This window comes from Candidimonas sp. SYP-B2681, from assembly GCF_003971065.1.
Classification (GTDB): Bacteria; Pseudomonadota; Gammaproteobacteria; order Burkholderiales; family Burkholderiaceae_B; genus Pollutimonas.
In genome coordinates this window covers 114,731-230,073 of record NZ_RYDV01000007.1, presented here as the reverse complement: position 1 = coordinate 230,073, position 115,343 = coordinate 114,731, and the positions used below count along the sequence as shown (strand labels likewise).

Below are 115,343 nucleotides of genomic sequence, written 5' to 3'. Positions count from 1 at the left end.
CATCCAGCGTAGTGGGCAGTGCCTGCCCAGCGGATAAGCCACCATTTTGCTGCGCGAGTGCCAGCCGTGAGAAATGAGGCGCGAGGCTGGCAGCGTCGGTCCATGGCAAACTTCTGCGAGCCAAGGTGTACCGAATGAAGTTGCGCAAGTCGTCGCATTCTTGGGGCGACCCCATGTCGACCAGCAGCGCACAGGCTCTTTGCTGTAGCGCCGTTTGTGAAGCGTTGGGGCCGCGCAAGAGCACGGCAGCTAAAGCCGACTCGCGCGCGTTCAAGCCGCTCGGATGTTTCTGGAACAACACATGCGACAGAGCACCGATACCAATTAGTTCGCCTCGGAATGGAACAAGGTTCAGGTAGGCTTCCAGTACCTGGGATTTGCTCCAGCGCTCCTCCAATGCCAGCGCTTGGCGAGCTTGATCGAACTTCTGGGCCAGGCTACGGCCAGACCGGCCACGTCGTAGTTCTTTCGTGAACAGCCCCACCAATTGCATGCTTAATGTGGACGCGCCACGATGCTGCCCGTGAATGACATTACCCCATCCGGCGGCAATAATTGCCTTCCAGTCCACCCCTGCATGCCGGTAAAAGCGTTGATCTTCGGAATATATAACGGCCCTTTGCAAGGAAACGGATACATCGCCAAGTTCTACCCAATCGCCACGCCGTGCCTGAAAATCGCTGCGAATACGGTCCAGCACTTGCCCGTTTCGATCCAGCACCCGAATATCCGAGGCACGATACTGCTCTTTGACCTGTTCAGCAGAAGGCTGCGCAGCAGCGCCGCTGGCCCAGCACGCCAGCAGTATCGCCAGACGGCAAGTCCAGTTCGGGAAAACCATTCTGGCTTCAATGACGAGAGGCATGGTCAGTCGACTTTTTCGAGTTCGACAGTGAAACGCCCAGCATGAGGCAATTCCCCATAAACATCGGGCTGGTACATCGCTTCCATGCGGGTTGGCGGTAATTGAAACTGGCCCGCAGTGTTTAGTCTTACCGTATATTCAATTGTGGATGACCCTGCTGGCAGATACTCGTAATAAGCCCGATAGCCTTCGAAGCTGCGCTCGACAAAGCTCGGTGCGTACCAACCCTTTACAGCTTCAGTCTGTGTCGCAATGCTCGAATCGCGCCCCAGGCCGCTGCCAAGAATCGTTGCGCCGGCCGGAATGGCGTCAGTCAGCACTGCCCACGTCGTGGCGGTTTTGGCAGCAATATCAAGCTTCACACGATAAACATCGCCCCGCGACCACACGCCAGGTAGCGCTTGCGAGATCGGGTGCATGCTACGGGAAATGCTGTAGCCTGCCATCACTGGTTTGACGACAGGCACTGCCGCCAGCGAGCTCACCATGGCCCACACCGTTCCCTGCCCCTGCTGTTGCAGCGTAAGCGTGCTGGAAGACTCCTGCGGCCACGCCTGAATAACGTCGTGCTCGGATGCCAAAGCGTTCGGCGCAGGCCTAGGCCAGTCGAATATGTGCGGAGATCCACCGGCAAGGCTACCGACCTGCACACGACCCGACACACGTGTGCCCTCGAAAGACTGCGCAAATTTTTCGATAGCCAAAGTGCCGAGCAAATTGGCCGTCGTAGTGTGCCAGGCTCCCTTGCTTTGAAGGCTTAATAAACCTTGTGCCAGGCGCGGCAAATCTTCCTGCCATCGCGGTTGCCCCACCGTCGTCATTATCAGTTTGGCAAGGTTAGTTTCCGGGCTGATCATGAGCCACCACCAGTTGTTTTGCGCTGAGTCTCCAAACGTTGCCGTTGTACCGCGGACCAGCAATCGGGCCCGAAGAATCTGCTCCGCCTGGTGTAATTGCAGTTTCTGGTTGGGAATGGCCGGCATGCGCTGGAGTATCGCCATCCAATCAATAACCGCCGAGGTAGGCCAAGCGTCAGGATCGATCGCAATGCTATCGACCATGCGCGGTTGAACCAGACGGTATCGCGACAATGCCTCAAGCACTATCAGTTTGCGGGCATCCAGGTCTCTTTCTGGCGACCAGCGAGGTCTTGTTATGTTGCCCTCAACAAAGGCAAGCAGTCCCCGCGTCATCGACAGCCGAATTGCCTCTGGAATAACAAAATCGAGCCCCAGGGCTTGAGCCTCATGGCTGGCGGTCAATAAATAGGCGGTCAATACTTCGTTTCCCCGCAGAGAGCCGGGGAAATAACTAACCAGGCCATCAGCATCCAGATAATCAGGCAGCTTATGCATGATGCCTTGCCACTGCGTGACATCGCGCAAACCTATTGCGATGGAGCTTGATTGCTCCAGACAGGTGTATGGGTAAGACTTGAACCATTCCTGTACACCGGTTAGCCCGCCGGCCAGGCTCGACTGGACATGGACCCGAAGGCCGCCGCGAGGCTTTCCACTGGCGTCCACGGCCGCATTCGTCGGAACGGAAACCGGTAAGCTGACAACAGGCGCGTCGGACTCCAGGGGCAAAAGCGTCGCCTGGCGCGCGGTAACCGGAACGGCCGCGATAAGCGTCTGATTAAATAGCAGCTTGTCAGATGCGGCATTCGCGCTGCTGTCGTCCTGCTCTTGCACCTGGAAGGTCCATGTCAATGTGGAGCTTTTTTCCCACCCCGTACTTTCAGGCGCCTGAACCTTCCAACTGACGGTGTGGGCAGCACCGGACGCAAGGTGGATTTTTTGCGCGGCAAGTTGGTGATCGGGCACGCCACTGCCCACGTAGGACGCTGTCACTTCCAGTTGCATGTCCCGTTCTGTAGAGTTGCGCACGCTCGCCATCGCCAGATAATGGTCGCCCTCGCGAATCACAGTCGGCAGGCCGGAAATGATTTGAAGATCTTGCGTGCTGGCAATACTCTGGCTGCCGGTACCAAAGCGCGCCGAACCAAAATCAGCGACTGCCACCAGCTTGAAACGGGTAATAGAGTCATTTAGCGGTAAAGAAAGCTGCGCTTTGCCTTCCGCATCCAGTTGGATGTCCGGTTTCCATAACAACAGCGTATCGAGTAATTCGCGGGTGGGGCTCATGCCTCCGCCCCCGCCGGCAGGCTGAGCTTTCCGCCCGTAGTGCCGGCGCCCGACTATCTCCATTTGCGCCGTTGCTGTATCTACGCCGTAGCTACGAAACTGACGCATCGCAGAGAGTACATCCCAGCTTTCATTCGGGGCAAGCTCCAGCAAGGCCTGATCTACGGCTGCAAAGGCGACGGTGCCATAGGCTGCCGGTTTCCCGTCAGGCGTCGTCACATGCAAAGTGACTACCGCTTTCTCTCGCAGTCGGTAATTTTGCTTATTCGTGCTTATCTTGACGTGCAATTGATCGCTCTCATCGGACACCCGTATTTCAGTCAGTCCGAAACGGAAGCTGGGTTTAGCCAGGTCGATGAGAGCGGTGGGAGGTGCAAGATTTTTTGACGCTTCGACAAAAGCGCTATACCAGGACTGCGGTTCCTGCCAGCCCTCAGTAAAAAATGAATACCATGGAACCTTGTGCAAACGCCCACGCAAGGCGAGCACCGAAACATAAACATTGGGCCCCCAGTCGGCCTCAATGGGCAGGCTGATGATTGGGTCTTTACCCAGCAGCCGGACGACCCTGGTTTGCAAAACTCCCTCGCGTTCAACAGCGACTAGCGCTGTCGCGTGCCGAAAAGGCATACGAACCTGAAATTGAGCCACTTCCCCTGATTTCCAGGTTTTTTTTACCGGTATGACATCGATGCGATCATCGTTTCCACCGCCGAACCACAAGTCGTCTTCCCCCATGACCCATACCGTCGACTCAGCCCGAGACTCGCGCCCCTGTGCATCTTTAGCCCTTGCAACCAATTGAACAGCACCCGATGCATCCAGTTCGATTGTGCAGTCCAGCTCGCCCTTCATATTGGTTTTGCCTTCGCAAACCGTGCCTAGCTCGCGGATTTCCGTATGGTTATCGTAACTGTAGAAACCGCCCACCATCCGTTTACGGGTGGAATACGTTGTGCGGGCCACCGCCGTAACGGCCATCGCAATATCGGCCTGCGGAACACCTTGAGGCGACAGCGCAAGAGCGCTGACATGAGCGGGCTTGGCGGCCTGCACCGAGCTATCTGCGCGTACACCCGCCTGAATGGCCGCCGGCCACACGGGTAATGATTGAGCCAACGTCTGTATTTCGCCATTCGGGTCTGAAAAACTTGTCTCGAACACCATGGTCTGCGGTCGGGTAATGGCTGGTAAAGACGTAATGGCGATACGCCCCCCGCCCTGTCGATCCAAGACCAGCGCCTGTTTATCAAGGAAAAGTGATTGCTTAATGGTTTGGTCAGATCCCGATACCGAATCGGTATCGGGCTGATCCGACGTTCCCTCTCGCTCGTCAGGCGGGCTAAACGAATAATCCTCATACTCAGGAAAACTCAACCACCGCTCGCGCAAGACTGCCGATAGCTGAACCGGCAACTGCGCTGCCGCCCCGCCGGAAACATACGAGACCTGGATATCAGCATTCAACTTCTGTGGTGCAACCAACACTCCAGAGCCGGCGCTATCACTTATCTTGAGCTGACCCGTTAACAACGGAAGCTTGAATTCTTCGACCCTGAATTGAGCTGACCCGTACCAGTTATCAGCCGAATCCGTCATACGGACCGAATACATGCCTAGCTTCGCGGTTTTCGGAACGACAAAGCTAGTAGTGGCAGACACGCCGCCGGACTGCGTGTTAGTCCAGTTAAGAGGGATCTGGTATTGCTGACCCATCTCTTGATGTTCAATGATCAGCTTGGTGGGATAGTTATCTGCAGCAGGCAATGCCAGGCCGTTGCGGGTCTGAACACGCACAAAGTGCTTCATGGACACGGTGTCGCCCGCCCGCAACAGAGTCCTATCGAACAGAGTGTGTGCGGCGACGGTAGGTTTAGCGCTGGTATTAGTTGGAACATTGAAGCGCCAAGATTCAATACCCCGATTCCAGTCTGAAAACGCAAAGGAAAAATCCGCTTTACCGCGGGCCATGGGGTGAGCAGCCTCGATTCGGGCTGATACATAGGTACCAGTCAAACCGGTGTCCTCGCAATAATTTGGCACGTTCAATCGATGCCGATGGTGCCAGATTCCATTCTCGTCTGTCGTACCCTTGGCAACAATTTCGCCGGAACAGCTCAAGACCACAATCGCGGCATTCGGCACCACCAGGCCATTGTCCAACGTCGTGACCCAAGCCAATATATCGTCGCGACCGGTCTTGATATGCACCCCCAGGTTGGTTACCAGGGCGGTGGTTCGCACATACATCGGCCCGCCACCTGATAGCAATGAACCCCCAAGCCGCGTAGACTCTACCTCGAGCACATGAAATCCCGGCTCATCGATCGGTACCCCGATGACTTCAAACGGCCTAACCGCATCGGTACTGATGCCCGGCAAGACCAGCTCGCGCGTATTGGCAAACGCTTTCAGGGCGGAGAACGCGCGGGCATCGATGGCAGGTTCGTCCTCCGAACGTGGCTGCCTGTCAGCCATAATGTCGTTAAGTTGATTTGCCGTCCAGCGACTTTCGTTCAGACGGCGCACCCGCGCATACCAGCGCAATACCTCCGCATCGCCCTGTGCTGCGTAGTCGCTCATTCTGCCGGCGGAAAGCGCGATCTCTTCCGTACTCAGGGCGGATTCCACATTGCGCAGCGTTAAAGGTAAGGTTGCAGGCGTTTGAGCGCCCTTGCCCCGTGCGGACGAATCCGCGTAACGTTCAACCACACCAAAAGGCGCGGCCGCAAACTTGACCAACGGCGGGAACTCTGCCGTTTGAATTTTCAACGGGAATTGGTCCGCATTGACCAGCGCTCGACCCGCGTCGTCAGTCAAGTTCTCAGGCAACATCAGCACAAGACTGGAAAGCTCGGGGAAAGGCCCCTTAAACTGAATGCGCGACAAATCGCCCCGGTCAGTATCATTGCGGCCCATCCATGGAGCAAGCTCCGACGATGGTGTCTTCAAACGTATTCTTTCTGCCTGATCTCGCGAAATCGGTGCTGAGAATTCAAGGCTGAAAGAAGAAACCGGCGTGCAAGGCTTGCTGGAATTCTCACGCTGGCAGCTGAACGTCGCCTTGAACCCCGGCCGCACCGTGTAATCAAGCACTTTCGCCTTCGTGCTTGCTACAGCAGGACGATTTTCCGAACGGGTCGCGATACCAGGCCCTAAGACCAGCTGGACACGAGCTTCTGCAGGCAAGCGTCGCTGGCATTGCAGCATCTGTGTTGCTGCGGTGTCCATCGCTTGCGCCCTGGAATAGTAGGACGTATTCAAGATAGCTGTACGCGCCTCGCCAGTAATGAGACGCACCGGCACCGCTTCGCCCAAACCTTCGACCCGGCAACGTGCATGAGCCAGCAACGTATCAACGTCCACTTGACCGTTAAAGCGCAGCAAGAACACCTGGTCTTCGTCTATGGTCGAGCCATAAGGCCGCGAATCCACCACTACCGGACCGCCGGTCTGAAACGCAAAACTGGTCTTGCCGCCTAGCACTTCATTTGCCAGCGTACGGAACGCCGACCTGACCCGCGCTGTGCAGCTAACGCCCGCCGCCAGCGGGGACTGGAACACGTAAGACCAGCGGCGGGTGTCGAGCCAACGCCCGTCGCCTTTTACATCAGGATCGTTGCAATCCACATCGACCGGGGCGGCGGCCTGATCATCGCCGAATGCAACGACATCCGTATCGAAAGTCAGCGTGGCGCTTTCCACCACCGACACCGTACCTTGCGGCGAAAATTTGACGATCTGCGCCCCCCAGGCCGGAGACAGAGATAAGGCCCACGCCAGAACCGCCGCTTTGATCCGATACACTCGTCTTCTCCGACCCGATTTCGCGCAACGATACCACCGTTAAGAAGGCAAGTCAGCCTATGAAATAAAATAGCGGAGCACGTCATCATGAGCTCAGGCAAGCATTTGCCGTTTATGTAATAATTGCGGGCTGATCGATTGAGTAAAAACCTGGTGCAAAACCAAAACGAAATCATCAAGCCCCTCTAGCTCATGCCTGGTTAGAGCAGCGGACTCATAATCCGTTGGTGCGCAGTTCGACTCTGCGGGGGGGCACCAGTATTCATGCGGGTTTCCGGTAAAACGGGAGCCCGTTTTGTTTTTGTGGCGGGGGAAACCTTGCCATAATTGAAGTAGTTTTAATTCAGCCCGCCTGACCGGTGGGCTTTTTTGTGTTCTAGACTTATGGTACAACTACTGTGTATCAATACAGTGCTCGAGCCATGGAGCACTCTACATCAATCGCGCTCTATGAATACCTACCCTATCCCTGAATCATTGGCTGGCTCCTACCGTGGCGACGGCTGGGCGCTTGCCGCTACGCTGAATGGCCAGGTCGTGGCAATTCGCTATATCAGCGAAATTGCACCCGGCATTGCCGAGCAACTGGAAGGCCCGCATGCATCGCTTTTCGTTAAGCAATGGCTGGGGACCCTCGAGGCAATGTCGGTTGTGCGCGAGCTGCAAGCACTGGGCAAAGTCTCGCTGGGCATGTGTAGGAACTGGGAGTTTTTAGAGCAATGACCGCCCTGCCGACTTTTTCGGCAGACTATTACAGCGGTGTTATTACCGAACAACTGGTAATGGCCAGCCGCTACCAAGCCGGCAATGGCCTTAGGTTTAGCGAGGACCAGGTAGTGGTGGAAAGGCCTAGAGCGGCGCCCATGCGTCGTTACAAAGCGTTGATGCGAGCCTATACCCATTAGGTTCACTAAGCACAATGGTAGATGTGAAGAGCGGCACCTTGATGGCTCTGGCCCGAACGTCGGATGGCCGTACGGCACGGTAAGGGGTACCGTTGAGCGATGGAACTCTCATCTTCTGTATCACTGTGTCTAACGTGCAAGGTGTTTCAGGCGGCTGCGCTGCCCAAAAAGCCACATGCTTTCATGGGCCTGACCGACGCGCTTGCACCAACAAGCTACACGGGGCTTCTAGAGAGACACTATAGCTGCTGTTTTTGCAAGACCATCTGGCGCCGGCGAACACGTAAGGACGGTGTCGACACGGAGTTCGATCCTCTGAAACCAGCGCCTTAACCGGACCGATCCGGCCCCTGCGGCGGCGCGCTAATCTTGTCACCTTACAGTTACGTCTCGCCGACAAGGTTGGGTAAGGGCACGACTTCTTGTGGTACGCCGAAGGTAAGTTTCTTGGAATGCAGGCTGCCCCAGGTCGACCAAACGCTGGATCCCTCAAAAAAATAGCCCGCCTAGAGCTTTTGGGGTGCCGCAGCGAACGGTCTATGAATTAGCTGCCCCTCGGGCCCCACGCCCTGCCACCGGATCGGCACTCGCATACTATTCACCAAAGCAGATATAACGGCGTACCGGCAATCGTGCCGATGTACCGAGACAAAGCCCGCGAACGAATCATCAAAAGCATTGCGGTCAGGTGATTAGAGGGGGCGATTATGTGCGGACGAATACGGCAGTTCAATACCAGTGTCAACCGTCCGATTTGTCTGCGGTATGCAGCCCAGTTGTACCCTTCGCAGACCTTCTTTATAGTTTCCCCATACTCGGTTAGCTCAGTTGGTAGAGTAACGCCTTAATAAGGCGGCGGTCGCGGGTTCGATTCCGGCACCGAGTACCGATTTTATCGGGGGCAGCGGGCTGCGTTCTTCTTCTGTAAAGAAGAAGTCCAGTAGAGTTCAACTCTCTACGCCTCCATCAGATACCTTTCAGTAGCGCAGGAGTTCGCCCCCCCTTTGCTGCTCCGCAGGTGACGCCGGCTATGGGGAGCAGTCGGTATCAGTTGGCCGATGCTAGCGATCCCATAAACCTCTTTTCAGGCTCGTAATCAGAAAGCTGCCTATGGCAATATGTGTTTATACACAATGAAGCCCTCATAATCGGCGACCTGATCGTAAAGAGCTCGCGCATTTACATTTGAATGATTGGTATGCCAATAAACGCGAGCCGCCCCCTCTTTAAGTGCCCTTGCATAAACAGCCGCTATCAGCGCTTTTCCTATGCCTTGGCCTCGCAGGTTCCCGATCGTAAATAAGTCATTTAGGTAGCAAGATTTTTTTATGCTCGTCGTCGAGTAATGGTAAATGCAATGGGCGATACCGCAGATTTGGCCGTCGACCTCCGCAATTAAGCAAAAGAGGTCACTCCCTTCAAAGAACCTGCTCCAAGTCGTATTGGACACCTCCACAGGAAGCGCTGTTTCCTTCGCCCTACCGTAGAATTCGTTATATTGGCTCCATAATATCAACCATTGTTCGTAGTCTGTTTCGCGAGCAGAGCGAATCGAAAGCGTATTCAACACAGCAGGCCCCTAACTTGATTGATGAGACGTGATGCATAATATCCATCGATACTTGTTTAAGCCAGGTTATCAAGCTCTAAAGTTCAGTGGCGATGCAGGGGCTCGCAACTGTTCCTGTCACGCTATCCCGTTAGTGGAATATTCGTACGGTCGCCCGCTGTAGACGGAGAGGAGATAACCAAGAAAACAACTTCAGAGTCCGACGGATTGACGAAACGGTGGTGTACCGCAGGTGGAACATGCAAACCCTGGCCGGCATTCAACGACACGTTCCTGCCGTCGAATTCCAACATTGCCGAACCGGAAAGGATATAGAAGAACTGATGGGCAAGCGAGTGATAGTGCCTGATCTCGCTGCCCCGAGGTGGGACACGCTCTTGGATAACGCTAAGTGCGGGATGCTGCAGCAGATGCCAGCCATCGCAGACTCCGCCCCAAACGTAATGTTCGGCACAGCCTAAATCAATGGCAGTGATGGTATCAGGTGCGGTTTTTATCATGCGGCCTGGCTGAGTGGCGACTTCGACATTATCTGCATGCGCCACATCGGGCTCCTTTAGCGTTAATCATGTTCGGAGTTTACCGCCACCATACGCAAGACAACCGCTAAATTTATTTGACGGGTTTCTGTAGCCACTTGTTATCAGAGCCGCGTAAACCAGTCCACCACATCCATCACAACGGAGTGGCCGCCCAAGTAAGCGCTGGCGACTTCGCACGCCGCAACATGAGATTAGACGTGGAGCGCAATTACCGACGAGAGCTACGGCGAAACCTTTCCAATGCGGCCTGATTTAGGCGTTTGGCTTCCTGTTCAGCGTAGTCACGTTCCATTGGCTCATACGCGCCTTCATATATGCAGCTGCTACGATTCCGGCTGCACTCGTCGCCACGACCTGAAGCTTCAATGTGGGTGTCCGAGGCCTTGGTGCCGATACCCGGAGCTTCTAGGCCGGTGAAAGTGCACCCGGAGACAAGCGCCACAAGAAACAGCGCTACGCCGCATCGACTAAACGATTGTATGGGCATTTTGACTAGACCTATAGAGATCTTATAGCCATTCTTATAACAGATTCTTGTAAGACCTTTCGAGTGGCAGTATGGCCCCATCCGAAGTTATTAAACCACTCCGCCGTCTCCATAACGATGCTATAGCGCGAAAGCTAACGGCAGGGGTATTGCCGCTCTTAGTAACCTCTTGTTTCAAGGTTCAAATTTTTCTGATACAAATCAGACATCGATTTATGGAGAACACATGCCGTCTTGCATGACGGGGCTATTTCGTGAAGGCTGCCTAAGTAAAAACGCGGGATGACGAGCACCGACAATATGATCGACGGCACGAAGTTGAAGCCTTAATTATCAAAGCTGCTGTGCGGGAACGGGCGACAGCGGCTTCCCTCAGACATATGCCTCGATGGTGCGCTTACATACACTATCGGGCAACAGGCTCGCCGCGGCCTCGTCGACAATAATTTTCACATTTGGATGCCGTTTCAACACCGTAAAGGGAATGGCCTCGGTGATGTCGTTTTGATAGTACTCGGCGAGGATTGGCGCTTTGCTCTCTCCGGTTGCGATGAGCAGAATCTCTCGGGCGTCCATGATGTCTTGCAATCCCATCGTGATGGCAGAAGCAGGGACAATGGCGTTTTTAGCAAAAAATCGGCTGTTGTCTATACGGGTGCGTTCGGAGAGCTGAACAACATGACAGCGGCTGTCGAAAGCCGTACCTGGCTCGTTAAAACCAATATGTCCGTTGCTCCCTACTCCCAATAATTGCAGATCTATTCCGCCATGTTGTTGCACTTTGGCGGAGTACTCCACACAGTGTTCTTCCAAATTCTTCGCCTGGCCGTCGGGCAGATGGTGCCGAGATTCATTAAACCCCAGATAGTTGAACAGGTGCTCGCGCATATAAGCCGCATAGCTTTTCGGATGATCAGCGCCCAACCCTACGTATTCGTCCAGGTTGAAGGAAATCAGCTGGGAAAGATCCAATCGCTCTTGATGCGCCTGCTGCACAAAGCGCGCATAAATCGGCTCCATGGTCCCGCCCGTCGCGGCGCCCAAAACGACACCGGGCTTGCTTTTGATCTTGTCAATCAGCGCGGCGCTGACGTATTCGGCAATGGAAGAAGTGTCAGGGAATATATGAAACATGGGCTATGGCCTCGCTTTTGCGCAACAATTGCATTAAGTTTTAGACCGCTATGGGGGGAAATGCGTCGGATCGTAGCACGGCCCTATCGTCGATACTGGCCCGTTTATTACCAGAAGCAAACTCTTGTAAGGCAAAGAAAATTCTACTTAAACTCTTTCGATAATGTTTAGCAAATTATCAGCAGAGGGTGCAGATTCGGCCAGGGTTCCGTTCGCGAACCAGCGATGCCATTCTTGAACCGCGTTCTTACCCTTCTCAAGCTTGGTGATGTAGCCGGAAAAAACGACCCTCCCTGTAATCAGCTCCGAAGTCTCAATAAAAGCGAGCTGTCCACCACGAGTGGCGTAAATGCCTTTGCCGTCGACAATGGGTTGCGGCCTCACACGAACAATATTGGACGGAATTTCTTGCGGGGACATAGCGGCACCTATTCGGGAAGTTTATTAGCCAACTTTCAAAGCGACCGTGCAGTTCTGGTCGGCGTTTACTATTTCATTCGAGCTCCGAGCGGGTAAGCCCTTTTTTAACGAGTGCCAGAAATAAACGATTCGTGTCCGCGGTACTAAGGGACCCTGCATAGAATAGGTGGACTTGGTTCGGGGTTGTATTAGCCATTTGTGGACTCACTGATCTGCTCAGGTTTACGGCGAAACGGCACGATATCGAAGTTTTTCGATTTTACCGGCGTCACAACGGTGTCGTCATTCTTGACGAACTAAGGCAAACCCTCGGCTACGCGATTGGGATTTATCGTGATTTTCGTAGCAAGGTCTTATCCGTCAATCAGGTCTTTCAAAGACTGTGGCAAGTGCTTCTCACAAACTGTAAGGCTTACCATCTTTCTTCGTCGTTCAGCCAGGTCTTTGACGGTAAGCAGATCCGTCACTAACTCGTCCGCTTAAACGATGGCTTTTTGCGTTGTAGGCACACAGAAAAAAAATATAACGGCACGGTACTTGCACCGCTTTAGTGGACCAAAAACTCCTTCAACTGAGCGTAACTCAGCCATCCCCATTAAGCAGGAGCTGCGGTATGAACGAAAGCGACAATTCGGGACCTCGAAATGACGGACTGCCCAACCCATTGCAAGAACCGGTAAGCATTGCAGCGACGCAGGAGGACGTCTTCATCGGGGTCGAGAAACAGGAAACTGGCGCAGTGCGCGTCCATAAGGTGGTGCACGACGAGTTCGTGGATGTTCCGGTGACCCTACGTTCAGAACACGTTCATACGCGCAGAGTATCCATCAATCGTCCCGTCGAAAGCGAATACGGACCACATCAAGAAGGAGACACGCTTGTCATTCCCGTCTTTGAATATGTGCCAGTGATCGAGATGCACCTCATGTTGAAAGAGGAGCTACACGTCACCAAGCATACGACGGAGCAGGACTCCGTCCAAAGCGTTTCGGTCAAAAAAGAGGAAGTGGTCGTTGAGAAACGCGATGGTGAACAAGGTGGCTGGAAAAAGCAGGAATAGGCACACGATTTGCTGTACTGCACTGCGCAGTTTCTCCGGTGCATCATAGGTTAATCCGTCAGTGCACATCACCCCCAAAATTTTACAAGGCTGTTCTTATGACTCAGACCATTATCGGTGTCTTTGACACCTACCAAGAGGCAAATGCGGCGGTAGACGCGCTTACTGCAGAAGGCATCTCACGTTCTAACGTGGAAATCCACTCGAGACAATCGGATATAGGGGAATCCACATCAATCAGCGGATCCGACCGGATAATCGACCGTGAAGACGAGGGAATATTCGACAAGATCCAGCGATTCTTTTCGAATTTGGTCGGCGATGACGACCGTCCCCCAGAGTACGGCCAATACCAGGAGGCGGTACGCCGTGGCGGCGCGCTTGTGAGCGTGGACGTCATGGGAGACGCTGAACTGGACCGTGTCCGCAATATTTTCGAATCTGCAGGGGCGGTTGATATTGACGAGCGCTACGCTCAGTGGCAGAGCGCGGGCGACGCAAGCTACACCGCTTCCACTGAAAGAGCCGGCTCCACCACCTACGTCGCACCTGGCACTGGAGCTGCTGCCGTGACATCCGGCTTCACGTCCGACGAACAATCCACGCCTTTGACTCAACCGGAAGGTGAGGACAAGGCTTTTCCGGTTGTCCAAGAAGAGCTGGAGGTCGGCAAAAGGCGTGTTCAAACGGGAGCCTACCGCGTCTACTCCCGCCCAACCGAGACGCCTGTCAGCGAATCGGTAAATTTGCGTGAAGAGCGCGCGTCGGTTGAAAGGCGGCCCGTCGACCGGCCTGCGACGGAGGCGGATTTGAAAGAGGGCTTTGTAGAGGTACGCGAGACGCAAGAAACGCCGGTAGTGCAAAAGACGGCGCGCGTTGTGGAAGAAGTCGTCGTTGGCAAGCAAACATCGGAGCGCACCGAAACAGTAAGCGATACGGTTCGGGGAACGCAGGTGGACGTCGAGCGTATCGATGGCGATGACGTACGCTCAACAGGCAGCCGCAGGACCGAAGCCGATGACTTATCGTCTCCAGACGAGCCGTTGAAGCCTCGCAACGGCAAAATCTAGCCACGCCCTGACTGAAGATCTCGTGCACGCCCATCAAGCAGGCGTCTGGAGGATCCATCGCTATGATTGTGTAGGTAGCCTGTTGCGAAGTAGTGCGGCGCGGTCGAAATACGCCATAAGGCGAATGAGACCCGCCGCGAACTCAATGTTAAACAGGTCGTGCGCTTCCATAGCTAATAAGGCGCTATGACGCACACCATGCCACAACGACACTGGAACAAAGCCTACCCCGGCCACGAGCCGGGTTTTTTTATGGATAGAACAAACCAATCGCGGCCAATTATCGGCACGGTCAGCTGCCACGGCGCAGCCTTTCAGATTGGGCCCGATTCAAGCGCTTTGCTTCCTCTTCAGCATAGTCCCGCTCCCCTGGCTCGTATGCTCCCTCGTAGATGCAGCTGCTGCGGTTCCACTTGCACTCATCGCTTCGGGCCGAGGCCCCAAGCCCTGTTGAAGAACACCCCGAAACGAGTGCGACGAAAAAAAGTGCTACGCCGTATCGGCTAACCATTTGGATTACCATTTTGCTTAGCCTTGAAGAAGTGTTATAGCCATTCTTAAAGCAGATTCCTTCAAGCTTCTTTCGATGGCAGCGCGCAGTAGAGATGGTCGACCCCTAGTCCCATTAGCTCTTTCTCTCAACGCCACTAGGGGCCGACTGATTGACGTCAATCGCTGGGATTGGTATCCATTCCCCGGCAACGCTTCCATCGTCATTTTGTACGGCTCGCCAGGCGGTACCGTCATCACACACGGCAAATAAATAGACGCCAGCGTAATCGTGAATTTTTAACGGGGTCAGTTGAACTATCTTTCGAGGCATGTTGTGCTCCTACCGGTGGGAAGAGTCCAGTATGCCTTACCCGAGCCCGCCCAACCACCCCACTGGCGTATAGTCCACTAGTATCGCTCAACGATATATACACATCGCCAAGACAACGATTGGTTTGGAATCGAAGAAATTCATAAAGGTATCACGTATGGGTATGAGGCTTGACGGCGTACGGCCGGCTTCGGAGTCAAGTATCGAAATCGAATTTCTATACCAAGGTACCCTCTGGCGCGAAAGGCTCAGACTAAAGCCCAGCGCCGCAAATTTAAAGCGTGCTTCAGATTTAAGGGCTGGAATACTGGACGCTATAGAAAAAGGCGAATTCAACTACGCTGTAACGTTTCCAAAAAGCAAGAACGCTTTGCAGCTCAACAAGAAGCCGGGAATGTAAGAATGAAAGGCGTACGAAGCTCTTCCACTCTTTCGGACGATTTCCAATTAGCTCTGACTAGCACGCTTAATACAAGGTTTTTCGAACCCGTTCCGGCAACTCAGAGTCGTACTTCGCGCCGTCGATTTCCGCATTGCTGAGTGCTTCCAGTATTGCGCCCACACTGGGCAATGAGCCACGATCCACATGAAGATCTGACTCCCAGAGCCGCGACCTGAGAATGGCCCGGGAACATTGGAAAAACACCTTCTTTACTTTGACAATAAGCACGGACGAAGGAAGCTTGCCAGCCAATGAAAACTGCTCCAACAGTTCCGGATCGGTCGTAATGCTGGCTTCGCCGTTTATTCGCAAGGTTTCGCTTACACCAGGGATCAAAAAGATCAGGGCGACTCGAGGATCATGGATAATATTTCGAAGGCTGTCTAGTCTATTGTTGCCCCGGCGGTCAGGTAGCAGCAGTGTTTTCTCGTCATGAACGCGGACGAAGCCGGCTGGGTCACCCCGAGGAGAAGCATCAAGGCCTTCAGGCCCACAGGTGGCCAAGACAACAAAGGGTGCAGCCTCTACCAGCTTTCGATAATGCGGATGAATATAGTTCACTTCTTTCTTGATGGAAGCTATGGCCGCAGAACCATAAATCGCGCCAAGCGCTTCCAGACTAGTGACTTGATGAGTCGTATTTATTTCGCTCAAGGCTGCAATCCATAGTTAGACGTCTCGGTTTTTTTGACGCCACGGTCGCCTTCCGCCTCTCCATTATGCCATGCACAATCATAGCCGCACACTAATAAGCCCACAACCAAATGGCCCCAAAGCACGGTGTTCGATTGTCATGATGCCGGTAATCCTACGGCTCTACCGGCACGCCCTACGGCGGGCTCTTTCGCCCTTGCACGCGGGCACATCGATTGCTTTTGTCCTCTCCAGGTGCAGCACCATTGCGCCTGTATTCTTAAAGGAAGCACCATGGACAAAGATAAAGCGAAGGGTCCAGGCCATGAAGTCAAAAGCGACATCAGAGAAAAGGCTGGTATAGCGACCGACAAGAAAGCCACGAGGCATGAAGGTAAAGCGGAGAAGAGTTTTGGAACCGCGCAGCATAAGGAGAAAGACATTGACGATGACATGCTTGATATGCCAAAAGAGTAGCCGTTCCTACTGTTTTAAGTTCGCCCTCTCCGGAGGGCTTTTTTTTCGCCAAATGATAACGTAGCGTTCGGCTATCGGGACTGGCTGAATCCTTACGTGTCAGCACTATGGCAATAACACCAACCCAGTGCGCCGAACAAACTCGTTGTAGCTGATTGGCGGTCCGGCTTTCGTGTTTGCACTGTTCGCCTGCCAATGCACCCATGATTTTCCCGTCGTTGCGTCATAGACCACTTTGAAAATATGACGCGGTACCGTGACATGCCCTTCGCCAACCGTTTCGGCCCGGGAATCATAGACGGGGCCAGTAAATACATAGACATCACCGGCGGCGCGCATTACATACTTGCGCGTGTCTTGCTCGATACGACTCCAAGCACCAGCATTGTGGGTCTGATTCTGCGGAACCATGTTAGCGAGAGAGAAACTCTGCGCCATCGCCTCGGTGTCGTGCATGTCACCTGCCGGCGCCATGTGCCCGCGCGAATAACCCGAGCCTCGGTAATCGTCCAGCACCGCGCGTTCAGCGCGCGGCAGGCGGGCTTCTGCATAGAACCTATCGGTCCTCTGCATTGCCCGGGCCTGGACCAGCATCTGACGGTTCAGCCGCTGAGCGACAAAGACAGGTGTCTTAGTTTGGCCGCTGTGCAAGATGGCGAACGACGAGAAGCAAAGCTCTCGAAGCGCCTCGCCCGCTGGAACGGACGGCGGCCGAGCAGTGGGAAAGAATTGTGGACACTGCGCGAAGTGCGTCTGAGCCTGCGCGCCAGAGACAGTGACCTGCGGAGCGATCTGCTGGTTCGCAAGCCCAAACTGCGACAGGATTGGTTCAAGCGCAAACTGTTCATGCCACTGCGGATTGAGTACGTAACTCGCTACGCTGAACGACGTAATCGCAGCGACGCTACATGCCCTCAGGAAGCGTTTGATGCGGCCAGCGGGTGCCTTACTTGATTTGGAACGGGTGGTGTAACGGCTTCTACGTGAAACTTGCTTCTTCTTCGTCGTCATTCTGCTGCAATTGGATACTACGGGCCGTTGCTCGAACGGGACACCGTCCAATTGTAGGCGACGCGCCGGCTCGTCGGTTTTGCACCCTAGCTTGGCTTGTTCAAATAGCTGTCAGCCGCTCGAGGCGCATATGTCGTTTATGGACCCATGGAATTTCGCATCGTAGTCGGCCACCGCGATACACATCGCGTTAAATCGACAGCTTTCAAATCGGGAATGCAAAATGTGACATAGAATATCGATGTCTATCACTTCTAATTTATTACATGCCAAAAACAATCGCATCATTGCTGTGTGAACCCTGTCTCAATGTCGGTAGCGACCCTCACGAAAACATGAGGCATCAAGGCACCAGACCCACAGCGCTCAATGATGGGGCAACAGAGCGCCAATATCGCTGCATTACATGCGATACCGTTTGGATCTCCCGGATGGACAAATGGGGGGTTAACTACGGGTTCAAGCTGATTCCGAATACCAAGTAGCGATGCTTATAGAATAGACGGAAATCTTTTCACCTATGGCTAGCAAGAGCCATAGGTGAAACGTTATCGGAAGAAAGCCAACCCGCTGCGCTTTTTCAGGCAGCACAGACTCGCGGCCTTGCCTAGCCGCCGTTATCGCTTAAGTCGACCCCATAGGTAGGCGATCGCGGCTACGGTCGCAACAGCCATCACAGGGTTGGCGCGAACCATATCCTTCGCACATATCAAAGCGCCTTCAAGGGTATCTCTACCGCTATCGACGGCCTCTTTAGCCGCCTGCTTTGCCCGCCGCGTTGCCTCGGCTGCCCTATCAGCGGCCTCTATTATTCCCGTGCTCGCCGCATCAGCCCCTTCGTCGATAGCGTCTTTGACTTGGTCAGTTGTTGTTGCCATATGACGTCTCCTGAACATTAGCACTAAGTGCCGGCCATTCAGTATCAGCCATCGCCCATAAAAATGCTGCTTCGATTGAAACCGCCCGTGTCAGATTGTCAAATGATGGCAGTATGGTGCGAAACTGACGTGGAATGATGGCTACAGAAAGTTTGGCGCAAAAACCAACTACCACTCAATGTATTGATTGGCCGGAGAAAATAAGTCCAAATGAAAACTAAGCATTAATGTGCAACGGTATTTCGGCCGATTAACACAGCATGCTAAAGTTATTGACGCTTTTGCGACTACAGGGAAACCCATCTTGTGACACCGTTACGGCAACAGTCTGTTCAGCCAAGGCTTATATCGACAGCGTTTGACGCGCGAAAATCATGTGCATTTTCTGCCAGGATAATTATTCTTTCTTGCCTGCTCTGGCAGCCTCTGGCGTCCGCCACCGTATCGAATCAGGCCGGCCCTGTCGTCTCACCTTACGCCGCCCTATTCACTACGCTCCGCCCACTTTCAGAATTCTACGTGAAGGTCGAGGATTTCCAGGTTGATGTAGTCGCGCCAACTGAAATAATGGCCTCGTCTGACCTTGAAGACGAGCACGGCGTGCGAAAGGAGGCCATTACAAGCTATCTGGCGGCCAAATTCAATAAAGATGAAGAGACCGTCCGCGAGTATGTAGACTTGGCCTGGGGTGAGGCAGAAAAGCACGAAGGCGTAAGTCCCGAGCTGATTCTTGCTGTGGTCCAGAAGGAAAGCGGTCTTCGGGCTGGTATCAAGAACAAGTACGGCGCTCAAGGGCTTATGCAGGTTGTGGCCAGATGGCATCCAGACAAATTGCATCGGCGTGAGTCATTGTTCGACCCCAGTGTGAATATTCGTGTCGGGGCGGAAATCCTTCAGGAATACTTGACCAAGGCAAAAAACGGGCTTCCTGGCGCATTGAAAAAATACTCGGGCAACTCTCGGGGATACGTGGAGTCGATCATTCGAGAGACCAAACGACTCGCCACCATCGGAAACAAAGCCCAAGACGACCAAGATGAAGGTTGATACCTCAGCAGCATGACGTCAATGAGGATTACGCAAGTGTGACGATAAGCCTGCCCGCCTACCTATTAACACGGAGCTGTCGTAAGTAGTCCACTACGGTGCGATGTCCCCCGGCGAAGACGATGCGCTGCGACTCAAGCTTACGTTGATAAACATACATGGGGTCGTAGTATCCAGTTAGCAGGCCTTCGATCCACTCGAGGTGAGATTCCACGGCACCGCTGCGTCCCTGCTCGGCCAGGGCCGAGTTCATCTTTATCGCCAAGTTTTGATGCCGTGCGCCGCCCAAACGCTTGGTGATATTGTCCAGACTTTGGCGTAGACGTATCGCGAACCGTTCAAAGCCCAGTTCCTCACCATGCAAGGCCACGAACTCGGCGTGCAGGCCAATTACATAGTCGCGCAGTATGCGTTGCACACGGTTTTCCAAGCTGTCTTCTAACCAGACGATGGGATAAGTCTGCATGCTTCGATATAGGTCCAACGGCAGACTGCAATGGCCGATGCTGCGGCTCTCGTCCTCTAGCACGAAAAGCTCATGCCCCGCGGCGCGCTTTTTTAGAATGTCTATCGATAGCCGATTCTCGAAGTCGATTTGTGCCGGTTGGCCAACCGCATGCTTGCCGAAGCTCGAGCCACGGTGATGGGCATGGCCCTCCAGATCAAGGCCGTTGTCAAGCTGTAACAGGACATCAGTTTTCCCCGTGCCGGTCATACCGCCCAGCACCACGAAACGGCACTCGGCGACTGCCTGCCCGGTAGTTTCCAGCAAGAAGCCGCGCATGGCCTTGTAACCGCCGATCACGCGCGGGTACTCGATGCCAGCCTCGTCCATTAGCCATTCCTGGGTAATCTGCGAGCGCAAGCCTCCACGAAAGCAATACAAATAGCCATTGGGGTTGGCGCGGGCGAAGGCTGCCCACGCAGCGATGCGCTCCTTCTTCGTTTGGCCAGTAACCAACCGGCGACCCAAGGCGATGGCGGCATCCTGACCGTGCTGCTTATAGCAGAGGCCGACTTTCTGCCGCTCGATATCACTCATCAGCGGCAGATTTATGGCTCCAGGAAAAGCACCCTTGTTAAACTCACCGGGCGCGCGAGTATCCAACATCGGTACGTCGTCAAGAAAAAGCGCACTGTAGTCGCTGGTGTTCTCGCGCATCACAACACTTCTATCGCGTGACGTTGTCGCTCAATCAATTCGCCGATCGGGGCCAGATGAAGTCCGAATTCTGCCGCCGCGGCGAGGAACTCAGCTTCACCTTCAGGAGTCACCGCTACCAATAGGCCTCCGCTGGTTTGCGGATCGCATAGCAGGTTCAGTTGATCCTGACTGATAGGACCGATGCGTTCCCCATAACTGTCGAAGTTGCGGGCGGTTCCGCCTGGCACGCAACCCTCGCCCAAGTAGTAGTCGACGCCTGGCAGACACGGCACCTTGGCGTAGTCGATTCGAGCGCTTACACCGCTGCCATCAGCCATTTCAGCCAAGTGTCCTAACAACCCGAAGCCGGTAACGTCGGTCATGGCCGTGACGCAGCCCAGCTTGCCGAATCGGCTGCCCGCCTTATTCAAGGTACACATCCAGTCCCGGGCCAAGCCGATGTCTTCCATGCGTAGCTTCGACATCTTTTCTGCGGTAGTCAGAATGCCGATGCCCAGTGGTTTGGTCAAGAAAAGTTTACAGCCGACCGTGGCGGTGTCATTACGCTTCAGGCGGGCCTTGTCCACCACACCAGTGACGGCCAGACCAAAAATTGGCTCAGGGGCGTCGATAGAGTGCCCACCGGCCAGCGGAATGCCCGCTTCGTCACAGACCGAGCGTCCCCCGCGAATGACTTCGCGTGCAATCTCCGGCGGCAGCAGCTTGACCGGCCAGCCGAGAATGGCGATGGCCAGGAGCGGACTCCCACCCATGGCATAGATGTCGCTAATGGCGTTTGTCGCGGCGATACGGCCGAAATCAAAAGGGTCATCGACGATGGGCATGAAAAAATCAGTGGTCGACACCACACCGCGTTCGTCGTCTAAGGCATAAACCGCCGCGTCGTCACGCGAGGCATTGCCAACCCATAGTCTGGGGTCAAGGTCCTGCGCACCGCTACCTTGCAAGATGACCTCTAACACCTTGGGTGAGATCTTACATCCGCAGCCGGCTCCGTGACTATACTGGGTGAGGCGAATGGAATCTTTCATCGATACTCCGGAATACTTCAATGAAGGCAATTCTAATTCAGCAGACCGAGAAGCAATGAAAATTCCTCGGCCAATTATTGTCATATAGGCCATGCCATAATTCACACCCATTGCCGAACGGATTTGAACCCTTGGAACTTCTTCGTCTTACTGTCCTTTTTGCCGTAACGGCGGTAGCCGAAATTATCGGCTGCTATCTGCCATGGCTTGTGCTAAAGCAAGGCAAGAGTCTTATTTTGCTATTGCCTGCCGCCATCTCACTTGGATTATTTGCCTGGTTGCTAACCCTTCATCCAACCGCAGCGGGTCGAACCTATGCAGCCTATGGCGGAATGTACATTGCTGTTGCACTGGCATGGCTGCGAATTGTGGATGGCGTGCCCCTGACCAGATGGGACATCGCGGGCGCGGCCATCGCGCTTACGGGTATGGCGGTGATTGCCCTGCAGCCCTCGGCGACATAATTGGCAGTCTGTGCCTGCAACCGGCATCCAGTGGTAAGCTTTTTAGTCATTCTATCTTCGGGCCTCTACTTTGCCATGACCGACTCTGCCGACCATCATCTGACAGAAACGTTGCTCGAGAGCCAAACCTTGTTCGAAGGCGACTTCTTGAAAGCTCGACGCGACACAGTACGCTTGCCCGACGGCGGCAGCTCGACGCGAGAGTATATTGTGCATCCTGGAGCGGTCGTAATCATCCCGTTACTGGATAACGAACGCGTGCTGTTAGAACGCCAGTTTCGCTATCCCGTAAATCGTGTGATGACAGAGTTTCCCGCCGGTAAGCTGGACCAGGGTGAAGATCCGCTAACTTGTGCGAAACGTGAATTGCTTGAGGAGACCGGCTTTACTGCAGGCCGATGGGCATATGCCGGCGCCATGCACCTGGCCATTTCATACTCCACCGAGATCATTCATATATTCTTCGCGAGTCATCTCACGCCCGGCGCCCAACAACTGGATCACGATGAATTCCTTGAGTTGCGCACCATGGGCGTCAAAGACCTGGTCGATGCCTGCCGTAGCGGCGATATCACTGATGCCAAGACCCTGACGTGTACCTTATGGCTGCAGAACGTGCTTGCAGACACATGGACGCTGGACTGGAAACCAGCCGACAATTAATCGACCTCCATACGTAAAAGTCCAATGCGTAGAGTTAGCTTTTTGCTGCGGTGAACACTTAAGTAGCATCAGCAATGCAGTCCACTAGCCACGCATGGACACAAAAGGTGGGAACGCTAACTGAGTTTGAGGAACCGCCTGAACCGGTCCCTCAGCAAGGCTGCCTACCCTCTTAGCTCTTCAGGGACTTTGCCACCGCTTTGAGCAAATCTGCGCATGACTTCCTTGTGAAGCCATATATTCATTGTGGCAGAATCATCAGTGCTACCGGTGTAGTTGAGTTCTTTGGCAAGCTGCTTTCGGGCCGTCAAGCTGCTGTCAAGACCTAACAGCTTAAGAAGGTCGACGATAGACGTCTGCCAGTTCAGCTTCTCAGAGTTCTTCGATTGCATTTCCCGCAATATTGCCTCGACGTCGACAGGCTGTGCAGTCGACGCCTGAGATGTCGCATTCGTCGCGGTCGGGGCCGCCATTGACGACGTTACCCCGGGTGTACCGGTCGCCGTTTCAGGCGACCTGGGTGTGGTGCTGGTTGGAGCCGTTGCTCCAGACGACGTGCCGGCTGCCGGCGGAGTTGCTGAGCCAGCGTTTGCTTGTGGTGTTGCTTGGTTAGCAGGATGCTCGGACGGAAAAATCTTGGCGAGGATGCTCTTGAAAATCGACATAAGCTGACTCCTTTCTGGGTTATAACAAAACAGGGTTGCCACCAGGGTCTTATCAGCACGTAGTATGCCGTTAGCACAGGGCGTACTGAATCCAACGCCAGAGGGAGCCGTCAGATTTCCTTCTCTTTTTCTTGATCCGCTTCGGCGCGAGCCAGCACATTCTGATGCAAATCGAGCTCGTCGAGCCTTGCATTTAACCGTATGGCTAATGAATAAAACTCTGACCGCAAGGTTGCGCTCTTCTGCCTTGCTACGGCATCTCTAGCGAGGCGCAATGCCGATTTTGCGGCCCGCTTTTTGGATTTCAGCGTGTCGGCATGTGTGGCAATTACCCCCCGGTGCGCTTTCTGTTCGTCCTTGCTTAGTAGCACGCTCCTTCCGCGCTAGCGAATAAGCAGGTCGGACCCGCAAGACCAACCCTGTGGGCCAAAAGCGGCATGCCCAATACTTCCATCCTTGAGCTTGACCTCATAAGTTCCCGCATAGAAGGGCAGTATCGAGGAATCGAGCCATTTCGTTTTCTTCACCATACGCCCCTTATTTTTTCATCAACTCGTAGTCTATTCGATTTGCATGACACGAGATGAATTCTTTGCAGAGTTGGGGTGCAATGGCTAGCTCAAACTGAGGAGCCGATGGCACGCCGCTTGCTAAATGAGTCTGACGGCGCACATGCCGTTTCGAATCGCTAACAGCCTGCATTTACAAGACGACTAACGATCGTACTCCTCAAAGGTGAAAACATGAAGTTACTTCAAACGACCCTTCTGATCTCGGCCATGGTGGCAATCCCTTTTGCGACCGCTCAGGCACAGAAAACCAGCAGTGGCAGCAGCGCCCAGGGCGAAGCGCTTGAAAGCCCAATACCTCCAACAAACCCTCCGCCACCAAAATCACCATCTACCAGTATGCCCGCTCCGTCAGAAACGGCTACGGGGGAAGCGCCAGAAAGTAGCGTGCCTGGCACAGACAAGCCAGCGTCAACCACTAAGCCCAACCCTAAACTGCATCAATCGGACATGCCGGCGTCCACCGGAACACCCTCAACAGGAAAGCCGCATCAAACCGCACCATCGTCGGAAAGCCCTCCGTCTGGCGCGCCCATGCGCACAGGCCCAGATACCAGCAATAAAGGCGCTGCCGCAACCGTAGGCAGTGAAAAGCCGCAGTAGTGCCATAGCAACCTTAACGCTCATGGTCGCAGTGCGGTGAGCCACGGCGTTTGGCCAAATGCCGTTCAAACGGTCAAACGCCAGCGTTCGGCACGAACTGTTCAAATTTGGGGATTCGAATAAGCAACACAGCGGCGAACCACATCAAACGACTTTTTCTTGAGTAAGCTATGGGCATCTTCCGATAAACCGCATTCAACGTGACGAATAGCAAAAAATCGCCGCTTTTGTCATTATGTATAGCTTATAAGTGCCAGGCATGCCCTCAATAAAGGTCACGGATATACCGCAACAGTCCAGCAGCGCATGGCAAGTGTTTCTTGTCTTCCTACGTCTCGGACTTACATCGTTTGGAGGTCCCGTCGCTCATATTGGCTACTTCCGCGAGGAATTCGTAGTAAGGCGCGGCTGGCTGGGCGAGCGCAGCTACACCGACCTGGTTGCTCTGTGTCAGTTTCTGCCGGGCCCCGCAAGCAGCCAGGTAGGTTTAGCGTTAGGACTGGCGCGGGCGGGGTATAGCGGTGCGCTTGCTGCATGGCTGGGCTTCACCCTACCTTCGGCAATTGCGATGATGCTCTTGGCGCTGGGAATTTCCAGCTGGGGCGAGGAAATTCCGACGGGTCTCCTGCAGGGATTGAAAGTGGCCGCGGTCGCTGTCGTGGCTCACGCGGTGTGGGGGATGGCACGTAGCCTGTGCACCGATACATTGCGCATTTCAATCATGACGGCTGTAGCCTGTATGGTGCTCATGTGGCCCGGAACACTCAGTCAATTGGGTGCGATCATCGTAGCCGGCATCGCTGGCTGGTGGTTGATCAAGCCAACACAAGAAATCGCGCATGAAGCCTTATCTATCCGGGTAAGCCGGCGCACCGGCGCCATTTTATTGGCTATTTTCTTTACATTGCTTGTCAGCCTTCCACTGCTCGCGCAAGCTTCGCACAACCCAGGTATGTCGATGCTCGATGTCTTTTATCGGGTCGGAGCACTGGTTTTCGGCGGTGGCCATGTCATTTTGCCCTTGCTTCAAGCCGAAGTCGTACCTAACGGTTGGGTTAGCAACGAGATTTTCCTCGCCGGTTACGGGGCAGCTCAGGCGATGCCCGGTCCTTTATTTACCTTTGCTGCGTTTCTGGGCGCCTCAATGAGCACACCGCCAACTGGGTTCATCGGTGGGACACTGTGCCTTGTCGCTATTTTCGTCCCGTCGTTTCTCATTGTCGTTGGGGCATTACCGTTCTGGGAACAGCTAAGAACCAGCCTTCGCATGCGTGCCGCTCTGGCAGGCGTGAATGCAGCCGTAGTCGGCTTATTGCTGGCGGCGCTGTATCACCCCGTATGGACGAGCGCAATTCACCAATCCTCTGACTTCGCCCTGGCCGTCGTAGCACTAACTGCCTTGGTATTCTGGAAACTACGGCCTTGGCTTGTTGTCGTCGGCAGTGGACTTGGCGGATGGCTATTGAGTCTTCCATGGTAAGGTCAGGCAACCCATCATGTGGATTCGCCGCAAGTTTATCTACAATTTTATTGCGTACCGGCAACCTTAATGTGTCATTCAATCAGGAGGCAGCATGCGAATACTAATGGTTTTGACCTCGCACGGCGAGCTAGGAAATACGGGCGAGAAAACAGGCTTCTGGCTCGAGGAATTTGCAGCGCCCTATTACATTTTCAAGGACGCAGGTGCCGACATCACCCTCGCTTCGCCATCCGGAGGGCACCCGCCCATCGATCCTAAAAGCGATGCCGACGATGCACAGACAAATGCTACGCGCCGCTTTGCCGAAGACAAGGCGGCTCAAGAGGCGTTAGCCAACACACGCGTGCTTTCTAGCATCACAGCGAACGATTACGACGCCGTCTTCTATCCAGGCGGACATGGCCCGTTATGGGATCTTGCAGAAGACGCTGTTTCCATTTCCCTGATCACGAAAACGTTAGCGGCCGGAAAGACCGTCGCCGCCGTTTGCCACGCGCCAGGAGTGCTCCGGCATGTTAAGAACCCCGATGGCAAACCTCTGGTCAATGGAAAAAACGTCACAGGATTTTCGAACGATGAAGAAGCTGCTGTGGGCCTTACCGATATCGTTCCATTTCTGGTCGAAGACATGCTGAAAGAAAATGGCGGGGTTTATTCTCAGGTGGGCAATTGGCTGCCATATGTCATCACCGATGGACTCCTGATCACAGGACAGAATCCGGCGTCATCCGAACCCGCCGCCCGCGCTCTGTTAAAGCAACTCGGGTAATTCGAACGGTTCACCAGGCGCCAGAGGACGATGGGGATCAGGCGCTTTTCGCTGCGAGCGGCTCGCCTGTATCCGGGTATTGCGCAATGCAGACCTTATTACGGCCAGACTGCTTTGCTTGATACAAAGCACCGTCTGCCATGTCTAAAAGGTCGTCAAGGTCGATGCCCGGTCTCCACGCCACGACGCCTATCGACGCGGTAACACGCAGTATGGTTTCGTTTTCGATGGTGAGACTTTGCTCAGCGATCGCGCTTTTAAGCCGGTAAGCCGTCTCGAGCGCCTCGGCAAGCTCTGTTTCGGGCAGCAGAACGGCAAATTCCTCTCCGCCTACACGGCCGATGACATCGGTCACGCGTAACGTCTTGAGAAGCACTTTGCTGAAAGTTTGCAGCATCAAGTCGCCGACTCTATGCCCGTATGCGTCGTTGATATGCTTAAAGTGATCCAGGTCCAACATAAACAACGAAGCCGGCCTGCCGTAACGTAATGCGCGGGCAAGCTCATCCTTTCCCAGGCCCATGAAATGGCGACGGTTAGCGAGCCCGGTAAGGAAATCTCGAAAGGCCTGATGCTCAAGAGTGCCGACACGACGCATATGTTCGGTCATGTCACGGCCGATGGCGATAATTTCAGTAACCTTGCCCTGCGGATCGAAAAGCGTTTTTGCGGTCCATTGTAAATAACGTATACCAATTATCGTTTTTTCACGCTGTGTGAAGCTAAGTGCATAAGGCGGTTCGAAGAGCTTACGAAACGATGTCACCGCCAAATCGCGGTCCGGCCCAACCACCCGCGCAGCGAAATACTCTCCGACGCGATCCGTTGCCGTCTTGCCGAACATGCCACAAAACGCCCGATTCAAATAAGTGTAACGCCCTTGGGGATCGATCCGCGCGACAAGGTCCGCAGTGTTTTCAACAATTAGTTGATAGTTATCGAGTGCAGCCTGCAAAATGGCCGCCGCAGCAGCTTTCTGTCGTTCAAGCCGGCGTCGGGTAAAGTGATACGCGCGCAGCGCCATAAAACTGGCGACACAAATGAGCGCGAATACCATGGAGCGAAAGGCAATATCTTGTCGCCATTGCATGAATATGTCGTCCCGGTCGCGGCCCATCGCGATAACGAGCGCCTTGTCAATTTTAAGACGGTTCAGACCAACAGTGCGCTGGGCGACCATTTGACCCGCATAGCTCATCATTGTGTCGTCACTGATAACGGCAAGGGGCCGTTCTCGTTGGCGATCACGCAGAAATAGGGACTCTGGTTGCATGGAGTCGATATCCGCGGAACTGCCTGTTGGCGGCTGTATCACGAATGGTTGACCGTCCGAATGAATCAACATGCCCCACATGTCGGGGGTATACAGGACCGAGGCCACCAGCGTATTGAAGTACTTCGGATCAAGGGTGGCAAACACAATGCCAGCAAACCCACCATCGTGGCCGGGAATCATCCGTGAAACGTTTACGACATAAGGATTCAACAGGCTTTTGAACGGCGTCGAAACATATAAAGCCGTCGCATCGGGGTGACCTTTGATGCGACTGAAATACCCACGTTCGCTAAAATTTTGGCCGACCAGTTCGGGGCGATTCGAGGCGAGCGCGGTGCCGTTGACATCCAGAATAGCGATGGTACGAACGCCCGGCATGGCATCGACGAGTGCCGAAAAATACACGGCTGTGGAGTCAGTAGATGCTGCAATCTGAGGACTATTGGCCAGCTTCGCCACGATACGGCCAAGGGTCAAATCGACGGTCGCCAACTGGAATTCGATATTTTCCGCCACGACGCGAGCTTGGGTGGACAATCGGTCTTCTTCGCGTTGCCCGATACGACCGTGATCCCTGTAAAGATTAATTGATATCAACGCCAATAAAATAGACAGTGCAGAACCAAGTCCCAGCCATTGTGCTAGGAATGGACTACTGCCAATTTTGAAGAGGGCGGCCATTAATCAACTCGTAAGCAAATGTGCCATACTACAACGGGCAGCGTCAAAAATAAACTAAATATTCGGTTGCGCCGTAGTGCCCGAGTAAAAAGTTCGGAGCGCGGCAATCACCCCTTCCGCGCTATCTACCATGACGAACAACTCGGCGTCCGCCGCGGCAATCATGCCCTCTTCGATAAGGAAATCGAAGTCAATGAGGCGTTGCCAGAACGCGCTATTGACCAATACGATCGGGATTCGTGGCATTTTTTGAGTTTGCACCAGCGTCAACACCTCGAAGAGCTCATCCAGGGTTCCGAACCCGCCCGGAAACGCGACCAGTGCCTTGGCACGTAGTAAGAAATGCATCTTTCGCAGCGCGAAGTAGTGAAACCTGAAAGCGAGCTCTGGCGTAATGAATGGATTGGGGTATTGCTCGTGGGGCAGGGTGATATTAAGACCAACCGATCGCTCGCCCGCTTCAAACGCGCCACGGTTTGCCGCCTCCATAATGCCCGGCCCGCCGCCGGGCATTACCACCAGTTCACAAGGGCCTTCATGCTGAAAGCATGTTGATGCCATATGGGCAAAGCGACGTGCTTCCCCGTACCAGTGCGCTTGCTCGACACGACGCTTGGCCACAACAAGTGCGCGCTCGAGAGTCGCTTCCTTCGGCTGCGCATCCAATTGCTCCTCCACCAGCACAACTGCTGCCTGCGCATCTTCTAGAGACATTATGCGCGCACTACCGAATACCACGATAGTGGCGCGTACATTGTGTTCACGCAGAGCATGCTCGGTCTTCAATAATTCGAGCTGCATGCGTACTGGGCGGAGATCTTCACTTGCAAGAAATGCGATATCTTCCTGCGCCAACGTATAAGCTTGGCCTTGCTGGATGGCCTCCTGCAAAGCATGACGCCTCTCGGCGTCGGGAAAAATGGTCTTCATGATTACAATCCGGACAGATGCGTACTTAACGGCGCAACCTTACATCATTTGATGCCACCGCGATCCGGTTCAGGAACCGATCTTACGCACCGAAATATTTTCGTCCTTAAGCGCTTGCCGGATCGCTTGAGCGAACACGACTGCCCCAGCCTGGTCGCCATGGATACATAAGGTGTCCGCACTCACCGCCACATCTTCGCCCTGAACGGTACCGACCTTGCCCTCTTTGATCATCCGCAGCACTTGCCGTATCGATGCGGCGGGGTCCACGATCATGGCATTGGGCTGCTTGCGAGACGTCAGCGAACCATCGCTTTGGTAGGTCCGATCGGCAAAGACCTCTTGCGCAACCGTTAGCCCCATCTCCTTTGCGATACGAGCTTGAACGCTGGAGGCCAGCGCGTAGAACACCAGCGTCGAATCGACGTCACGGACAGCTTTGGCTATGGCTTCGGCCAATTCGTGATTTTTTGCAGCCATGTTGTACAAAGCCCCATGGGCTTTCACATGATGGAGACGACCGCCCTGACTGGCTGCTACCCCTGCAAGCGCGCCAACCTGGACTACAACGAGGTCGTAGGCATCTTCCGGGCTAATGTCCATGGTGCGTCGACCGAAACCTGCCAGATCCGGCAAACCGGGGTGCGCGCCCAGTGCGACGCCGTGACGAATGGCAGCCGCCACAGTGTGGCGCATTACGGCCGGGTCGCCTGCATGGAAGCCGCAAGCAATATTGGCCGACGTCACGAAAGGCAGAATTTCTTCGTCCTGACCCATTTTCCACGCACCGAAGCTTTCGCCCATATCGCAATTCAAATCGATTGATAAGCTCACCATGATCTCCCCCCAAAATTCCGAATGGATAAGAGCATAAACCAAGTCGACAATACGGGAAGCCCATGGACTTCCCGTATATGTGAGGCATCCCGGATTACGTCTCCGCCATACCGCGGATCCGAGCACAATCGGTTTTAGAAAAATCCCATTGCATTGGGACTATAACTAACCAGCAAGCATTTGGTCTGCTGATACGCTGCAAGTGCCATTTTATGGTTCTCGCGCCCTATGCCGGACTTCTTGTAACCACCGAAGGCGGCATGGGCGGGGTACAGGTTGTAGCAGTTAGTCCAGACGCGTCCTGCCTGTATCTGCCGGCCCACGCGGTAAGCGCGGGTTCCGTCGCGCGTCCATACGCCTGCACCCAAGCCATACTCGGTGTCGTTGGCCAGTTCAATGGCATCTTCCTCGTCTTTAAACGTCATGACGGAAGCCACGGGCCCGAAAATCTCTTCTTGGAACACGCGCATGCTATTGTCACCGAAAAGCAAAGTGGGTTTGACATAAAAACCTTCACTCAAGCCGTCTCCCGGCGCATGGCGCGAACCGCCTGTAAGGCATTGTGCCCCTTCATCTCGTCCTATATCGATGTAGGACAAAATCTTGTCCATCTGAACTTGTGACACCTGGGCGCCTACCATGGTCGAGGTGTCCAAGGGATGCCCGGTTTTAATGGCCTCGACGCGCTTAATGGCACGCTCGATGAACTGTTCGTAAATAGATTCCTGCACCATGACGCGCGATGGACACGTACATATTTCACCTTGATTAAGCGCAAACATGGCCAGGCCTTCCATTGCCTTGTCAAAAAAGGCGTCGTCCTGGTCCATGACATCGGCGAAGAAGATATTAGGGCTTTTTCCGCCTAGTTCCACGGTGCTTGGGATAAGGTTTTCAGCGGCGGCATGCAAAATATATTTTCCCGTGGCAGTTGATCCGGTAAACGCCAGCTTGGCGATGCGCTTGCTGGTGGCGAGTGCATGTCCGGCTTCCTTGCCGTAACCGTTCACGATATTGATGACGCCTGCCGGAAACAAATCTCCGACCAATTCCATTAATACCAGGATGGACGCCGGGGTTTGTTCGGCTGGCTTGAGCACGACGCAGTTACCAGCAGCCAGTGCGGGCGCAAGCTTCCATGCAGCCATAAGCAGAGGAAAGTTCCATGGGATAATCTGCCCGACCACGCCGAGGGGCTCAGGAAAGTGGTAGGCCACCGTGTCGTGATCGACTTCCGAAATACCACCCTCCTGGGCTCGTATGCAGCTCGCAAAATATCGCAAGTGATCAATTGCCAAAGGTACATCGGCTGCCATTGTCTCGCGCAAAGGTTTTCCGTTATCTATGGAATCGGCTACCGCCAGAATCTTTAAATTCTGCTCCATTTTATCGGCCATGCGCCACAGGATGTTGGCGCGCTCGGTGGGCGATGTCTCGCCCCACTTTTTACGAGCGGCATGTGCCGCATCGAGCGCCGCGTCAACATCAGCGGCATCCGAGCGCGGAACTTCGCAAAATACTTGTCCGGTAATAGGCGAGACATTTTCAAAGTAGTTGCCCGATATGGGCGCAACCCATTGGCCGCCTATGTAGTTCTCGTAATGCCGCTTATATGGGAATTCAACATCGATGCCAAAATCTTTCAAGTCGGTCAAGTCCATTTCATATCTCCTTTAGTAAATGCCGGTTACCGTGCTGAGGGTTCCGTATTATGAAAAAAGCAATATGCATGCCAATGCGCACACCGCGGCGTAGAATTGGCGTTCAACAAGCAGAAAGCCGGTTCCCACATGTCATGCGAAGTGGCATAATCGGCTAATAAAACAATAGCTTGTCGCAAAAATCGACAGTCTGGCATATTAAGCGGCACCTCCTGCTGACGCATAACGCAACACCGGAGACAACACGCATGACCTCAACGACGCCGCATACAGCGCAAGCATTGGCCGACAAACTCAACGCGCAAGCTTCCAACCCTATTCTTCGTTCATGGAAGCGTTGCACGTCAATTGACTATGCCTTGCATGCCGACCCTGATCCCATGTTGCGAGCCGACCTAACCGCCAGGCGCGAACAACATGCCCACATGCTTCAGATGGCCGAGCCGGAAATTCAGACCTTGGGTTCGCTGGTCGCCAGCGCTCAAAGTGTCGTATTGCTGGCCGACGCAACCGGCGTAATTTTGCAAGCAGCAGGAAGTGCCGCATTTCTCCAAAAGGCAGAACAGGTCGCATTGCAGCCAGGCGTCAGTTGGGCGGAATCCTTACGCGGCACAAATGCCATAGGCACAGCCCTATTTGACGCCGATAGTGTCAGCGTCCACGGCCGTGAACATTTCCTGGAGCGCAACAAGATCCTCAGTTGCCATGCGGCGCCGATATTTTCTGCGGTCGGTGAAATCATTGGTGTGCTGGACATTTCAAGCGAAGCTACAACCCTTCATGCCTATGCATTAGGCTTGGCACAAATGTGCGCACGGCAAATAAGCAACCGCCTTCTGGATCACGCCGATGGACGTCTTCATCGCCTGGTTTTTCAGCGCCAACCCTCATTACTTGATTCTAGTGAGCGCGCTATTTTGCTCGTGGAGGACGATCGCGTTGTAGGAGCAAACGCTATTGCCTTGCAACTGCTGCAAGCGGACTGGAATGTGCTTGGCTCCCCTGTACAGCGTTGGCTAGATGGCTGGAAGCAAGCAGGCGTCACTCCCCAAGCGATGCGTAGTTGCACCGGCACCCCGTTTGTTGGAACCTTACATACCGGCAAAAGCGCGTTGCCATCAGCCGCTAAAACCACCGAATCAATTGACCTCGTTGCCGAAAGACACGGCAGCAAGTCGCGTATACCGTCCAGCAAAAATCCCCCTCTACCGACCTTGGCAAGCGAACTGCAGGCCAGTCTAAAGCAATCCCTTTCTGCCATTAATGCCGGCATGGCAATCCTGTTGCAAGGTGAGACCGGAGCCGGCAAAGAAATCTTTGCCCGCCATCTTCATGCCCAAAGCCAATGGAGACAGGGTCCCTTCGTGGCCATTAACTGCGCTGCCCTCCCAGAGAGCCTGGTTGAGGCGGAACTGTTTGGCTATGAAGGCGGCGCATTCACCGGAGCACGCCGAGAAGGCTCGCGCGGACGTCTACGTGAGGCGCAAGGGGGATTGCTGTTTTTGGATGAAATCGGCGATATGCCGATAATGCTGCAAACACGATTACTTCGAGCGCTTCAAGAGCGTGAAGTTCAGCCACTAGGGTCTGATAAACGCATTCCGGTTGATTTCGGCCTCGTCAGCGCTACCAACCACGATCTGGCCGTCATGGTGGAAAATGCCTCGTTTAGAGCCGATCTCTTCTATCGCCTCCAAGACTTCAGCGTACACCTTCCCCCGCTACGTCAAAGACACTCTCTGCGCGATTTCCTGTGCCAGGAATTTCAGCGCCTTGGAGGTCGCGACCGCTCAATGACGCTCGCCGACACGGCACTCGACTGCCTGCAGGCCTATCCGTGGCCAGGGAATTATCGACAATTAAACAGCCTCTTGCGCCAACTCATTTATCTACAACCCGAAGGCAGCCTTATCACCGGCGATGAACTTCCTGCCCAGTTGCGCCCTCCCGACCGTCCTCATCTACCGATGTCGGATTTTTCAGTACCACCCTCGCTTCTTGGCACAGGACCTGGCGCTGACCCATATTCCGGACATACGTACCACCCCCCTTCGCGCGTCGACGTCACAGGATCCACATTGCGAGATGTCAACGATCTGACCATTGAACGGGTCATCGCCGAGTCGAACCACAACCTTAGTCTTGCAGCCCGTAGCTTGGGCGTGCATCGAAGCACGCTTTACCGATACCTGGAACGCTCTGTCGCGAAACGCAGTGGTCCGAAGGCGTAATACAAAAAAACGGCGACCCGAAGGCCGCCGTTTTACTACAAACCCGACTGAATTGCGTTAAAACCTCAGTGCAATTCTGGCCCGGCTTACTGACCTTCCAGAAAGCTCTTTAACTTATCTGCACGGCTGGGATGACGCAGCTTGCGCAGCGCTTTGGCTTCTATTTGACGGATACGTTCCCGCGTGACGTCGAATTGCTTGCCGACTTCTTCCAGTGTCTGATCGGTGCTCATTTCGATACCGAAACGCATGCGCAACACTTTTGCCTCGCGTGGAGTAAGAGAGTCAAGGACTTCCTTGACCACATCGCGCATCGATCCATGCAGGGCCCATTCCGAAGGCGACAAGGTACCGGTGTCTTCGATGAAGTCGCCCAAATGGGAGTCATCATCGTCGCCAATTGGGGTTTCCATCGAGATTGGCTCTTTGGCAATCTTGAGGATCTTGCGAACCTTGTCCTCGGGCATATCCATTTTTTGGGCCAGGGTAGCGGGATCGGGCTCGGCGCCAGTTTCCTGCAATATTTGGCGATTGATACGATTCATTTTGTTGATCGTTTCAATCATGTGCACCGGAATACGAATGGTACGCGCCTGGTCAGCGATCGAGCGTGTAATAGCCTGGCGGATCCACCATGTGGCATAGGTAGAAAACTTGTACCCACGGCGGTATTCAAACTTGTCTACCGCTTTCATTAGGCCAATATTGCCTTCCTGGATCAGATCCAGGAACTGAAGTCCACGGTTCGTGTATTTCTTTGCGATCGAAATAACAAGACGCAGGTTGGCTTCGGTCATTTCGCGCTTGGCTTTGCGAGCTTTGGCTTCGCCGGTCGCCATGCGCTTATTAACGTCTTTAAGGTCTTTAAGCGGCAACACGACAGCAGTCTGCAAGTCGATAAGCTTTTGCTGAATCTCCTGAACTGCTGGAATGTGGCGTTCGAGGGTTTCAGAATAAGGATGGCCACCTGAAACTTCGCCCAGCACCCATTCGAGGTTGGTTTCGTTGCCCGGAAATGCCTTGATGAAGTACGCGCGAGGCATACCGGCGCGGTCGACACAAGCGTGCAATACGGCGCGTTCAAGCTTGCGCACTTCGCCCACCTGTTCGCGCAACGTATCGGCGAGCTTCTCGACCATTTTGGCCGTGAACCGGATGCCCATCAGTTCATTTAGTATGGCTTCCTGAGCCTGGATATATTCCTGGGCTTGATAACCGTCGCGTTCAAACGCCTTGCGCATTTTATCGAACCATACGCCAATGATTTCGAACTTTTTCAGGGCTGTTGAGCGCAGGTATTCGAGCTGCTTGCTGCTCATGCCGCCAGCGGGGCCATCTTCGTTTTCGTCATTGTCGACCGAAACACCGGCTCCGGCGTATTCTTCGCCCTCTTGGTCGATCAGACCATCGACTACTTCGTCGATTTGAGCCACGCCTTCACGTACACGCTGCACATACTGCAGGATTTCGTTGACCGTTGTGGGGCAGGCGGCGATCGCCATTACCATGTGCTTGAGGCCATCTTCGATCCGCTTGGCAATTTCAATCTCGCCCTCGCGCGTCAGGAGTTCGACGGTACCCATTTCACGCATATACATGCGCACTGGGTCAGTCGTACGACCAAAGTCGGAGTCAACGGTGGTGAGAGCGGCTTCGGCTTCGTCTTCGACGTCGTCATCGCTGGTCGCCACCGGCGCGTTGTCGCTCATAAGCAGCGCATCAGCGTCAGGGGCTTGGTCGTAGACCGAAATGCCCATGTCGCTGAACGTGCTGATGATGCCGTCGATCGCTTCGGCATCCACCAGATCATCGGGCAGATGGTCGTTGATTTCGCCGTATGTGAGGTAGCCGCGATCCTTACCTAGTTTGATAAGAACTTTCAGGCGGTTACGCCGCGCCTCTTGCTCTTCTGGCGTCATCTGGTTGCGCGCAGGGACATCTTTGTCGCCCTTGGCGCGCTTCCCGCCGCGCTTGGGCAGCGGCTTGAGCTCAGGAATAACTTCGGCGTCGCCGGAGTCGTCGTCATGGAAGTCAGCAGAGTCGTTATTGGCGTTTTTAGCAGGGCGACCAGGACGGCGTCCGGACGGCACCGCGCGCGCGGCGGTCTTGCTAGCCGGCTTGGCTGTGGTCGCTTCCGCGCCCGTTGCAGTCTTCTTGACTGCCGCCTTGGTAGCTGCCGCTTTTTTGGCTGGAGCCTTTTTTGCGGCAGGGGCTTTAACTGCCGTAACACCTTCCCCGACGCTCACTGTTGTCTTGGCAGCACTCTTTGTGGCGCCAAGCGTTTTAGCTTGCTTCACAGCTTTCTCAGCTGCCAGGGGGGTTTTACCAGTAACTTGGGTCATAGTCGCTTCCGTAGGCGCAAAATCACTCGGTCGACCATAGGCCAACGAGTGTTGCAGGGCAGAACTTACTTATCGCAGCGATTGAGTCTATATTGCAGCTAATGCTGATGCCGACCATGGCAGCCCGAATTATAAAATCCTTGACGCAGTTTGGTTGCAAGGCTAAGGGGGCTAACCGGTACTAAACACCATTATTATGCAAATATATGCTTGGGCGTTGCGAAAACTCTCTATTTTACAGTACTCAATGCGAAGAAGCACTACTTAGTAGTGCAATTCGTCGCGTTAACTCGTGATATCTCTTTTTAGAGGCATCATCTTTCAAACCGGCACCGACCAACTCCGACTGTTCAGCCTTAATGGCATCAAGCTCTATTCGTCGCATGGCATCATTCCATTCAGTTTGCGGATCGGGTAGATCTTCTTGCGCTAATAATTCTGGGCTCACAGACGCCAATATGCCTTCCAGATCGGATCCCGGTTCAGCAGCTTGCAATAAAGCACCCGCATGGCGTGCTCCGCTCGCGTTGGCCAGTGCGATAAGATCCCGGACAAGTGCTAGATGGGGGCCTCGTTCAAGTATTTCAAGTTGTTGGTCCCCTAAACTTGAAACAAGTTCCGGATGAGCCAATAATAATCGCAGCAGCCGTTTCGCCATGGGTGTAACCGTACGGCCCTTATTGCTCTGGCCAAACGTCGGCTTGTGCCGGACCAATGGCTCGGGCGGGGAATCGTCGGCGCCATACGAGCCAAAATCATCCGGCTCGAACATTGGCGCATCCATAAATCCGTCCGGCTCTTCATTGTCAGCCGATTCCCGCCTGTTTTTTTGCAGCGGCGCGGCAGCATGCGAAGCCGGCTCGGGCGCCGCAGGCGCCTGCATCTCGGCAAGCATTTGGCTTAACTCTTCCGGCGTCAGCAAGACCAGCTTGGCAAACTCGCGCTCGATCTGAAGCCGCAGCGTCCCTTCGGGCAGCGAAGCAAGCAAAGGCTTTGCTTCGTGTACGCATGCCGCCCGCCCTTCGGCCTCGTGCATGGCATGATGTGAGGCCAATTCTTCGAGCATAAAGCGTGACAAGGGAACCGCCTCAGCGGCTGTGGCCTTAAACGCTTCCGCACCATATTCCCGAATATAGGAATCCGGGTCGTGATCGGCAGGAAGAAATAAGAAACGCATCGAGACATCGTCGCGCACCAACGGCAAACAGGTATTCAGTGCGCGCCAGGCGGCACGCTTGCCCGCCTTGTCGCCATCAAAGCTGAAGACGATTTTATTGCTTGCGCGCAATAGTTTCTGTATGTGAAAAGCCGTGGTAGCGGTTCCCAGCGTAGCAACCGCATTGGCCAGGCCATGCTGCGCCAGCCCCACGACGTCCATGTAGCCCTCGACCACTAGAACGTATCCTTCACTGCGAATGCCCGCGCGGGCTTCCCATAAACCGTAAAGCTCATGCCCTTTGGAAAACAGCGGCGTTTCCGGCGAATTAAGGTATTTGGGCTCACCCTTGCCGATAATACGGCCACCGAACCCGATCAGATTCCCACGCTGATTGCGAATGGGAAACATAATGCGTTCGCGGAAACGATCGTACCGCCGCCCGTCCTCGGCTTCGATTACCAGCCCCGACTCGACCAGCAAGGGATCTTCGTATTGGGCAAAGACGGTCGACAAACCGCGCCTGTCGGCACCTGCCCATCCCAATGCGAATCGGGCAGCAGTTTCGCCGGATAAGCCTCGCTGCTTCAAATAGTGCACCGCAGCACGCGAACCTTTAAGTTCGCTTACGTAGTGGGCCTGCGCCATGTCCAGTATGTGCTGTTGCCGCGAGACTTCGTCCTTGCGGAGCTTGTCTGCTGCACGTTGGCGCGGACTGCGCGACTCTTCAGGCACAGTCATACCGGCCGTTGCCGCAAGGCTACGAATAGCCTCGGGAAAATTCGCGCCGGTATGTTCAATTAGAAAAGTGATAGCGCTACCATGCGCTCCGCAACCAAAACAGTGATAAAACTGTTTGGTGGGACTTACCGTAAATGAAGGGCTTTTTTCGTTGTGGAACGGGCATAGGCCAAGTAAATTGGCCCCACCCTTGCGCAGCTGTACGTATCGCCCGACGACGTCAACAACATCTATTCGGGCGAGGAGATCCTGAACAAATGATTCAGGTATCAATCAATACAGACGCGGAGGCAGTTGTTGGCTGCGGATGCGTTTGTAGTGGCGCTTGACCGCGGCAGCGTGCTTGCGTTTACGTTCAGCAGTCGGCTTTTCGTAAAATTCGCGCGCGCGCAATTCAGTCAAAAGACCAATTTTTTCGATAGTGCGCTTAAAGCGGCGCAATGCGGCTTCAAACGGCTCGTTTTCTTTCAGACGAACGATAGGCATGTAATCTTAAGCCTTGCAGGTTATGAATTAGTGGATATTACGACAACCTAAGAGTTTAACATGAAAACGGTATTCATGGACTTATAGACTGCCAACTGGATACTGCTCGCGCATCGATGGGCGCTCTACTGCTGTCTAATTACGCACGCCCTTACGCACCCACGCCTCGAGCTGATGAGGACGAATGCTGTCGTAATCCTCGAAAGGCTGGTGAATCCAAGGGTTGGTAGGCAATTTTTCTACAAAGTAATCCGGAGTTGCCTGCGAATGCCCCTTCCACCATAGTACCGCCGTTTTGAGCTCGCTAATGGCGGGAAACTGGGAGAGCAAGTGGTCGCGGACCCGGCCGAAGGTCATGCCGGTGTCGACCATGTCATCAACCAGCAACACACGGCCGTCGAGGGTGCCACGTGTAATGGTTATGAACTGAGCGATATCAAGCTGCCCTTGTTCGGTTCCCGCAGCTTCGCGATAACTGCTTGTGGCTAAAATACCAAGAGGGACGTCAAATATACGGGACAACACATCGCCGACACGAACACCACCGCGGGCCAGGCACACGATTTTATCGAAATGCCAATTTGATTCATGTACCGTCAGGGCAAGACGCTCGATAAGAGCGTGATACTGATCCCAGCTGACCCAGTGGTCGCGGTCAGTGCTTGGATTATTCATAAGCTGGCGTGTCCGGTAAACTTTATTCTTGAAAAGCCCATAATGATAAACCGTACATCACCCAGCGAGAAGGTAGAAATGAAAAAACCCCGAATTCGGCCATGAATCCGGGGTTTTCTGTTGCTATTAAACGCAAACCCGCTTTAAAGTCGGCTGGCGGCGTCGCCCGCTTCGACGGTATTTAGCGATCAGCCTTTAAACGGATGACGCAACACGATCGTTTCAAGACGGTCAGGACCCGTAGAAACCATATCAATCGCCACATCGCACACTTCAGAAATGCGTTCCAGGTAACGGCGAGCGTTGACGGGCAGCTTATCGTAGTCGGTCACACCGACGGTGGATTCTGTCCAGCCTGCCATCTCTTCCAGGACTGGCTCTGCTTCGGCGGCAGCATGCGCACCATATGGCAGCACGTCCACGAATTCACCTTTGTAGCGGTAGCCTACGCCTATCTTGATCTGCTCGACACCATCAAGCACATCGAGCTTAGTTACGCACAGGCCCGATATGCCGTTGATCATGACCGAACGCTTCATGGCAGCACCATCGAACCAGCCACACCGACGGGGACGTCCTGTTACTGAACCAAATTCCTTGCCGACGGTGGCCAGGCGAGCGCCAGTATCGTCCAAGAGTTCGGTTGGGAACGGGCCTGAGCCGACGCGAGTCGTATAGGCCTTTGCAATACCCAAGACGTAGTCGAGCGACTGAGGGCCGACCCCAGCGCCTGCAGAGGCGGCACCCGCCACGCAATTGCTGCTGGTGACGAAGGGATAGGTTCCGTGATCGATGTCCAGCAACGCGCCCTGTGCGCCTTCAAACAGGAGCTTGCTTCCGGCCTTTTGGGCAATGTAGAGATTATGCGATACATCGGCCACCATGGGCTTGAGCACCGGTGCCAATTCCATTGCCTGATCGCGCACCTCGTCGGCCGATACGGCCTTGCCGCCCAGATACTGGGTAAGCACAAAATTATGAAAATCGAGGACTTCGGCGAGTTTTTCATCGAAGATTTCAGGATCGTATAGATCTTGGACGCGCAACGCCCGCCGACCAACCTTGTCCTCGTAGGCGGGGCCGATGCCGCGCCCTGTCGTGCCGATTTTGCCCTCGCCCTTACGCGCTTCGCGTGCCTGATCAAGCGCAATATGGTAGGGAAGAATCAGAGGGCAGGCCGGCGATATTTGCAAACGCGACCGCACATCTAGCCCAATCGCTTCAAGCTCGGCAATTTCCTTGAGCAGCGCTTCGGGAGACAGCACGACGCCGTTGCCAATATAGCAAGTGACGTGAGGATGCATAATGCCAGATGGGATCAGGCGCAAGATCGTTTTCTTGCCATTGATCCAAAGCGTATGCCCTGCATTGTGACCGCCCTGGAAGCGGACCACGCCCTGTGCCGATTCAGCCAGCCAGTCTACGATCTTGCCCTTGCCTTCGTCACCCCACTGAGTGCCGATCACCACAATATTCTTGCTCATCTTACATATCAAAAAAAGTTTCGGCCCGACATGCACAAGGCCAAAGTAGGTTTAAACCATCCGATAAAGCAACCCGGCGTAGCGGATTACTGAATCGCCCTTACCTTCCATGCCCCGTTATCCAGAACCAGTTCCCGATCAACGGTAAATTCGTCGAGGCGATGCGTTTGCCCAGGAAGGACCTGCACCACGATCTCACCGGAGTCGCGCAAGGCGCGCAGCGCACCGACCAACGCTACGTCGGTACCCCAGGGGGCGCGAATCGCCATGGCCACGGGTGCTGGTGGCAAGCCTGAAGAAAGCTTACGTAAATCCAGACTGAATCCTGTAGCCGGACGCGAACGCCCGAAAGCCTTGCCTACCCCATCGTAACGCCCGCCTTTGACCAGAGCGTCGTGCCAGCCTTCCGCGTAGATCGAAAAAACCACACCGGAATGGTAGCCATAGCCACTGCCCATATCGGCTAAGTCGATGCTGAACTCGTGCGTGGGAAGCGCACGTATCAGGGCCTCGAGGTCGTCCAGGGCTCGCCGCAATGCGGGCAATGCAGGCAACGTTTCACGAGCCTTGGCGATAACTTCAGTGCCGCCGTATAACGAAGCGAGCGATAGCAACGCCTGCACGGTCACGGGTTTGATATCGGGCAGACGCAACGCCAGCGAACCAAGCGCGGGAACATCTTTTGTACTGAGCAGATCGGAGATTTCGTCGACCGAATCAGCAAGTGCCGAGTCAGAATCAACAATCGCCCTGAGCACGCCCGGATGGTTCAAGTCGAGCCGAGCGCTGCTTACCCCTGCGCGCTTGACGCTTTCCAGCGCCAGTTCCAGGATCTCGATATCGGCTTCGACACCCGCATGCCCGAAGATCTCGGCCCCGATCTGGAGCAGCTCGCGATCAGAAAGCAAACCCGCCGGACGAGCATGCAGCACCGAACCACAATAACATAAGCGCGTCACCCCTTCGCGATTCAACAAATGGGCATCAATGCGCGACACCTGAGGCGTTATATCTGCGCGCACGCCCAAGGTGCGACCGGAGAGCTGATCAATCAGCTTGCAAGTACGCAAATTAAGCGCGCCACCGGTGCCAGAAAGCAGCGAATCGATATATTCGACCAGAGGCGGAGCGACCAGTTCAAAACCGTACGTGCGATACAGGTCGAGTAAATTACGACGCAGTTCTTCAATACGGCGAGCCTCGGCGGGCAGAATATCGGCCAGACTTTCTGGCAACAACCAATTGGACATCACGCGGTCCTGAAAAAGCATTACAAAATTACCGCCAAACAAAAAGCGACTTGGGGCGTAAGCCCGCCAAGTCGCTTGCGGTAAAAAGGTTAACAAAACTTACGCGATAGTATAGACGATAGATTCGAATAAGGAAACCATCGAACTATCGTCTACCGGCCTATGGTGTCGCGGGTTTTGCGCCTTGAGGAGAATTCCAGAACTTGAAGAAGTCGGATTTCGGACTGAGAACCAAGGTGTCGTTAGGACCTGAGAAGGCCGCACGATATCCCTCAAGACTCTTGTAAAAACCGAAGAATTCAGGATTTTTTCCGTAGGCGCCAGAATAGAGGGCAGCTGCCTTGGCGTCGCCCTCGCCCCTGATGCCTTGCGATTGCGCATAGGCCTTGGCCAAGAGCTCTTGGCGCTGACGGTCGGCTTGTGCCCGGATACGCTCGCTGTCGGCGGCACCGGTGGCGCGCAGGCGGTTCGCTTCCTGTTTACGTTCGGCTTCCATGCGTCGATAAACCGATTCGGAAATTTCCGGAGCAAAGTCAATGCGGCGCAGGCGTACGTCGATGACTTGAACACCCAAAGGCTTGGCTCGTGCCTCGACCGTGGTCAGGACTTCTTTCATGATGGTGTCGCGTTCGGTAGAGACGACTTCCTTCACGGTGCGTACGTTAACCGACGCGTTCAATGCATCGCGAATCTGGGCTTGCAAGCGTTCAACCGCAGCCCGATCGTTGGCGCCAAAAGTAACGTAGAACAAGCGCGGGTCAGCAATACGCCACTTCACGAAAGAATCGATCAGCAGGTTTTTCTTTTCCGCCGTTTGGATGCGTTCCGGATCGTTGGTTTCGATGGTCTGCAGACGCTTGTCGAGGCGAACTACGTTCTCGAAAGGCGGCGGGAATTTAAAGTACAAACCGGGTTCGGTGATGGTATCGCGCACCTCACCCAAAGCGAACACCAGTGCGGCATCTCGTTCGCGGACAACGAATACGCAGGAAGAAAGAATTGCCAGGAAAATGACCAGGCCGACTAAAGCGGGGAAAAAACGTTGCATCATGGCCTCCTAGCGTGAATACGGACTCGTTAACAGCGAGCTCTTTGCGGGAGCGCTGCTATCGGGCGTACGGGTTTTGGCAGGAGTATTTGTCGCCTTGGCCGGCTGCGCTGCAGCCGCTGCGGCGGCCGCCGAACTTTCGACCGTGGCGCCTGAGCCGCTACGAGAGCCGGCAGCCTGACGCATGATCTTGTCCAGGGGCAAATACAGCATATTGTTGCTTGCCTGCGAGTCGATCATGATCTTGCTGGAGTTCTCGAGAATTTCTTGCATAGTCGATAAATACATACGCTCGCGAGTAACGTCAGGAGCCTTGGCGAATTCCACTTCAATGCTGGTAAAGCGCGAAGTATCACCTTCGGCATCGCCAATTACTGTGGCACGATAACCTTCGGCTTCTTCAACCATGCGGGCAACCTGACCCTGTGCTTCAGGCAGTACCTTATTGGAATAGGCATTACCTTCGTTGATTTGTCGCTCACGATCCTGGCCGGCTTTTACAGCGTCGTCGAAGGCTGCCTGAACTTGCTCGGGCGGCTGGACGTTCTGGATAGCGACAGTACTGATTTGAATACCGGTCTGGTATCGATCGAGTATGTTTTGGGCAAGCTTCTGTACTTCGTTGGCCACTTCAGTCCGGCCCGAATACAACACGAAATCCATAGGCTTTTTGCCGACGATTTCGCGCATGGCGGTTTCGGCAGCCTGCCGCACCGATTCATCGGGCTGGCTGGTCTTGAACAGGTAATCGGGCGCGCCTGTGGACATCAGACGGTACTGCACCACAAATTGCAGATCGACGATGTTTTCGTCAGTCGTGAGCATCAGCGATTCAGGCAACACCTTATTGCGAGCCGTTCCGCGATAGCCGACTTCAAATGTACGCAACTGCGAAATATTAACCATCTGGTGATTTTCAACGGGGTACGGAAGACGCCACTGCAAACCGGGAGGCAAAGTCTTGGTGTACTTGCCAAATTTGGTCACTACGGCCACCTGGCCTTCTTGGACGATAAGAAAGCCACTGGCCAGCCACAGGCCGACGATGATGACGGCAACGATGCCCACCAGCTTCGGAGACCCTTTGGGAAGCTGGGGAATACCACCGCCAGAACCGTTATTGTCGCCACCGCCAAAACGATTGCCACCACGCTTGGGCTTTCGTCCGAAAAGGGACCCCAGGCGATTATTGAAATCGCGCCAGACCTCGTCGAGGTCTGGTGGACCGTCGCCCTTAGGACGGCGAGGCGGCTCTGAACCGTTATTGTTACCACGACCCCAACCCGGATCGTTCAAATTAAATATTTTCGATATTTGTCGCATTATTTCCCGCGATTTGACCTGATTCGACAATTGCCCCACGCAAACCATCTAAACCGGCGCGCTTTAGAGCGCTCACAAAAACTCTTGCAATCGTACCATGTTCGTTACGTTCGACTCGAGGCTCGTACCCTGCTTCATCTATTTTGTTATATACAAGTATTTGAGGTATTTCGTCAGCACCGATGTCGCGCAATACTTTGTGGACTTCCGAGATTTGCTCATCCCGCTGAGGACTGGACGCATCCACCACATGCAACAACAGATCGGCCTGAACCGTCTCTTCGAGCGTGGCGCGAAAAGCGGCGATCAAGGTAGGCGGCAAGTCACGTATGAACCCCACCGTATCAGAGATGACCACTTGGCCCGCGCCTTCTATCCATATGCGCCGCGTCGTCGTATCCAGTGTCGCGAACAACTGGTCGGCGGCATACGCGCCCGCGCGCGTCAACGAATTAAACAGCGTTGATTTGCCAGCGTTGGTATAACCCACCAGCGATACCGACAAGATGCTTCCACGCGATCGCGACCTTCGTTGGGTAGTGCGCTGGCGCTGGACTCGTTCAAGCCGTTCTTTCAACAGTCGAACCTTGTCGCCGATAATCCGGCGGTCCATTTCGAGCTGAGCCTCACCAGGCCCGCGCATGCCGATCCCGCCCCGCTGGCGCTCCAGATGAGACCACATCCGGGTCAGGCGAGTCGATAAATGCTGCAACTGCGCCAGTTCAACTTGTAGCTTACCTTCATGACTTTTTGCCCGAAGGGCAAAGATATCAAGAATAAGGGCTACGCGGTCAACCACCCGGCGATTGAAGCCATTCTCGAGATTTCGTTGTTGGCCCGGTGTAAGTGGCTGATCGAAAAGTATGATTTCGGCCTGAGCCTCGTCAGCAATCAATTTAGCCTCATCAAGCTTGCCACTCCCGATGAACAAGGCCGCGTCAGGCCGGGCCCGCCGAGCGACGACGGTCGCAACAATTTCTGCGCCCGCGCCCTTGGCGAGCATAACGAATTCGTCAGCGTGCGCCTGATAGTCGGGCTTGCCGAGATCCACATGAATGATAAGGGCCTTCATCGCTGCAGCCCAAACGAAATACCCGCCGGCACGAGGCACACGGCGGGTGTTTCGCGAATATTTTGAAGCGGAGGATTACTCAGAAGGCTCATCCACTTGAAAGACTACCGGACGCGCAGGCACCACGGTGGAAATTGCGTGTTTGTAAACCATTTGGGTAACGGTATTACGTAACAGAACGACATATTGATCAAATGACTCAACCTGACCTTGCAGTTTGATTCCGTTAACCAGGTAAATCGATACGGGCACGTGATCCTTGCGTAAAGCATTTAAAAACGGATCTTGTAGTGTTTGCCCTTTATTGCTCATTGGCTAGGCTCCAATTGTGTTGTTATAAAGTGATTTGGTGAAAGGATCTACTGTACAGGGTTTTCCCTGATCGCGCTGGGGCTGGGCCCATCGAAACACCAGTATGAACACAATTTTAATGGGTTTTCAATAATATTTCGGACAAGGTATTACAAAGGCGCTCACTGTTTTCACGAGTACCGACGGTAATCCGCAAAAATCGGTCTATTCTGGGTAGACTGAAATGGCGCACTAAAATGCCATTGTCCCGTAATGCTTGGCTGAGCGCCGCGCCTTCGTGATCGGGATGACGCGCAAAAACGAAGTTAGCGTGCGACGGTAAAACTTCGAATCCAAGCGTAGCCAATTGTTTCACAAGCCACTCACGTGTCTGGATAATGGCTTGCCGACCCCGTTCGAAGTACGCAGTATCTTGTATTGCTGCCACAGCCCCCGCTTGCGCAAGACGGTCTAGCGGATACGAATTAAAGCTGTCCTTGACGCGCTGCAGGCCCTCGACGATTTCCTTGCTGGCAAGGGCGAATCCTACACGCAAGCCGGCCAGAGAACGCGACTTGGACAAGGTATGGACCACAACAATGTTGTCGCACTTTCTTAATAAAGCCACAGCCGAATCTGCACCAAAGTCGACATAAGCCTCGTCGATGACCACCGGCACGTCGGGGTTGGCCATGGCAATCGCCTCGATATCGGCCAAACCAAGCGCTATGCCGGTCGGCGCATTCGGATTGGCAAAAATAATCCCGGCGGGCTTAACAGCGTGATGCGCTGTGTAATCAGACACCCGGATGGAGAAATCTTCGGCCAGCGGAACAATCTGGCAGGGAATCTTGTATAGCTGACAATACGTGCGATAAAAACTATAGGTGATGTCAGGCATGAGCAAGGGACGGTCAGCATGACGGAACAGGCCGTTAAATATGTGGGCCAGCACTTCGTCCGAGCCATTTCCCGGAAACACCTGGGCCGCCGTCAGGCCATGCAACTGGGCTACAGCCTCACGTAAAGAAGTCGAGTCGTTGTCAGGATACAGGCGCAAGCCATCGTTGGTGGCGGCCCTGATCGCTTCAAGTGTGCGCGGCGACGGTCCAAATGGGTGCTCGTTCGTATTCAGCTTGAGAAGCTGCGCTATCTTGGGCTGCTCGCCAGGCGTATACGGCGCCAGTTCAATGACATGATCACTCCAGAAACGACTCACTATGCCCCCTGTATGTATGGGTTATGCGAAGATTTGAATTCGATGCGCAACGGTGTGCCTTCCAACTTGAACGTCGTGCGGAAACGGGTTTCAAGGTAGCGTCGGTAGGAATCCGAAATGGCGTCCAATGCATTGCCGTGGATGACAATAAGCGGTGGATTTTGTCCGCCCTGGTGGGCATATCGCATTTTCGGCCGGAATATGCCTTTTCGCGGCGGTGGCTGCTGTTCGACGGCCGCCTGTAGAATTCGCGTAAGTTTTGGCGTAGAAAGCTTGGCAAACGCGGCGGCATGTGCCGAATTGACGGACTTGATCAGTGCGCTCACGCCCTGACCATTCAACGCCGAGATGGTGTGCATTTTCGCGAAAGATAAGAAGCGCAGTTTGCGTTCAAATTCACGCAGGATGCGTTCGCGCTGCTCACTGTCCAAGCCGTCCCACTTATTGATGCCTACGACAAGGGCCCTGCCAGTCTCGAGCACAAAGCCAGCTATATGGGCATCTTGGTCGGAAATTTCAGCTTGTGCGTCAAGCAGCAGCAAGACTACGTTACAGGCTTCGATGGCTTGCAATGTCTTGATGACCGAAAACTTCTCGACGGCTTCGAATACCTTCCCGCGCCGTCGAAGACCCGCCGTGTCGATCAGGGTATAAGAGACTCCGCCTCGTTCAAATTCGATTTCGATGGCGTCACGCGTGGTACCTGGCATATCGAACGCGATCACGCGCTCTTCGCCGAGTAGCGTATTGATGAGGGTCGATTTGCCGACGTTGGGGCGCCCCACAATGGCCAGCTTGATACGATGATTGACGACATCGGCGTCGGCCTCGCCTGCGTCGGTCTCATCGTCTTCGAAAGCGGCATTTGCTTCATCCAGATCGGGGAAGGCTTCATGGGGTTCAACTATGGCGTCGTTTTCGTCAGCGTCTGCGTCGAGGTACGACAAAGCCAGTTCGATGAGGTCGACCACCCCATCGCCATGCGAGGCAGAAATAGGATGTGGTTCGCCCAATCCCAGTTCGTGAAATTCAGAAGCGGCCGAACCATAACGCATGCCTTCGGCTTTATTTACTGCCAGCAATACGCGCTGGCCCGTCTTGCGTAGCAGCCGCGCAATCTCGTGGTCGTGCGCATTGATGCCGGCGCGCGCGTCCACCAAAAAAATGACGACATCAGCTTCGGCGATCGCTTGTTGAGTCTGGCGCGCCATTTCGAGCAGAATGCCCTCTTTAGCAACGGGCTCGAACCCCCCCGTATCGACGGCGATGAAGGGGTGTCTGCCGACCCGCCCTTCTCCGTAGTGACGATCGCGCGTCAGACCCGAGAAATCAGCGACCAGGGCTGCGCGTGAGCGGGTAATCCGGTTAAACAACGTGGATTTGCCCACGTTGGCACGGCCTACAAGGGCGACTACCGGTTTGAACTTAACACTATTCAATTGACACCAACCAAAACCAAATTGCCATTACCTGTTTGTACCAGCACACCTCGATTGGTGGCCAGCAATGGCGACGTAATGGCGTCGCCACCGACTTGTACGCGACCCAGCAATTTGCCGTCGGTACGCGATAAGAAATGCACATAGCCCTCAAGGTCGCCAAAGGCAACTGCCTGTGGGACGACCGCGCCAGATGACAGACGGCGATTACGCAACGCGCTTTGCTTCCATACTTCCTGGCCATCGGCCAAGCGGAAACTGTGAACCACGTCGCGCTGATCGGCCGCATACGCTTGCTGTGAATCGCTGGTCATACCCGTGTTGCTGGAAAAACGCTGTTCCCACACGGGACGCCCGCCTTGCGCAACATCAAAACATACCATGCGGCCCTGGTAGGTAACGCCACAAAGCAGCGGGCCTTGTATTTGAGGCGTACCGACTACGTCACTGATGCGTTCAAGGTCGGTGGCGCCCTGCGAGGCCGAAACGGTGCCTTCCCATTGCACACTACCGTTATTGGCGGCGATTGCAATAAGGCGCCCATTGGGCAGGCCTGATATCAGCAGACCGTCGACGATGATCATCTGCATATTGGTTTTGAGCGCCAGCGCAGGACCCGGACGCTGAATATTCCAACGCGGTTCGCCTGAATTTTCATCAAAAGCCTGAATTCGGTAGTCGCTGCTGCGAACGACTACCACGCCGGAACCGACTACCGGTGGAACATTGACCGCACTGGTCGCCTTGGCGCGCCACTTCTCGGAGCCCTGATCATCGAAGGCCACGATGGTGCCGTCGGCCGCCGCAACGACCGTCGTACGACCGTCGGAACCGACACCCGCTGTGAGATCGGACTTGGCATCGGCCCGCCACTGTACGCGACCGGATGCAAGATCGACCTTGCTGACGGTGCCGTTCGGTGCCGCGGCATAAGCGGAATCAGCAACAATGACCGGAACGAATCCGTAACCGCCACCACTGCCGATAGATACCGACCACGCCACCTTGGCCGAAACGCCGGCGGCATATTCTGTTAAGGGTGTGGGATCGTAGCGCGGATTCCTGTTAGAGAACAACGAGCACCCGCCTAGCGCGACGACACTAATCGCCAATACGGTGTTGCGCAAAACACGACGAGTAACGGCAATCTGCATAAATCAGGCTCCACCTAATGCATCAATTTTCAATCGAACGATTTGCGCCACAGGATCGGACCCGAGCTCTTTTAATGCGTTTTCCCAAGCCGTTCTGGCTTCGGCGATCTTGCCCTGCGCAATAAGAATATCACCACGGCGGTCAGCATATAGCCCAGCAAATGCTGCCGACGGGCTGCTTAGCTGCGCCAAGGCCTGATCGTACTGTTTTTGTTCAAGCAATACACCTGCGAGGCGAAGCTTGGCTAACGAAACGAGAGATATGTCCGATCCGTTTTTGCTTAGCCATTCCAGTTGCTCGCGGGCTCCATCCAGATCTTTACGCGACTGCAAGGCCTGCGCCGCAATCAGGACACCGCGGGAGGTATAGCCCGACTTTGGAAAATCGCTGCGCAATGTCGTGCTGGCGGCCTTGATCCGTGCTACGCCGTCGTCGCCCTGTTGTCGCGTGGCACTTTCAAGGGCTTCGAAGTAGCTCATGGCCTGCCCGGCCTGATGCCCTTCGTACCACTGCCAGCCGCGCCAGCCGACGATACCGGCAACAATGACGAAAACAAGTACGGCGCATACGGTGCCATAGCGATCCCACCATGCTCGTAGGGCGTCCAGCTTTTCCTGCTCTTCTAAATCATAAGCCATGCTTAAACCTTTAATTTCAATTCTGTGACAAGGCGATCAAGTGCAATCGTTTCTTGTTGGGGTTGCTCTTCGCCCTGTTCTCGCAGCCATTTGACGCTGGCCGTTTGTGAGGCAAGTTCATCGGCACCCAGGATGACGGCTACCGTTGCGCCACTGGCGTCGGCACGCTTGAACTGGGATTTGAAGCCAGCGGAACCGGCGTGGACAATGACGCGTAGACCGGCGTCTCGCAACGATTCAGCCAATTGTGCCGCTAAACGCTGGGCTTCGGGTGCTTGATGAATCATGTAAACCTGGCATTCGGGCGGCGAAACTTGCTCTCCCGACTGCGAGCACAGGTCCAGTAATCGCTCTACGCCAATAGCGAACCCCACCGCTGGAGCAGGCTTGCCACCCAGCAGCTCGATAAGCCCGTCGTAGCGGCCGCCGCCGCACACTGTACCTTGCGCACCCAGACGGTCAGTTACCCATTCGAAAACAGTCAGGTTGTAATAGTCAAGACCACGCACCAACCGCGTATTCAGGCGATATTCAATTCCGGCATCAGCCAACCGCATACACACACCATCAAAATGCGCTAGTGATTCGGTGCCAAGAAAATCGAACAAACGCGGCGCGTTATTTGCCATTTCCTGCATTGCTGGATTTTTTGTATCGAGCACGCGCAACGGATTGGAATACATGCGCCGCTGCGCCTCGGCATCCATTACGTCCTTATGCTGTTCCAGATATTCAATAAGGGCGGCACGATGTGCAGCGCGCTCATCGGCGTGGCCCAGTGAGTTCATTTCGAGTCGTATATCATTTAGACCCAGCATCTTCCACAGCCGTGCCTGCATCACGATAAGTTCGGCGTCGACGTCGGGGCCTGCGAACCCGAGAGCTTCGACATCGATCTGGTGAAACTGACGATATCGTCCGCGCTGAGGCTTTTCGTGACGGAATACCGGTCCCATGGCATACACCCGTTGCGGCCGATCGTACAGAATATTATGTTCGATCGTTGCGCGAACCATGCCTGCTGTGAATTCGGGCCGAAGGGTTAGCTGTTCGTTGTTAAGGGCATCGGTGAATGTGTACATTTCCTTTTCGACGATATCCGTAACTTCCCCTATTCCTCGAGTAAATAAACGGGTCTGCTCTAGTACCGGTGTGCGCATATTGCGATAGCCGTAAGCAGAAAGCCAATCGCGTACGATATCTTCCAAGGCTTCCCACTGAGCGCTGGTGTCGGGTAGAACGTCTTTCATGCCGGTAAGGGCACGAACCTTTTGAAACGACTGCGTCATAAAATTCTGGTTTTCCTGCCGGGCTAGCCGCGCCCGTTGTTGTTATTTGAATCGCCTGCACCGTAACGGCGCTCGACATACTGCTCGACAATGGCCTGGAATTCCTGGGCGATACTATCGCCTTTGAGCGTAACCGTGCGTTCGCCATCGACAAACACTGGCGCGGAAGGCACTTCGCCCGTACCAGGCAAGCTGATTCCAAGGTCGGCATGCCGGCTTTCGCCCGGGCCGTTTACAACGCATCCCATCACCGCGACATTCATTGTCTCGACGCCGGGATAGCGGTTTTTCCAGACCGGCATTTGCTCGCGCAAGTAAGTCTGGATGCTGTCTGCGAGTTCTTGAAAGACGGTACTGCTAGTGCGCCCGCAACCCGGGCATGCTACCACCATGGGCGTAAACGCTCGTAAACCCATGGTTTGAAGGATTTCCTGGGCAACGATAACTTCTCGACGACGGTCGCCACCGGGCTCGGGAGTAAGCGAAATTCGAATGGTATCGCCTATGCCCTGCTGCAGCAGCACCGACAATGCAGCCGTTGAAGCGACAATCCCCTTGCTTCCCATGCCGGCTTCGGTCAGCCCCAAATGCAGGGGGTAGTCGCAGCGCGAGGACAGGTCTTGGTATACGGTGATCAGATCCTGTACGTGACTGACTTTGCACGACAGCACAATAGCATTGGGGGAGAGTCCGAGCTCTTCAGCGCGTTGCGCGTTGCTGATGGCGGACACGACCAATGCATCGCGCATCACGGCCTGTGCTTCCCACGGCTCGGAACGCCTGCTGTTGTCGTCCATCATGCGCGCCATGAGCTCATGATCAAGACTGCCCCAGTTAACCCCTATGCGTACGGGCTTTTCGTAGCGGCATGCAATTTCGATCATTTGAGCGAAATTGTCGTCGCGTTTTTTTCCACCGCCCATGTTGCCGGGATTGATCCGGTACTTGGACAACGCCTGAGCGCATTCTGGAAACTGGGTAAGCAGCTTGTGACCGTTGTAATGGAAATCACCCACCAACGGGACCGAAACGTTCATGCGGTCAAGCTGTTCGCGGATGGCAGCAACCTCGCGTGCCGCTTCTGGTGTGTTAACGGTAATGCGCACCATTTCGGAGCCGGCTAATGCCAGTTCCTTGACTTGAATAGCAGTAGCAATAGCATCCGTCGTGTCGGTATTGGTCATGGACTGCACCACGACTGGAGCATTGCCCCCGATTTGCACCGACTTGCCGCCCCAACTGACGACGGTGGATCGCGTAGACCGCCTAAGCGCTGCGCCTACAGGAAAAGGATTGCTGGCAGAGGTAACGCTGGGAGTGTTGCTCATTTTTTCAGGGACTTAAGCCAGTCGAACACCAGCCACGAGTCCGGCACCCAGCCCCGCTCGATGGCGTAAAAACCAGCGACAAACAATAAGACAAGAATGATTACCAACCAACCCCACGGCCTATGTACAGGCTCACCGTGTATAGGAAGGTCGGCGGGACCGAGCGAACCCGCCCGCGATATCGCGACAGGCTTCACGGCGCCTGTTCCGGTCTGGCTATCGAGCATCGCCAACAACGCGTCGACATCGGCTTCTAGATAGCGGGCGTAATTTTTTACGAAGCCTCGCAACGACACACCGGTTGGCAGTCGATCCCATTGCTCAGTTTCCAGAGCATCAAGTTGACGACTGGTGAACTTGAGACGGGCCGACACTTCCCCCGGCGACAGGCGCTTGGCCTCGCGCAGACTGCGTAGCGTGGGACCGATTCCTGTAGGAACCGAAGGCTCTGCCACGACTTCTAGCCGAGCTTCTTTCAGTATGGTTTGATTCATCCACGCTCCTGTTTGATAGCGATGATCGCGCGGTCAGGCAAGCGCTCGTTGATGCGGGTGCGATCTTTGACATCGCCTGCCAGCTGCCCGCAGGCCGCCGCGATGTCATCGCCACGAGTTTTGCGTACCGTTGTTACGAGACCAGCGTCCATTAGACGCTGAGCGAACAAACGTACACGTGTAGCGGGCGAGCGTTTCAGGCCTGACTGCGGAAAGGGATTAAACGGTATCAAATTGAACTTGCAACGGACTTGCTTTGCAATGGTGATCAATTCGCGTGCATGCTCGTCGCTGTCGTTAACCCCGTCGAGCATGATGTATTCAAAAGTGATGAAGTCACGCGGCGCAAACTCAAGATATCGATTGCAGGCAGCGAGTAGCTCGGCCAGGGGATATTTGCGATTGAGTGGTACGAGCCTGTCTCGCAATGCATCGTTGGGAGCATGCAGCGACACAGCCAGCGCTACGGGGCAGTCCCGGCCGAGGCGGTCCATCATGGGAACCACGCCCGAGGTTGACACCGTTACGCGACGACGTGATAGGCCATAAGCGTTATCGTCGAGCATCAGCCGCAAAGCGCCCAACACTTGGTCGTAGTTGAGCAAGGGTTCGCCCATGCCCATCATGACGACGTTACTGATGACCCGTGCCGGTTCGGGCGCGGCCAAAGCACCTTCGCCGATGCGTGAGCTTTGTATATCGGCCTGAATCGCGCGCTTGGCATACCAGAGCTGAGCAATAATTTCCGCTGTAGTCAGGTTGCGATTGAAGCCTTGATACCCCGTAGAACAAAATGGGCACGCGACCGTACAACCGGCCTGACTGGAAATGCACAAGGTTCCGCGATCGTCTTCCGGTATGAACACCGCCTCGACGGCATTGTTCTTACCAACATCAAACAACCATTTGCGCGTGCCGTCGGTAGAGCGCTGTTCGATTGACACGTCGGGAGCATGAATCGAACAGTGCTCTGTCAGCTGCTGGCGAAATTCACGCGCCAAGTCAGTCATCTGGTCGAACGAATCCACCCCGTGCTGGTGCACCCAGCGCTGCAATTGTTTGGCCCGGAAAGGTTTTCCGCCCCACTGTCCGACTAGGTCGGTGAGCGCGGCGATATCGAGGCCGAGAAGATTGATGGATTCAGTAGAGGACATAAATTTGGCGCAGTGAATAACGCGTTATCGCCAGGAATTAACGGCTGTGAATATTGCTTTCGGGAAAGAAGAAAGCGATTTCGACAGCGGCGGTTTCTGCGGCGTCGGAGCCATGAACGGCATTGGCGTCGATGCTATCGGCGAAATCAGCGCGAATAGTGCCGGCGTCGGCTTTTTTCGGATCGGTGGCGCCCATCAGGTCGCGGTTCACCTGAATGGCGTTTTCGCCTTCCAATACCTGTACGAATACAGGACCCGAAATCATGAAGTCGACCAGATCCTTATAGAAAGGACGCTCTTTGTGCACAGCGTAGAAGCGTTGAGCATCTTCGCGGGACAATTGCTGCAAGCGAGCGGCGATAACTTTCAGGTTGGCTTGCTCGAAACGGCTGACAATTTGGCCAATGACGTTTTTAGCGACTGCATCGGGTTTGATAATGGAAAGAGTACGTTCAATAGCCATATGAGATCCAGGGATATATTGATAGCTTTTGCTCGCTGGCTGCGTACGACGCTCACAACGGCGCGACGCACATCAACCGAACAACAAAAGCTGGGGTTACAAAAACGGTTTTCTTAATAAAAACAATAACTTTGGCAAAGTTTATGTTAACCGGGTATTTTAACATGCCAATCTTGGCCAACTCCATCATAAAATGACGATAATCAAGCCACACGACGACAACACGCGGTTTTAGCACGCTATTGCCGGTTTGGCTGAAGTTTCGCACGCATCGCATGTTTCATATATAGTCAGACTTTTGCCGCTATGCGGCTGTCTGCATTTTTTTTTCACATCATGACCACAAATTCCGCACTGAACGACCCCGAACAACTATCCAAAAGCTTTGAGCCACAAGAGATTGAAGCTCGGTGGTACGCTGAATGGGAACGTCGAGGCTACTTTAGTGGCGGCCAGCATGTAGAGCCTTCTGACCGAGACGTTAGCCAGCCCTTCGTCGTGCAATTTCCGCCGCCCAATGTCACCGGCACACTGCATATGGGCCACGCATTTAACCAAACCGTCATGGACGGATTGGTGCGCTATCACCGCATGCGAGGAGATGACACCGTATTCATTCCGGGTACGGATCATGCGGGCATTGCAACGCAGATAGTCGTCGAGCGTCAGCTTGACGCACAGAATATAACGCGCCATGACCTGGGTCGCGAGAAATTCGTGGAAAAGGTATGGGAGTGGAAAGAGAAATCGGGCAACGCCATCACCGAACAATTTCGGCGCCTTGGTTCATCGTGCGACTGGAAACGCGAGTACTTCACCATGGACGACAAGCTTTCGCGCGGCGTCGTGGAAACGTTTGTACGGCTGCATGAACAGGGTCTGATTTATCGCGGCAAACGCCTGGTCAACTGGGATCCTGTGCTGGGCACTGCCGTCTCCGATCTGGAGGTCGTCAGCGAAGAAGAAGACGGTTCCATGTGGGAAATCCGCTACCCGCTCACCGTCCCCGTCGAAGGCTTGGAATATTTGGTGGTTGCCACCACGCGCCCCGAGACGATGCTGGGCGACGTGGCGGTCATGGTTCATCCCGAAGACGAACGCTACGCCCATCTGATTGGTGCCACCGTTACGCTGCCGCTGGTGGGACGCAGTATTCCAGTCATCGCCGACGACTACGTTGATCGCGAATTCGGCACCGGAGTCGTCAAGGTTACTCCTGCACACGACTTTAACGACTATGCCGTCGGTCAGCGACATGGTCTTGACATGATCAGTGTGCTCACTCTTGATGCCAAAATTGCTCATGACGCGCCCGAGGCCTATCGCGGAATGGATCGCTTCGAAGCCCGCAAAAAGATCGTCGAGGACTTGAAGGCGCAGGACCTGCTTCAAAGCGTTAAACCGCATAAGCTGATGGTTCCGCGCGGCGACCGGACCAACACAGTCATTGAACCCATGCTTACCGACCAGTGGTTTGTCGCGATGAGCAAAGCCGCCCCAGCCGAGACACTTCACCCAGGAAAGAGCATCACCGATGTCGCGCTGGAAGTGGTGGCCGACGGACGGATCAAGTTCTACCCCGAGAACTGGACCACCACGTACAACCAGTGGTTGGAAAAAATCCAGGACTGGTGCATTTCGCGTCAATTGTGGTGGGGTCACCAGATCCCGGCTTGGTATGCGGAGAATGGCACGATATTCGTTGCTCGCAATGAAGCTGACGCACGAAAACAGGCTGATGACGCCGGCGTAAGCGGCCCGCTCAAGCGCGATGAAGACGTTCTCGATACCTGGTTCTCTTCAGCCCTGGTTCCCTTTACCGATCTGGGCTGGCCCGAAGAAAATCCGGATCTTGCGCGTTATTTGCCTTCCAGCGTTCTGGTCACAGGTTTTGACATCATTTTCTTCTGGGTCGCCCGCATGGTCATGATGAGCATGCACTTGACGGGCAAAGTACCGTTCCACACCGTCTATGTGCATGGCCTTGTCTGCGATATGGACGGCAAGAAAATGAGTAAGTCCAAAGGAAATACGATAGATCCGGTAGACCTGATCGACGGTATCGCGCTGGATGACCTGCTGGAAAAGCGTACCGGCGGACTGATGAATCCGAAACAGGCTGCCAGCATCAAGAAGAAAACCGCGAAAGATTATCCCAATGGCTTTCCGGCCTACGGTACCGACGCATTGCGCTTTACCATGGCAGCTTATGCAACATTGGGCCGTAATATCAATTTCGATCTCAAACGGTGCGAAGGCTATCGCAATTTCTGCAACAAGCTGTGGAACGCTACGCGTTTCGTCCTGATGAACACCGAAGGCCACGCTCTGGCCCCCGAAACTGGCGGCACTACTGCCAGATCCGCCGAGCTATCGTTTGCAGACCGCTGGATCAGCAGCCAGCTGCAACGTCTCGAAAGTGATATTGAGCGAGGTTTCGACGACTATCGCTTCGACAACATTGCCAACGCCCTTTACCACTTCGTTTGGGATGAATATTGCGATTGGTATGTAGAACTGGCGAAAGTGCAGATCCAGCATGGCACACCGGAACAGCAGCTTGGAACGCGTCGCACGCTTATCAATGTGCTTGAAACGGTATTGCGATTGGCACATCCGATTATTCCCTACATCACCGAAGAGCTCTGGCAAAAGGTCGCCCTGGTAGCCGGGAAACGTCAGATGAACGATCCAGCCAGCTTGTGCGTACAACCTTACCCCAAAGCTAATCTGGATTTGATCGACACGTCCGCCGAAGCCCAGGTAACAGAGCTCAAAGCACAGGTCGAAGCGGTACGTGCGCTTCGAGGCGAAATGTCGCTTTCGCCCGCCCAGCGCGTGCCGTTGATTGCTCAAGGAGACCGGGCAGTCCTGCAAGCCAACAGCAAATATTTGGCTGCGCTGGCCAAGCTCGAAGAGATCGAAATTGTTGATCATCTGCCCGACCTGGGCGCACCAGTCCAAGTCGTCGGAAATACGCAATTGATGCTGCATGTTGAGATCGATGCCGACGCCGAGCGCCTGCGCCTGGGCAAGGAAATCGACCGCCTCGAAAACGAAATCGCCAAGGCGAATAGCAAGCTATCCAATGCAAGTTTTGTCGAGCGTGCGCCTGCAGCGGTCGTCGAACAAGAGAAATTGCGGGTGGTGCAGTTTGGCGAAACACTGCAGAAAGTACAGGACCAACTCGCCAGGCTCGCTTGATCAGCGCTCTGGTATTTACCGGTGGCCGCAATGGCCGCCGGTAAGCGAAAGGAAATCGGGGAACTACCTAGTTACGAAACGATATGCCGGAAAGGCGATTTACCGACGCTTCAGTTGATCCAGATACTTTTCATCCGCTCTGGAAAGCAAGCCGGCCTCGCGCGCGGCTGCTATCAGGTCTGGGCGCCGCGCAGCGGTTAACGCAAGCGACTGCTGACGCCGCCATATGGCAATATTGGCATGATGACCGGATATCAGCTCAGCGGGCACACTTTGCCCCTGGTACACCTCGGGTCTGGTGTAATGCGGACTATCCAGCAAGCCGGTCAATGATGTATTAAAGGAATCCTGCAACGCCGAATCTGCATCATTAAGCGCGCCGGGCAGTAAACGAACCGCACTATCGATAATCGCCAGCGCCGCGATTTCGCCACCAGACAATACAAAATCACCCATCGATACTTCATGGGTGACATTACGATCGATAAAACGCTGATCTATGCCTTCGTAGCGGCCGCAAATCAAGATCGCGCCGTCTCCGTGAGCCAGCTCCTGCGCCATGGCCTGATCGAAGCGTTTGCCTGTGGGGCTCATCAAAATGACTGACGTCTTATGGTCATGAGCAGCCTGGTCTTTGTCTGCGGCCCTGCCAGCCTGTGCTGCGTTGACCGCATGCTCCAGCGGTTCGGCCATCATTACCATGCCAGGCCCGCCACCATAGGGGCGATCATCCACAGTACGGTGCACATCGTGCGTGAAGTCGCGGGGATTCCACAAGGCCAGCGTCCACAGCTGTTGCTTATACGCGCGGCCGGTGATCCCCAGATCGCGAACTACGGTGAACATATCCGGAAAAAGGGAAACTACATCAAACCGCATAACTTGGGCACGCCTTACTGGTTCAGTATCCAGACTGAACGGACACGGCTCGACGCATCAGTCATGATGCGCAGAGATCTGCAGACAAACAATCGGATTTTACAGGTCTACGGGCCAGTTGCTGTCGAGACGTTTGCTGGCGATGTCGACGGTATGCACATGCGCACTGACAAACGGCACCAGAACTTCGACCATGCGGCCTTTGTCGTTTTGCAACAGGACAAGTTCGCCCTCGCTGTTCAAGGTGGCCCGAGCAACGCGCAGCAGCGCATGGGCACCGTTATCGACTACCTCGATTACCTTGCCGATAAGTTCGGGCTGACCCTCGCGCTCGCCAAAAAGCCGGCAATCGATGAGGTCGACCCAGTAATATTCATCGTCGTCTGCTGCAGGAAAGTCGGCGCGAGGTACCCACACCGTATGCCCTTTCATGGTCTCGGCGTGATCCCGGTCGGGAACGACGCTAAGTTCTGCAACAATCGTAGCGCCCTGCGGGCGGCAAGCAACAACACCCGCCGGGAAGGCAGACGGCAAAACGCCCGTGCTTCCGACCGGAACGGGCGCTTTCAACCACCAGGTTTTTGCCGCAAGCAATCCCTGAGCATCCGAGGAATGGGGCTGAACCTTGACCCAGCCACGTACGCCATAAGCAGACACAATGCGCCCGAGCTCTACCAGATCCGCAGGAGCTCCAGTATGCGAAGTGTCTTTATTGGCCACCTTGAATGCTGTAAAGCAGCGCTATCAGGCCGCTGCTTTAGCCGAGTATTCTTTGACCAAACGCGTAACAGCAGGCGACAATTGCGCACCATTGTCGGTCCAGTATTGAACGCGGTCCAGGGCAAGACGAATGTTTTCCTGGCCTTCGTTGGCTACGGGGTTGTAAAAGCCCACGCGCTCAATAAAGCGACCGTCGCGACGATTACGCGAGTCGGCTGCTACAACGTTGTAAAACGGACGCTTCTTCGAGCCGCCACGGGCTAGACGAATCACAACCATTGGTAATCCTTAAAAAATACTGTGAAAAACAAAAGATTCTAGCATCTATCAGTCTGTATCCGCAAACCGAATCTGCAAAAACCGCTTAATGACAATGAAAAAGCAACAACCCTGGCGCTGTTTTAGCGTCGCCGCAGGAAGTGTATGGCGCCGCCATCGGTTTCAACTTGCGCCGCAAGCGCGTTGCCGGTTTGCCGGGAAAATGCCTGGAAGTCCTGTATGGCATGCGTATCGGTCGTGATTACCTTGAGCACTTGCCCACTTTGCAGTTGCGCCAAGGCTTTCTTGGCCCGCAAAATAGGCAGTGGGCATTTCAGTCCTGAAGCGTCGACCTCCAGGTCGGCGTCAGGTACAACAGGGTCAATCATTTCCATAGTTCCATGAATGGCGCTTTGGTACAAGGCGCCATCGAAATACTAAAGGTCCCGCGATCCGGCTGCTTAGCTAAGCCGCTCGCGAACCCAGCCTTCGACGGTGGACGTCGCCTGCGTCAAGGCAGCGACATCGGTACCACCGCCCATGGCCATATCGGGGCGACCACCGCCTTTACCGCCCACCTGTGCAGCCACCATGCCGACCAGTTCACCGGCTTTAACCTTATTGGCGAGATCCGCAGTAACGCCCGCCACCAGGCTGATTTTATCGTCAACCACCGTCGTTAGCACGACAACCGCCGATTTGAGGCGATCTTTCAGCTGATCCACCATCCCACGCAGGGCTTTCGGATCGGCTCCCGAGAGATTGGCGACCAAAAGTTTGGCGCCGTTATCCAGTGCGATGGCCTCGGAGACCAAATCGTTGCCGGCTGACGCCGCCTGCTTGCTTTTTAATTGATCCAGTTGGCGCTCAAGAGTCTTGAACTGAGTTTGCATCAGCGCGATACGATCGACGAGTTCGGCCGGTTGCGTTTTCAGTAAGCCTGCAGCCTGGACCAAGGTATCGTTGGTTTCCTGAACCCACCGTACTGCATTGTCGCCCGTAATCGCTTCGATTCGGCGCACACCTGCCGCGACTCCGCCTTCCGAAAGGACTTTAAATAAACCGATGTCGCCGGTACGCGCAACATGGGTGCCCCCGCATAGCTCGCGGGAGAATCCGATGTCCAGCACGCGCACCGTGTCGCCGTACTTTTCGCCGAATAAAGCCATGGCCCCGCCCTGCACAGCTTCATCGTAAGGCATGATTTGCGCGTTAGTGGCGTGGTTGTCGAGCACCTGAGCATTGACGATCTGTTCGACCTCGATGATCTGCTCCGCTGTCATGGGCGCATCGTGCGCAAAATCAAATCGAGTCTTTTCGGCATCGACCAGCGAGCCGCGTTGCTGAACATGGGCGCCAAGCACCTGGCGCAATGCCTTATGCATTAAATGGGTCGCAGAGTGATTACGTACCGTGCGCGCACGATGAACAGTATCGACTTGGGCGTTGACCTCGTCGCCGATGGAGAGCGTACCCTGGAGCACTTCACCATGATGGCCAAAGACGCCATTCTGGATTTTGAGCGTATCGCTGACCTGGAACTGTGTACCGCTGCCTTCGAGCACGCCTGTATCGCCAACTTGCCCGCCAGACTCGGCATAAAACGGAGTAACGTCCAGCACCACAATCGCATGCTGCCCGGCGGTCACGGAGTCGGCCGAGGAACCATCGACATATAGGGCCGTGACTTTGCCCGGAGACTGCAAGCGTTCGTAGCCTTCGAAACGAGTCGAAGCGCCGGAATAGGCCAGGCCTTCTATCGCCTTGAACTTGCCCGCAGCGCGCGCTTGATCGCGCTGACGGTTCATCGCTGTATCGAACCCTTCCTGGTCGATTTGCACATTGCGCTCGCGACAAATGTCGGCAGTCAGATCAACTGGAAAACCGTAGGTGTCGTATAGCGTAAACAGAGTCTGCCCATCGAGCACCCCATTTTCGCCAATATTGTTGAGCGCTGAGTCCAGGATTTTCATCCCGTTTTCCAGAGTTTCGCTGAAACGTTCTTCTTCTTGCTTCAGGACTTGCTCGACCCGTGATTGCTGAGATGCGAGTTCGGGATACGCGTCGCCCATCTGTGCGACCAGGTCCCCCACCAGACGATGGAAAAAAGTTCCCGATTGACCCAGTTTGTGACCGTGACGCAATGCGCGGCGCACGATACGGCGCAGCACATAACCCCGCCCTTCATTACTTGGAATGACGCCATCGACAATCAGGAAACTGCAGGCGCGGATGTGATCGGCAATAACCTTCAACGAGTTGTTGTTCAAGTCGCTTGTGCCCGTTTCCCGGGCCGCGGCGGCGATCAGCGCCTGAAAAAGATCAATTTCGTAATTGGAATGAACGTCTTGTAAAACGGCCGCAATACGTTCCAGCCCCATGCCGGTATCCACGCATGGCTTGGGCAGCTTCGGCATGTTACCGGCGGCGTCCCGCTCGAACTGCATGAACACAAGATTCCAGATTTCGATGTAACGGTCGCCGTCTTCTTCGGGCGATCCCGGAAGGCCGCCCCAGATTTCCGGACCGTGATCGTAAAATATTTCCGAACAAGGCCCGCAGGGGCCAGTGTCGGCCATTTGCCAGAAGTTGTCCGACGCATACCGGGCGCCCTTATTGTCGCCAATACGGATAATCCGTTCGGTGGGAACACCGACTTCATTGGCCCAGATATCGTAGGCTTCGTTATCTTCGTGATAGACGGTAACCCACAGCTTTTCGGCAGGCAGTCCGTAGACGACGGTCAATAACTCCCAGGCATATTGAATTGCTTCACGCTTGAAATAATCGCCGAAGCTGAAATTGCCGAGCATCTCGAAAAAGGTATGGTGCCTTGCCGTATAGCCCACGTTCTCTAGATCGTTATGCTTTCCTCCGGCGCGCACGCAGCGCTGCGAGGACGCAGCGCGGTTGTACGCGCGACTGTCCTTGCCTGTGAATACGTCCTTGAACTGCACCATGCCGGCATTGGTGAACAGCAAAGTCGGGTCGTTGCCCGGTACGAGCGACGACGACGCGACGACATTGTGGCCTTTCGACTCAAAGAAAGACAAAAACTTTTGACGTATTTCGGAGGTTTTCATTGCAGAAGAAGCACTAATCAATGGGTAACCTATGATTATAGAGGCACTTTTGCCTAAAATACTAAGCGCTCAAGCGCCGCCTAACTTCCGTCAATCAAATACGACCGGCTCAAGGGCGCTTCATCGCAATTGGGCGCGCTATCGATGCGATCGACGACGATAAATTCGCCCCCCTGCCCTAGTGTTATCAGCGGGTGATGCCACGTTCCCGAATAATAATTGACACCTTGATCTCCTTGTACCAAGAACGCACGCAGCCCCGACTCATCGGGCTTGTCGTCCGCACCATTCGGCGCCACCACTGCAATAAACGACACCTGATTCAGCGGAATCCATGACTGGCTGCCCAATGGGTGCCGCTCCAGCATATTGATCATGATTGGATACGTACGGCCACCGCCATGTGCAAGACTGATGCCGGCTCGGGCCCCTTCGCCAATAAGTTGCACTGAAGCCAATTGGTGATAACGGCGCGTCGTACCATTATTGATGGGATACCAGTCGCTGCCTTCCGCCTGAATTACCTCGCCAAACGGAGCAAATGCGGCTTTGCTTAAGGGTTCAAGTTTTAATAGGTACATCCTGTTCCGCCTTTTCATTCCGTGCGCCTTGTCAGTCGACACATAAATAGCCCATGGTGCGGCCATCTGGAAACGTCTGCGGTCCGCTGTCCGAGATTAATACAGGACGAGACTGCCCGGGGCAAGTACAACTTCCCGTTACGGGGTTTTCAGTGGAGATCTTGTCTCTGGTTTGACAACCGTACACCAAATTGATCGAGTAGCCTCCATTTCCCGAGCGGCTTGATGAGCGCCAGACATTTTCGTTGCACACCAAGAGGGCCCCGGCCTCATCGCGCGCAACGGCGTTATTTTCAGCACACGGGGACTGCAAGATTTCCTGTGCCCCCAAATGCAGATACCGTTGGGTGCGCAGATCGCCCGCGGTACTGATATTGCCCTTGACCGTAGCAGATCCCTGGAAATCAGGATCTCTGCTATCGGCAACGCGCAAGAAATCCAGGTGGCCAAGTTGTTCAGCGGTAATGGCCAGGGCTACAGTACCGGGTGGCAAAGTAGAACCCGGCAGCGGCGGATTCGGAAACGCGAATGCCGCACCCTGGAGCAAATGCGGCTGTGCCCGTGTTACCGAACCTCCCCAGCCCTGCGCCCCTAATATCCACTGAGCAACCATTTGCTCGTCCACCTGGGTTGTCGATGGCGAAATGAATGGCAAGTCGCTATACACAATTGCTTCCAGCCGGCAGGACGCCCCCGGGCAGGATCCGCTGGGCATCAAACGCATTGACGCGCTGCCGCCTGGTGAAATCCGCTCGGGGAAGGAAGCAGACAATAATCCATCGGATTTAAGCTCCACCAGCCTGGGGGCAGCCCAGTCAGCGTAGCCTTTATTGCTGAGTACCCCCGCATGTCCGGCAGTAGTCAACACATCGGCGTAGCGCTCTATATAACGATGCAAAGCCTTCTTGACGGCCAGCATCCACACTGCACTGGCCTGCGCACTCGCATCGTTGATTTTATTGACTAGGCTCTGGGTGCCCCACACCGCCAACAATATCGTCACGATCGCGGCAAGGATCAGTTCTATCAGTGCAAAGCCCTGTTGTTCGCGCATGGAAGAACCTTAGCTGGCCGTGAAGACAAACGTATTGACGTCGCCTTTGCCACATTTGGACTCTGTTGCCAGGGCACTGTAATGGATACTGCTGGCGATATCCTTGACGGTCGCAGTCGCCCCGCTTTCCGGGGTCACGGTAATCGTGTCCGAAACCCGCTGCATCACCGACGCGATAGAAGGACAAGCCGCATTATTGACCTTGTGCAACGTAATAGAGAATGATGTGCCTGACTCGTGCGATACGACATTAACCTCGCCATTACTGCCTAAACCGTGCAGCACCTTGGTGCTCGGGCCAGTGCCGGACACTGAAAAAATGCTGGAGTCGCGCACCAAGCTAGCCAGGTTCAACGTGTCAATGCCGTCATATGGCTCGGTTGAGCCGTTAGGCGCATTCACTTTGGTTTGCAGTATGAATCGCGCCAGTTCCTCACCGACCTTCGGAACTTTGTTTTCGACGACATATCCTCCGATCGCCGGCACCCCGATTATGGCGAGCAATAATACGATGGCGGTTACGATCGATACTTCGATAAGCGAGAACCCTTGCTGGGTGGATGTAATAGCAGCAGACATAACAGCTCCTTGAGAAACTCGCTCGCCCTTATTGGCTCGCGTAGAAAAGCATCAGCGACCTACGCAGCTCGTCTATCACGGCGTAATGCCATACGCCTACCCCTAATAAACAAGCCAGGCTTGCAAGTAACAAGCTCCAACGCAAGGCTGTCGCCTGTCTGGCGACGGTTCCGAGCACATGCCCACGCAAGCGCTCACTGCCAAGCATGAGGCCCGTCTGTAAGCCACGCGCCATGACCATGTCGCTAAAAAACCAGAACTGCTCCCGATCGAGTAAACCCGTATCGAAGGTATCCGCCCCTGCCATGCCCGCATCAATACGAGCCAGCATGGCATTGATGTGACTGAGCTGCCATTTGGATGTCGCAGTTTTCTGCAGCACGAGTGCCGTGCGCAACTGAGTGGATTCACTATCATCGCGTCCCAGCACAATGGCCACCAGCGCCAGAAACCGTAGCGCCGCCACATAGCGATAGATTCGCCACAACGCGAAGTTTTCGAGACGTCGACGTATAGGACCGGAGGAATTTGGCAAGGACCACAATAAAAGCATGCAGCCCCCTACCAGCAATACTGCCATGAATAAGTAATGCGCCTGGATCAGTCCCGAAAAATCAATAAGCGAACGGGTAAGAGTGCCGTAATACTCCGTGGGCACGGCGGAGAAAGTGCGGGTCAGCTGCGGTACCGTGAACCACGGTATGGCGAGCATCATGCCGAATACCAAGAACACCGCCATAACCGCCGCCCACAGGGTCGTCACCAGGATTTCTGTGGTTTTTTGGGTCAGGTTAAGTACGTGAGCGAGCTCCCGGAATGTCTTGATGAGGGCCGCATTGCCAAATGACTGAGCGGTTCGTATCAGACCCAGTTCAATTTGCGGAAAACATCCGGACCATGTGGCATACAAGTCGCCTCCGGCAAGCTGATAGCCCTGCACCCAACGCCTCGATAACCTGCCCCGAACGGAAGCAGATCCATAACGCCTCGCATCCTGCTCAAATACCTCTTTTAGCGTTCGGCGCCCTTGCAGGCCATCCAGCAATGCGGAAAGGTAATCGAAGTAATCGGCGCGAACGAAAGAAAAACGAAAACAGTCAAGACGGTGCAGAACTGGACGCCATCGCGCCTCGAAATTTCGACGAAAGAATTGGCTCATGTGACGATCCTGTGCCGCTGAACTGCTGGCCGACGGACCGGTCGAAGCTCACGCAGACGCCGTTCGGTTTCAAATGCATGGAAGCGCAGTTCGATGTCGCACGGATCGATCAGGCCCTGGCTCGCCTTCAATACCGCGCAATCCAACGCAGAACGGCTAACGGTCATTTCATTGGAATATGCCGGGTCCCATGGCGATTGGGAGTCTAGGCAGGCCTGCATATCGCCCTGGCGTATGCCTTGCAGGAACTCAGGCCAAAGTTCAGGCTCAATGGCCTCAGCCACGACTGTGCGCCCTGCGTATCCGTTAAGGTCTGCCAGATGCGGTCTGGCACAACTCGCACAGCCCGCAAGGTTTCGAACTCGGAATCCCTCGATTGGATAACCGAACATCTCGTGAATCAGGCCTAGCCAGACTCTCCATTGTTTTTCCGTTCGAAAGCCCAAGCCGGCATGCCGGCTACTGTCGTACAAGCTATGAGCGGGCAGCGCGCAATCAGCACAAAGGACGGGCAGCAACGCCTGGAACACCAGCAGCTTGAGCAAACCGGGCATCGCCAGGAAATCCCGTGAGACACCTATGAAATCAGAGGCCAGCCGTTCGGGGACAAGGAGTGCGGAAGCAGCGTGGACAGTGGTGTAGATATTCACGCCGGAGCCCGCTAAATCCATGAACGCCCGCCCTGTTTCCTCGTCACGAATTTCCCCCAATAACACGTCGCTCATGGCGGAACGCTTCAACGCTCTTAACTTGGCCGCATAATTCTGATGAGCCGCAACATCGAGGTTTCTGGCAACCGTATTCTGTATGGCATGGGGAATAAGGTATTCGACGGGATCCTCTATGGTGATGACTTTGCGATGCGATGGAATACCAGCAATAAGGGAGGCCAAAGTCGTGGACTTTCCTGAACCTACGGTCCCGGCAAAGATGACTGCCCCGCCTTCGGAAAGCATCACGCGTTTGATGAGCTCTACCTGGTCATCTAAATAACCCAGCTCGCTTAGTGAAGGCAGGCGCGCCGAGGTTTCGCGCTCGAGCAGCCGCAAACATACACTCGGGCCATTGTCTGATGCCAGCGAGGCCCATCGCAACATGATGTCCCGGCCATCGACTAACCGCGTCATGCTGCCCTGTTGCTCCAGCATAGGATCGAATACGGCGCCGTTTCCGCCGACAATATCCATCCAAGCGACCGAAAGCATATCGACGAGCATGCTCGTAGGCATGCCGCGAAATCGTTCCGGAGCTACATAGCGCCCCGAAAGCGAGTATTTCACCTGCGACACGGGTTCGCGCAAGCAGACATTCAGGTGCAGGTCGCTCGCACCATTGCGCACACCCCATTCCACCAGATCCTGAAAAGCGTCCGCCAATGCCGTTTTGGATTGCGTCAACCTTACGCCGGGTTGGCTGGACAGCGATTGCGCTGTGATCTGCTGGCGCGCAATAGCCAGTAGCAGAGGGGCCGCCAGCACGTAGCGCGCCGGGTTGGCGGGCGCGTAACCCGACTTGATGATTTGTCGGGCCAGTTCGTCGGCCTGGTCACTGCCAACATGCTCGGCCAGCGCAAAAATGGCCACAGACTGGTCCATCAACAGAACCGGACAAAGGCGCGCCGCCAGTAGGTCGACATTGAACTGCTTGCTAACGGAATGTAAAAAACCGGGCGACATTGCGGCCAATTCTTCCGCACTGGAGATGACCACCGCCTGGGCGGCATCAAAACGCAGCGCTATATCGGAACGTGTGCCAACTGATCGCCCGCCTCTACCGCGCCAAACAGAAAACGTCGCCATTACTTGGCGGTCCACAAAGAAGGGTGCAGGCAGAGCGTATGCGCTTCGTCCTTGCGCTCGAGCTGTACACAGGATCCTGAAATGCCGCGCAGCAGATAAGCTGAAGAGTTGGCCTTCACCCCTACCGGCAAGGCTTGGCCTCGCATATAAACATATTGTTGAGTGCCGACGGTGACTTCGGCCAACAACTTTTTGCCGACCCCATAGATGGCCACAAGATTAAGTGACCCGCTATGCATCATACGTTCGCTGCCTGCTACGGCGGACCCGGTATTGTCTTGCTTTCGAAGAGACTTTTTAGCGTGACTCAGAGCCAATGCGGTGTCCAGGCGCATCAATTCACGCACCGACATTTGATCCCCCGATAAATCGTTAATCGCCGAAACGGACGCGCGGCAAACCGTTGGCGTGCACAGTACCAGCACGGCTAATGCGATGGCCTTAAAATACGGCCGGCTCGCTGTCGAAAGCGACGAACGATTCATTGTTGTAAGGGGAACTATCTTCGGGATGAGCTTCAATTTCATACAGCACTCCTTCAAGAGACAAGTTCAAACTGCTGCTTTTCAAGCCCGGTGTTTCAATGTTCTGAACAGTCAGGGCAACTTTGTTCCACGCCACCGATGCGGTATGTGGCAGCAGCAGGCTGCCCGAGCGCAAGGGTCCATTGACCTGCATGCGGCGCGTGAAATAATGCAAAACTTCGCGAGGCCTTAGCAATGGCTTTCCATTCGCATCAACGGGAACAGAAACTGACAGGGCTGTAGGTTTTCCAATCTGGATGTGGCCGAACGCTGGCCGGATTGCCTGCAATGCACTGAATAAATCGCGTTCATTATTTGCCGAGGTCTTAAGGTGAACAGCAGACAGCGGCGCCCCATAAAAGTCGATGTGCCACGAAGGTTGCGCGCGGTCCAAAGAGACGAAATCGACGCTCCATCCCGCCGGCACTTGCGCCAGAAATTCGCTGTTGCTGGCCTCGATACCGAGTCTTTCATAACGGGCCTGGCATTGCCATTGCCGTATCTTCATAAGGCATTCAGCCTGACGCAGATTCCACCCACTCACCCTCGTCGGTAGTTCGTAAAGGGTGTCGAGCAATACCCGTGTGCCTTGAATACCGTGTACGAAATGATTATGGGCCGACCTTTCAATAGCGTTTTGCCACGCTAACCGCGGGTCCGCGGCCTGTACGGAAGACGCGGCCACTGTGTCGCGCTGAAAAAATTGCCACACCCGCGGTATGAGCAGCACCAACAACAGCGCAAGGACAAAACACTGTACAGGCCAGGGAAGCAATGAGTTCCAGCGTCCGACTCCGAACAATTGACTATGTGCGGAGCTGGCAGCTTCGAGGGCATCGAGATCGGGCAAATCGGGAGCCTCGGGACTGCCCAGCAATACGATTTGTGGATATGCCTGGTGCAGCTCTTCAAGCACTTTCCCGGCGTCGTTCCTCGATCGGTACAAGCGATCGGTGCGGGCGATCACCGCGCCCTCGTGCACTGCGACTAGCCAGAAACCGACGCGTTCGAGGTCAAGCAGCAAAGCGATCGTTCCGGTGGCGAATAGCTGCGCCACATTTTGCGCTGCCGAATGGAAAGGCTTCTTCCGATGCTGCCGTTCGGATTTCAGTGTTACCACGCCAACCGAACCGGCGGAGTCCCCGGCAAGCACCATATGCGTCGCGCGATGCAGTCTGGCCAAGCGCAATCCAGTCCGATCGGCACGCCCACCCAGAAGCGGCAGCCATTCCAGGCCGAACACCAGGTTCGTGGAAGACAGCGGAATGATAAAGGAGCCGGCGACACCCATGTCATAGACCCTCTTCTACCTGCGCTGTGACCACCATGACCGTCGCCAGATGCTGACTCGCTGCACGATCGCTGCCGCCGAAAGCGATCGGTACCCCGGGATTCAGACGTCTTCCGTCGCTTTCGTCCTGACTGCGGTCAAAGCCGGAAATAAGCAGTGGCTGGCCAGGTTGCAAGACCACCTGTTGCACGGTACCGTTGCCGTCGATGGTTACCTGCTGAAGTTGCAAGGGGTTGTCTTTATCGCCAAAGGTGACGGTTTTCAAAGGCTGAGCCACGGTGTTGTCATAAGCGACCGACAGGAGAATTTGTCCATTATCTTGCGCATCCGGCACCAGCGTAATCAAGGAGCCGACGGTTTCCTCTCGTTGGCTGACAGACACCGAAGGTAACGCCAAGCCGGTTCCACTGGCGAGGGCTGTGGTCTGTACTTTGTCGATATACGAGAAGGTTGTACGCACGGCATGCGTCACAGGCCGCCTGTTTAAGGTCAGTACGGGCATGCTGCTACGACGTACAACCTGCCCGACTTGACTCAACGCCTTGATGACCGCATCGGAGCCCTGGAAGGAGCCTTGATTCAAGCCCAGGCTCAGGCTACCCGCATCGACAAGGCTGGAACCGGGCATCGCCATGTTTGCCGCCAGCTTCGCGCTCGAGAACACCAAATTCCAGTCGAGCCCTGCTTCTGCGCTATCGTTGAGAACGACTGTCAACTCTTCGAACACTAAGCGGACACGACGCGTCAGGGCACGGTTCTCGTGGTCAAGGTAGCGGCCAATCCGCTGCAACACGTCCGGGGTATCAGTGACCACAATGGAAGAACTGGCTCCCGCCTCGGCGACCAGAACACCGGCGCGCGAAAGAAAGGGCTCGATGCGGGCGCGTACTACGTCTAGAAGATCCTGTGAACTACTGCTTAGACTGGTCTTAGAGGTACTGATGAAGCCTTCAGACTTGTTGCTTCCCCCCAGTCCGAGCGACGCTTCAGCGCTCGCGTTCAATGTTAATGCGCGTATGTTGAACACGCGAGTTTCGGTCCGATAAAATTCGATCCGGTCGTTATGGTAGCGCCACATGACGCCGAGCCTGGCGCTGACTTGATCGAGGATCCGGGCCAGAGGCTCCGGCCCACCGCCCAATGTGACAGAGGTTGGCGCAACAATCGAGGCAGGGCCATGCCCCGATGCGCCCAGACGAGGCGAGAACTGCTCTAGAGGCAACAATGCGTCGGGCGCCACGTGTACCGGAATATGCGTCACCGATGTAATCCGCTGTGCCAGGCGCGCGAGGTCCATGGGCCCATCGGAAAACATCAAGGTCGTATTGACGTTGGCGCGCAATGCTAACGGCAGGGTAAGTTCGCGCGCCAATGGTTGGGCGCGTCCGGCAAGCCACGGACGAGCGACGTCTTGCGCTGCCCTTCTGGTTTCGACACTGCCTGCAGACCGATAGAACCCATCATGCCGGGCGCTGATGATCGAGCGGGCGTCGGTGATCGATGCCGCAATCTTCTGCATCTTCTCGCCTAAGGCGCAGCCCGATGCCTGCATACACAGCGCAATCACCAACAAACCCCGCCGTAAGCTAATCATGACGTTCCCGCCCCGCTAACAGTGCGATCACATTGCTGGGCGTAAGGTACGATGCGCAATACGCGATTCGAATAGAAGCAAGGCTGTAATGGGCGGTCGGCCAATTCCGTTGAGGCCACGAGTTCTTGCACGGCCAATTTAAAGCCCGGTTCAAAGGTGGCAGATCCGACGATAGGGATATCCGCATCGACCGCCCAGTGCTCGGGCTCGAAAGTCCATCCCGCAGAGCGAGCCCATCGCGTAAGGGCGGATCGTAAATTTAGGTCTTGCGGACTGACGGCATAATTCTGTGAGCTGCTATCCGGGATTGACAGCTCAAAGCTTGGGGAGGTCAGCGAGGATGCTGACGGGGCTTCCAGAGCAGGCGCACCGGCTTTGCCTGGAGCTGTCGCGGATGGGATAGCGACTTCACGGGAACTGCCCATCGATGCATCGGAATCAAACAAAGCGATCTTCGCCTCGTCGGTGGGCGCGGGCACCTCTAGTAAAGGTGCGGGCTGCGCCGCAGTTATAGCCGCGGCGGGGACGGTGGTGGAGTCAACGGCGGGATTGTTGAGCTGTTCAACCAGGGTTTTAAGATGCCCCCCGCGAAGAATCAGCTTCGGCCAGATTCCTTGCAAGACCATATAAGGCCCCTCGCGCTTGTAGCTTAAAGGGCGATCGCCCGCCGAAGTGTGCTCGAAAACTGCGGGTAGCGGCTGTTCAGGAAGAAATTGCAGCCAGGTTCGGCGTCCGTCGTCGAATACTTGCAGGGGCGCCACACCTCGATCACCCGATAATCTCCACGCAAAACTGAAATGTACTGAGGAGCTTGCGACTTGCCGAGTGGTTGCCGGAATGAGCAGCGACAGGTCGGGCATGCCCGAACACGCCGACAACAATCCGGAAAATACGGAAACGAAAAGCATTCTGAACATTTTCCCCACCTGACACAAAGAAGATCACGCGCTATTGGAACGTTATCGCTATCTTGCTTATGACCAGCAGGTGTTGCCAGACTGACTTTTACGCATAGAGACTTTTATCGCCTCCGTAAAAGAACAACTTATTTAGATATTTCAGTACCTTGAGAGCGGAATTGAAGGTCCGGAAACACACAACCCCGTGGGCTGAATTTGCCCACGGGGTTGTGTGTTTTTAAAACCAGAGATGTGCGTAATATCAGGCCATCAACGCTGACGCATGATTTGCTGGGCTTCGGTAGACGCCGACTTCAAGGCGGTAACAGCGGGCTGCTTGCCGTTGAACGCGCCATCCAGCTTCTGCTGGAACATCGCCTTGATTTGGGGGTAGTTGTTGACGCGGAAGCCCCGAGCCGTAACACCGGGATTGCCAGCATACGTTTGCACCAAATCTTGCCAGTCACCCAGTTTCTTGTAATAACCCTTATCGGTCTGGTCAAATGCTTGCTTGGTCAGCGGCAAAAATCCGGTGTTTTGATACCAACGAGATGCCTGTTTTGGTTGGCTGAGCCATGACAAGAACTCCACACTTGCGGAATCGCTTTCCTTGGATTGCCCAGCGATCGCCCATAGTGCCGAGCCCCCTACAAATGGATTGCCGGGCTTTTGCGTCACTTCAGGGTAATACGGCAGGCCGCTGACGGCAAAATCAAGCTTCTTGACATCGTTGAACCACCCCATATTGCTGGAGGTTGACATCAAAACGGCGCATTCACCTTTAGCAAAACGTTGCGCTGCCACCTTGTCGTGCTCTGGTTTGACCAATAGTTCGGTACGCACCCAACTGATCATCATGGACAGGTGACGTATGTACATGGAATCGAAACTAAAAGCTGGGCTAGCCTTCGCTTTCAGGCCGTTATCATCGCTGGTATAAGGCTGTTTGTTTACCGCAGCGAGGTTTTCAAGATTGACCGACACCGTCTGATCGCTGGTCAAAGGGCAGTTTCGGGAACCATTATTGGCCAGGATGACCAACTGATCCTGCAAACCTTTCCAGGAACGCTGTGGCACGGCGGGATTAATTCCCGCCTTTTTGAACGCATCAATGTTGTAGAACATCACCGGTACGTCGACCATGAAAGGAAAAGCGAGCAGACGCCCTTTCGTGTCGCGCATAAAGGTATTGGAATCGGACAAGAACCACTTCGTGTCCTTGATGGGATATTTGGCAATCAGCGCATGGAGCGGCTGAATGTAAGAGCGAGACGCGATGGCGTCCGGAGCGCGAGAGTCATCTAATTGAACCAGATGAGGTTTGTCATCGCGCTTCTTGGCTTGTTCCAGTGCCGCTTCGACTTGCTCAGGCGTGTCGAAAGCCTTAAGCACCACCTTTACCTCTTTTTGGTCTTTGTTGAAGTTCTTGACGAGATCCTCGAATGCCGCTTTGTTATAAGGATTAAGCGAATGCCAGACCCGAATGTCGGTGGCGGCCGTGGCGGCCATCGACGACACCAGCAACGAACCGGCGCTTAACCATGCAAGGCGGCGCCCGGAACCGAGCGCGCCCAAAAGCCAATGTTGTTTCATATAACAGTTAACCTAGAAAAGGAAATTCGGGTTCGGGTTTGCGGCCTGAAATTAGGTCTGCCAGAGCGCGGCCGGAGCCTACGCCCATGGTCCAGCCTAAAGTGCCGTGCCCGGTATTAAGGTACAAGTTTTGAATACGTGTGCGACCAATCAACGGAACGTTAGAAGGCGTTGCGGGACGCAGACCTGACCAGAAGCGTACATTATCAAAATCGAGAGCCATTGGAAACATTTCCCGGGCAAGTCGGGTCATATTATCGCAACGGATTGTATTAAGAGCCCGCGAGTAACCGGATAGTTCCGCAGTACCTGCCATGCGTAGCTGATTCCCAAGACGGGAATACACCATTTTACGAGCACTGTCCGTCAAACTGACCATAGGCGCCGCTTCGGCGTCAAGAATATCGAACGTTGCCGAATACCCTTTAGCGGGATAAACATTGCACGGCACACCCAAGGGGGTTACAAAGCCAGGCGTAAAAGATCCAAGCGCCGCCACATAGGCGTCGGCATGGATGGTTTCGTATAGCCCGGCGGAATTGATGACTTCCGCAGCCTGAATGCGGCCGCCGACAGATATCAATCGACTAAGCTGGGTAGAAAACCGGAACTCCACGCCCCTGTTCCGGGCATGTTCAGCCAGCGCAGTAGCGAACAGGTAGATATCTCCTGTTTCATCTTCAGCCGTAAAGTCGCCTCCGACGATGCTCGCACGTAGATGTTTCAGTGCGGGCTCCAACTGGATAATTTCGTCTGTCGTGACAATGCGCCGGTCGACGCCATAGTCCCGCATGATGCCGGCCATCTTCTGCGAGTTTTCAAATTCGACGGGGTCGCGATAAAAATTCAGAATGCCCCGTTCAAGATGGTTATATTGAATACCCAGGTCCAGGCGCATCTCTCTAAGGGTTCGACGACTGTATTCCGACAACCTGACCATGGCTCGTATGTTGTGTGCCACGCGACTTGGCAAACACTCGCGCAGGAACATCAGGCCCCACCACCATTGACGCGGGTCCAGCCGGGGCCGGAACAGAATTGGGGCATCATGCTTGAATAGCCAACGCGCAAGCTTGAGCGGGGCCTGCGGGTTAGCCCACGGTTCTGAATAAGACACCGAAATCTGGCCGCCATTGGCACGGCTGGTTTCCTGGGCCGGCCCGCTTCCACGATCGACCACCACGACCTCATGTCCGGCTTGACTCAGCCACCATGCTGTCGAAATGCCGATAATGCCGCTACCCAATACCGCTATTTTCATAGATCCCGCCTTTAACGCTAATGGAAGGAAGAGCCGCGATGTAGTCCCTTCCAGGCTGACCGGCTGCCGGCCCCATCGGGAAAACTATACGACATCGGCCTCGGTGGTAAATGCGTCGGCAAAGAAATCGTCCTCAGGCAGACCGCTCAGGCGCGTGAAGTCCTTGCGCGCGCTATCTACCATGATCGGGGCGCCGCAAGCATACACCTGATAACCTGATAAATCAGGAATATCTTGTAGCACGGCTTGATGCACGAAACCCGTGCGGCCGGTCCAGTTATCCTCGGGTAAAGCATCTGAAACCACGGGAACATAACTGAAATTAGGCAAGGTATTCGCCCATTCCAGAGCCTTATCATGCATATACAGATCGGCCGGCCTGCGCCCACCCCAATACAATACGGCCTTGCGTTGATTATCGTGGGCGATCATACGCTCGACTATGGCTTTTATGGGAGCAAAGCCGGTACCGCTGGCCAGAAACACAATAGGCTTGTCGTTGTCTTCGCGCAAAAAGAAAGATCCGAAAGGCCCTTCAACGCGAAGAATTTCGCGAACTTTCATCTTGGTTGCGCCCGTTCCGAACACGTGGTCGGTAAAGATGCCGCCCGGCATATGACGCACGTGCAGCTCGATAAGGTTATTCTCCACCGGCGGATTAGCCATCGAATAACTGCGCCGCCGTCCATCTTTCAAGATAAATTCCAGATACTGTCCGGCATAGTAACGAAAGGGGTCGGTGGCGGGCAGCTGCAATTTAATCACCATGACGTCGCTTCCGTATTGCTCGAGCTCCATGACTCGCGACGGCATTTTTCGGATCTGTATATCGCTGGCCATTCGAATCTCGTGAGCCTCGATCAGCAGATCAGAGGTAGGCCGGGCTTGGCAAAACAGCGTATAGCCTTGTGCGAGCTCCTCTGGCGAAAGTATCTGCGCCGGGCTGGCCCCCGCCTCGTACGACCCCGAAACGACCTTTCCCTTGCAAGTGGAACAGGCGCCATTGCGGCAACTGTAGGGCAATACGATACCCGCGGCTAGCGCAGCGTCGAGCACGGACTGTCCATTCTCGACTGGAAATTCGTGATTACTGGGGTGAACTGTGACCTTAAAACTCATAACGCCTGACAATAAAAAAAAGTAAAAGGGAACTCACCATTCTAAGCGTAAGGGTGTTCGCTTTGTGAGCCCTATGAAATCCCTGAGCCGTCCAGCGGCTTATTCCATTTCTAGATCAAACGTGCACTTTGTCGGCTACGCTTGCCTTACGCCAGCAATGTCTGCGTTTCACCTTCGCGTTCATGTTAGACCTAGAAACGGAATGACTATGCGGGCAAAAGTGTAGGTTGCTTGATCTTGATCGACAAGACCTTCCCCTTGCGCGCCCGTTTACCCATGTACTGGGCCAGGGCCTCGAGATCCAAACTTTCGACAATCTCCTTGTTGCGATATATTCCACTGGCCAAGATACCTGCCGGCCCGACCGGTACCCATTGCGAAATAAAGTCACCGTCGTCCAATCCCATCAGAATGGTACCGCGCCCTCCGCCAGACAAGCTTTTTAACTCTGCCAAATCCACCACCAGGAAGCGCCCCTTCTTAGAAAGGATGGCCAGGCACTGATCGGTGCCCCGCAATAACGACGGCTTCAACAATATGTCGCCCTTCTCAAGCGTGACAAACTGCTTGCCCGACCGTTGCCGCGTGGTCAAATCCTTAAGGGTGGTGACAAAACCATAACCCGCCTGCGTCCCCAGCACATACCGCTGGCTTGCAGGGCCGGCAATCATATGAGTAATCCGGGTGCCATGCTCCATGTCTATCATTGACGTGACTGGCTGGCCGTCGCCGCGCGCCGAAGGCAGGCTTGATACCGCCACGGTATACACTCGGCCACTACTGGAAAACGCAACCAGCTCGTCGGTGCTGCGGCACTCTATCGCGTCGTAGAGGGCATCGCCCGATTTGAAACTAAACTGTGCGGCATCGTGCCCATGGCCTTGACGTGAGCGCAACCAGCCCTTTTGTGAAATGATCACGGTCACTGGCTCTTCAATTACCCGGCTCTCCAGCACAGCACGTTCAGCCACCTCGATCAACGTACGGCGGTCGTCGCCATATTGCTTCGCATCGGCTTCGATTTCTTTTATCATCAGACGCTTGAAAGCGTTCGGGTTGTCCAGCAGCTCTTGCAGCGCCTCTTGTTCCTCTTTCTGACTGGCCAGCTCTTTCTCGATTTTGAATCCTTCCAGACGCGCCAATTGGCGCAGCCGCATTTCCAGAATGTCTTCCGCCTGCCGTTCTGATAGGTCAAAACGCTGCATCAATGCCGCGCGCGGCTCGTCCGATTCCCGAATCGTCTGAATGACTTCATCTACATTCAAATACACGACCATCCGGCCTTCCAGCACGTGGATACGGTCAGTGACTTTATCGAGGCGGAACTGCGTGCGCCGCGTAATCGTGTGAGCACGGAAGCCGAGCCATTCGACCAGAACCTGCCGTAAAGCACGCTGGCCTGGGCGGCCATCGGTTCCTATGCAGACCAAATTGAATGAAACACTGCTTTCCATACTGGTTTGGGCCAGCAGCGTATTGACGAATTCGTTGCGGTCGATACGACTGCTCTTGGGTTCAAACACCAGGCGTATTGAGGCTTGCTTTCCTGATTCGTCCCGAACCGTATCGAGCAAGCCCAATATCAATGCCTTCGTTTGCTGCTGCTCGGTCGTCAGACCCTTCTTACCAGCCTTGACCTTGGGGTTAGTGCGGTCTTCGATTTCTTCGAGAATTTTCTGCGAAGAGGTGCCGGGCGGCAGCTCCGTGATCACCAACTGCCATTGCCCGCGAGCCAGCTCTTCGAACTCCCAGCGCGCGCGCGCCTTAATCGAGCCTCGACCTGTGCTGTATATGTGCGCAATATCGGAACTTGAAGAGATGATCTGTCCGCCGCCGGCAAAGTCGGGACCGGGAACTAGCGTATAAAGCTCTTCGTCGGCCAGTTTCGGATTTTTGATCAGGGCGACACATGCATTCGCTACTTCACGCAGATTATGTGACGGGATCTCGGTGGCCATGCCCACGGCAATACCCGACGCGCCATTCAACAGCATCACGGGTAATCGGGCTGGCAACAGCAGCGGCTCTTTCTGGCTACCGTCATAATTGGGCGCGAAGTCGACCGTGCCCTCGTCCAGCTCATCGAGCAGGATGCGCGCAAACGGCGTCAACCTGGCCTCGGTATAACGCATGGCGGCCGCGTTGTCGCCGTCGCGTGACCCGAAGTTTCCCTGGCCATCCACCAGGGGATATCGCAGTGTGAAATCTTGTGCCATGCGTACCATGGCGTCATAGGCCGCTTGGTCGCCATGGGGATGATATTTGCCGAGTACGTCGCCTACAACGCGTGCTGATTTGACCGGTTTGGCGCCTGGTCCCAAGCCCATTGCCTGCATGGCATAAAGGATGCGGCGCTGAACTGGCTTTTGCCCATCGGTGACTTCGGGCAAAGCGCGCCCTCTGACGACGGAAACCGCGTAGTCAAGATAAGCCTGCTCGGCATAATGCGCGAGCGTAATACTGTCGCCGTTCGGTACTTCATCGAACAAGCCTGTTTGTGTACTGTCCATTGTTATCTCTGTGTGAGTTTAAACGTCGACCTCGGCCAGATTGCCTTTTTCTTCGAGCCAGATTCGCCGTTGCGCCGATTCGCCCTTGCCCATTAGCATGTCGAACATCTGCGTCGTTGCTGCCATGCCGAACTCGCCATAGCCGATCGGCATCAGGCGTCGGGTATCGGGATTCATGGTCGTATCCCACAGTTGCTCGGCACTCATTTCGCCCAAGCCCTTAAAGCGGCTGATCGCCCAAGACGCCTCACGCACGCCTTCTTTGCGCAACTTGTCCTGTACCGCTTCAAGCTCGCCCTGATCCAGGCAGTAAACCTTCCTTGCGGGCCGCTTCCCAGCCGCTGGAACATCGACTCGAAACAGCGGCGGACGAGCCACATATATATGGCCCGCCTCCACCAGCCGGGGAAAATGTCTGAAGAAGAGAGTCAGCAACAAGACTTGAATATGCGATCCGTCGACGTCAGCATCAGAGAGAATGCAGACTCGTCCATAGCGCAGCCCGGATAGATCGGCAGCATCGTCAGGGCCATGAGGATCGACTCCGATGGCGACCGCGATGTCGTGAATTTCATTGTTGGCAAACAAACGGTCACGATCCACTTCCCAGGAGTTCAACACCTTTCCGCGTAGAGGCAGGACCGCCTGAAAACCCTTGTCGCGGCCCATCTTGGCCGAACCGCCGGCGGAATCCCCTTCAACCAGGAACACTTCCGTGCGGGACGTATCGCTGGACTCGCAATCGGTAAGCTTACCTGGCAATACCGCGACACCCGAGCTTTTGCGCTTCTCCACCTTTTGCGATGAACGCGCCCGCGCTTGTGCTTGGCGTATGGCACTTTCGGCCAGTTTCTTCCCGTACTCGACATTGGCATGCAACCATAGGTCGAGCGCATTTTTGGAAAAACCGCTAACTAGCCGCACCGCATCGCGGCTATTCAGACGTTCCTTGATCTGGCCCTGGAACTGTGGGTCCAGCACCTTGGCTGAAAGCACAAAGCTGGCTCGTGCGAAAACGTCTTCAGGCAAGAGCTTGACGCCCTTCGGTACCAGACTATGGAGTTCAGCGAATGACTTGACAGCGTTGAATAACCCATCGCGCAGCCCAGCCTCGTGAGTCCCCCCCGCAGTCGTGGAGATCAGGTTCACGTAAGACTCGCGTACCACCGGACCATCGACCGTCCAGATGACGACCCATTGCGCACCCTCGCCCGGCGCAAACGCCTCGTCATCGTCGGCCGCGTATTGCTTGCCTTCAAAGACCGGAATAATTTTTTCTGAATCGCCCAATGCCTCTTCCAGATAGCCGCGCACACCATCGTGGTATTGCCACTCGCGGATATCGCCGGTTTTCTCGATGAGAAGCGTGACTTTCACGCCATTCAACAACACCGCCTTACTGCGCAGCGCATGTACCAGCTCGGCCATCGGTATCGCCGGTGAATCAAAGTACTTGGGATCAGGCCACACGCGAACCCGCGTGCCGGTCTTTCTGCGAGCGACAGGCTCGAGCTCGTGCAAGGGCTCGACCACTTCGCCACCAGCGAACACAAGTTCATGGGTTTTGCTATCCCGCCAGATTCGAACCTCGAGTCGCGTTGACAGAGCGTTGGTAACGGATACCCCTACACCATGCAGACCACCTGAGAACGCGTAGGCGCCGCCGTCTTTTTTATCGAACTTGCCCCCCGCATGCAGCCGGGTAAATACAAGCTCAACCACCGGAGCAAGCTCTTCAGGATGCATCCCGGTGGGAATGCCGCGGCCATCATCCTCGATGGACACGCTGCCATCGGTATGCATGGTGACTTTTATCTCTTGCACGAAGCCGGCCAAGGCTTCATCTGCGGCGTTATCGATAACTTCTTGAAGGATATGAAGCGGGTTGTCGGTCCGGGTATACATGCCCGGCCTTTGCCTTACAGGTTCCAAGCCCTTCAGTACTCGGATAGATGCTTCGTCGTAGCGTGGTGTAGCCAATTTATTCTCAAATTTTCTGTGAGGAAAGCTGTATTTTACGGAGTATGCACGTTAGCGGGGTTCATACGGCTGTGGCACGCAAATGAAAACCCCGATGTGCGCGTTGGGGCGGTCGGTGGTATGCTTGTAAAAAATGGGCTGTAAGCCCCCCGGCACTTACTAGAATACATGGTCTTGCTGCCGAACCTTCTCATCGAATTTTCCAGATCTTAATCATCCTCTTTTTCTTTCTATCATGAGCGAATCTATCAAACACGTGAGCGACGCCTCGTTCGAGGCCGACGTCATCAATTCAGACGTTCCGGTTCTGGTCGACTATTGGGCAGCCTGGTGCGGCCCTTGCAAGATGATTGCACCATTCCTCGACGAGGCCGCCAGCCAGTACGAGGGCCGTGTTATCATAGCCAAGGTCAACGTCGACGAAAACCCCGAAACAGCCGCCAAGTTCGGCATTCGCGGTATCCCCACCCTGATGTTGTTCAAAGATGGCAAGGCAACCGCCACGAAAGTGGGCGCACTGTCCAAGTCGCAACTAAACACGTTTTTAGACGAATCACTGTAAATCGGTAGTTTTCGCGCGAGCCCATTCTAGGCTCGCCACCACTTTGCAAATACCCTCCCCCTCTCTCACATGCACCTCACCGAATTAAAAGCACAGCACGTTTCGAAACTTCTCGAAATGGCCGCCGCACTTGATATTGACAACGCCAGCCGCCTGCGTAAGCAAGAGCTCATGTTTGCCATCATGAAACGGCATGCCAAACAAGGCGAACAAATTTTTGGCGACGGCGTCCTGGAAGTATTGCCCGACGGTTTTGGTTTCTTGCGCTCGCCTGAAACTTCCTATCTGGCCAGCACTGACGACATCTACATTTCTCCGTCACAAATCCGGCGCTTTAATTTACATACCGGTGATTCCATCGAGGGCGAGGTTCGTACTCCCAAAGATGGTGAACGCTATTTCGCTCTTGTCAAAGTCGACAAGGTCAATGGAATGCAGCCCGAAGCGATCAAACATCGCATCATGTTTGAAAACCTTACGCCGCTGCACCCGGACGAAGTCATGATCCTCGAGCGCGATATTAAAAGCGAAGAGAACATCACCGGTCGGATCATGGACATCTTCGCCCCTGTCGGCAAAGGCCAGCGAGCTCTGATCGTCGCCAGTCCGAAATCAGGCAAGACGGTAATCATGCAGCATATCGCTCATGCCATTAGCGCGAATTACCCCGACGCCGTCATGATCGTTCTGTTGGTAGACGAGCGCCCCGAAGAAGTGACCGAAATGCAGCGGACGGTCCGCGGCGAGGTGGTTGCCTCGACGTTCGACGAACCCGCTACACGTCACGTGCAAGTGGCCGAAATGGTCATCGAGAAAGCGAAGCGCCTGGTCGAGCTCAAGAAAGACGTTGTCATTTTGCTTGATTCGATTACACGCCTGGCCCGCGCCTACAACACGGTGGTCCCGGCATCAGGCAAAGTCTTGACCGGCGGTGTAGATGCCAATGCGCTACAACGTCCGAAACGATTTTTCGGTGCGGCGCGTAACGTCGAAGAAGGCGGATCGCTGACCATTATTGGTACGGCTCTGGTAGAAACAGGCAGCCGAATGGACGAAGTGATTTACGAAGAGTTCAAGGGCACAGGCAATTCGGAAGTTCACCTGGAACGCCGTCTGGCCGAGAAGCGCGTATATCCCGCCATCAATCTGAACAAATCAGGCACGCGCCGCGAAGAATTGCTCATCAAACCTGAGCTCTTGCAAAAAATTTGGGTGCTCCGCAAATTTATACATGACATGGACGAAATCGAAGCGATGGAGTTTATTTTGGACAAGATTCGCGCCACCAAAACAAATTCCGAATTTTTCGACATGATGAAAAAATAACAAATGAAGCTACCTACACTTGAACAGTTTATTGCCCATTTAAGTGCCCGCGATCCGCATCAACCGGAATTCATGCAGGCAGTCAAAGAAGTCATGAACAGCCTGTGGCCGTTCATTGAAAAGAATCCGCGCTATGCACAGCATGGTCTGCTCCAGCGCATCGTCGAACCGGAACGTATCATCCAGTTTCGAATTTCGTGGGTCGACGATCGAGGGCAAGTCCAAACCAACCGCGGTTATCGGATACAACACAGCTCAAGCATCGGACCCTTCAAGGGCGGCATGCGTTTTCACCCCTCGGTGAACTTGTCCATCCTGAAGTTCCTGGCTTTCGAGCAAACGTTTAAAAATGCACTGACAACGCTGCCTATGGGCGGCGGTAAAGGCGGCTCCGACTTCGATCCTAAAGGCAAGTCCGACGGCGAAGTCATGAGATTTTGCCAGGCGCTTATCGTAGAGCTTTATCGCCACCTGGGACCCGACACCGATGTACCTGCCGGCGATATCGGCGTTGGCGCTCGCGAAGTCGGTTACATGAACGGCATGATGAAAAAGCTGTCCAATTCGGCCGCAAGTGTATTCACCGGCAAGGGCCTTACCTTTGGCGGCAGTCTCATCCGTCCTGAAGCGACCGGCTATGGCGCCGTCTATTTTGCTGAAGAAATGCTCAAGCACGCGAACCAGTCCATTGAAGGTCTGACGGTGTCGGTATCGGGCTCAGGCAACGTCGCCCAATACGCCATCGAAAAATGCATGCAATTGGGCGCCAAGGTTGTCACGGTCAGCGACTCGCATGGCGCAGTCATCGATAAAGCCGGTTTCACTCCGGAGAAACTCGCGGCACTTATTGACCTGAAAACGCAACAACGCGGCCGGGTCGAAGATTACGCCAAGCAGTTTAATCTGGTCTACGAGGCCGGAAAGCGTCCATGGCACGTACCGGTCGACGTCGCACTTCCCTGCGCGACCCAGAACGAGCTTGAACTTGAAGACGCACAAACACTGATTAAAAATGGTGTGCGCTGCGTTGCCGAAGGCGCAAACATGCCTACTAGCTTGAAGGCGGTTGATGCCTTCATTGGCGCCAATATCTTGTACGCGCCCGGTAAAGCGAGCAATGCCGGCGGCGTTGCCGTATCGGGACTTGAAATGGCCCAGAACTCACAGCGCTTCCACTGGACTCGTGACCAGGTAGATACAAAGCTGCACGCTATCATGCGCGACATTCACGAAAACTGCGTACGACATGGCACTGAAGGTAAATCAGTGAACTATGTAAATGGTGCCAACATTGCCGGTTTCGCTAAAGTTGCCGATGCCATGCTGAACCAGGGCGTCTACTAAGTATCTGGTTACACACGCCCGATACCCTGCGAAGCTGGCTGCATGCCGCCTTCGCAGGGTTTTTTTTCGCTCGCCACCCTACTTGCAGGGATTCGTTGCCATCGTATCTTGACACCAGCCTCAAGGCGCGATCGGCGGCGGTTTACCTGTGGTCGTACCCCGGCCGCTGTCGCCCGAAGAAGCAGGCGGAGCAGCAACCTCCTTGATATTGGGGTCGTCCCAGTTTCCATTAATGCGGTACTCAACCGTCATTGCCCTTGCCAGGGGTCCTTGTAACAGCCACTGCGTAAGGAACGCGCCCACTCCCACGATAGGATTAATCGCGATCCCGGCGGCAATAGCCGCTCCGCTAACATCCAGATTGGGCACAACGACCGCCTGCAGATCCAACTTTTCGTTAATCAAATTCACATCGCCTCCCATCACAATGGTCGCAACCGGGCCCACCACGCGATAGTCGCTGGTGCTCATGACGCCGCTATTCAGATTCAGCGTGCCTCGAAACTTGTCGTAGGGAAAACCTTCTTTTGTGAGCCCTGCGGGATTGAAATCCAGACGTGCAAGCCTTTGCATCGATTGCAGCGAGATCAATTCAAGCAGACGCGACGAACGCGAATTCAAATTGCTGAAACGACCCTTTTCCAGGTCGAACTCCACTTTTCCATTCAGGTCGGATTTGCTGAAATCCCACGGCATGTTGTGCCATTCGAACTGGCCGCGGACGCTGCCCTTGCCGCCCTTCATCATATCCCTCATGCCGATCTGGTCCAGATAGGCACCTAAATCACCGATTTGGGCGACGGCGTCCAGGGTGAGCCCTCGGTTTTTACCCTCCAGGCGCCACATTCCCGCGCCGGCAAGGCTGGCTGAGGGGCTTACCAGCTTTAATTCCTCAAGCTTCCATAATTCACCGCGCGCCTGGTTGATACCCACCACCGAAAGCTCGCCGACTTCGCGTCCGTATAAGCGAAAATTTTTGACGCGCAAGTTGACCGCAGGAATATCCAGATCGTCGTCAATACGAAGACTGTTTTCTTTTGCATCATCGCTTGACGTCCCATGGACTCTGTCGCGCCCCAGCGCCAGGCGATCAAAATTGGCATCAATGCGGCCCGCAACTTTGCCTTTGGCCTCGCGCCAGAAGAGCGTTCCGGCGGTTTGCGACGAGCTCACGTCGACTCGCCACTGCTCAATGCGCGGCTGGCGTGCCGTAAAGGTCAGCTGGTCGAGTCTAAGGCCGTACACCCGAGCCTCTCGGGATTGCAAGCGAAGCTGTCGGATATCCGGCAATAAAGGTCGTTCCCGACGAGCTGTTGCTTTGGTTAGCGAAGTGGAAAACTCGGTAATTACCTGCTCCCAGCTATCGACGTCGATGTTCGGATAACGGATATCCAGATTGATCCCTTCAGCCAGAAGCTCAGGCTTCTGATTTACACCAACGGCCACCGCATGAAAGTAAGCCCGGTCGCGGCGATTTTCGCTGTGCAGAAGCGTTGCATTCATTTCCTTACCTAAGGCAAGCGTTAACGCCATGTTCTTGCCGTCGGAATGCCGCTGCCACTCGGCATGCATCGGCATGGCTTCATTCGCCGACTTGCCTAGCGGCGCTGGGAATTTCAAGCCTAAACCAATAAGGTTGGAGTCCAAGGTCACCGACAGCGTCCGGGCCTTGCTGCGTTGCAAAACCATCTTATAAGGCACAACACCCTGCAAACGCTTCATGCCTTCAAGGCCAACATATTCCGTCAAGGCTTGTGCCGATGCACGGCCCTCCAGTTGCAAACCTTTGAGGCCTGCCCCTATGCCACCGGCCAACGAGACTGGCCCGCCCAGGAAAACCGCTTTCAATCCAGCAGTGCTCATTCCCGTATCCGTGAAATCGAGCACTCCGGCGACATTAGTAAGCAAGGGCATTTCCGGCGATAGGCGCAAGCTACTGTCTGAAAACCGAATGGCGCCTTTTACCGTGGTATCGCGACTATTCAGCAAAGGAATGGTCAAAGCCAGCGGTACCTCCCAATGGCCGTCCGCCGTGGCTTCATTAAACGTGCCATCAAGCATGCCACCCAAAGGAGAGTGTTTCATCAGGGCCAGGTATGCCTCGCCTTGCGCAGCGGTCAGACCTTCCACACTAAGGACGGAGTTGTCCTCGATATTAGGGATGTGGGCAGTGACATCTTTTAATTGAATGGGTAGACCAGAGGTGGGCCACATGACTGCCCGTTCCGCGACTAAGCGCAGATCCGCCCGCTGTAGTTCGACCCTGCCCTGCATCTCCGTCAGGCGCGGCCATCCTTTGACCTTTCCCTCGTCAGGAAGATAATCAATAACCCCACCGGTGAACCTGCCCGAGACCCGGAAATTCCCCTTGGAAGGATCCTGCGCAAACGGAAAGTGCTCAAGATCGCCGTTCAGCGTGACGTCGACGTCCTCGAGCTGACCATCCAACAGTCCCGTCGCCATCCATTCTCGAGCATCGAGATTAACCAAATTTGGCATATAGTCGTCTATTGCCGTAATGAGCGCCCGCTTGAATCGCCCGCGTATATCTACAAGCCCAGTGCTGCCCGGCGCACCCTGCTGCCAGCTGCCGGCGAGCGTGGCCTTCATATCGTCGTTATCCAGATTCAATTGCGAAGCCTCGACCCTGAGCGTAGCACCTGGCAACTTACGAATCGTGCCCTGACCGCCGATCCTGCTGAAGTCGATGGGGTGCTCGAACATATCGCTGTCGACCAAGTCGAGCTTGCGTGCCTGAAGGTGAAACTCGACCGTCGGCGTAGATGTCGAGGTCCCCTCCTTTGCCTGCTGGGGAAAAGCCGGTTCTGTTTCAGGCATAAAAATGTCTTTGAAGGCATCCCAGGGTCCGGCCATAAACAAGCGCAGATACTCTGCCTGGACGTAAGCCTCTTCACCCAGTTCCCATCGTCCTTGCTCGACGCGGACATCGGAAGTCAACTGACCGGCTTGTCCGTTCCCTATCGTTAACCACCACTTTGCCGAGACTTCGCCTGATTCCAGTTGTTGAGGGAGATCGACCCACCGACTCCAGCCCAAAGGACGCATCTGGGCGACATGAGCGTAAATAAGGCCGTTACCGTTTTCGATGGAAAATGGCTGCGACACGGACGCCGATGCCTGTTGGAAATTTCCTCGCACGTCTAGTGTCTGACCCAATTCAGGTGAAAGGGCGGCCACTAACGAAAAGGCGTGACTCATGCCGCTATTTTGCAGGGATACCGTCACCGCATTCAGAATCAATGGCGTGGTGCTTCGCTTTTCATCTATCCAGTGTATCGTCGCGTCGCGCACGACGATCTGTCGTTGCGTCGCGAGCCAGGCCAACACCTCGTCGTGCTGACCGGTCTGTTGCTGCTCGAGTGAGTCGACATCGAACGACTGGCCAGCCACCCACAGTCGCTGCCGACGGTCGCGCCGAACGCTGATGTCGATATCACTTGCCTCAAGAGAGACGAATTGCGGACTCTGCGAAAAGAGGCTCCTCCAGCTCAATACAGCTCTGACCTGCGGCAGGTTCATTACCTTGCGTTGTCGCTTATCGGTAATGCTGACGTCGATAAAGGCCAGGCGGGGATGGAGCCCTTTCCAGTCGGCCGTAACTTTACCCAGCGTGATGTTGGTCTTCAGAGCACTGGACAGCTGCTGCGCTATATAAGGACGCCATTCATCGATATTGGGCAACACCCAATATCGAAGACCTAAAAAAAGCCCTGCCAACAAAAAATAGACGACTATCGCTATCGTACAGAGCAGCTTTAGGAATGCGGAAGAGATTCGAAACACAGATTGAGTTAGCCAGTACAGTAGTAATTGCAGTATCTTCTCGAGGGGCGGGCTGAATACTTCAGGTGTCGAGTTATTCAGCTATTCTCGAGTCTTGTACCCGGTTTTTCGCTTTTCGTCTTCCTGTTTCGAAGCCTTGGTCCTTTCTAGTAAGCCATATGTCCTCAGCCATTATATTAGAGCCCGCCCTACGCTGGTCTGGCGCTTTGCGCCGCAAGCTCGTAGCCAACGCCCCGTTTGGGACTTGGTTGGCAGACTCCGCCACCCACGCGGTTACACGTCAAAGCGTTCTGCTGTGGTTTGAAGAGCTACGACAAAATAATTCGGATGCGCCCCTTTCCTTACCCGAGGTACGTCGCATCTTGCGGCAATTGCGTTCCCGCGTCTTCTATACCTTGATGGTGCGTGACATCAATGGGGTTGCCCCGTTACCGGAAGTGATAGCCGCCATGTCCGCCCTGGCGGATCTGGCCGTAGCGCAAGCGTACAAAAGCGTCGCCGTCAGCCTGGCCGAGATCCATGGCGTGCCCATCGACCACAATACGGGCCGACCTCAAGAGCTTCTGATTCTGGGTATGGGCAAATTGGGCGGCAAAGAGCTGAACGTATCCTCGGACATAGATTTGATCATGTTGTATGGCGAAGAAGGGGAAACGACGGGTAAGCGAAAAATCAGCCATCACGAGTTCTATGGCCGGGTCACACAACGGATGATGCCGGTGCTCTCGGAAATGGACGCCGACGGCCAGGTTTTCCGGACTGACTTGCGATTGCGCCCAGATGGAGATTCCGGCCCTCTCGCCTGGAGCCTGGATGCACTGGAGAACTATCTTGTCACACAGGGTCGAGAATGGGAACGCTATGCGTGGCTAAAAAGCCGGGTTATTCCGTGCCAGGCATTTCCTGACAGTGATTCAAGCGGCCAGCTGGAACAGTTGGAAGCCTTACGCACCCCTTTTGTCTATCGCAAGTACTTCGACTTTGATGCCCTTGCCGCGTTGCGGGCCTTGCGCGAACGCATACGTCAAGATTGGCAGCGGCGTGCTATGGCTCGGACCGGTGTGGATACCGTTCACAATATCAAGCTGGGGGACGGGGGAATACGTGAAATTGAATTCGTAGTACAACTAAGTCAACTGATACGGGGCGGCCGGATGCCGTCATTGCAACAAAGGGCTTTGCTTTCGGCGCTGTACAAGCAGAAACAGGCAGGCGTAATTGCCTCCGACGTAGCCGATAACCTCGAGACCGCTTATTGTTTCCTGCGCCGTGTCGAACATTTGCTGCAGTATCGCGAAGACGAACAGACACACTTGCTGCCGCGCGATAATGACCTGCGCAACGGGCTGGCGCAAGCCATGGGTATGCCATTAGCGCATTTTGAAGCTCGGCTGTCCTCGCACCGCGCTTTTGTCGAGAAAACCTTTCGAGATGCATTCCGCATTGCCGGCATGGGCGGCGACGCGGACAATGCCGCTTGCGAAACCGATGACGTGCCGGACGCTTCGTGCAATCTGGTCGAACATATTAATTTGCACCTTGGCGACAAAGCACCCGCTATCTGCCAAAGGGTGGATGCATTGCTCGACAGTCACCGCATTCGCAGCCTGCCGGAAACGAGCCGCAGGCGCGTTGAAACGTTACTGCCGGCCATCGTCAGCATGGCTGCCACTACCGACCATCCCGACCAGACCGCCATCCGGCTCCTGACCTTGGTGGAAAATATAGCGCAGCGCAGCGCCTACCTTGCCTTGCTGGCGGAGTATCCCGACACGTTGGCGCGCGTCTCGCGCATCGTCAGCGCCAGTCCATGGGCCTCGCAGTACTTAAGCCGCTTTCCGCTGCTGCTGGATAGTCTGATCGAATGGCACTCTTTGATGGAACCGCCTGACTTTGGACAGATCGCGCAACAACTGCATAGCGAACTTGACGCGTGCATGCTACCCGATGGGCAGCCAGACATCGAGCAGCAGATGAATATCATGCGTGACACCCAACATCAAATTACCTTTCAGCTGCTCGCTCAAGACTTGGAAGGGGTATTGACGGTCGAACATTTGGCGGACCGCCTTTCAGCTTTGGCCGATATGCTTCTGACCGAGACCATCTATCGGGTGTGGCCGCTGGTGCAAGGAAAAAACAAGCGCGTCGACCTGGCTCCGCCGCACTTTGCCATCATCGCTTACGGCAAACTCGGCGGCAAGGAAATCGGTTATGCCTCCGACCTTGACCTGGTGTTTCTTTATGACGACCCCAGCGACGACGACGCCAGCGAAATTTATGCCAAGCTGGGACGGCGGATGTCTTCCTGGTTATCGACCATGACCTCGTCGGGCCGCCTGTATGAAATCGACCTGCGCTTGCGCCCAGACGGGGACGCCGGTCTGTTGGCCGTATCGGTTGACGCCTTCGCTCAATACCAGACGACTCATGCATGGCCCTGGGAACATCAGGCCATTACACGCGCCCGGTTCGTGGCCGGCGACATTGAAATTGGCAACCGCTTCGAAAAGATCCGTCAACAAGTTCTACTGCTGCCACGCGATCCCGAAACGTTCAAGGACGACGTCAGAAGCATGCGGGAAAGGATCAGTGCCGGGCATCCCAATCGCACGTCGGAATTTGATCTGAAGCACGACCGCGGTGGCATGGTCGATGTAGAATTCGTGACGCAGTACCTGGTTCTGTGTCACGCCCGTCAGTTTCCCGTACTGCTTGGCAACTTTGGCAATATTGCCCTGCTACGATTGGCTGCGGAGGCCGGTTTAATACCCTCCGACCTCGCGTCCAGAGTCGGAAACGCCTATCGCGAGCTTCGTAAACGGCAACACGCCCTGCGGCTTGAAGGTGCCGAAAAAGCGCGTGTTCCCAGTGATCAGCTGGATTCGGAACGGGCTGCCGTCCGGGAACTTTGGAATACCGTGATAGGCGACTAAAATAGGGTTAATTACCTTTTCTTGTGTGCGCCACTGCGCGCCCTCTATAGCCATGACCGATTTCGAACGCCCCAAACTCGCCCTGCCCGACAATCGCAAAAAAGTGCTTCTGCACTCCTGTTGCGCCCCCTGCTCGGGGGAGGTCATGGAAGCCATGACTGCGTCAGGAATCGACTACGCGATTTATTTTTACAACCCTAATATTCACCCCGATCGCGAGTACGAAATACGCAAAAACGAAAATATTCGTTTTGCAGCGGAACACAATATTGAATTCATCGACGCCGATTACGACCGCGACAACTGGTTTGAGCGGGTAAAGGGCCTGGAGAACGAGCCCGAGCGTGGCGCCCGCTGCACTGCCTGTTTCGATATGCGTTTTGAACGCACCGCCTTGTATGCTCACGAACACGGATTTGACACCATAAGCAGTTCTCTGGGCATATCGCGCTGGAAGGACATGAACCAGATCAACGGCTGTGGCGAACGGGCTGCCGCCCGCTATCCCGATCTTGTCTACTGGACTTACAACTGGCGCAAGGGCGGTGGCTCCGCGCGAATGATCGAAATCAGTAAACGCGAAGAGTTCTACCAGCAGGAATATTGCGGCTGCGTTTATTCCTTGCGTGACACCAACCGGCATCGCCGCGCGCAAGGCCGCGACCGCGTCAAAATAGGCATCAAATTCTACGGCAAAGATGAACTTCAGCTAAATCCGCCGCCTGGCGAACTGGCGGACAAGCGCGATTAGCGCCATCGGCCTCGATATACGCCGCTTAAAAAAAGTCGCCGATGCTGATTTATATCAGCTCGGCGACTTTTTCGTAACGTGCCTTAATCGGCACCGGCCGCAGTAACGGCGTGTACGTCAGTTATTGCAGGGTACGTGAAAAAACGAACTTATCATCCTGCCAGTCGACCGGCACGACATCATTAGGTCCGAACCTGCCCTCGAGTATCAGGCGTGCGATGGAGTTCTCGAGGTTTTGCTGAATGGCACGCTTAAGCGGACGAGCCCCAAACACCGGATCGAAACCTGTCAGGGCCAACTGCGCCAGCGCCGCGTCAGACACCTCAAGGCGCATGTCTTGTTGGGCCATCCGCTGTGCAAGGCGCTGCACCTGTATGCGAGCGATCGCCTCGATATGTTTCGTCTCCAGAGCGTGGAACACGACGACTTCGTCGATCCGGTTCAGGAACTCCGGCCTGAAAGCCGTCTTAAGTTCGTCCCATACGACCGCTTTGATTACCTCATAAGGCTGGCCAGCCATGGTCTGAATATGCTGCGACCCTAGGTTGGACGTCATGATGACCACCGTATTCCGAAAGTCCACTGTGCGACCTTGACCGTCGGTAAGCCGGCCGTCGTCCAGCACTTGCAGCAGCACATTGAAGACATCGGGATGTGCTTTTTCGACTTCGTCCAGCAGGATCACGCTATAGGGCTTGCGGCGCACCGCTTCAGTCAGGTAACCGCCCTCTTCGTAGCCTACATACCCCGGGGGAGCACCAATCAGGCGCGACACGGAATGCTTTTCCATGAATTCGCTCATGTCGATGCGTATCATGTGATCGTCCGAGTCAAACAGGAAACTGGCCAAGGCCTTGCTGAGTTCGGTTTTCCCAACACCGGTCGGGCCCAAAAACAAAAAGGAACCATAAGGGCGAGATGGGTCTGATAGGCCAGCACGCGAGCGGCGTATGGCATCGGCAACCAGCGTGACGGCTTCCTCCTGGCCGACGATCCGCTGGTGCAGAAAATCCTCCATTCCCAGCAGCTTTGCGCGCTCGCCTTGCATCATCTTGGAAACCGGAATTCCGGTCGCCCGAGAAACGACCTCGGCAATTTCCTCGGCTCCGACCTGGGTGCGCAATAAGCGCGGCCGATCATTTGCGGCGGCAGCCTGCTGTCCAGCCTCGGCGGCCTGCAGGCGACCTTCAAGCTCGGGAAGTTTGCCGTATTGCAGTTCAGCCAACTTATCGAACTGGCCCTTGCGCTGAAGTTCGGCCATTTCGGAACGGACGTGTTCGATCTCTTCTTTAATGGCCTGTGATCCTTGAACCGCAGCCTTCTCAGACTTCCAGATCTCCTCGTAGTCGTTGTACTCGCGCTGCAATTCGACCAGTTCGGCTTCAATAGCCTTGAGACGACGCTGCGAGCTTTCGTCAGTGTCTTTGTTGACCGCTTCACGCTCAATTTTCAACTGAATAATTCGTCTGTCCAGCTTGTCCATTACTTCGGGCTTGGAATCGATTTCCATGCGTATACGAGCGGCGGCCTCGTCAATAAGGTCAATGGCTTTGTCTGGCAGGAAACGGTCGGTAATGTAACGGTTGGACAGTTCCGCAGCTGCCACGATGGCAGGGTCGGTAATAGCCACCCCATGATGCAGTTCGTAGCGCTCCTGGAGACCGCGCAAGATGGCAATAGTGGATTCGACATCCGGCTCATTAACAAGAACTTTCTGGAAACGACGTTCTAGCGCCGCATCCTTCTCGATATACTTCCGGTATTCGTCGAGTGTCGTCGCACCAATGCAATGCAATTCACCGCGCGAAAGTGCCGGTTTCAGCATATTGCCCGCATCCATCGCGCCTTCCGCTTTACCAGCACCTACCATAGTATGGAGCTCATCAATGAACACGATGGTCTTGCCTTCGTCTTGCGAAAGTTCCTTTAGTACCGCTTTAAGCCGCTCTTCGAATTCACCCCGATACTTCGCGCCGGCAAGCAAGGCGGCGAGATCAAGTGCCAGGACTCGCTTACCTTTAAGGGTTTCAGGCACTTCGTTATTGACAATTCGCTGCGCCAGACCTTCAACAATTGCCGTTTTACCGACCCCGGGCTCGCCGATTAGAACAGGATTGTTCTTGGTGCGGCGCTGCAGGATCTGAATGGAACGCCGAATTTCGTCGTCGCGGCCAATCACGGGATCCAGCTTCCCGAGGCGGGCTCGTTCGGTAAGGTCTATCGTGTATTTGGACAACGCTTCGCGGTTGGATTCGCCTTCAGAGTCAGATACCGCTGCGCCCCCCCGTACGGCGTCAATGGCGGCCTCTAGGGCTTTACGCTGCAGTCCGGCCTCGCGCAGGATCCGACCCGTTTCGCCCTTGTCGTCGGCCAGCGCCAGCAAAAAAAGCTCGCTCGCAATGTAGCTGTCGCCACGGCTGGAGGCCTCTTTGTCGGTACGGGCGAATATGGCCTGCAAGTCACGGCTGACCTGTACATTGCCCTCGGAGCCTTTAACCTGTGGAAAGCCCTCGATCTGGGTGTTAAGCGCGGGCCCCAGACGATTGACTGCCACACCAGCACGCGCCAGGAGGCTGCCGGCGCCGCTATCGGCATCAGCGAGGAGCGCTGCCAGTACGTGAGCCGGTTCGATATAAGGATTATCATGCTTTACAGCAAGACTTTGCGCATCGGCAAGGGCTTGCTGGAATTTTGTAGTTAGTTTGTCGAATCGCATAATCATTTCACAAGAAAGAGAGCACGTTCGCTCGAATGATAGATATGTGCGGTCACAACGACGGATTTCAAGGGAACGGGAAGGAATACCTCGGGGTACAAAGGCCTCTTGTTTACACACCGTCTAAACTGTTAAGCTGACACCATCCTGGTATAGCCCTAAGGAGCAGGCCATGCGCGGAGTGATAAAGAAATGGGGTAATAGTGCGGCTATTCGACTACCCTCCTCGATGATGAAAACGCTCAAAGTGGATCTGGAAGATGTGGTCGATATCAGGGTGGAACGCGGCTGCATCATTATTGAACCGCTGCGTGCAGAAGAATATATGCTGTCGCAGCTCTTAGGCGGCATCAACGCCAAGAACGTGCATGCAGAGATCGACTACGGCGTCGCCGACACCTGAACTCGAGGCCCATCATGAGCAAACGTTATATCCCGAATACGGGCGACATCATTTGGCTTCATTTTGACCTGCCCAAGGGAAGTACAGCCCAAGATCATAAACCTGCGCTTATCTTGAGTCCTTCTTCTTACAACAAGAAAACAGGCCTTATCCTATGCTGTGCCATCACTTCCCATATCAAGGGCTATCCCTTCGAGGTGCCGATCGGGCCCGAGCAAGACCTCGCGGTCCTGGCGGACCAGGTAAAAAGCCTGGATTGGTCGCATACCAAGATCAGCCTTCAAGGCAGGGTCGGTTCAGATGAGCTCGGTCAAGTCAGGGCCAAGCTCAATGCCTTGATTTTCAAAACCTGAACAAAAGGCCTCGTATCGCCAATCAGTTACTATTCTGGTCTTTATCCAGGCGCAAACGCTGACCGATATCTCAAAGCATGGATAAGTTCAAACAGCTGAAAAGTTTTGTCGCGGTAGCCACCTTAGGTAGCCTTTCCGCAGCTGCGCGCGCCGAAGGCGTAGCACCCGCCATGATTGGCCGGCGTATCAACGCCCTAGAGGCACGGCTGGGCATCAAGTTGTTGTTGCGCTCAACGCGGCGCCTGTCTTTAACTTCAGAGGGCAGCGATTTCTACGAAGAGGCGCAACGCATACTGCGCGACCTCAACGATGCCGAAACCCGTATTGCACAAGGCAGCATAAACCCCAGCGGTCATTTGCGGATTAGCGCGCCGGCGGGCTTCGGACGCCGCCATGTCGCCCCATTGCTGCCCGGCTTCACTGGCAACTATCCCGACGTTACTATTTCTCTGGACCTTAGTGATCGGCTCGTGGATCTTATCGAAGAGGGATATGACTGTGCGATCCGCATAGGCGAACTTGATGACTCCCAGATAGTAGGTGTCCGTCTGGCCGACAATAAACGCGTCATCGTCGCTGCCCCTTCATACCTTGGCAAGCATGGGCGTCCGAATACGCCCGACGACCTGGCCCAACACAACTGCTTATCGTTCGGGCATCAGGGAAATCAGTCCAAGGGCTGGCTGCTCAAACAAGACGGCGTGGCTCGCGCCGTGCGAGTCAAAGGTCGGTTGGCCTGTAGCGATGGCTCTGTGTTGCACGAATGGGCTCTTGCCGGCTGCGGCCTTGCTTGGCGATCGCTGTGGGAAGTGCACGACGACTTGGCCGCAGGGCGCTTGGTCAGTGTGCTAGACGATTACGCCGCTCCCGCTAACGGCATTTTCGCCATGCTGCCAGAACGCAAGCACCTGCCATTGCGGGTTCGGTTATTTGTCGACATGTTGCGCGAGCGATACGCAAGCCCGTCGTATTGGGAAGGCCTTTCGTAAGTAGCGTACGCATTCGGGACAAGTCATGGCATTGACCCCGCCATCCCTTATACTTGATCCAAATCAAACGGCGCTTTTTCCGGCATCGCCGGTTAGAATTCTAAATGTGCCGGTTGCCGCCCTGAAAGCGCTGTGCAAACAGCATCACTCGTCTGCCGACGCTACTATATGCAAAAGAAAATTCCCGTAACTCCCGATTCCACCCGCTGTTCTACATGCATGCTTAGCGAAATCTGTTTGCCACTAGGCATGGCGCGCCACGATGTCGCCAAGCTAGACGAACTGATCAAAGAACGCATCCGGGTCCCGAAAGGATCCGCACTGTTTCGCTTGGGCGACAAGGTCGAGGCTGTTTATGGAATCAGGTCGGGCTCATTGAAAACTCAATTGGAAGACGCCTCTGGCCACGTTCAGATTACCGGCTTCCTTCTACCCGGCGAAATCATCGGCATGGACGGCCTACTGGAAAATACCCAGCAATCGCATGCTATCGCGCTCGAAGATAGCGAAGTCTGTGTCATTCGTATCGACGAGATGGATCATCTGGCTGCGCATATACCGGTATTAAATCAACAGTTTAGACGCCTCATGAGCAAAGAAATAAACCGCTCTCATCAACTCGTGATGTCGTTGGGCGCCATGCGTTCCGAACAACGTTTGGCTGCCTTTTTGCTGAATTTATCGCAACGCCTTGCCACGCTGGGATATTCTGCCAACGAATTCGTGCTGCGCATGAGCCGTGAAGAAATCGGTAATTATCTGGGCCTTACACTGGAAACCGTGAGCCGGCTGTTCTCGCGTTTTGCTCGCGAAGGGCTAATACATGTACAGCAGCGTCAAGTGCTTATTGTCGATATGCAAACCCTACGCGGCCTGGCCGGAACCGACTGCGGCTAAACGCCACGGCGGCGGACTATGCGTTTAAATCGGGTCATCGAATTCATCGAGCACCCGACCACGTGGGGCCATATGCAGTGTCAAGGCGCTAGATAGTGCGGCCATAAGCCAGAATAAGAAAAACCCAACGGCATATACGCCCTGCCGGCTTACTTGCAAATATCCCAAGAACTGAATATCAAGCGGGTCAACCAGGGCAAAAACCGTAGCGCTGGTAGCACCAGCAATTAAAAAAGACGGCCATAACACCCACATCATCGCACGCGATCTCATCCTGCTCCCCCTATGTTTTCTTTTTTAGTATGGTATCAACGGTCTGCAGGTACTGAAGGAGGCGCCGGTTTACTTACTACCAGTCCGCGTTTTACACCGCCATCGGTAATCCCCTGATCGCTGAAATTCTGCACCGCAAGAACGATCGTAATAATACAACCAATTATGGCCGCTGCCGGGCCCGCCATTAATATCCAGGGCCACGGCTCCTTCCACCAAGGTTTGCTGCGTTCGGTATCTTGCGGGTCTTTGTCTTTAGCTACGCTCATGAAATGATCCTCCTTAGCACTATTTCGGCACGTAGAAACTTGATTTTTCCACTACCGTCGTTTCGTCCCCTTCTTCTGAGTGGGCTACTGTCTTGAGTTCGATGTCGTGCAAGCCTGGTGTAACGGTTTCAACCGGGGCCCTGACGACAACTGGCATTAAACGGTTTGACGCCGCGTCTATCGTGACTGACGACGAATGAGTATCGGCAGTCATTATCGACAGTTCCGGTACCCCACTGGCGCTTAGTTCCAGGGACAAGGGTTCCTCGGAGGCATTAATGACCTGAAGCCGATATACGTTTTCGATCATGCCCCCGGGCACCTCGCGACCCAGGGCGCCCCGATCGCGTATGACATCCACTCGGAGCGTGGTGCGTGTGGCAAGCGAGACGACAAACGCGATTCCAATCAAGGACAATATAGCCATATAAGCTAATACACGAGGCCGGAACATACGCTTGCGCACTTCGCCCTGCGTGAGACCTTCGGTGATGGCTCGCCCCGAGGTATAGCGAATCAGCCCCCTGTCATAGTTCATTTTATCCATGACCGTGTCACAAGCATCTACGCAAGCGCCACAACCTATGCACATATATTGCAGTCCGTCACGGATGTCTATCCCCGTCGGGCAGACCTGCACGCATAGACTGCAATCGACGCAATCGCCCATGCCTGCTTCTTTATGATCGATGCGTCGAGAGCGCCCGCCGCGGGGCTCTCCACGCACGTCGTCGTAAGTCACTACAAAGGTGTCGTCATCGACCATGACGCTTTGGAATCGCGCATAGGGGCACATGTATTTGCATACATGTTCACGCATGAAGCCGGCATTTCCCCAGGTCGCAAAGGCATAAAACACCATCCAGAACCACTGCCACGGCCCCAAAGACAGCGTAAGAAGGCCCATGCCCAGCTCGCGTATTGGTGCAAAATAGCCAATGAAAGTGGAACCTGTCCACCAGGCGATGAGTATCCAGATAGCGTGCTTGGTCGCTTTTAAACGGAACTTGTGCCAGGACCAGGGCTGCTCATCGAGGCGGATGCGAGCCAACCGATCCCCTTCGACGCGACGCTCGACCCACATAAAGATTTCAGTGTAGACCGTCTGCGGACACGCGTAACCGCAAAAAAGCCGGCCTGCCATCGCAGTAAACAAGAAAAGTGCAAAGGCCGACAGCACCAGCAGTACAGCAAGGTAAATGACATCTTGCGGCCAGAGCACCATGCCGAAAATATAGAATTTTCGTGCTGCCAGATCGAATAGGACGGCCTGCCGGCCATTCCACTGCAGCCAGGGCAAGCCGTAAAAAACGAGCTGCGTAACAAACACCATGGCGATCCGCCAACGGGCAAAAATACCCGATACCGATCGCGGGTAAATTTTTCGGCGCACATCTGCCAGCGCCTTTTCCACCTGAGGCGACGAACCTCCGCTCACCCTGGAGACCCTCGGCGGTTGCCAGGCGGGCACCGTTTCCGGTGTCAGCCCCGAGTCCGGATTTACGGATGATTCGTCTTTACTCATGATGCACCTCTATTTTGTCGCTACTCGCTTGTTCGGGTTAGACAAACCCCACACCCATGCTGTAAGGACGCGTATCTGGTCTTCGGTCAGGATGCCTTCCTGGGCCGGCATGACGTTTTGACGTCCGTTAAGAATCGTCTCGACGATAGCGGCTTCTGAACTGCCGTAGAGCCACACATTGTCGGTAAGGTTCGGGGCGCCCATTGCCGTATTGCCCTTGCCTTCAGCACCGTGGCAGGCGACACAGAAGGTGTCATAGCCGCGCTTGCCGGGCACAACACGCAAGGAGTTACTGGCCAGCCCTGCTAAAGAGCGTACATATTGAGCGATATCAGCCGCTTCGGCCGGTTTGATCTGCGAGCTCCAGGGCGGCATCATTCCGTGGCGACCCTTGGTGATGGTCTGTAAAATCTGCTCGGGCGACCCTCCGTGCAACCAATCGCTATCGGCGAGATTCGGAAAGCTGCCACTGCCTCTGGCGTCTGAACCATGACACTGCGCACAGTTGTTCAAGAACAGCCGCTGACCAATTTCGCGGGCCTCGGCATCGTGGGCGACTTCAGCGATGGGCATTTGCTGGAAGCGCTGGAATACCGGCTTTATCTGCTCATTGAGTGCAAGCTGTTCCGCCTTTACCTGCTTTGCTGCGCTGTACTCGAGCGTGCCCTTATAGGCGCCCACACCAGGGTATAGAAACAGCACCGCCAGCGCGACAACACACAGGCCAAGGTACATGACCGTCCACCAGCGTGGGATCGGATTATTAAGTTCGGTAAGGTCGCCGTCCCATACATGGCCGGTATTGCCCAATGGATCGACATCGCTTTTCAGCCAGGCACGCTGCGAAAATAACAGTATTACGCAGAACGCGATTCCACCTAATGCAATCACGCCGATGAAGTAGCTCCAGAAGCTACTGACAAAATCACTCATGGGAGCCCCCTTCCTTCTTTTCCGTCGATCTCTCGTCAGGCACTAAAAACGGCAAGAGAGAGGCCTCGTGGTTGGCATCAGCACGACCACGCGAGAACGCCCACCATACAATACCCAGAAAGGTAAACATGGCGACCAGCGTCATTATTCCGTTGAGCATGGCCATTACAGTCCTCCTTCGGCAACGGCTTTAGCAGCCGCCGCACGGCCTGCCACACCCAGATTTTGCAAATACGCAATCAGGGCGTCTTCTTCAGTCTTGCCTTGCAACTGCTCGGGGGCCTTGGCGATTTGCTCGTCGGTATAAGGTACGCCCAGCTTGCGCAATACCAACATACGATCCTGAACATTTTCCTTGGCGACCGAATTTTTCTGCAACCATGGATACCCCGGCATATTCGACTCTTTCACGAGATCGCGCGGATTGCGTAAGTGAATCCGGTGCCAGTCGTCGGAATATCGCTGACCGACACGCGCCAGATCGGGACCCGTACGTTTTGAGCCCCACAAAAATGGGTGGTCATAGCGCGATTCGCCGGCCAACGAATAAGGGCCATAGCGTTGGACTTCGGAACTTAACATCCGGATTTGTTGCGAATGGCAACTTACGCAGCCTTCGCGTATATAGATGTCGCGCCCCACTAGATGGAGCGGTTCGTAGGGCATGACGCCTTCCGTTGCCGTTGTGGTCGAGTGCTGGAAAAACAACGGAACGATCTGTGCAAGTCCGGCAAAGGACACGACAAGAATACTGAAAATAATCAGCAAACCGACGTTCTTTTCCAGAGTCTGGTGCGTAAAGAAACCTGAACTGTTCTTGGACATTGAGATACTCCTTAGGCTGTTGCCGATGCGGGACCAAGAAGGGCCGGATCGCGAGCGTCCGGGCTCTGCAGCGGTACAGCAGGGTCAACCTTGACCTGGCCTTTAATGGTGATCCAGGTGTTCCACGCCATGACGCATACGCCCCCAAGGAAGCAAATACCGCCCAACATGCGAATAACGTAGAAGGGATAAGTGGCTTTCACGGCTTCGACAAAGCTGTAAGTCAACACTCCGTCGGCGCCCGTGGCACGCCACATCAGGCCTTGCATTACACCGGCAATCCACATTGCGCTGATATACATCACTACGCCCAGGGTAGCGAGCCAGAAGTGCAGTTCTATCAGCTTGGTGCTCGCCATCGCGGTGCGGCCATACAGTCGCGGAATCATGTAGTACAAGGAGCCGAATGTGATCATTGCGACCCAGCCCAACGCACCTGAATGCACATGGCCGACGGTCCAGTCTGTGTAGTGCGACAAGGCATTGACCGTGCGGATGGACATCATCGAGCCTTCGAATGTCGACATGCCGTAGAACGATAACGACACCACCAGGAACTTCAGAATAGGATCCGTGCGCAGTTTGTGCCAGGCTCCGGACATGGTCATGATTCCGTTAATCATGCCGCCCCATGAGGGAGCCAGCAGGATCAGAGATAGGGCCATGCCCAGGGATTGAGTCCAATCGGGCAGCGATGTATATAACAAGTGGTGCGGGCCGGCCCACATATAGGTGAAGGCCAGCGCCCAGAAATGCACAATCGACAAGCGATACGAATAGATGGGTCGCTCGGCCTGTTTAGGCACGAAGTAGTACATCATGCCCAGAAAGCTCGTGGTCAGGAAAAAGCCCACAGCATTGTGACCGTACCACCACTGGACCATGGCGTCCTGGACACCGGAATAGGCCGAGTAAGACTTCCACATCGAAACGGGGAGCTCGAGGTTGTTGAAGATATGCAGTATGGCGATAGTCAGGATGTACGAACCGTAGAACCAGTTAGCGACGTAAATATGCTTGACCCGGCGTTTGACGATGGTGCCGAAAAACACAACAGCATAGGCAATCCATACCAGCGCTAGCAGAATATCGATAGGCCACTCTAGCTCTGCGTATTCTTTGGTGGTTGTATATCCCAGCGGAAGGGTAATTACAGCCGCCACAATAACGGCTTGCCAGCCCCAAAACGTAAACGCGGCAAGCTTGTCGCTAAACAGACGTGCCTGACAGGTACGTTGCACGACGTAATACGACGTGGCGAACAGCGCACTTCCGCCGAAGGCAAAAATAACGGCGTTAGTGTGCAAAGGACGCAAGCGGCCATAGCTCAGCCATGGAACGTTGAAATTTAATTCCGGCCAGATAAGTTGCGCAGCGATCACTACGCCGACCAGCATGCCGACAATGCCCCACACTATGGTCATGATCGTAAACTGACGAACGACACCATAGTTGAAGACTTCGGCTTGTTTCCCGACAATATCGGAAGTGCCCATGAGCTTCCCCTCAAACAAATAAATAATGCTTAACTTCAGCATGATCCCGCAACATCGACACGCCGACTTTGATTTGCATCAAGGTCGAAATTACGCGGAATAGGCTGACGTTTTTGCGCCACACTTCATAAAAGTAAAATTCAAACTGCCACAGCGGCGCGGTGCTATGCAGAGTGCCCAGTGGCCGGTTGGCGGCTTTCCCCTTCCTTCTGATTTGCATCGGCCCGTTCGCTTGAACTCGCCTCAGGCGTATCGTTGTCCAGCAGAATCGAATCACCGCCCGCCTGGGAATCATCGAACTGGCCGGCAAATATTGCCCACCAAAAAAAAACTCCTATCACGATGACAAACACCAGCGATATGGGAAGCAACAGAAATAGAGAGGAGGCCATAAAGTTAGCCTTGCGCCGGAGCGCCCCGCCATGCGGTTGGCGCGACGCGCGTCTGGCGCCGGAATAGGCGCCACGAATTCGCAGCAACCGCCAGCGAAGATAGCAACATCGAGATGGCCGCCAACCAGGGCGCAATTAAGCCCATCGCTGCCAGCGGGGTCATAAGCAGGTGCCATATCACCGACGCGTACAGGTTCTGTCGGGACACTTTGCCGGTTGCCTGGGTGAGCCGGACAACATCGAGATCGGTACTTGCGGGACGCGCCGACAAGGTAGCATGTGCGGCGGCTACGGCCGTCGGGACAGCCATGGCCATGGCACAGGGACAACTCATGACCAGTAGGGCCACCATGACGGCGATCGCATGTTGGGGCGCATACACATACCAGACAGCCCCGACCAAGAAAGCCAGAGCTAGCTGAATGACAACAAACCAGAACGCCAGTTGATCGGCGCGGCGGGAAACAGAAACCCGGAACTGCTCGATAAGGGCGTGAGCGGCCCCCGTTCCCACGGCTTGGCGAGCGCAAAGCTCAAGATAACGGGCGGTCAGCAAAAATGCCACGAACATCGTGACGGAATCAAAATAGACTTCCCCGGTGCCGCCCCATGTAGCGTAGGCGCTAGGTATGAACGCGGCGACAATACCTAACGCAACGGGAACATCCATACTGACTCGTCCCTGCGCAACACGAAGCAGCGCTCCGCCCCAGACGGGCCACGCGCAATACAACACAACGGGAACGGTAAGAACCAGGCTGATCCAGTTCATGATGAAGATTGCCTGATCCAGTAACTGTAGATTGTCGGCAGACATTTCTTGGCTACGCAGATAGCCAGGGAAAGCAAACATCATTACTTGCATCATCGCCAACCAAGCCAGGCCCATACGAGCAAGCATGTGTTTACGGTTCAGGCGATCGCGATCGGTCAAGCCAGCAGGGAGAGTAAAGATCGAGAATGTGCGCATGTTGGGCACTATAGCAAGCAAGGGATACTCTGTATTGATCTAAATCAATTTCCCTGCATAGCCCAGTAAAAACGGACCGAGGGAAGACGCTTCCAACGGTCCGATTATACGACCATACTGCTTGCTATCACGCGACTTTTAAGCCTTTCGGGGTAGCACCGCCTTGAAACTGTGCTTCTTCAGTCGAACCGGTCAGGGCAGTTGTGGATGATTGGCCGCCTTCAATGGCCTGCGTTACAGCATCAAAGTAACCAGTCCCGACTTCGCGTTGGTGCTTGACGGCCGTGAACCCCAACTCGGCGGCGGCGAATTCTTTTTGTTGAAGTTCGACGAAGGCACTCATTTGGTTGCGGGCGTAGCCGTATGCAAGTTCAAACATTCCGTAGTTCAGGGCGTGGAAGCCCGCCAGTGTAATGAACTGGAATTTATAGCCCATGGCACCAAGTTCGCGCTGAAATTTGGCTACTGTTGCGTCGTCAAGATTTTTCTTCCAGTTAAAGGAAGGCGAACAATTGTAGGCCAGCATCTTGCCCGGGAACTGGCGATGAATCGCTTCCGCGAACTGACGTGCATATTCAAGGCTAGGAGTCGAGGTCTCACACCAAAGCAAATCGGCATAAGGCGCATAGGCCAGCCCACGAGAAATCCCCTGCTCTATCCCGGGCCGTGTTCGGAAAAAGCCTTCAACGGTTCGCTCTCCTGTAATGAAGGGGAGATCGTTTTCGTCAATGTTGCTGGTTACCAGATCGGCAGCGTCGGCATCGGTTCGGGCTAGAAGCAAAGTGGGTACATTCAGCACATCAGCAGCAAGCCGAGCTGAAACGAGCTTGGCAACGGCTTCGCGTGTCGGCACAAGCACTTTTCCGCCCATGTGTCCGCACTTTTTTACAGAGGCTAATTGATCCTCGAAGTGGACCCCTGCCGCGCCGGCCTCGATCATTGATTTCATTAGCTCAAACGCGTTAAGGACACCACCAAATCCTGCCTCGGCATCGGCGACAATCGGTGCGAAATAATCCAGATAGCCCTCATCCCCCGGATTTTTGCCTTCCATCCATTGGATTTGGTCGCATCGCGTCAATGCATTATTGATACGCCGCACGACTTGGGGTACCGAATTCGCAGGATATAGCGACTGGTCAGGATACATTTCCCCAGCGCCATTCGCATCGCCCGCCACTTGCCATCCTGATAGATAAATGGCTTTCAAGCCCGCTTTGACTTGTTGCATGGCCTGGTTGCCAGTCAGCGCGCCTAGAGAGCTCACAAAAGGCTCTGAGTGCAGAAGGTCCCATAGTTTTTCGGCTCCGCGGCGCGCAAGGGTATGCTCGACCACCACCGAGCCACGAAGACGTACTACTTCGTCGGCACTATAGCCACGCTTGATACCTTGCCAGCGCTTATCTTCGGCCCAATTCTTCTGCAGATTACGGACTTCATTTTCTCGTGTGGTCATGATGCTTCCTATATAAAGATAATGGCAAAAGGGAAATCGTTGAGAAAAGTGTACGCCTTTGCTGCATCGTCAGACACCCTTATGTCTTATATAAGACAAAATAATAGTTCGTTATAGATCAGCCTATTAGGTAAAAACTTCCATAATGTGAAAAGCTTTTCTTCGCTGTGAAATTACATATCCTGCACCGCAACACGGAAATTCCATATCACAAAAGTGACTTTTCATAATGTGAAATAATGGGTTCGGCGGGTACAATAGATCGGTATACGCTCGGGTTCTTACGAAACCGCCGGTTCTACCTGTTTACGTCCCTCAGCGGGACTATTGATTCGCCATGCACGATCCTATCCTTGACGACGCCCCTTTGGGGCACGAAGTGGCCTACCCCGCCGCCTACGATCCAACTTTATTGTTTCCGATAGATCGGAGCCTGAATCGCAAGAAGCTTAATGTCCCCCACCGGTGGTATGGCGAGGACATCTGGAATGCCTACGAGATATCCTGGCTCAACCCGAAAGGGAAACCGGTAGTCGCGATTGCCCGATTCATATTCGCCCCTGACAGCCCTCGATTGGTTGAATCCAAGTCCCTCAAGCTGTATTTGAATTCGCTGAACGAAGAACGTTTCGATAGTGCCGAAGTCGTGCGCGCGCGTATCTCGAGCGACTTGGCCGCTGCTTGCGGCGCTGCGGTTGCAACAGACATCGACACCGGCATTGGCTCCGGCACCCTGCTCTGTCAGCCGATGGAAGGCGTTTGCATTGACGGGGCCGATATCGAAATTACGAACTATCAGCCTTCGGCTGGCATATTGCAGACCTTGAGCAGCGCAGAAACTGTCACAGAGACCTTGATGTCGGATCTGCTTAAATCCAACTGCCCGGTAACGGGGCAGCCCGACTGGGGCAGCGTGCAGGTGAGCTATACCGGGCCACCAATTGATCGGGCCAGCTTGCTTGAATATATTGTGTCGATGCGCCGTCACAACGAGTTTCACGAACATTGCGTCGAGCAAATGTATTGCGATATATGGTACGCATGCCAACCGGAATCGCTACTGGTGTATGCGCGCTATACCCGGCGCGGTGGGCTTGACATCAACCCGTGGCGCAGCAGCCAGCCGGCCAGTGTCAGTCATGCTCGTACGATACGACAGTAACGATGCTTAAGCGCCTGCGGTGTTCAACGTAGCGCGGCTGGCCGACCTGGCAACCCACAGGGCCAACATGGCGGCGACCGCGAATCCGGTTGCAGCGCCGAACCACGGCCCCTGTACGTAGCCCGCATCCAGCATCAGGCCAAATCCGGCCGGTGCGAGAGACGAACCAACATCCATACCCGAATAAACCAGCCCATATACGGTGCCCGTCGCGCCTTTTGGGGTTACGCGCCGAATCAGCATATCGCGCGATGGCGCCGATACACCGGAACAAAAACCGGCCATGGCGATTAGCGTGACCGCAAAAGCAGGCGGCACCCCGCCGTTAGCGAGCACTAATAACAAAGCGCCGGCTACCAGCAGCGAAACGGCCACGATGCGCTCTGTGTTGGGCGTAGAACTGACAAGAAATCCACCAACAAGCATTCCGAGCGCCGCTGCCACCATATACGCCGACAACGTCGTTCCCGCGAGAATCTTGTCGATCCCGTAAACCTGATCCAGCATGGGAATGGTGTAGTTCTGTACGGCCGATAAGGCCATCGAGGTGAAAGCGAAGAACAGGAAGGCTCCCCACAGAGCGGGCTGAGCCAACAAAGTGGCCAGTGTCTGGAACGCCGTCTGGTTGGAAAGGTCTGGTGCCGCACTTGCCCTGTTGCTGATCTCGGAGCGATCGGCGGATAGACTGGCATCCCCCTGATTTTTTCCTTCGAGCAAACCACGTCCTAGCCAAGTCAGCAACAAAACGAACGCTACTAGCGCCGCTGCGGCGAAGGCGGCGATTCGCCAGTTTGCCAAGTAAATAATGGTCGCCATAAAGACGGGGGTCAATGCCCAGCCCAAATTCCCGGTCAGTCCGTGCGTACTGAAGGCATGGCCCAAACGGTGAGGGCTGACCCTGTGATTGAGGATAGAGAAATCCACAGGATGAAAAACAGAATTACCAATACCGCCCACCACAGCGGCTAAAAGTAACATCCAATAGTTGCTGGAGACTCCGATCAGGATGCCCGACAGGACAAAACAGGCTAGCCCGAACCGGAGCACGGGCGCAGGGCCTATACGATCGACGACGAACCCCGAAGATGCCTGACCTAGGCAAGAAACCAGGAAAAAGGCAGATGCCAGCAACCCCAACTTCGCAAAATCGTAGCCATATTCGTGGGCCAACGACAAATAAAGCGTTGGCAACACCAACTGAAAGAAGTGGGAGCTGGCGTGCACCGTACCCACCAGACTGATAATCAGCCAGTCCTTCCGTTTCAGGGAAAAATTGTCAACAGGATCTAAAATCGCGGCGGTCATACGAAAAAGCTCGAAAAAAGGCGCTCAACTACGCCGATCGGTTTTGTCACGGATTTCTGGCCAGGCGCGGCGCAGGTAATAGCACATCGACCAAACCGTCAGGATTGCGGCGATTACGATAAGAACCTGACCGACAATTTCAGTAGATATGCCGTAGATCGGTTGCCAGTACAAGAGGCAGGGAATGGCAATCATTTGCGCGGCAGTCTTGAATTTGCCAAGACGGTGCACCGCGACACTTCCGCTTGCCCCGATTTTTGCCATCCATTCGCGCAATGCCGATATGGTGATTTCGCGCCCGATGATCACCAGCGCAATAAAGGAATCGACGCGGTTCAAGTCAAGCAAAATAAGCAATGCGGCACATACCATCAACTTGTCTGCGACGGGATCCAGGAAAGCCCCAAATGAAGAAGTCTGATTCCAGCGGCGTGCTAGCCAGCCATCAAACCAATCGGTGAGGGCCGCAATAATGAACGCCAGCGAGCCAACCATATCGCGCATCGGGACTGAAATCCAGTCCGCCGGAATATAGTACAGCCCCACTATAAGCGGGATCATGGCTATGCGTAGCCACGTCAGGGCAATGGGTAAGTTAAAAGGCATAGCCTGAATACTACCTTATCGCAGCGCATGATAGATACGCTCGGCGAGTTCGGCCGAAATTCCGTCAACTGAGCGCAAATCATCCACGCTGGCATCCACAACACCCGAAAATCCGCCAAAGCGGGCCAACAGCTTCTGGCGGCGCTTGGCTCCGACACCCTCGATTTCCTCAAGACGCGATACATTCCGTGCCTTCGCGCGCTGGGCACGCATGCCGGTAATCGCAAACCGGTGAGCTTCATCGCGGATTTGCGCGACAAGCATAAGCGCTGCGGATTCGATGCCCAAAGCCGCCGGTTCGCGGCCGTCGGCGAACACTAAAGTCTCGAGGCCGACCTTGCGCCCCTCTCCTTTGGACACCCCAACTATCGTATGCGTATCCAGGCCAAGCTCCACCAGCACCTGTCGGGCGATTTCCACCTGCCCCTTGCCGCCATCGATCAGTACCGCATCGGGCATTTCGGCATGGCCGTCCGCCACACGCGAGAACCGCCGGGTCAGAACCTGCCGCATGGCAGCGTAATCGTCGCCGGGCGTGATCCCGGCGATGTTGTAGCGGCGATACAAAGAGGGTTGCATGTCGTGGTGCCGGTACACGACACAAGACGCCTGAGTGGCTTCACCAGCAGTGTGGCTGATATCAAAGCATTCAATATGTAGGGCGTCGAGAAAGGCTTCGTCGGTATCAAGGTCTAGCACCTGGGCCAGTGCCAAAGTGCGTGCAGCTCGAGCGGTGGACTCGGTCAATACACGTGCAAGCGCCATCTCAGCGTTCTTCATGGCCTGTTCTGACCACGTTTTGTACATACCCTGCGGCTTGATGATCACTCGCGCCTTGACACCGGTTTGTTCGGCGAGTAGGGAAATAAGCTCTGGATCGGGCAAAGGATGCGAACACACTAATACAGCGGGCATTCCATTGTCGACGTAGTGCTGCCCAACGAATGCTGCCAGCACATCGCCCGGACTGTCGTCCAGTGTGTGTGATGGAAAGAACGGTTTATCGCCTAAATGGCGGCCACCACGGACCATGGCCAAGTTTACGCATACCCGTCCACCCGCAGACGCCAGGGCAATAACATCGACATCGTCATTGCCCACTTTTTCCATGGACTGCTGCTGCAAGACCCTGGCTAGTGCACCCATGCGGTCACGCAACACGGCCGCACGCTCGAACTCCAGTTCGTCGGATGCTTTACGCATTCGCATTTCGATTTCGTGCAAAACTTCCTTGGCGTGCCCGTCCAAGAAGCGTACCGCGCGCTCGACATCAGCGAGATACTCATCGTGGGGAATCAGATTCACGCAAGGTGCTGAGCAGCGGCCAATCTGATACAGCAGACAGGGTCTGGACCGGTTCGCAAAGACGCTGTCCTCGCAAGTACGCAGGCGAAATACACGCTGCAGTATTTGTATCGTTTCCCGTACCGCCCAGGCATTGGGATAAGGGCCAAAGTAGCGGCCTTTACCGCTTGTACTGCCCCGGTAGTAGGCAATGCGGGGCGTTTCGTGGCCACTGAACATCAAATACGGATAGGACTTGTCGTCGCGGAACAATATGTTGTAGCGCGGCTTCAGGCGCTTGATAAGATTGTTCTCGAGCAGCAAGGCTTCAGCTTCAGATCGAGTCACCGTTACATCAAGGCGCACCACCCGGGCAACCATATGGGCAATACGCGGACTGTCAGGTGTTTTCTGGAAGTACGAATTGACCCGTTTCTTCAGGTCGCGCGCTTTCCCCACGTACAGGACCTCGCCCTGTGCATCAATATGCCGGTATACACCCGGCAAATGTGGCAAATCAGCCAGAAACGATTTGAGATTGAAGTCTTCTGGCATATTGATAGCGTTCGTCGGCTTGCAAGGCGTCCCAGCCACGTGCGCGCTTCTGCGGCATCAGACGGCGTATACGTTGGATAGATTCGGGGCTGTGCTCGAACTGTAAACGGGCAAGAAGATCGTCAGCAAGATCGGGCCGATTGCAAACCAGCACCATGTCACAACCCGCTTTCAGGGCAGCGTCGGCGCGAGCCAGGATATCGCCGGCGACGGTCGCCCCTTCCATGGTCAAATCGTCCGAAAAGACCACTCCGTCATAGCCCAGGTCCTGACGCAACACTTTTTGAATCCAATGACGTGAAAAGCCTGCAGGATGGGGATCCACTTTGGGGTAGATCACATGAGCCGGCATGACCGAGGGAAGCACCATATCGCCAAGCCAGGCATAAGGGGCGGCGTCTTCCTGCATGATCTCTTCAAAGCTGCGCTGATCTATCGGGATCTCGTGATGTGAGTCTGCCTCGACAGCGCCATGGCCAGGAAAATGCTTGCCGCATGCCGCCATATCCGCCAACATCAGCCCCTGGATCAGGGCGCGCGCCAGGATGGTGACAACCCTGGGGTCCCGGTGAAAGGACCGGTTTCCGATGACCTTGCTGACCCCATAATCCAGGTCAAGCACTGGCGTGAAACTGAGGTCTACCCCGCACGAACGCAGTTCGGCGCCCAGCACAAAGCCGGTTTCTGTCGCCAACCGCATCGCGGCAAGTGAATCCTCGGCCCACAATTCGCCAAACACGCTCATGGCGGGAATTTCGGAGAAGCCATCGGTACGGAACCGCTGCACCCGTCCGCCCTCGTGGTCGACAGCAATAAGCAGCGGCTCGTCGCGTTCGGCATGGATGGCATCACACAACGCCGTCAGTTGTTCGCGATGGTCGAAATTGCGAGCAAATAAAATTACGCCCCCAACCAGCGAATCGTTCAATCGGGCACGTTCGTGATCCGTGAGTGATGTGCCTTCTATATCGACCATTACCGGTCCAGGTGGCGAGCTTCCACGCGTCTGCTGGGCTGTCATACAGTTTTCCGTTATTCCTTGAGTGTTGCTGTAAGCGTTTCGACCATGACGAATGCCACCACCGTATCGCTTTCATCTGTAATTGAAACATGCGCCGCACCAAAACGCTCGCGATACCAGGCTGCAAGCGGCTCGGCAAGCATAACGAGAGGTTTGCCGCTGGCCTCGTTCAATGTTTGCATTCGCGACCATGCCATCGGACTATGCATACCCAGGCCGATAGCCTTGGAAAATGCTTCTTTGGCTGCAAAACGCGTGGCCAGAAAACGGATACCACGCTGCGGGTCACGCTGATAGCGCCGATGAAACTTTTCGATCTCCTGCGGCCCGAGAATGCGTTCAACAAACCGGATCCCATGTCGCGCAAACACTTTTTCTATTCGGTCGACCCGCAATAGGTCTACGCCTATGCCAGCGACCTTGTCTTTTCCTGCCTGAGCGATCATTTATCCATCCGGTGATTCAATGTTGCCGGGCTCTCCGTTTATAGAATGATACCTTGCCTGCGGCGGAATCAGGAACGGCCTCGCCAATTCTGGCAAGGCCGTTATACCTTGAACAACCAAAATGATCCGTCTACTTGGGCCGCTTGTCCACGACACGCCGCGCCTTCCCAGTAAGGGTGCGCTCTACGAGCCCTGAGGTTTGCACCGTAACCCGCGCCGTGACCCCAATGTAGGTCTTCACGGCATGTTTGAGCTTGGCGGCCAGCAAATCACGTTCTGCAACGCTCAAGTGATCGAAATCGGGGCGGACCTCGGTCAGGATTTCCAGCTCGTCAAGATTTCCGCTACGGGTCAACACTAGCTGATATTGCGCCGCTAACTCGGGGATTCTGAGCACGACCTCTTCCACCTGAGTGGGAAACATATTCACACCGCGAACGATCAGCATGTCGTCGCTGCGGCCCGTGATCTTGCCCATACGACGCATGCTGCGCGACGTTGGCGGCAGCAAGCGCGTAAGATCGCGTGTCCGGTAACGCACCACCGGCATGGCTTCATTGGTAAGCGAGGTCAATACCAATTCGCCGGGCTCGCCCTCGGCCACCGGCTCGCCAGTATCGGGATTGATGATCTCAGGATAAAAGTGGTCCTCCCAGATTACCGGACCATCTTTCGATTCGGCGCATTCCATCGCTACCCCGGGACCCATTACTTCAGACAGACCATAGATATCTAGAGCGTCGATACCTGCACGATGCTCAATCTCGGCACGCATTTGGCCGGTCCACGGCTCTGCCCCAAAAATGCCGATGCGTAGCGAACTATCGCGAGGATCCAGCCCTTCGCGCTCCATTTCCTCGAGGATATTACAAAAATAAGAAGGCGTGACCATAATGATCGAAGGCTGGAAATCCTGGATCAGCTGAACTTGCTTTTCGGTTTGCCCCCCAGACATCGGCACCACCGAGCAGCCTAGTCGTTCGGCGCCATAATGAGCTCCCAGTCCACCAGTAAAGAGCCCATACCCATAGGCTACATGGGCAATGTCTCCCGGACGACCGCCGGCCGCCCATATCGAACGGGCTACCAGGTCAGCCCAGTTTGCAATGTCGTGGGCCGTATATCCGACCACGGTTGGTTTTCCTGTTGTGCCGCTAGATGCGTGTATCCGTACAACTTGTTCACGTGGCACGGCAAACATCTTGAAGGGATAGTTGTCGCGCAGATCCTTCTTGGTGGTGAAGGGAAATCGGGAAATGTCCGAGAGCTGCTTCAGGTCGTCGGGGTGAACGCCAGCGTCATCAAACGCCTTTTTGTAATGAGGGACGTTTTCATAGGCGTGTTTCAGCGACCATTTCATGCGCTCGAGCTGCAGGCCTTGGAGTTCATCCTGGCTGGCGTGCTCAACTTCCTCGCGGCCTATATTTTGTGTATTCAATTCAGTCATGTTTGTCTCCAGCCATTGATCGTCACTTTTATTAAGTACATGAATCACTACTCGCCTACGATTTGGCCTTTTATCCGGTAGGACCGCCCGCGAAATATCGCGATCCGCTTGCCGTGCTGGTTGGTCACGTGGACATCGTAGACGCCGGTCCGCCCGGCCAGGGAATACTCGACGGCGGTTGCAGTCAGTACATCGCCCTCGAAGCCTGGAGCCAGATAGTCTATTGAACATCCTGACGCGACGGTGGCCAGATTTCGCGAATTGCAGGCAAACGCAAATGTGCTGTCCGCAAGTGCGAAGATGAAACCCCCATGACAAGTTTTGTGCCCATTCAGCATATCGGCACGCACAGTCATGGACATCTGAGCCTGTCCCGGCGCCACAGATAAAACACGCGCGCCCAAGGCCTGGGACGCTGCATCGCTTTCATACATAGCGGCAGCGGTCAGCTCAGCCAACTTTTGCGGATCATCTGGAATCTGAACCTGCACTTCTACAGAAGCGGGCGAAGCGTTCATTATTTTCCTTTGAATACCGGTTGGCGTTTACCGAGAAAAGCAGCGACGCCTTCTGCATAGTCTGCACTGCTTCCCAACTCGCGCATGAGATCACGCTCCAGATCGAGCTGCTCGTCGAGAGAATTGCTTAGACTTTGATTCAAGGCATGCTTGGTATAGGCGAGACCTTTCGTCGCGGCCCCCGAGAAATGCGCCGCCAATTCATTTAAACGCGCATCGAACTGATCGTCCGCCACACACTGCCAGATCAAGCCCCAATTGGCAGCATCCTGTGCGCTAAGCTTTTCGCCAAGCAAGGCTAGCCCCATAGCGCGTGCGTGCCCCACCAAGCGAGGCAAAGCATAGGTGCCGCCTGTGTCCGGCAAAAGGCCAAGGCGGCAGAAAGGCTGAATAAAGCTCGCCGACTGTTTCGCAATGACGATGTCTCCGGCCAAAGCGAGGTTGGCCCCTGCACCCGCCGCCACGCCGTTGACACCCACTACGACCGGGATGGGCAAGGCACGAAGGCGCCGTACCAATGGCGCATAATATTTTTCAATGGTATTGCCCAAGTCAATGGGGGCCGATCCCGCGCTCATCTCTCGTTCAGACAGATCCTGGCCCGCGCAAAAGGCGCGCCCGTTGCCCGAAAGGACGAGGACCCGGGCAGCCTTCGCTTCGGCTTGGGTAATCGCGTCAGACAACTCGGCGTGCATAGTCGGCGTAAAACTATTGAGTTTGTCTGGACGATTCAGGGTAATACGCGCGACGGCTCCGTCCATCGCGAACTCGATGCTCTCGTAGATCAATTTTGTCTCCTTTTTTTTAATGTGATCAGTCAGGCATGCCAGCGCGTTTGTACAACCCGAAACCGGTTGGCCACATAGGCCGAATCAGAAAGGGCCGCATTCGCAGCCGGGTTGGCGCCTGTACCGTGGAAGTCGCTGAACGCCGCTGTCTGGTTCACAAATACTGCTCCTGTCAGATTAAGCGACAGCGATACGCCGGCACGCTCGGCTGCCTTCTGCGCTTTACGAGCAACCGTGTCATCAGTGGTATAGACCGAAAAGGACAACGCACCGTGCTCGATAACCTTCTGTTTGGCCAATTCAATGCTGCTATCAGTTGATTCCGTTCCTACGACAAATACAATTGGGCCAAACCACTCGCGCGAAATTGCTGGATCGTTGGAATTTGCCTTCAACAGCAAGGGAGTCTGGACCGTAGCGTTTTCGAATTGCGGATGCTGAAGGCTGCGACTGTCGGCAAGCACTGTCAAACCTAGCGCTTTGGCATCTGCGAGGCGTTGCACGGTTGCGG

101 protein-coding genes, 2 tRNA genes and 1 pseudogene (2 of these 104 running past the window's edge) are annotated in these 115,343 nt (G+C 54.8%); 26 read left to right on the top strand and 78 right to left on the bottom strand.

The genetic code is table 11. The features are described 5' to 3' along the window. Positions 1–865 carry the start of a penicillin-binding protein 1C gene (gene pbpC / locus EKL30_RS15615; protein ID WP_233583168.1) on the bottom strand. The gene continues 1,325 nt to the left of window position 1, outside the view, so only the first 865 of its 2,190 coding nucleotides appear in the window; its start codon is at positions 863–865; its stop codon lies beyond the left edge, outside the window. A gap of 2 nt (positions 866–867) precedes the next feature. Further along, entirely contained in the window at positions 868–6,819 is a 5,952-nt protein-coding gene (locus EKL30_RS15610; protein ID WP_126708170.1) for an alpha-2-macroglobulin, read from the bottom strand. Between the two features lie 179 nt (positions 6,820–6,998). On the opposite strand from EKL30_RS15610, the gene EKL30_RS15605 reads away from it, so the two are divergent. The 4 genes from EKL30_RS15605 to EKL30_RS15590 all read left to right on the top strand — a co-directional run bounded on the left by EKL30_RS15605 (position 6,999) and on the right by EKL30_RS15590 (position 8,610). Next, positions 6,999–7,077: transfer RNA gene (locus tag EKL30_RS15605), tRNA-Ile, on the top strand. Positions 7,078–7,269: 192 nt separating this feature from the next. Then, positions 7,270–7,542: a hypothetical protein gene (locus EKL30_RS15600; protein WP_126708169.1), complete on the top strand. Its 273-nt coding sequence runs from the start codon at positions 7,270–7,272 to the stop codon at positions 7,540–7,542. Beyond that, the gene (locus EKL30_RS15595) at positions 7,539–7,724 is read left to right on the top strand and encodes a hypothetical protein (RefSeq protein WP_126708168.1); all 186 of its coding nucleotides are present in this window, start codon (positions 7,539–7,541) and stop codon (positions 7,722–7,724) included. Before EKL30_RS15600 ends, EKL30_RS15595 begins: the two co-directional genes overlap by 4 nt. A gap of 813 nt (positions 7,725–8,537) precedes the next feature. After that, positions 8,538–8,610, top strand: a tRNA-Ile gene (locus EKL30_RS15590). Between the two features lie 222 nt (positions 8,611–8,832). Here the strand turns inward: EKL30_RS15590 and EKL30_RS15585 are convergent. The 4 genes from EKL30_RS15585 to EKL30_RS15565 all read right to left on the bottom strand — a co-directional run bounded on the left by EKL30_RS15585 (position 8,833) and on the right by EKL30_RS15565 (position 11,877). Further along, positions 8,833–9,174, bottom strand: a complete 342-nt coding sequence (locus tag EKL30_RS15585) for an N-acetyltransferase family protein (protein WP_370246276.1) — start codon at positions 9,172–9,174, stop codon at positions 8,833–8,835. 242 nt (positions 9,175–9,416) lie between these two features. Further along, a complete protein-coding gene (locus EKL30_RS15580; RefSeq protein WP_233583166.1) occupies positions 9,417–9,839 on the bottom strand; it encodes a cupin domain-containing protein in 423 nt (140 codons plus the stop codon). An 856-nt stretch (positions 9,840–10,695) separates the two neighbouring features. Then, the gene (gene nagB / locus EKL30_RS15570) at positions 10,696–11,457 is read right to left on the bottom strand and encodes a glucosamine-6-phosphate deaminase (RefSeq protein ID WP_126708165.1); all 762 of its coding nucleotides are present in this window, start codon (positions 11,455–11,457) and stop codon (positions 10,696–10,698) included. Between the two features lie 147 nt (positions 11,458–11,604). Continuing rightward, entirely contained in the window at positions 11,605–11,877 is a 273-nt protein-coding gene (locus tag EKL30_RS15565) for a hypothetical protein (protein ID WP_126708164.1), read from the bottom strand. 613 nt (positions 11,878–12,490) lie between these two features. Between EKL30_RS15565 and EKL30_RS15560 the strand changes: the two genes are divergently transcribed. Both EKL30_RS15560 and EKL30_RS15555 read left to right on the top strand, forming a co-directional pair. After that, positions 12,491–12,937, top strand: a complete 447-nt coding sequence (locus EKL30_RS15560; RefSeq protein ID WP_126708163.1) for a YsnF/AvaK domain-containing protein — start codon at positions 12,491–12,493, stop codon at positions 12,935–12,937. Between the two features lie 98 nt (positions 12,938–13,035). Next, positions 13,036–14,007, top strand: a complete 972-nt coding sequence (locus EKL30_RS15555) for a DUF2382 domain-containing protein (RefSeq protein ID WP_126708162.1) — start codon at positions 13,036–13,038, stop codon at positions 14,005–14,007. A 292-nt stretch (positions 14,008–14,299) separates the two neighbouring features. Here the strand turns inward: EKL30_RS15555 and EKL30_RS19260 are convergent, their stop codons facing one another. Beyond that, entirely contained in the window at positions 14,300–14,530 is a 231-nt protein-coding gene (locus tag EKL30_RS19260) for a hypothetical protein (protein ID WP_126708161.1), read from the bottom strand. Between the two features lie 102 nt (positions 14,531–14,632). Next, complete coding sequence (locus EKL30_RS15545; protein WP_126708160.1) at positions 14,633–14,830, bottom strand: hypothetical protein; 198 nt, start codon at positions 14,828–14,830, stop codon at positions 14,633–14,635. A 157-nt stretch (positions 14,831–14,987) separates the two neighbouring features. Here EKL30_RS15545 and EKL30_RS15540 point away from each other — a divergent pair, with 157 nt between their 5' ends. Continuing rightward, complete coding sequence (locus EKL30_RS15540; RefSeq protein WP_126708159.1) at positions 14,988–15,230, top strand: Arm DNA-binding domain-containing protein; 243 nt, start codon at positions 14,988–14,990, stop codon at positions 15,228–15,230. A 66-nt stretch (positions 15,231–15,296) separates the two neighbouring features. Here the strand turns inward: EKL30_RS15540 and EKL30_RS15535 are convergent, their stop codons facing one another. Further along, positions 15,297–15,926, bottom strand: coding sequence for a pyridoxamine 5'-phosphate oxidase family protein (locus EKL30_RS15535; protein ID WP_233583164.1), 630 nt, complete (start codon positions 15,924–15,926; stop codon positions 15,297–15,299). 273 nt (positions 15,927–16,199) lie between these two features. Between EKL30_RS15535 and EKL30_RS15530 the strand changes: the two genes are divergently transcribed. Further along, complete coding sequence (locus tag EKL30_RS15530; RefSeq protein ID WP_126708158.1) at positions 16,200–16,382, top strand: CsbD family protein; 183 nt, start codon at positions 16,200–16,202, stop codon at positions 16,380–16,382. Positions 16,383–16,487: 105 nt separating this feature from the next. Here EKL30_RS15530 and EKL30_RS15525 read toward each other — a convergent pair whose 3' ends face one another. Continuing rightward, positions 16,488–17,393 carry a DNA/RNA non-specific endonuclease gene (locus tag EKL30_RS15525; protein WP_126708157.1) on the bottom strand — a complete coding sequence of 302 codons (906 nt, stop codon included), beginning with the start codon at positions 17,391–17,393 and terminating at the stop codon, positions 16,488–16,490. Positions 17,394–18,010: 617 nt separating this feature from the next. Next, the gene (locus tag EKL30_RS15520; RefSeq protein ID WP_126708156.1) at positions 18,011–18,271 is read right to left on the bottom strand and encodes a hypothetical protein; all 261 of its coding nucleotides are present in this window, start codon (positions 18,269–18,271) and stop codon (positions 18,011–18,013) included. Between the two features lie 519 nt (positions 18,272–18,790). Between EKL30_RS15520 and EKL30_RS15515 the strand changes: the two genes are divergently transcribed. After that, complete coding sequence (locus EKL30_RS15515; RefSeq protein WP_126708155.1) at positions 18,791–19,318, top strand: transglycosylase SLT domain-containing protein; 528 nt, start codon at positions 18,791–18,793, stop codon at positions 19,316–19,318. A 58-nt stretch (positions 19,319–19,376) separates the two neighbouring features. Here EKL30_RS15515 and mnmH read toward each other — a convergent pair whose 3' ends face one another. Continuing rightward, positions 19,377–20,480: a tRNA 2-selenouridine(34) synthase MnmH gene (gene mnmH / locus EKL30_RS15510; RefSeq protein WP_126708154.1), complete on the bottom strand. Its 1,104-nt coding sequence runs from the start codon at positions 20,478–20,480 to the stop codon at positions 19,377–19,379. Then, the gene (gene selD, locus EKL30_RS15505) at positions 20,480–21,514 is read right to left on the bottom strand and encodes a selenide, water dikinase SelD (RefSeq protein WP_126708153.1); all 1,035 of its coding nucleotides are present in this window, start codon (positions 21,512–21,514) and stop codon (positions 20,480–20,482) included. The genes mnmH and selD overlap by 1 nt, the downstream gene beginning before the upstream one ends. A 131-nt stretch (positions 21,515–21,645) precedes the next feature. Here selD and EKL30_RS15500 point away from each other — a divergent pair, with 131 nt between their 5' ends. Beyond that, a complete protein-coding gene (locus tag EKL30_RS15500) occupies positions 21,646–21,978 on the top strand; it encodes a YnfA family protein (RefSeq protein ID WP_126708152.1) in 333 nt (110 codons plus the stop codon). 75 nt (positions 21,979–22,053) lie between these two features. Then, positions 22,054–22,641 (top strand): NUDIX domain-containing protein, encoded by a 588-nt coding sequence (locus EKL30_RS15495; protein WP_126708151.1) that lies wholly within the window; start codon positions 22,054–22,056, stop codon positions 22,639–22,641. Positions 22,642–22,805: 164 nt separating this feature from the next. On the opposite strand, the gene EKL30_RS15490 is transcribed toward EKL30_RS15495, so the two are convergent. Both EKL30_RS15490 and EKL30_RS18870 read right to left on the bottom strand, forming a co-directional pair. Continuing rightward, positions 22,806–23,306, bottom strand: coding sequence for a DUF3597 domain-containing protein (locus EKL30_RS15490; RefSeq protein WP_126708150.1), 501 nt, complete (start codon positions 23,304–23,306; stop codon positions 22,806–22,808). A 110-nt stretch (positions 23,307–23,416) separates the two neighbouring features. After that, on the bottom strand, positions 23,417–23,677 hold the full coding sequence (locus EKL30_RS18870) for a hypothetical protein (protein ID WP_158618432.1): 261 nt from the start codon (positions 23,675–23,677) through the stop codon (positions 23,417–23,419). 372 nt (positions 23,678–24,049) lie between these two features. Between EKL30_RS18870 and EKL30_RS15480 the strand changes: the two genes are divergently transcribed. From EKL30_RS15480 to EKL30_RS15470, 3 genes are all read left to right on the top strand, one after another. Continuing rightward, positions 24,050–24,478: a hypothetical protein gene (locus tag EKL30_RS15480; protein WP_126708148.1), complete on the top strand. Its 429-nt coding sequence runs from the start codon at positions 24,050–24,052 to the stop codon at positions 24,476–24,478. Between the two features lie 259 nt (positions 24,479–24,737). Continuing rightward, positions 24,738–25,958 (top strand): chromate efflux transporter, encoded by a 1,221-nt coding sequence (chrA, locus tag EKL30_RS15475; protein ID WP_126708147.1) that lies wholly within the window; start codon positions 24,738–24,740, stop codon positions 25,956–25,958. A 94-nt stretch (positions 25,959–26,052) separates the two neighbouring features. Further along, entirely contained in the window at positions 26,053–26,730 is a 678-nt protein-coding gene (locus tag EKL30_RS15470) for a type 1 glutamine amidotransferase domain-containing protein (protein WP_126708146.1), read from the top strand. A gap of 37 nt (positions 26,731–26,767) precedes the next feature. Here EKL30_RS15470 and EKL30_RS15465 read toward each other — a convergent pair whose 3' ends face one another. From EKL30_RS15465 to EKL30_RS15450, 4 genes are all read right to left on the bottom strand, one after another. Continuing rightward, the gene (locus EKL30_RS15465) at positions 26,768–28,687 is read right to left on the bottom strand and encodes a diguanylate cyclase (RefSeq protein WP_126708145.1); all 1,920 of its coding nucleotides are present in this window, start codon (positions 28,685–28,687) and stop codon (positions 26,768–26,770) included. A 54-nt stretch (positions 28,688–28,741) separates the two neighbouring features. Then, entirely contained in the window at positions 28,742–29,617 is an 876-nt protein-coding gene (locus EKL30_RS15460) for a TIGR00730 family Rossman fold protein (protein ID WP_126708144.1), read from the bottom strand. Between the two features lie 69 nt (positions 29,618–29,686). Beyond that, positions 29,687–30,451 carry a LamB/YcsF family protein gene (locus tag EKL30_RS15455; RefSeq protein ID WP_126708216.1) on the bottom strand — a complete coding sequence of 255 codons (765 nt, stop codon included), beginning with the start codon at positions 30,449–30,451 and terminating at the stop codon, positions 29,687–29,689. A 137-nt stretch (positions 30,452–30,588) separates the two neighbouring features. Then, complete coding sequence (locus tag EKL30_RS15450; protein ID WP_126708143.1) at positions 30,589–32,115, bottom strand: aldehyde dehydrogenase family protein; 1,527 nt, start codon at positions 32,113–32,115, stop codon at positions 30,589–30,591. A 248-nt stretch (positions 32,116–32,363) separates the two neighbouring features. Here EKL30_RS15450 and EKL30_RS15445 point away from each other — a divergent pair, with 248 nt between their 5' ends. Then, a complete protein-coding gene (locus tag EKL30_RS15445) occupies positions 32,364–34,346 on the top strand; it encodes a sigma-54-dependent Fis family transcriptional regulator (RefSeq protein ID WP_126708142.1) in 1,983 nt (660 codons plus the stop codon). Positions 34,347–34,432: 86 nt separating this feature from the next. Here EKL30_RS15445 and rpoD read toward each other — a convergent pair whose 3' ends face one another. The 19 genes from rpoD to ndk form a co-directional block, all read right to left on the bottom strand. Further along, positions 34,433–36,688 (bottom strand): RNA polymerase sigma factor RpoD, encoded by a 2,256-nt coding sequence (rpoD, locus tag EKL30_RS15440; protein WP_126708141.1) that lies wholly within the window; start codon positions 36,686–36,688, stop codon positions 34,433–34,435. 244 nt (positions 36,689–36,932) lie between these two features. Beyond that, positions 36,933–38,858 (bottom strand): DNA primase, encoded by a 1,926-nt coding sequence (dnaG, locus tag EKL30_RS15435; RefSeq protein WP_126708140.1) that lies wholly within the window; start codon positions 38,856–38,858, stop codon positions 36,933–36,935. Beyond that, positions 38,859–39,071 (bottom strand): 30S ribosomal protein S21, encoded by a 213-nt coding sequence (gene rpsU, locus EKL30_RS15430; protein ID WP_102068946.1) that lies wholly within the window; start codon positions 39,069–39,071, stop codon positions 38,859–38,861. Positions 39,072–39,206: 135 nt separating this feature from the next. Then, on the bottom strand, positions 39,207–39,746 hold the full coding sequence (locus EKL30_RS15425) for a phosphoribosyltransferase (RefSeq protein WP_126708139.1): 540 nt from the start codon (positions 39,744–39,746) through the stop codon (positions 39,207–39,209). Positions 39,747–39,934: 188 nt separating this feature from the next. Next, positions 39,935–41,230, bottom strand: a complete 1,296-nt coding sequence (locus tag EKL30_RS15420; RefSeq protein WP_199748586.1) for an adenylosuccinate synthase — start codon at positions 41,228–41,230, stop codon at positions 39,935–39,937. 86 nt (positions 41,231–41,316) lie between these two features. Next, on the bottom strand, positions 41,317–42,480 hold the full coding sequence (locus tag EKL30_RS15415; RefSeq protein WP_126708137.1) for an ATP phosphoribosyltransferase regulatory subunit: 1,164 nt from the start codon (positions 42,478–42,480) through the stop codon (positions 41,317–41,319). Positions 42,481–42,640: 160 nt separating this feature from the next. Further along, positions 42,641–43,528, bottom strand: coding sequence for a protease modulator HflC (gene hflC, locus EKL30_RS15410; RefSeq protein ID WP_126708215.1), 888 nt, complete (start codon positions 43,526–43,528; stop codon positions 42,641–42,643). A 9-nt stretch (positions 43,529–43,537) separates the two neighbouring features. Then, positions 43,538–44,851 carry an FtsH protease activity modulator HflK gene (hflK, locus tag EKL30_RS15405; protein WP_126708136.1) on the bottom strand — a complete coding sequence of 438 codons (1,314 nt, stop codon included), beginning with the start codon at positions 44,849–44,851 and terminating at the stop codon, positions 43,538–43,540. Then, positions 44,826–45,923 carry a GTPase HflX gene (gene hflX / locus EKL30_RS15400; protein WP_126708135.1) on the bottom strand — a complete coding sequence of 366 codons (1,098 nt, stop codon included), beginning with the start codon at positions 45,921–45,923 and terminating at the stop codon, positions 44,826–44,828. Before hflX ends, hflK begins: the two co-directional genes overlap by 26 nt. 75 nt (positions 45,924–45,998) lie before the next feature. Continuing rightward, complete coding sequence (gene hfq / locus EKL30_RS15395) at positions 45,999–46,235, bottom strand: RNA chaperone Hfq (protein WP_073101368.1); 237 nt, start codon at positions 46,233–46,235, stop codon at positions 45,999–46,001. Between the two features lie 115 nt (positions 46,236–46,350). Beyond that, positions 46,351–47,433, bottom strand: coding sequence for a histidinol-phosphate transaminase (hisC, locus tag EKL30_RS15390; protein ID WP_126708134.1), 1,083 nt, complete (start codon positions 47,431–47,433; stop codon positions 46,351–46,353). Then, entirely contained in the window at positions 47,433–48,872 is a 1,440-nt protein-coding gene (gene der / locus EKL30_RS15385) for a ribosome biogenesis GTPase Der (protein ID WP_126708133.1), read from the bottom strand. Before der ends, hisC begins: the two co-directional genes overlap by 1 nt. After that, positions 48,869–50,026: an outer membrane protein assembly factor BamB gene (gene bamB / locus EKL30_RS15380; RefSeq protein ID WP_126708132.1), complete on the bottom strand. Its 1,158-nt coding sequence runs from the start codon at positions 50,024–50,026 to the stop codon at positions 48,869–48,871. The genes der and bamB overlap by 4 nt, the downstream gene beginning before the upstream one ends. A 3-nt stretch (positions 50,027–50,029) precedes the next feature. Beyond that, positions 50,030–50,665: a tetratricopeptide repeat protein gene (locus tag EKL30_RS15375; protein WP_126708131.1), complete on the bottom strand. Its 636-nt coding sequence runs from the start codon at positions 50,663–50,665 to the stop codon at positions 50,030–50,032. 2 nt (positions 50,666–50,667) lie between these two features. Continuing rightward, entirely contained in the window at positions 50,668–51,954 is a 1,287-nt protein-coding gene (gene hisS / locus EKL30_RS15370; RefSeq protein WP_126708130.1) for a histidine--tRNA ligase, read from the bottom strand. A 23-nt stretch (positions 51,955–51,977) separates the two neighbouring features. Beyond that, positions 51,978–53,282: a flavodoxin-dependent (E)-4-hydroxy-3-methylbut-2-enyl-diphosphate synthase gene (gene ispG, locus EKL30_RS15365; protein WP_126708129.1), complete on the bottom strand. Its 1,305-nt coding sequence runs from the start codon at positions 53,280–53,282 to the stop codon at positions 51,978–51,980. Further along, positions 53,279–53,776: a RodZ family helix-turn-helix domain-containing protein gene (locus tag EKL30_RS15360; RefSeq protein WP_126708128.1), complete on the bottom strand. Its 498-nt coding sequence runs from the start codon at positions 53,774–53,776 to the stop codon at positions 53,279–53,281. The genes ispG and EKL30_RS15360 overlap by 4 nt, the downstream gene beginning before the upstream one ends. Beyond that, positions 53,773–54,930 carry a 23S rRNA (adenine(2503)-C(2))-methyltransferase RlmN gene (gene rlmN / locus EKL30_RS15355; RefSeq protein ID WP_126708127.1) on the bottom strand — a complete coding sequence of 386 codons (1,158 nt, stop codon included), beginning with the start codon at positions 54,928–54,930 and terminating at the stop codon, positions 53,773–53,775. The genes EKL30_RS15360 and rlmN overlap by 4 nt, the downstream gene beginning before the upstream one ends. Positions 54,931–54,967: 37 nt before the next feature. After that, a complete protein-coding gene (gene ndk / locus EKL30_RS15350) occupies positions 54,968–55,393 on the bottom strand; it encodes a nucleoside-diphosphate kinase (protein WP_126708126.1) in 426 nt (141 codons plus the stop codon). Between the two features lie 336 nt (positions 55,394–55,729). Here ndk and EKL30_RS15345 point away from each other — a divergent pair, with 336 nt between their 5' ends. After that, entirely contained in the window at positions 55,730–58,597 is a 2,868-nt protein-coding gene (locus tag EKL30_RS15345; protein ID WP_126708125.1) for a valine--tRNA ligase, read from the top strand. Positions 58,598–58,696: 99 nt separating this feature from the next. Here the strand turns inward: EKL30_RS15345 and trmD are convergent, their stop codons facing one another. The 19 genes from trmD to EKL30_RS15250 all read right to left on the bottom strand — a co-directional run bounded on the left by trmD (position 58,697) and on the right by EKL30_RS15250 (position 81,480). Then, positions 58,697–59,476, bottom strand: coding sequence for a tRNA (guanosine(37)-N1)-methyltransferase TrmD (gene trmD, locus EKL30_RS15340; RefSeq protein ID WP_126708124.1), 780 nt, complete (start codon positions 59,474–59,476; stop codon positions 58,697–58,699). 99 nt (positions 59,477–59,575) lie between these two features. Further along, a complete protein-coding gene (rimM, locus tag EKL30_RS15335) occupies positions 59,576–60,196 on the bottom strand; it encodes a ribosome maturation factor RimM (RefSeq protein ID WP_126708123.1) in 621 nt (206 codons plus the stop codon). 24 nt (positions 60,197–60,220) lie between these two features. Further along, a complete protein-coding gene (rpsP, locus tag EKL30_RS15330; protein WP_126708122.1) occupies positions 60,221–60,475 on the bottom strand; it encodes a 30S ribosomal protein S16 in 255 nt (84 codons plus the stop codon). 122 nt (positions 60,476–60,597) lie between these two features. Continuing rightward, positions 60,598–60,843: a sulfurtransferase TusA family protein gene (locus EKL30_RS15325; protein WP_233583162.1), complete on the bottom strand. Its 246-nt coding sequence runs from the start codon at positions 60,841–60,843 to the stop codon at positions 60,598–60,600. A 72-nt stretch (positions 60,844–60,915) separates the two neighbouring features. Then, positions 60,916–63,537, bottom strand: a complete 2,622-nt coding sequence (alaS, locus tag EKL30_RS15320; RefSeq protein ID WP_126708120.1) for an alanine--tRNA ligase — start codon at positions 63,535–63,537, stop codon at positions 60,916–60,918. Positions 63,538–63,617: 80 nt separating this feature from the next. Next, positions 63,618–64,118, bottom strand: coding sequence for an ureidoglycolate lyase (locus EKL30_RS15315; protein WP_126708119.1), 501 nt, complete (start codon positions 64,116–64,118; stop codon positions 63,618–63,620). Positions 64,119–64,149: 31 nt separating this feature from the next. Continuing rightward, entirely contained in the window at positions 64,150–65,172 is a 1,023-nt protein-coding gene (locus EKL30_RS15310; RefSeq protein ID WP_126708118.1) for a type II secretion system protein, read from the bottom strand. 9 nt (positions 65,173–65,181) lie between these two features. Continuing rightward, positions 65,182–65,751, bottom strand: coding sequence for a type 4 pilus major pilin (locus tag EKL30_RS15305; RefSeq protein WP_126708117.1), 570 nt, complete (start codon positions 65,749–65,751; stop codon positions 65,182–65,184). 28 nt (positions 65,752–65,779) lie between these two features. Next, entirely contained in the window at positions 65,780–66,910 is a 1,131-nt protein-coding gene (locus EKL30_RS15300; protein WP_126708116.1) for a general secretion pathway protein, read from the bottom strand. Then, positions 66,907–68,709 (bottom strand): ATPase, T2SS/T4P/T4SS family, encoded by a 1,803-nt coding sequence (locus EKL30_RS15295; protein WP_126708115.1) that lies wholly within the window; start codon positions 68,707–68,709, stop codon positions 66,907–66,909. The genes EKL30_RS15300 and EKL30_RS15295 overlap by 4 nt, the downstream gene beginning before the upstream one ends. After that, the gene (locus EKL30_RS15290; protein WP_126708114.1) at positions 68,709–69,062 is read right to left on the bottom strand and encodes a hypothetical protein; all 354 of its coding nucleotides are present in this window, start codon (positions 69,060–69,062) and stop codon (positions 68,709–68,711) included. The genes EKL30_RS15295 and EKL30_RS15290 overlap by 1 nt, the downstream gene beginning before the upstream one ends. Positions 69,063–69,150: 88 nt before the next feature. Next, complete coding sequence (locus EKL30_RS15285) at positions 69,151–70,524, bottom strand: hypothetical protein (RefSeq protein ID WP_126708113.1); 1,374 nt, start codon at positions 70,522–70,524, stop codon at positions 69,151–69,153. A gap of 1 nt (position 70,525) precedes the next feature. Further along, on the bottom strand, positions 70,526–72,118 hold the full coding sequence (locus EKL30_RS15280) for a hypothetical protein (protein ID WP_126708112.1): 1,593 nt from the start codon (positions 72,116–72,118) through the stop codon (positions 70,526–70,528). Next, complete coding sequence (locus tag EKL30_RS18865) at positions 72,115–73,035, bottom strand: TcpQ domain-containing protein (protein ID WP_158618430.1); 921 nt, start codon at positions 73,033–73,035, stop codon at positions 72,115–72,117. The genes EKL30_RS15280 and EKL30_RS18865 overlap by 4 nt, the downstream gene beginning before the upstream one ends. Positions 73,036–73,287: 252 nt before the next feature. Next, complete coding sequence (locus EKL30_RS15270) at positions 73,288–74,610, bottom strand: extracellular solute-binding protein (RefSeq protein ID WP_126708111.1); 1,323 nt, start codon at positions 74,608–74,610, stop codon at positions 73,288–73,290. Positions 74,611–74,617: 7 nt separating this feature from the next. Continuing rightward, on the bottom strand, positions 74,618–75,871 hold the full coding sequence (locus tag EKL30_RS15265) for a D-amino acid dehydrogenase (protein ID WP_126708110.1): 1,254 nt from the start codon (positions 75,869–75,871) through the stop codon (positions 74,618–74,620). 84 nt (positions 75,872–75,955) lie between these two features. Continuing rightward, positions 75,956–76,990, bottom strand: a complete 1,035-nt coding sequence (locus tag EKL30_RS15260) for a CDP-6-deoxy-delta-3,4-glucoseen reductase (RefSeq protein WP_126708109.1) — start codon at positions 76,988–76,990, stop codon at positions 75,956–75,958. Between the two features lie 206 nt (positions 76,991–77,196). Then, complete coding sequence (parC, locus tag EKL30_RS15255; protein ID WP_126708108.1) at positions 77,197–79,500, bottom strand: DNA topoisomerase IV subunit A; 2,304 nt, start codon at positions 79,498–79,500, stop codon at positions 77,197–77,199. A gap of 18 nt (positions 79,501–79,518) precedes the next feature. Then, positions 79,519–81,480: a DNA topoisomerase IV subunit B gene (locus tag EKL30_RS15250; RefSeq protein WP_126708107.1), complete on the bottom strand. Its 1,962-nt coding sequence runs from the start codon at positions 81,478–81,480 to the stop codon at positions 79,519–79,521. Between the two features lie 235 nt (positions 81,481–81,715). Here EKL30_RS15250 and trxA point away from each other — a divergent pair, with 235 nt between their 5' ends. The 3 genes from trxA (at position 81,716) to gdhA (ending at position 84,712) form a co-directional block, all read left to right on the top strand. Further along, a complete protein-coding gene (trxA, locus tag EKL30_RS15245; RefSeq protein WP_126708106.1) occupies positions 81,716–82,042 on the top strand; it encodes a thioredoxin TrxA in 327 nt (108 codons plus the stop codon). Between the two features lie 69 nt (positions 82,043–82,111). After that, entirely contained in the window at positions 82,112–83,368 is a 1,257-nt protein-coding gene (rho, locus tag EKL30_RS15240; RefSeq protein ID WP_126708105.1) for a transcription termination factor Rho, read from the top strand. Positions 83,369–83,371: 3 nt separating this feature from the next. Then, entirely contained in the window at positions 83,372–84,712 is a 1,341-nt protein-coding gene (gene gdhA / locus EKL30_RS15235; protein ID WP_126708104.1) for an NADP-specific glutamate dehydrogenase, read from the top strand. A gap of 120 nt (positions 84,713–84,832) precedes the next feature. On the opposite strand, the gene EKL30_RS15230 is transcribed toward gdhA, so the two are convergent. After that, the gene (locus EKL30_RS15230) at positions 84,833–88,417 is read right to left on the bottom strand and encodes a YhdP family protein (RefSeq protein ID WP_126708103.1); all 3,585 of its coding nucleotides are present in this window, start codon (positions 88,415–88,417) and stop codon (positions 84,833–84,835) included. A gap of 257 nt (positions 88,418–88,674) precedes the next feature. On the opposite strand from EKL30_RS15230, the gene glnE reads away from it, so the two are divergent. Together glnE and EKL30_RS15220 are read left to right on the top strand one after the other, a co-directional pair. After that, the gene (gene glnE, locus EKL30_RS15225; protein WP_126708102.1) at positions 88,675–91,452 is read left to right on the top strand and encodes a bifunctional [glutamate--ammonia ligase]-adenylyl-L-tyrosine phosphorylase/[glutamate--ammonia-ligase] adenylyltransferase; all 2,778 of its coding nucleotides are present in this window, start codon (positions 88,675–88,677) and stop codon (positions 91,450–91,452) included. 52 nt (positions 91,453–91,504) lie between these two features. After that, positions 91,505–92,203, top strand: a complete 699-nt coding sequence (locus tag EKL30_RS15220; protein WP_126708101.1) for an epoxyqueuosine reductase QueH — start codon at positions 91,505–91,507, stop codon at positions 92,201–92,203. 121 nt (positions 92,204–92,324) lie between these two features. On the opposite strand, the gene clpB is transcribed toward EKL30_RS15220, so the two are convergent. Next, the gene (gene clpB, locus EKL30_RS15215; protein ID WP_126708100.1) at positions 92,325–94,919 is read right to left on the bottom strand and encodes an ATP-dependent chaperone ClpB; all 2,595 of its coding nucleotides are present in this window, start codon (positions 94,917–94,919) and stop codon (positions 92,325–92,327) included. Between the two features lie 172 nt (positions 94,920–95,091). Between clpB and EKL30_RS15210 the strand changes: the two genes are divergently transcribed. The 4 genes from EKL30_RS15210 (at position 95,092) to fnr (ending at position 97,561) form a co-directional block, all read left to right on the top strand. Then, on the top strand, positions 95,092–95,322 hold the full coding sequence (locus tag EKL30_RS15210) for an AbrB/MazE/SpoVT family DNA-binding domain-containing protein (RefSeq protein ID WP_126708099.1): 231 nt from the start codon (positions 95,092–95,094) through the stop codon (positions 95,320–95,322). A 14-nt stretch (positions 95,323–95,336) separates the two neighbouring features. Continuing rightward, positions 95,337–95,675 carry an endoribonuclease MazF gene (gene mazF, locus EKL30_RS15205; protein WP_126708098.1) on the top strand — a complete coding sequence of 113 codons (339 nt, stop codon included), beginning with the start codon at positions 95,337–95,339 and terminating at the stop codon, positions 95,673–95,675. Between the two features lie 77 nt (positions 95,676–95,752). Beyond that, positions 95,753–96,664: a LysR family transcriptional regulator gene (locus EKL30_RS15200; protein ID WP_126708097.1), complete on the top strand. Its 912-nt coding sequence runs from the start codon at positions 95,753–95,755 to the stop codon at positions 96,662–96,664. Between the two features lie 168 nt (positions 96,665–96,832). Continuing rightward, positions 96,833–97,561 carry a fumarate/nitrate reduction transcriptional regulator Fnr gene (fnr, locus tag EKL30_RS15195; protein ID WP_126708096.1) on the top strand — a complete coding sequence of 243 codons (729 nt, stop codon included), beginning with the start codon at positions 96,833–96,835 and terminating at the stop codon, positions 97,559–97,561. Between the two features lie 24 nt (positions 97,562–97,585). On the opposite strand, the gene EKL30_RS15190 is transcribed toward fnr, so the two are convergent. The 10 genes and pseudogenes from EKL30_RS15190 to aceA all read right to left on the bottom strand — a co-directional run bounded on the left by EKL30_RS15190 (position 97,586) and on the right by aceA (position 105,700). After that, on the bottom strand, positions 97,586–97,834 hold the full coding sequence (locus tag EKL30_RS15190) for a hypothetical protein (protein WP_199748585.1): 249 nt from the start codon (positions 97,832–97,834) through the stop codon (positions 97,586–97,588). Between the two features lie 35 nt (positions 97,835–97,869). Then, a complete protein-coding gene (locus EKL30_RS15185; protein ID WP_126708095.1) occupies positions 97,870–98,103 on the bottom strand; it encodes a FixH family protein in 234 nt (77 codons plus the stop codon). Between the two features lie 19 nt (positions 98,104–98,122). Continuing rightward, a complete protein-coding gene (gene ccoG, locus EKL30_RS15180; protein WP_126708094.1) occupies positions 98,123–99,628 on the bottom strand; it encodes a cytochrome c oxidase accessory protein CcoG in 1,506 nt (501 codons plus the stop codon). A 9-nt stretch (positions 99,629–99,637) separates the two neighbouring features. After that, the gene (gene ccoP, locus EKL30_RS15175) at positions 99,638–100,561 is read right to left on the bottom strand and encodes a cytochrome-c oxidase, cbb3-type subunit III (RefSeq protein ID WP_126708093.1); all 924 of its coding nucleotides are present in this window, start codon (positions 100,559–100,561) and stop codon (positions 99,638–99,640) included. Continuing rightward, a complete protein-coding gene (locus EKL30_RS15170; RefSeq protein ID WP_126708092.1) occupies positions 100,554–100,727 on the bottom strand; it encodes a CcoQ/FixQ family Cbb3-type cytochrome c oxidase assembly chaperone in 174 nt (57 codons plus the stop codon). The genes ccoP and EKL30_RS15170 overlap by 8 nt, the downstream gene beginning before the upstream one ends. After that, the gene (gene ccoO, locus EKL30_RS15165; protein WP_126708091.1) at positions 100,727–101,386 is read right to left on the bottom strand and encodes a cytochrome-c oxidase, cbb3-type subunit II; all 660 of its coding nucleotides are present in this window, start codon (positions 101,384–101,386) and stop codon (positions 100,727–100,729) included. The genes EKL30_RS15170 and ccoO overlap by 1 nt, the downstream gene beginning before the upstream one ends. A gap of 11 nt (positions 101,387–101,397) precedes the next feature. Next, positions 101,398–102,882, bottom strand: coding sequence for a cytochrome-c oxidase, cbb3-type subunit I (gene ccoN, locus EKL30_RS15160; protein WP_126708090.1), 1,485 nt, complete (start codon positions 102,880–102,882; stop codon positions 101,398–101,400). A 251-nt stretch (positions 102,883–103,133) separates the two neighbouring features. Beyond that, positions 103,134–103,274: pseudogene (gene ccoS / locus EKL30_RS19255) on the bottom strand (cbb3-type cytochrome oxidase assembly protein CcoS); the annotation flags it as partial. Positions 103,275–103,278: 4 nt separating this feature from the next. Beyond that, entirely contained in the window at positions 103,279–104,244 is a 966-nt protein-coding gene (locus EKL30_RS15150) for a hypothetical protein (RefSeq protein WP_126708088.1), read from the bottom strand. A gap of 127 nt (positions 104,245–104,371) precedes the next feature. Further along, positions 104,372–105,700: an isocitrate lyase gene (gene aceA / locus EKL30_RS15145; protein ID WP_126708087.1), complete on the bottom strand. Its 1,329-nt coding sequence runs from the start codon at positions 105,698–105,700 to the stop codon at positions 104,372–104,374. A 337-nt stretch (positions 105,701–106,037) separates the two neighbouring features. Between aceA and queF the strand changes: the two genes are divergently transcribed. Next, positions 106,038–106,862 carry an NADPH-dependent 7-cyano-7-deazaguanine reductase QueF gene (queF, locus tag EKL30_RS15140; protein WP_126708086.1) on the top strand — a complete coding sequence of 275 codons (825 nt, stop codon included), beginning with the start codon at positions 106,038–106,040 and terminating at the stop codon, positions 106,860–106,862. Between the two features lie 6 nt (positions 106,863–106,868). Here the strand turns inward: queF and EKL30_RS15135 are convergent, their stop codons facing one another. The 9 genes from EKL30_RS15135 to paaN all read right to left on the bottom strand — a co-directional run. After that, positions 106,869–108,167, bottom strand: coding sequence for an MFS transporter (locus tag EKL30_RS15135; RefSeq protein WP_126708085.1), 1,299 nt, complete (start codon positions 108,165–108,167; stop codon positions 106,869–106,871). Between the two features lie 24 nt (positions 108,168–108,191). Beyond that, the gene (gene pgsA / locus EKL30_RS15130) at positions 108,192–108,773 is read right to left on the bottom strand and encodes a CDP-diacylglycerol--glycerol-3-phosphate 3-phosphatidyltransferase (RefSeq protein WP_126708084.1); all 582 of its coding nucleotides are present in this window, start codon (positions 108,771–108,773) and stop codon (positions 108,192–108,194) included. Between the two features lie 15 nt (positions 108,774–108,788). Further along, the gene (gene uvrC, locus EKL30_RS15125) at positions 108,789–110,612 is read right to left on the bottom strand and encodes an excinuclease ABC subunit UvrC (protein ID WP_126708083.1); all 1,824 of its coding nucleotides are present in this window, start codon (positions 110,610–110,612) and stop codon (positions 108,789–108,791) included. Next, positions 110,575–111,633 (bottom strand): beta-N-acetylhexosaminidase, encoded by a 1,059-nt coding sequence (gene nagZ / locus EKL30_RS15120; RefSeq protein WP_126708082.1) that lies wholly within the window; start codon positions 111,631–111,633, stop codon positions 110,575–110,577. Before nagZ ends, uvrC begins: the two co-directional genes overlap by 38 nt. Positions 111,634–111,644: 11 nt before the next feature. Continuing rightward, positions 111,645–112,079 carry a holo-ACP synthase gene (acpS, locus tag EKL30_RS15115; protein ID WP_126708081.1) on the bottom strand — a complete coding sequence of 145 codons (435 nt, stop codon included), beginning with the start codon at positions 112,077–112,079 and terminating at the stop codon, positions 111,645–111,647. Positions 112,080–112,209: 130 nt separating this feature from the next. Further along, positions 112,210–113,526 (bottom strand): phenylacetate--CoA ligase PaaK, encoded by a 1,317-nt coding sequence (gene paaK / locus EKL30_RS15110; RefSeq protein WP_126708080.1) that lies wholly within the window; start codon positions 113,524–113,526, stop codon positions 112,210–112,212. A gap of 47 nt (positions 113,527–113,573) precedes the next feature. Then, the gene (gene paaI, locus EKL30_RS15105; RefSeq protein ID WP_126708079.1) at positions 113,574–114,044 is read right to left on the bottom strand and encodes a hydroxyphenylacetyl-CoA thioesterase PaaI; all 471 of its coding nucleotides are present in this window, start codon (positions 114,042–114,044) and stop codon (positions 113,574–113,576) included. After that, a complete protein-coding gene (gene paaG / locus EKL30_RS15100) occupies positions 114,044–114,805 on the bottom strand; it encodes a 2-(1,2-epoxy-1,2-dihydrophenyl)acetyl-CoA isomerase PaaG (RefSeq protein WP_370246275.1) in 762 nt (253 codons plus the stop codon). Before paaG ends, paaI begins: the two co-directional genes overlap by 1 nt. A 56-nt stretch (positions 114,806–114,861) precedes the next feature. Beyond that, a protein-coding gene (paaN, locus tag EKL30_RS15095; RefSeq protein ID WP_126708077.1) for a phenylacetic acid degradation protein PaaN crosses the window boundary here: on the bottom strand, positions 114,862–115,343 show its final stretch. The gene runs 1,183 nt beyond the window's last position; the window shows 482 of its 1,665 coding nt (coding positions 1,184–1,665); its start codon lies beyond the right edge, outside the window — the gene reads right to left on this strand; its stop codon occupies positions 114,862–114,864.

Excerpts from the sequence above, each read along its gene's own strand:
- EKL30_RS15600 (WP_126708169.1), top strand. The coding sequence starts at position 7,270 with ATGAATACCTACCCTATCCCTGAATCATTGGCTGGCTCCTACCGTGGC.
- EKL30_RS15595 (WP_126708168.1), top strand. The coding sequence starts at position 7,539 with ATGACCGCCCTGCCGACTTTTTCGGCAGACTATTACAGCGGTGTTATT.
- nagB (WP_126708165.1), bottom strand. The coding sequence starts at position 11,457 with ATGTTTCATATATTCCCTGACACTTCTTCCATTGCCGAATACGTCAGC.
- EKL30_RS15565 (WP_126708164.1), bottom strand. The coding sequence starts at position 11,877 with ATGTCCCCGCAAGAAATTCCGTCCAATATTGTTCGTGTGAGGCCGCAA.
- EKL30_RS15560 (WP_126708163.1), top strand. The coding sequence starts at position 12,491 with ATGAACGAAAGCGACAATTCGGGACCTCGAAATGACGGACTGCCCAAC.
- EKL30_RS15555 (WP_126708162.1), top strand. The coding sequence starts at position 13,036 with ATGACTCAGACCATTATCGGTGTCTTTGACACCTACCAAGAGGCAAAT.
- EKL30_RS19260 (WP_126708161.1), bottom strand. The coding sequence starts at position 14,530 with ATGGTAATCCAAATGGTTAGCCGATACGGCGTAGCACTTTTTTTCGTC.
- EKL30_RS15545 (WP_126708160.1), bottom strand. The coding sequence starts at position 14,830 with ATGCCTCGAAAGATAGTTCAACTGACCCCGTTAAAAATTCACGATTAC.
- EKL30_RS15540 (WP_126708159.1), top strand. The coding sequence starts at position 14,988 with ATGGGTATGAGGCTTGACGGCGTACGGCCGGCTTCGGAGTCAAGTATC.
- EKL30_RS15530 (WP_126708158.1), top strand. The coding sequence starts at position 16,200 with ATGGACAAAGATAAAGCGAAGGGTCCAGGCCATGAAGTCAAAAGCGAC.
- EKL30_RS15525 (WP_126708157.1), bottom strand. The coding sequence starts at position 17,393 with ATGACGACGAAGAAGAAGCAAGTTTCACGTAGAAGCCGTTACACCACC.
- EKL30_RS15520 (WP_126708156.1), bottom strand. The coding sequence starts at position 18,271 with ATGGCAACAACAACTGACCAAGTCAAAGACGCTATCGACGAAGGGGCT.
- mnmH (WP_126708154.1), bottom strand. The coding sequence starts at position 20,480 with ATGCGCGAGAACACCAGCGACTACAGTGCGCTTTTTCTTGACGACGTA.
- selD (WP_126708153.1), bottom strand. The coding sequence starts at position 21,514 with ATGAAAGATTCCATTCGCCTCACCCAGTATAGTCACGGAGCCGGCTGC.
- EKL30_RS15495 (WP_126708151.1), top strand. The coding sequence starts at position 22,054 with ATGACCGACTCTGCCGACCATCATCTGACAGAAACGTTGCTCGAGAGC.
- EKL30_RS15490 (WP_126708150.1), bottom strand. The coding sequence starts at position 23,306 with ATGTCGATTTTCAAGAGCATCCTCGCCAAGATTTTTCCGTCCGAGCAT.
- EKL30_RS15480 (WP_126708148.1), top strand. The coding sequence starts at position 24,050 with ATGAAGTTACTTCAAACGACCCTTCTGATCTCGGCCATGGTGGCAATC.
- chrA (WP_126708147.1), top strand. The coding sequence starts at position 24,738 with ATGCCCTCAATAAAGGTCACGGATATACCGCAACAGTCCAGCAGCGCA.
- EKL30_RS15470 (WP_126708146.1), top strand. The coding sequence starts at position 26,053 with ATGCGAATACTAATGGTTTTGACCTCGCACGGCGAGCTAGGAAATACG.
- EKL30_RS15465 (WP_126708145.1), bottom strand. The coding sequence starts at position 28,687 with ATGGCCGCCCTCTTCAAAATTGGCAGTAGTCCATTCCTAGCACAATGG.
- EKL30_RS15460 (WP_126708144.1), bottom strand. The coding sequence starts at position 29,617 with ATGAAGACCATTTTTCCCGACGCCGAGAGGCGTCATGCTTTGCAGGAG.
- EKL30_RS15450 (WP_126708143.1), bottom strand. The coding sequence starts at position 32,115 with ATGGACTTGACCGACTTGAAAGATTTTGGCATCGATGTTGAATTCCCA.
- EKL30_RS15445 (WP_126708142.1), top strand. The coding sequence starts at position 32,364 with ATGACCTCAACGACGCCGCATACAGCGCAAGCATTGGCCGACAAACTC.
- rpoD (WP_126708141.1), bottom strand. The coding sequence starts at position 36,688 with ATGACCCAAGTTACTGGTAAAACCCCCCTGGCAGCTGAGAAAGCTGTG.
- rpsU (WP_102068946.1), bottom strand. The coding sequence starts at position 39,071 with ATGCCTATCGTTCGTCTGAAAGAAAACGAGCCGTTTGAAGCCGCATTG.
- EKL30_RS15425 (WP_126708139.1), bottom strand. The coding sequence starts at position 39,746 with ATGAATAATCCAAGCACTGACCGCGACCACTGGGTCAGCTGGGATCAG.
- EKL30_RS15420 (WP_199748586.1), bottom strand. The coding sequence starts at position 41,230 with ATGAGCAAGAATATTGTGGTGATCGGCACTCAGTGGGGTGACGAAGGC.
- EKL30_RS15415 (WP_126708137.1), bottom strand. The coding sequence starts at position 42,480 with ATGTCCAATTGGTTGTTGCCAGAAAGTCTGGCCGATATTCTGCCCGCC.
- hflC (WP_126708215.1), bottom strand. The coding sequence starts at position 43,528 with ATGCAACGTTTTTTCCCCGCTTTAGTCGGCCTGGTCATTTTCCTGGCA.
- hflK (WP_126708136.1), bottom strand. The coding sequence starts at position 44,851 with ATGCGACAAATATCGAAAATATTTAATTTGAACGATCCGGGTTGGGGT.
- hflX (WP_126708135.1), bottom strand. The coding sequence starts at position 45,923 with ATGAAGGCCCTTATCATTCATGTGGATCTCGGCAAGCCCGACTATCAG.
- hfq (WP_073101368.1), bottom strand. The coding sequence starts at position 46,235 with ATGAGCAATAAAGGGCAAACACTACAAGATCCGTTTTTAAATGCTTTA.
- bamB (WP_126708132.1), bottom strand. The coding sequence starts at position 50,026 with ATGCAGATTGCCGTTACTCGTCGTGTTTTGCGCAACACCGTATTGGCG.
- EKL30_RS15375 (WP_126708131.1), bottom strand. The coding sequence starts at position 50,665 with ATGGCTTATGATTTAGAAGAGCAGGAAAAGCTGGACGCCCTACGAGCA.
- hisS (WP_126708130.1), bottom strand. The coding sequence starts at position 51,954 with ATGACGCAGTCGTTTCAAAAGGTTCGTGCCCTTACCGGCATGAAAGAC.
- ispG (WP_126708129.1), bottom strand. The coding sequence starts at position 53,282 with ATGAGCAACACTCCCAGCGTTACCTCTGCCAGCAATCCTTTTCCTGTA.
- EKL30_RS15360 (WP_126708128.1), bottom strand. The coding sequence starts at position 53,776 with ATGAATCAAACCATACTGAAAGAAGCTCGGCTAGAAGTCGTGGCAGAG.
- rlmN (WP_126708127.1), bottom strand. The coding sequence starts at position 54,930 with ATGTCCTCTACTGAATCCATCAATCTTCTCGGCCTCGATATCGCCGCG.
- ndk (WP_126708126.1), bottom strand. The coding sequence starts at position 55,393 with ATGGCTATTGAACGTACTCTTTCCATTATCAAACCCGATGCAGTCGCT.
- EKL30_RS15345 (WP_126708125.1), top strand. The coding sequence starts at position 55,730 with ATGACCACAAATTCCGCACTGAACGACCCCGAACAACTATCCAAAAGC.
- trmD (WP_126708124.1), bottom strand. The coding sequence starts at position 59,476 with ATGCGGTTTGATGTAGTTTCCCTTTTTCCGGATATGTTCACCGTAGTT.
- rpsP (WP_126708122.1), bottom strand. The coding sequence starts at position 60,475 with ATGGTTGTGATTCGTCTAGCCCGTGGCGGCTCGAAGAAGCGTCCGTTT.
- EKL30_RS15325 (WP_233583162.1), bottom strand. The coding sequence starts at position 60,843 with ATGATTGACCCTGTTGTACCTGACGCCGACCTGGAGGTCGACGCTTCA.
- alaS (WP_126708120.1), bottom strand. The coding sequence starts at position 63,537 with ATGAAAACCTCCGAAATACGTCAAAAGTTTTTGTCTTTCTTTGAGTCG.
- EKL30_RS15315 (WP_126708119.1), bottom strand. The coding sequence starts at position 64,118 with ATGTACCTATTAAAACTTGAACCCTTAAGCAAAGCCGCATTTGCTCCG.
- EKL30_RS15310 (WP_126708118.1), bottom strand. The coding sequence starts at position 65,172 with ATGCGCGAACAACAGGGCTTTGCACTGATAGAACTGATCCTTGCCGCG.
- EKL30_RS15305 (WP_126708117.1), bottom strand. The coding sequence starts at position 65,751 with ATGTCTGCTGCTATTACATCCACCCAGCAAGGGTTCTCGCTTATCGAA.
- EKL30_RS15300 (WP_126708116.1), bottom strand. The coding sequence starts at position 66,910 with ATGAGCCAATTCTTTCGTCGAAATTTCGAGGCGCGATGGCGTCCAGTT.
- EKL30_RS15295 (WP_126708115.1), bottom strand. The coding sequence starts at position 68,709 with ATGGCGACGTTTTCTGTTTGGCGCGGTAGAGGCGGGCGATCAGTTGGC.
- EKL30_RS15290 (WP_126708114.1), bottom strand. The coding sequence starts at position 69,062 with ATGTCGGTGCGTGAATTGATGCGCCTGGACACCGCATTGGCTCTGAGT.
- EKL30_RS15285 (WP_126708113.1), bottom strand. The coding sequence starts at position 70,524 with ATGGGTGTCGCCGGCTCCTTTATCATTCCGCTGTCTTCCACGAACCTG.
- EKL30_RS15280 (WP_126708112.1), bottom strand. The coding sequence starts at position 72,118 with ATGATTAGCTTACGGCGGGGTTTGTTGGTGATTGCGCTGTGTATGCAG.
- EKL30_RS18865 (WP_158618430.1), bottom strand. The coding sequence starts at position 73,035 with ATGTTCAGAATGCTTTTCGTTTCCGTATTTTCCGGATTGTTGTCGGCG.
- EKL30_RS15270 (WP_126708111.1), bottom strand. The coding sequence starts at position 74,610 with ATGAAACAACATTGGCTTTTGGGCGCGCTCGGTTCCGGGCGCCGCCTT.
- EKL30_RS15265 (WP_126708110.1), bottom strand. The coding sequence starts at position 75,871 with ATGAAAATAGCGGTATTGGGTAGCGGCATTATCGGCATTTCGACAGCA.
- EKL30_RS15260 (WP_126708109.1), bottom strand. The coding sequence starts at position 76,990 with ATGAGTTTTAAGGTCACAGTTCACCCCAGTAATCACGAATTTCCAGTC.
- parC (WP_126708108.1), bottom strand. The coding sequence starts at position 79,500 with ATGGACAGTACACAAACAGGCTTGTTCGATGAAGTACCGAACGGCGAC.
- trxA (WP_126708106.1), top strand. The coding sequence starts at position 81,716 with ATGAGCGAATCTATCAAACACGTGAGCGACGCCTCGTTCGAGGCCGAC.
- rho (WP_126708105.1), top strand. The coding sequence starts at position 82,112 with ATGCACCTCACCGAATTAAAAGCACAGCACGTTTCGAAACTTCTCGAA.
- gdhA (WP_126708104.1), top strand. The coding sequence starts at position 83,372 with ATGAAGCTACCTACACTTGAACAGTTTATTGCCCATTTAAGTGCCCGC.
- glnE (WP_126708102.1), top strand. The coding sequence starts at position 88,675 with ATGTCCTCAGCCATTATATTAGAGCCCGCCCTACGCTGGTCTGGCGCT.
- EKL30_RS15220 (WP_126708101.1), top strand. The coding sequence starts at position 91,505 with ATGACCGATTTCGAACGCCCCAAACTCGCCCTGCCCGACAATCGCAAA.
- clpB (WP_126708100.1), bottom strand. The coding sequence starts at position 94,919 with ATGCGATTCGACAAACTAACTACAAAATTCCAGCAAGCCCTTGCCGAT.
- EKL30_RS15210 (WP_126708099.1), top strand. The coding sequence starts at position 95,092 with ATGCGCGGAGTGATAAAGAAATGGGGTAATAGTGCGGCTATTCGACTA.
- mazF (WP_126708098.1), top strand. The coding sequence starts at position 95,337 with ATGAGCAAACGTTATATCCCGAATACGGGCGACATCATTTGGCTTCAT.
- EKL30_RS15200 (WP_126708097.1), top strand. The coding sequence starts at position 95,753 with ATGGATAAGTTCAAACAGCTGAAAAGTTTTGTCGCGGTAGCCACCTTA.
- fnr (WP_126708096.1), top strand. The coding sequence starts at position 96,833 with ATGCAAAAGAAAATTCCCGTAACTCCCGATTCCACCCGCTGTTCTACA.
- EKL30_RS15190 (WP_199748585.1), bottom strand. The coding sequence starts at position 97,834 with ATGAGATCGCGTGCGATGATGTGGGTGTTATGGCCGTCTTTTTTAATT.
- EKL30_RS15185 (WP_126708095.1), bottom strand. The coding sequence starts at position 98,103 with ATGAGCGTAGCTAAAGACAAAGACCCGCAAGATACCGAACGCAGCAAA.
- ccoG (WP_126708094.1), bottom strand. The coding sequence starts at position 99,628 with ATGAGTAAAGACGAATCATCCGTAAATCCGGACTCGGGGCTGACACCG.
- ccoP (WP_126708093.1), bottom strand. The coding sequence starts at position 100,561 with ATGAGTGATTTTGTCAGTAGCTTCTGGAGCTACTTCATCGGCGTGATT.
- EKL30_RS15170 (WP_126708092.1), bottom strand. The coding sequence starts at position 100,727 with ATGGCCATGCTCAACGGAATAATGACGCTGGTCGCCATGTTTACCTTT.
- ccoO (WP_126708091.1), bottom strand. The coding sequence starts at position 101,386 with ATGTCCAAGAACAGTTCAGGTTTCTTTACGCACCAGACTCTGGAAAAG.
- ccoN (WP_126708090.1), bottom strand. The coding sequence starts at position 102,882 with ATGGGCACTTCCGATATTGTCGGGAAACAAGCCGAAGTCTTCAACTAT.
- EKL30_RS15150 (WP_126708088.1), bottom strand. The coding sequence starts at position 104,244 with ATGCGCACATTCTCGATCTTTACTCTCCCTGCTGGCTTGACCGATCGC.
- aceA (WP_126708087.1), bottom strand. The coding sequence starts at position 105,700 with ATGACCACACGAGAAAATGAAGTCCGTAATCTGCAGAAGAATTGGGCC.
- queF (WP_126708086.1), top strand. The coding sequence starts at position 106,038 with ATGCACGATCCTATCCTTGACGACGCCCCTTTGGGGCACGAAGTGGCC.
- EKL30_RS15135 (WP_126708085.1), bottom strand. The coding sequence starts at position 108,167 with ATGACCGCCGCGATTTTAGATCCTGTTGACAATTTTTCCCTGAAACGG.
- pgsA (WP_126708084.1), bottom strand. The coding sequence starts at position 108,773 with ATGCCTTTTAACTTACCCATTGCCCTGACGTGGCTACGCATAGCCATG.
- uvrC (WP_126708083.1), bottom strand. The coding sequence starts at position 110,612 with ATGCCAGAAGACTTCAATCTCAAATCGTTTCTGGCTGATTTGCCACAT.
- nagZ (WP_126708082.1), bottom strand. The coding sequence starts at position 111,633 with ATGACAGCCCAGCAGACGCGTGGAAGCTCGCCACCTGGACCGGTAATG.
- acpS (WP_126708081.1), bottom strand. The coding sequence starts at position 112,079 with ATGATCGCTCAGGCAGGAAAAGACAAGGTCGCTGGCATAGGCGTAGAC.
- paaK (WP_126708080.1), bottom strand. The coding sequence starts at position 113,526 with ATGACTGAATTGAATACACAAAATATAGGCCGCGAGGAAGTTGAGCAC.
- paaI (WP_126708079.1), bottom strand. The coding sequence starts at position 114,044 with ATGAACGCTTCGCCCGCTTCTGTAGAAGTGCAGGTTCAGATTCCAGAT.
- paaG (WP_370246275.1), bottom strand. The coding sequence starts at position 114,805 with ATGGACGGAGCCGTCGCGCGTATTACCCTGAATCGTCCAGACAAACTC.